Source organism: Polynucleobacter sp. IMCC 29146, from assembly GCF_021395195.1.
Lineage (GTDB): Bacteria > Pseudomonadota > Gammaproteobacteria > Burkholderiales > Burkholderiaceae > Polynucleobacter.
On sequence record NZ_JAJVCR010000007.1, the window covers coordinates 56,868 to 139,577 of the forward strand.

Here is an 82,710-nt window from a genome sequence, read left to right on the forward strand (position 1 = left end):
TGAAATTAGCGAACATATTCATGCTCTGGTTAAAAACGGGTCTGCTTATACTTCCGCACAATATAGTGCAGCAATGCAACTACAAGCCCATTTAAAAGAAGACATAAAGCAGTATTTTAAAACGGTGGATGTTTTTCTCACAGCACCTGCTACAGGTGAAGCACCCTTTGGAATTCAAGCAACTGGTGACCCCATTTTTTGCTCACTCTGGAGTTTTCTAGGCTTGCCTGCGATAACTATGCCCGTAGCCCGCTCTAGAAACGATTTACCCTTAGGCCTTCAATTAGTAGGGCAATTTCAAGGCGATGATAATTTATTGCAAATTGCTAAATTAGTTGAAGACGCACTAAACAAGGCACGTAAGCCAGCATTAAATTGATTACTTACTTAATAGTAAGACAAAGGTTGTGCCTTGCCCCAGAAGATCCAATAAGAATAAATTGTGTAAAGGATGATGGTGGGCAGCACAATGACCGCGCCCCAGAAAATAAACCACAAGGATTCGGTGGCTGCAGCCGCTTGCCAAATCGTCATTTGATCGATAATCAAATAGGGAAATAAACTATAAGCAATCCCAAGGAAGGCGAGTAAAAATATCACAATGGTAAGAACAAATGGGTGCCATTGCAAATGCAACTTGCCTGAATCTAAATGATTTAAAGACCGATAGATTAAAAAGAAGCAGACCAAGGTTAAGAGCGGTAAAGGTGACAACCATACAATATTTGGGAACACAAACCACTTCTGCATAATGCTCGCGCTGAAATAAGGCGTAGCTAAGGAAATTAACCCAACGCCTGCAGCCGTCAGCCACAAACTTTTACGCGCCCAGCCTACCGCTTTAGCCTGCAGTTCATCCGTGGTTTTCATAATCAACCAGGTCGAACCCAAAAGCATATAACCCATTGGTAAACACATCGCTACCAAAGCAGCAAACAACCAGCCTAAGAGCCCTGAATCAAAGCCTACAATGTAGCGGCCAATCATCACGCCTTGCGCCATCGCCGCAATGATGCTGCCTAAGTGAAATAAATAATTCCAAATGGGTTTATGTTGCGCTTCTGCTTTTACTCTGAAGTCAAATGAAACGCCGCGCAAAATTAAGCCCGCCAACATGGCGGCTACCGGAAGATACAGATTAGTCAAAATAATGCCATGGGCAATTGGAAAAGCCACTAATAAAACCCCCACGCCCAGCACTAACCAAGTTTCATTCGCGTCCCAAAAAGGCCCGATGGATGAAATCATGGCATCTTTTTCTTTATCGTTCGCGCTATTTAATAAGATGCCCACCCCTAAGTCATAGCCATCTAACACGACATAAGCAACCATGGCTACACCCATTGCACCCAGGAAGAAAATGGGCAGCCAACCGGCTGCTTGGGCAAGATCGGGCCACACTAATAAGCCCATGTCACGCCCCCATCCGTATTTGCCTGACGCTTTTCATTAGCTGGCAAATCGGCTTGACGAGCCAAATGAAAAACGACCGCAATGTAGCTAATAATTAAACCAATATACAAGGCTAGATACATCAATAAACTACTGAGAACCATCCCAGTAGGCAGTTTAGTAACCGCCTGTGCAGTGGTTAATACGCCTGAAACCAAATACGGTTGCCGCCCAATTTCCGTAACATACCACCCTGCTACTACCGCAATCCACCCTGAGAACGTCATTCCCAATAAAGCCCGAAGCATCCACTTCGGCAATGAGCGCTGACCTCTTGAAAGCCAAACAGCAGCCCAAGATACCAACATCATTAAGACCCCTACGCCAACCATAATCCGAAAAGCAAAAAAGACCGGAGCTACGGGTGGAATTTTTTCAGGAAACGCTTTTAAACCTTGCACCTCACCATCAAACGAATGGGTGAGATAGAGTGAAGCTAATTTAGGAATGCTGATTTCAAAATCATTTTTTTGTTCTTTGCTATTGGGAATCGCAAAGATCACTGCTGGCGCACCTTTTTCCGTATTCCAAATACCTTCCATCGCAGCAACTTTAGCGGGCTGATATTCCAAGGTATTTAAACCATGTGAATCACCCACATACATCTGCAATGGAATTAAGATAGCGGCAGTGATGATGGCCATTCTGAGGACCGCAGCATTCGCAATCGATGTACTGCCTCTGAGCGCCCGATAAGCAGAAATGCCTGCTAATAAAAATGCCACGGTTAAAAATGAGGCAATGAGCATATGCGTAAAACGGTAAGGCATCGATGGATTAAAAATAACCTCGAGCCAATTACTAATATGGGCTTTGCCATCGATCATTTTAAAACCTTGGGGCGTTTGCATCCATGAATTTAATACGATGATCCAAAAGGCAGAGAGGGTCGTACCAAAAGCGACTAGAAATGTCGCTAAGGTGTGCACTCCTCGAGAAACACGCTTAGCACCAAACAACATGATGCCGAGAAAAGTTGCCTCTAAAAAGAAAGCGGTTAACACCTCATAGGCCAACAATGGTCCAGCAATATTACCGACCGTTTCCATATAACCTGGCCAATTTGTACCAAACTGGAAACTCATCGTAATACCGCTGACTACACCCAAGGCAAAAGTTAAGGCAAAAATCTTGACCCAAAATTGATAGGCCTGAGCCCAATATTGCTCACCAGTGCGATTGCCTTTTATTTTGAGATATAAAAGAAACCAACCCAGCGCGATGGTAATCGTGGGAAACAAAATATGAAAAGTAATGTTCGCACCAAACTGAATGCGACTTAATAGCATCGTATCAATCATCTAAAACCCCACCTCTAATAAACCCCAATTAGCTCTATTTTGCGCTTGATTACAAAGTCTTGCTGAAGATGGGCTCGAGCAGTGCTGGACAAACCCCACCGGTTCACGGAGTCTTTTGCGTCAATATATTTAAATCTTCGGGGGTATCGATATCGATTACAAAGTGAGCATGATCGGTTTTCAAAAAAGTAATCAGCTCAGGATGTAAATCAGCGTATTGACGGCAACTCAATTGCTCCGTCGAAGCCAAAATAGCGCGCATCACTGCACCAGAAAAAAGTACCGGATTGCCCCGTTGTCCAGCAACCTCTGGAATCAAAATAATTTCGGGCGCACTGGATAAGCCGCCCTTGAGATTAGCAAGTTGACTAAATTCTTCTAGCAGTAAAGTGAGTTCAGCGCGCCCAATAAACGGCTGATCACACAACAGCATGATGATGACATCGAACTCGCTACCGAGGGCTTCAATTCCTAAACGAACCGAGCTTGCTTGCCCGAGTTCGGGCGTGGAATTACGCACTACCTGGACAGGAAATTGTTGCGCAATGGTTTCAACTGACTGATAGTAATAACCAGTCACCACCACTACTTCACTTACACCAACCGCATATAGAGCAGTTAAATGATGCTCAAGAAATGACAGGCCCTGCAGTTTAAGCAGGGCCTTGGGTAACCCCCCAATGCGACTACCTTGTCCAGCAGCTAGTAAAACCGCTCCAATGCGCATCAGGGAAAAACAAGCTTATTTGCGAATGTGGGCGTGGCGAGCCGCGTCTTGCGACATTCCAGAGCCAGACTTTCCATCCATCGCTTCTTTTTCAGCAGTAATCTCTTTACGGCGTTCTTTACAAGCAGTCGAAATCTCTTGCAATGCCTTACGGGCACGGGTTGCTGATGCTTTAATGCCTTTTTCTTTGAACTTTTCATTCTCAGCTTGGTACGCCTCAAAACTAGCGATTATTTTTTCGTGATGTGACATTTTTTTCCTTTTAGAGCAAAACAATGAGGGACTACCAAATCAGTATATCGTGCTGCTATGCCCTACATTGGTGCATGAAAATAAAGGCATAAGTCGGGTATAAAGGTGCCATGACTTTGAACCTACAAGCCTCGGTTGATAACCCCTATCGGAATTTATGTACCGACTGTGGTATTTCGCGGAGTTCCGACCCTAAACGGTGTGGTCGAGCGTGCCAATTTATTCAGCCAAAGTACCCTGAATTAGAGACACAAATTCACGGTCGTGCCCGCGACCCACTGCGCCCAGATGAATTGCACTTTGGCCCTTTTTTGCGCATGTTGCGAGCCAGCTTAAAGCAGCCTAGCGCTGGCGCGCAATGGACCGGGATCACCACCCGCATTGCTGAGCGCTTACTGGAAACCAAAGCGGTGGATGCCGTACTCACCATGACAGCCGACCCAGAAGATAACTGGCGGCCAAAACCCATTTTGGTCGATAAGGCTGCCGATTTAGCGCAATGTCGAGGTATGCGCATGGGTTATGCCCCATTACTTTCTTTGTTAGAACCAGCAGCCGCTAAAGGTTATAAAAAATTAGCCGTAATTGGGATTCCGTGTCAGGTTTACGCGCTACGCGCTTTAGAAAAAGAATTGGGCTTTGATAAGTTGTATGTTATCGGCACACCCTGCTCTGATAACACCACTACAGAAAACTTTCATGATTTTTTAGCGCTCGTTACCGACCAAGCTGAAAATGTCATTTATCTGGAATTTCGGGCTGACTACCATGTTGAAATTCGTTTTAAAGATGGTACCAAACGTGAAATTCCTTTTTTACAATTACCCCTATCCACTTTGCCGAATGATTTCTTTCCTTTAACCTGTCGCACCTGTGTTGATTACACAAACGTCTTGTCTGACATTACCGTCGGCTATATGGGGGGTGAAGGTCAGCAGTGGTTATTGGTACGCAATCAAACTGGGGAAGAACTACTCAAGTTATTGGGCGATGAGGTGACTCTTACAGTACCAGGTAGTGCAGGTAAACGTTTCTCTGCTGTAAACGGCTTTATGAAAAATGTGAAATTGGCGGCGGGTGGTTTGCCACTGCGCAAAATGCCAGATTGGTTAAGGCCGCTTGTCGGTTGGCTCATGCCCCGCATTGGGCCACGTGGGCTGGAGTTTGCACGTGCGCGGGTGGAAATGAAGGCTATCGAAACCGTCTTACACTTACGGCGTGAACATCCTGCACGAATTGCCTCAATGGTGCCAAAACACATTTGGCCTTTAGTGGAACCTTATGATTTAAAGCCAGCGGCAAGTGAACTTCCTACCCCTAAGCAATCATTATGAAACCCCCAGCTAATTTTTACTACGACATTATTTCGCCTTATGTCTATTTTTTTCTCAAGTTACGTAAACCACTTGAAGCGCTTGTCGATCTAAAACCGGTCCCCATTTTTTTCCCTGGTTTACTGCGCATGCAAAATAATCGAGGGCCAGCTGAAATTCCTGAAAAAAGAATCCATACCTATACCTTCTGCGTATGGAAAGCCCAACAACTAGGGATTCCCTTTCAGTTTCCGCGGCGTCATCCATTTGCTTCTGCTGCTGCACAACGCTTATTACTACAAGAAGGTGCTGACTTCGCGATGATTGATAAAGCCTTTGATTTCGTTTGGGGTCATGGCGGCGATCCTGAAACCCAATGGAGTGAATTTTGCCTGGCGCTCGGTTTACCTGCGACCACTGCAAAACCAAGCACTGCAGAGATCAAGCAAGCTTTGATTGCCAATACTGAAAGCGCAAATCAAGCTGGTATTTTTGGAGTGCCCAGCGTTAAAGTCAATGAGCGGGTCTTTTGGGGTTCAGATGCCATTCCCTGGATCTTAGATTTTCTTGAACGCCCAACCATGTTTGCTGATGCCGCCTATCAGGCAGCAATTCATGCCGAAAACCCCCTACTCCCCTGATTTTTTAATGGTTTGAGGTAAGTCGACCATGATGGCGGTGCCTGGCACGGTACAGCCTTGATCACAACATTTGCCTGCTTGGGTGTTTTGGGTAATCGGTCGCTCTGCTTGAAGTTCAGATGGGTTGCGCTCATGAGCAAGCACACCGCGGTTCAGTAGACGTTCTACCAAGGCTACTTTATCGCCAAGCGGATAGTTACGATAAATTTCCCGTTTCATTGCTTCTGGTGACCCGCCACCATGCAAACTAATTACCGAATACCAACCACCTTGATACGACGCAGTTAAGTCTTCAATAAAGCGTGCGGTTTCAATGCGTTTGTCATAAGGAATAGCCGGGTTTGCGCGCAAGACATCGGCCAAGTTTGCCGCAGTCGCCGGATTATGATCTTCATCAGGCCCAGGTAATGCAACAATTAAACCACCAGAGACATCATGTGCAATGCGTTGCATATCGTAAATTTGGGTGGCTAATAAAAGCTTGCCAATATTGGAGTAAACCGCATCGGGCATAAAGCTTTTTGAAAACGGATCACGCGTCGCGTATACCGAGGCAGCTACACCACAAGCATAAAATCCTTCGGTTATTTTGATTAGATCAACCATTTGGTCGCGTAAATGACCTTCGTCTTCGGGATTAAAACCATTGGCTTCGCACATTAAGGCGCCAGCACCAATTAAAAGGTCACCAAAACCAGCGCGTGCGCCAATACAACTATGGCGATGATGCGTAGCATAAGAGTGCGTCAGTGCTCCCGAATACTCCCATTCATCAGCATAAAAAACTTTTTCCCAAGGCACAAATACCTTGTCAAACATAACGACCGCAGTAGATTGACCATAGCGATTCGAAAAGAGTGCTGCCTTCTCGCCAGGCCTGCCTGCAGGCCGCGCAACCATCGTGATGCCTGGAGCGTCGATTGGTACAGCACAGCAAACTGCAAAGGCCGCATCAGCAGCCAGCATATTGCGGCCCGGCATCACCAATAACTCGTGCACATAAGGCGCGCCAGTCACAATCGCTTTAGTTCCCGAAATGACAATTCCTTTAGCGTTGCGCTCAACAATATGCACATAACTATCGAGATTAGCTTGTTGATGCGGGCGTTTACTGCGATCGCCTTTAGCATCAGTCATGGCAATTCCCAAAGTTAAATCGCGCTCTTGTACCTCATGCAAATAGGCTAAGAACTTTGCGCTATTTTCAGTGGTGCCTTTGGCATCATCAATTTGCGCTGACACTTGATAAATTGCATTTAAGGCATCATGGCTTAAATAGCGTTGTGCGCATCCCGTTTCTTGACAAAGCAAACGCACTGCTTCTAATTTATTCAGTAAATCACCAGCACTCTGATTAATATGCAAAAGTCGATTGACTGTTTTGCCGCTGCTCTGCTCAGTTGCCAACATTAATGGCTTAAATTCCTCACGCAAGGCATAGTCATAGGTCACACCAATGGCATTAATCCCTGGGGCAAAACCGGGCTCATCCGCTACCGAGGTAACCAAGCGGCCATTCAAATATACCGTGGGTTTATAAGACCGCAGAGAATCGCGGTATTCATTTGCAGACATCAACATAGCGCTACCTTTAATGAGTAATACAAGTAGTGTAAACAAAGTCTACAATTGGCTCTAGAACCTGAAAGATCTTTATGTTGATCACTGCCAATAACTCTGTACTCGTCATGATTGACCTACAAAAACGTCTCATGCCGGCTATCGCTGGAGGTGAGTCGGTCTTACAACAATGTTTACGGCTTGGTCAAGCCGCCCAAATACTACAAGTGCCTATTATTGGCACAGAGCAAAATCCTGCGAGTCTCGGTGATAACTTACCGGAGATTAAAGCGCTCTGCCAAACCACCATCAGCAAAACCTATTTTGATGCCTGTCATGATGGTTTATTAATTGAACTAGATAAATTTAAACCCGCGCGTCAACAAATAATTTTAGTGGGTTGCGAAACTCATGTTTGTGTACTGCAAACCGTATTTGGTTTAATTGCAAGTCAGTATCAAGTAACGATCGTGGTCGATGCCCTTGGCTCGCGCCAGACGCTCGATAAGGAGACTGCAATTGAACGCATGGAAAAAGCGGGTGCCAATCTGGTGACAAGCGAAATGCTCATTTTCGAATGGTTGCAAACCAGTAATCGACCTGAATTTAAATCTATCCTTAAAATCATTAAATAAATCAAAATAATATGGATTTTTCTCTCGACCCCCAAACGACAGAACTGCGTGAACGCACCAAACGCTTTATCGCCGAACAAGTCATCCCCTTGGAAAGTGAACTTGATCACCATGCACATGGTCCAAGTGAAACCTTACGGAAGGAATTAATCGCGCGGGCTAAGAAAGCTGGCCTACTTACACCCCATGCCTCAATTGAATTTGGTGGCTTAGGCTTAAGTCATGTTGCTAAAGCCGTCATCTTTGAAGAGGCTGGTTATTCTTGTTTGGGTCCTACTGCACTTAATATTGCCGCACCCGATGAGGGCAATATTCATTTAATGGAAGCGGTTGCCAATGCAGAGCAAAAAGAGCGCTGGCTGCGCCCACAAGTTCAAGGCCTTACTCGCTCTTGCTTTGCGATGACCGAACCGCCCCCAGGGGCTGGTTCAGACCCTGCCATGCTCATGACTACTGCCACTCCCGATGGCGAGGATTATTTAATCAATGGCCGGAAGTGGTTTATTACCGGTGCAGATGGGGCTGATTACGCCATCATCATGGCACGCCTTGAAAATACTGCACCAAACAGTGCAGATGCCAAGTCAAGCGGTCCTGCTGCGACGATGTTTCTGGCCGATATGAAACAAACCGGTATTGAATTAGTGCGTAATATGGACGCGCTGGACCAATGTTTTACAGGGGGTCATGGTGTTATTGATTTTAAGAACTTACGCGTACCAGCTAAAGATATCTTAGGAAAATTGGGTGAAGGTTTTCGTTACGCCCAAATTCGTTTAGCGCCAGCCCGTTTAACCCACTGCATGCGGTGGTTGGGCCAAGCCCGCCGCGCGCAAGACATAGCCTTGCAATACGCTAGTAAACGTACTGCCTTTGGCATGCCACTATCTCAACATGAGGGGGTAGGGTTTATGTTGGCTGATAACGATATGGATTTACAGACTGCCCGACTACACACTTTGCATACAGCTTGGCTTTTAGATCAAGGTGAAAAATGCAACTATGAATCGAGTCGTGCAAAAGTCGTTTGCTCAGAAGCTGAATGGCGTGTCGTCGATCGTTGTGTACAAATTTTAGGTGGTCAAGGGGTCACAGGCGAGACGCCGATTATGCGGATTTTTACTGATATGCGCGCCTTTCGGATTTACGATGGCCCGAGTGAAGTCCATCGTTGGAGCATGGCGCGAAAATTGGTCAAAGCTGCCCAGGACAATCAATAAATGGCGCAAGATCTTTTCCGCTTAGACGGTAAAACTGTATTAGTGACTGGTGCATCTAGTGGTCTAGGACGGCACTTCGCCCTGCTTATGGCGCAAGCTGGGGCAAGCGTGGCTTTAGCGGCACGACGTATCGATGTCTTAGAAGACTTAGTTCAAGAAATCAATTCAGCTTCACCAAAGTCTGCGGATGTAAAAGCCAAGGCATTTCAACTCGATGTGAGTAATGCGCAACAAGTGAGTCAGTGCTTTGATCAGCTTGCTGCTTGGCATTTGCCGGATGTGATCATCAATAATGCTGGTGTTACCATCACTAAACCCCTGTTACAGCAAAGCGAGAGTGATTGGGATCAAGTCATCGATACCAACCTTAAAGGCGCTTGGCTAGTAGCTACCGAAGCCGCAAGGCGACTAGTAGCTGCCAACAAACCAGGCAATATCGTCAATATCAGCTCTATTCTCGGTGAGCGCGTTGCGGGTGGTGTTGCGCCCTATGCGATCTCTAAAGCGGGCGTACTGCAACTGACAAAAACCATGGCACTTGAATTGGCGCGCTACTCGATTAGAGTGAATGCTTTACTACCGGGTTATATTGCGACTGACCTAAATCGGGCTTTTTTACAAAGTGAAGCCGGCGAAAAACTCCGTGCACGTATACCAAGTCGCCGTTTTGGCGAAGTGAGTGATCTTGATGGTCCGATTTTATTGTTAGCGTCTGATGCTAGCCAAGCAATGTCGGGGACCTCAATCGCGGTCGATGGCGCTCATTTAGTCAATACCCTGTAAAGCTCCGCTAAATGAGTGTGCTGATGAGTACGTCGTTTAATCTGCCTGCCTTTTCTGCCTATCTGCGCAATCATGGCATATCCACAAATAACGACTTACCCAAAGATATCAGTGAAGCCTTAATCATTAAGCCAATGAGTGGCGGCCAATCTAATCCTACCTTCTATATCGAGGCAGGCAAGCAAAAAATGGTGTTACGCAAAAAACCCGCTGGTCACTTATTACCATCAGCACATGCGATCGACCGTGAGTACCGCGTGATGGCAGCACTTGCCAAGCAGGGTGTTCCTGTGCCGCAGATGTTAAGTTACTGTGAAGATGAGTCGATTGTTGGCACGCCTTTTTTCTTAATGTCATTTCTTGATGGTCGGGTTTTAACTGAGCAAGCTTTGCCGGGTATGACCACTACTGAACGCGCTGCTATCTATTCAGAAATGAACCGGGTGATCGCCAGTATTCATGCGGTCGATTACCAAGCAGCAAATTTAGAAAGTTTTGGTAAGCCTGGTAATTATTTTTCCCGGCAAATTACCCGTTGGTCACGTCAATGTAATGAATCTAATTTACCCATTAGTTCTGCGCTGCAACGTTTAATGGAATGGCTGCCAGCGCATATTCCGCCTGGCGATGAAACCACCCTAGTACATGGTGATTTTCGGATGGATAATTTAATCTTTCATCCAACCAAGCCTGAAGTCATTGGGGTGATTGACTGGGAACTTTCAACCTTAGGTCATCCGCTTGCCGATTTTGCCTACCAATGCATGGCTTGGCATATTCCACCTACCTTATGGCGCGGTATTGGTGGCCTAGATTTGACCACCCTAGGAATTCCGACTGAAGCGCAATATGTCGCTCAATACGCAGCTAATACTGGCAGAAATTCTGCTGAACATTGGGATTTTTATTTGGCCTATAACTTCTTTCGTATCGCTGCCATCTTGCATGGCATTGCCCAGCGCGTAGTTGATGGTAATGCTAGCGGGGAAGACGCGATTGCCAATGCCCAACGATCTGAACCCCTTGCCGAGCTAGGGTGGCAGTGCGCCCTCCGCTACTCAGCAAGTCGCTAATACGACTAAATTTTTTTATATTAATAAACCTTGCTGTTCAATAAAAGCAATAATTTTCTCTAAGCCAGTACCTGATTTAATGCTACCCATAATAAATGGTCGGTCACCGCGCATTTTTTTGGCATCAGCTTCCATAATTTCTAAGGAAGCGCCGACATAAGGCGCTAAATCAATTTTATTAATTACTAATAAATCAGAGCGTGTGATACCTGGGCCACCCTTACGAGGAATTTTTTCGCCCCCTGCCACATCAATTACATAAATAGTTAAATCCGATAACTCTGGACTAAATGTAGCCGCTAGATTATCGCCGCCAGATTCAATAAAAACGATGTCGGCTTCAGGAAACTGCTGTAGCATCCGCTCGACCGCCTCCAAATTAATCGACGCATCTTCACGAATGGCTGTGTGCGGACAGCCGCCAGTTTCAACTCCCATAATGCGCTCCGCCGGTAGAGCGTGAGCAACAGTTAAGAGACGCTGATCTTCTTTAGTATAGATATCATTAGTAATGACCACCAAGTCATAGCGATCGCGCATGGCTTTACAAAGCATTTCCAATAAAGTTGTTTTGCCAGATCCGACTGGGCCGCCAATACCAACCCGTAGCGGGGGATTTTTCTTAGTACGTTGCTTCATAAATTAAGACCTAAAGAGACGAGAATATTGGGTTTCGTGACGTGCCGACAAAATGGCAAATTGCGGTGAAAAATTACTTAAACCCGCTAGCCCCAATTGTGCCTGGGCTTGGGCCTCTGTCACCATAAGGGGTAAATGCGTACGCAGTGCGCTTAAGATTTTTTGTCCAGCAACTTGCCCTAAAGGGATTGTCTTTACTGTTGCGGCGACTTGATTTTCTAACCAAGTAAAGGAATACGCTGCCAAGCCATTATGCGGCTGAATGCCCAAGTGATAACAAGCATAGCTATGGGCAGTCATTAAAGAAAGTGGTTTTAGTAAAGTTAATTGCATAATGGTTTCGTCACCCCATCCCAAGGACTGTGCCAGTTGTAAAAGCGACCACCCCATTTGTTCAGTTTCAGCGCGTAACTCAGAGGTTTCGCGACTTGCTAGAAAATAGTCATTGAGCTCTGCGCACAGTGCGAAATCGTGTTTAGACCACGCGTTATGACTCATTAGCCACAAGGGGGCTTCTGACCGGGTAAACACACCTAAAAAAAGATCGCCAATCCACTGTTGTGCACTCACGGCATCAGATACCAAGGCGCTATCGATGGCCGCCTCTAAGGCCTGTGAGTAGCTATAACCCCCAATTGGCAAAGCGGGTGAGGCCAACTGCATCAAGGCAGCAATTTCTTCTAAATCAGTGATCATGATCGTGATCGTGGTCATGGGCACATTTACTGTGGTCATGATCGTGCACTTGATAGACTTTTTGTGCGAGCGCGTAATCGGCATCAAAAGTTTCTGCGTGGCTATGCCGATGGCCGCCACCATAAGCACCCGTTTCAGGTTCAAAGGGCGCCAATTCATGGATGGCCTCTAGACCTAACTGGGTCAACATCGCTTCCAATACGGTGTCGGGCTCAAGGCGTAAAAACCCCTTACCCACCTGAACAGGAATATGCCGATTGCCAAGATGATAAGCAGCGCGAGTAAGCAGGTGGGTATCAGTTGATTTGATCGTCATTACCGCCTGTGACGCCGCACTCACCCGAATCATCGAACCATCTTCAGCAACTAAAATATCGCCATCCGCTAAAACCGTACCGCGCGGTAAAAAAAAGTTCACTAGCCGTCCATCACTTAAGGTTGCGGCGAAGCGACTTTTAGTGCGCATTTCAAATGCTAAGGGCAATTCGCATGCGCGTTGTAAAACGGCCCGTGCAATTTGCCGTCCCCGTCCAGCGTTAACAATTTTCTCAACGCGTAATACTGGCGCAGTCAATTTAGTCATAGATTGATCAGTGGCTGACTTAAAAAAGGAAATAGCGCTGTGCCATCGGCAAGACTTTGGCGGGCTCACAGGTTAGTAATTCGCCATCAGCAATTACTTGATAAGTCTCGGGATCGACACTAATCTGCGGGAGCCAATCGTTATGAATCATATTGGCTTTACTAATGTTGCGGCAATTGCGGACAGCGACAACATTTTTTTCTAAACCATAAGCTTGATGCACTTTTGCATCTATAGCGGATTGCGACAGAAAAGTTAATGAACTGTGACGAATGCCTTGCCCAATACCCGCAAACATATTGCGGTAGTGCACGGGTTGTGGTGTCGGTATTGAGGCATTCGGATCACCCATTGCAGCAGCCGCAATGGAGCCGCCTTTAACAATTAAAGAGGGCTTCACGCCAAAAAATGCGGGCTTCCAAAACACTAAATCGGCATACTTACCCACTTCGATCGAGCCAACTTCATGGGCAATGCCATGGGTAATGGCTGGATTGATAGTGTACTTAGCGATGTAGCGCTTCACCCGAAAATTATCATGGCGATTCGTATCTCCCGGTAATAAGCCGCGCTGTAGTTTCATTTTGTCAGCAGTTTGCCAAGTGCGGATAATCACTTCCCCCACCCGACCCATTGCTTGCGAGTCAGAAGACAGCATCGAAAACGCCCCCAGATCATGCAGAATATCTTCAGCGGCAATTGTTTCTCGGCGAATCCGTGATTCTGCAAAGGCAATATCTTCGGCAATTGAAGCATCGAGATGATGACAGACCATCAACATATCTAAATGCTCATCTAAGGTATTAATTGTGAAGGGGCGGGTCGGATTAGTGGATGATGGTAAAACATTGGCCTCGCCACAAGCCCGAATAATATCTGGAGCATGACCGCCCCCAGCACCTTCGGTATGGTAAGTGTGAATGGTACGACCCTTGAATGCCGCTAAAGTAGTTTCGACAAAGCCAGATTCATTTAAGGTATCCGTATGAATGGCGACTTGCGTATCGGTATCGTCTGCTACACCCAAACAACAATCAATTGCAGCCGGCGTGGTGCCCCAATCTTCATGTAATTTCAAGCCAATCGCACCAGCGTCAACCTGTTCACGTAATGCTGCTGGCAAACTACCATTACCTTTGCCCAACAAGCCAATATTCATGGGATACGCATCGATCGATTGCAGCATACGCTGTAAATGCCACGGCCCTGGCGTGCAAGTTGTCGCAAACGTACCGGTAGCCGGGCCAGTACCACCACCAATCATGGTAGTTACTCCTGACATGAGGGCTTCCTCAATTTGTTGAGGGCAAATAAAATGGATATGAGTATCGATACCACCGGGCGTCACAATCATCCCCTCACCAGCAATGATTTCTGTTCCAGGTCCAATCACCGCAGTAACGCCAGGTTGAATATCGGGGTTGCCTGCCTTGCCAATATTGGCAATGCGACCATTCTTAATGGCAATATCCGCTTTCACAATTCCCCAGTGATCAATAATGACTGCATTGGTAATAACGGTGTCGGCACAATCTTTAGAAACGCGTTGACTTTGGCCCATGCCATCACGAATGACTTTACCGCCGCCAAACTTCACCTCTTCACCATAAATGGTGAAATCTTTCTCAATTTCAATCATTAAATTCGTGTCGGCTAGCCGCACCCGATCGCCAAGTGTAGGGCCAAACATCTCAGCATAAGCAGCGCGTTCAATTTTCGCCATTACAAAGCCCCCATCACGCGACCAGCAAATCCATAAATACGGCGCTCACCTGCTACCGCCACTAACTCAACAGTACGACTTTGGCCAGGCTCAAACCTTACCGCAGTACCTGCCACAATGTTCAGGCGCATGCCACGGGTTTTATCGCGTTCAAATTGCAATTGATCATTGACTTCAAAAAAATGAAAGTGTGAGCCAATTTGAATCGGTCGATCGCCAGTATTAGCGACCTCAAGTGTAATGATGGTGCGACCAACATTGAATTCAATTTCACCTGGCTCAATAAATAATTGTCCAGGAATAAAGCGGGGAATTTGAGCGCTACTGGGTTTAGATGAACTCATTAAGCCGCTCCAGCAAGAGTAACCATACTTAATTGTCCAAATAAAAATATCCCATAAGCCAATGTAGCTAGTCCTATACCTTTAGAAATAAGGGTTAATTTCCCACGTAGACTGGTTGCCAGCAAAACACCACAGCCATGCAAGAAAGCGGTTGCCAACAGTAAACCAGCAGCATCCTCTAATACCAACTGCATTCCCGCATCTGCCGCCACTAACTGCCCTGAAAACAACTCAGCGTGGGCAAAGCCATGAAATACTCCAAATAAACTGAACAGCAGCAAAATTAATTTAGGGGATAAATCACTTTTAAAAAATAATAATAGGCCCACTGTCATCACTGAAAAGGTGATGCCAAATTCAAATAAAGATAGCGTGACGCCGAGCAGGCCTGCAACTACCCCGGCTAGCATTCCCAGCATAAAACTGCAGGGCCCCAAGTAAGCTCGCTTTAAAGCAAAAGCACTCCAAAAACCGACCAATAGAATGACTAAGAAATGATCAAAGCCAGTAAAAGGATGCATTAGGCCAGCCATAAAATGAATGCCGGCATCATGTCCTGAGTGGGCTTGAGCTAAGGTCGAAAACCCATAGCTACTACAAATCATTAATAGTTGTAAGGCGGTTTTAACTTTTATTATTACTTTCATTTTCAATCGCTCACTTTTAACTACACAATTGGATTATGTACGGTCACTAATTTCGTACCATCTGGAAAAGTTGCTTCTACTTGTATATCTGGAATCATTTCCGGTATACCTTCCATTACATCGGCACGACCTAAAACTTGTTGCCCTTCAAACATCAGCTGTGCCACAGTCTTACCATCGCGGGCGCCTTCCATAATCGCTGCACTAATGAGGGCAATCGACTCCGGATAATTTAACTTTAAGCCACGTGCTTTACGACGCTCTGCTAATAAAGCAGCAGTAAAAATGAATAGCTTATCTTTCTCACGAGGGCTTAATTCCATATGCTTATTTTCCTATTTAGCGCTTACTTGATGAGGATATTTCATGATGCCCACAACCGTAAAGGTTTAGCTGCAACTCCATGAATGTGAGGTCTTAAGTTGGTCCAAGCATCTATTAATAGTGCGCGAGTCATTTCAATATTGTCCGATACCACCCGTACTAACAATACTCCTTGCTGTAAATACGTCACACCCCCACGAATATGATCATTCCAAGGCAATTTTGGGGTCAAATACTCAAGTAAATGAGCTCCGCAATTGGGGCCAAGCGCCCACAGTTGTCCCATAATCGGCCATGATCCCATTTGCGGTGATGACTTTAAATATGGGTCGGTAGCATCGAGATGAGCTTGCTCAATAAAAAGTAATTTTCCGTTGCGCTCAATTCGGTTTAATAAATGAACTTGTCCTTGATGCCAAGCTTCACCAGAAGCTTTTCGCCCCAACATCAGCGTATCCCAACCAATAAATGACGCTGACTGAGATAATTTGAGCTGTAACTTAACTTGGCAATGCGCGCCAGCAAAAAATAAATTTTCTTGCGGTAACCAATCTAATTTGGCCTCTTCACCCAAATTCATTTGAATAACTTGTTGAGAGGGGTTCCGAAAAGATTTGTACCATTTAGTTGCGCTTGGCGTACTTAAAACAACATGACTTTTTGGCCCAAGATCAACCTGAATATCTAACTCATCCCCCCCGGCAATGCCAGCAGGGGGATGGATGATGATCGAATGGCATATTTCCTGTCCCTCTGGATAGAGCGCCTTTTGCACTCGCAATGGACCCTCATGTTCAGCGCGCTTTAGTACCGTGCCAATCGCAGTATGTTCATAGCGCAGACTAAGTTTGGCCAGCCAACTCGGAGTTAGCGAGCGAAGTAACTGGGTCACTGCTTGAAGGGGGGCCAAAATCATTGCTGTACCGCTGCCTCACTACTGTATTGAATTAAATTATTTGAATCAATTAGGAGATCTTAGTACATTAAACGGAAATCATCTCCTGTACCCCATTTTTATCCATATCTTGACTGAGTCCCTGGGCAACGATTTCACCACGTCGCATCACTAAATACTCATCGGAGAACTTTTTTGCAAAATCGTAGTACTGCTCGACTAATAAAACAGTGATGCCACGCTCGTCAACTAATTTACGTAAATTACGGCCAATATCTTGAATGATAGAAGGTTGAATACCTTCAGTCGGCTCATCCAATATCAAGAGCTCGGGATTGGACATCAACGCCCGCGCGATCGCTAATTGCTGTTGCTGGCCACCCGATAAATCACCGCCACGGCGTGATTGCATCTCAGCCAAAATGGGGAACAACTCGAATATATAGGCAGGTATATCAATACGCCGGCTAAATTTAGCTGCCCCAACCAGTAAATTTTCTTCGACAGTTAGTCTTGGGAAAATTTCTCGTCCTTGGGGTACATATCCGAATCCAGCGGCTACGCGGTCCCATGGCGCCAAACCCTGTAACTCTTGATGATTCCAAATAATGCTGCCAGATTTTGCTTTGATTGCACCAATCAAAACTTTTAATAAGGTCGACTTACCTACGCCATTGCGGCCTAATAAAGTAGTTAAGCGCCCACTAGGAATTTCAAATGAGAGGTTGCGCAAAATATGGCTACCGCCGTAATATTGATTGAGATCGTGAACTTTGAGCATTAACGCCCTACCTTCCTAAGTAAGATTCAATCACACGTTCATCGCGCTGTACTTGCGCTAAGGTGCCCTCAGCCAATACAGAACCCTCTGCCAATACCGTGACTTTGCCAGAATCTCCTGCTAAAGCAGCGACGAACTCCATATCGTGCTCAACTACCATCATCGAACATTGGCCACGTAATGAATTTAATAATTCAGCTAAGCGCAAGGTTTCTTCATCCGTCATCCCCGCAACTGGTTCATCGAGCAGCAGCAATTTAGGCTGTTGCATTAGCAGCATGCCAATTTCAAGCCGCTGTTTTTGACCATGTGAAAGTAAGCCTGCCTCACGATATACATCCGCCTCTAATTGAATCATGCTTAGCACTGCCTCAATTAAAGAGCGGCCATCCGCATTTAATTTAGCATCAAGTGAACGCTTCCACGACTTATCACCAGCCATAGCGAGCTCAAGATTTTCCCAAACCGGATGTTGCTCAAATACGGTAGGCTTCTGAAATTTGCGTCCGACGCCAATTTGCGCTATTTGGGGCTCACTCATTTCACGCAAATCAATGGTTGAACCCAGAAACACAGTGCCAGTTATATCGGCCATACCACTGCGAGTTTTACCGGTAATCACATCCATTAAGGTGGTTTTGCCAGCGCCATTAGGGCCAATAACGCAGCGTAATTCGCCAACATCAATTGAAAGAGATAAATGATTTAATGCAGTAAAGCCATCGAATTGCACAGTGAGATCTTCAACATACAAAATCGCTGTATGGGAAGTATCAATCACCCCACTATCAATAAAATGCGCACTCATTTAGACTCGCCCTTCTTGTTATGTTGTGGCAGCTTATTACGCAGTTGATCTCGCAGTTGGTCCCGCAGTTGATCCCACAGCCCGATAATCCCTTTCGGCAAAAATAAAGTTGCAAACACAAACATGAGGCCCAGGAAATACAACCAGTATTCAGCAAAGTTGGCAGTGAAATAGCTTTTTGCTCCACTGACAGCAAAAGCGCCAATAATCGGTCCAAGCAAGGTGCCGCGCCCTCCAACTGCAACCCAAATGACCATTTCAATAGAGTTAGTCGGCGACATCTCACTAGGATTAATAATGCCTACTTGCGGCACAAATAATGCGCCAGCAATGCCGCATAAAAAAGCGGAAAAGGTCCAAATAAATAATTTATAGCCCAGCGGGTTATACCCGCAGAACATCAAACGCGATTCCGCATCACGAATCGCAGTAATCACGCGACCCATCTTTGAAGTAACAATCGTGCGACATAAGATAAAACTCGCCACTAAAACTAAGTAGGTCATTAAAAAAAGTGTCACGCGGGTATAGGGTGAGCTCACCGCAAAGCCTAAAATACGCTTGAAATCAGTGAAGCCATTATTGCCACCAAAACCAGTTTCATTTCTAAAAAATAGCAACATCGATGCATAGGTTAAGGCTTGGGTAATGATCGAGAAATAGACCCCTTTAATACGCGAGCGGAAGGCAAAATAGCCGAATATCCACGCCACTAAACCTGGCAGCAAAACCAACATCAATATGACCCACCAAAAATGCTCGCTACCGTGCCAAAACCAAGGTAACTCTTTCCAGTCTAAAAACACCATGAAATCGGGTAACTGACTTTTATAGACACCATCATTGCCAATCTCGCGCATCAAATACATGCCCATGATGTAGCCGCCCAAGGCAAAAAACAGGCTATGGCCCAAACTTAAAATGCCGCAATAGCCCCACACCAAATCGAGTGCCAGCGCAGCAATCGCAAAACACATAATCTTACCGACTAGGGTTAGGGCGTAGGCCGACATCGCGAAGCTACTTGATTCAGGCAAAACCAGAGCGGCAAGCGGCACCCAAATTAAGACTGCCAAAGAAATAGCTAACAAAATTAGGCTAGCGCGTTTACTTAAAATAGCTTCACGCGCAGGCACCTGCAGAACAAATTTGGAAGGCGGGGCGAGTTTTTTAATATCCATGGCTTACTCGACGCTGCGCCCTTTTAAAGCAAATAAACCTTGGGGTCGACGCTGAATAAAAATAATAATGAAAATCAAAATTGCAATCTTCGCTAATACTGCGCCAATAAAGGGCTCCATGAGTTTGCTGGCAAGGCCTAAGCCAAAAGCGCCCCAGACCGTACCCGCTAATTGACCAACGCCTCCTAATACCACCACCATAAATGAATCGATGATGTAACTTTGTCCTAAGTCAGGACCCACATTACCAATTTGCGATAAAGCCACACCACCTAAACCAGCAATACCAGCGCCAAAGGCAAAAGCATACATATCAACTTTTTTTGTTTTCACACCTAAGCAAGCTGCCATATTCCGGTTTTGCGTCACTGCTCGAACAAAAAGACCTAAGCGAGTTTTATTTAAAACTAACCAAGTAGCAATCACTACCATTACCGCAAAGACAAAAATGATCATGCGGTTATAGGGCACCACCAGATTTGGTAAAACTTGTAAGGCGCCAGACATCCAAGACGGATTGGCAACTTCAACGTTTTGGGCGCCAAAAATAGTTCGGGTACCTTGAATCATCAGCAAACTCACCCCAAAAGTCGCTAAAAGCGTTTCTAAAGGACGGCCATATAAAAACTGAATAACCGTTCGCTCCAACAACACACCCAAGATTGCTGCTGCTAAAAAAGCTACCGGTATCGACATCACTAAATACCAATCGAGGTAGCCTGGTAAATACTGACGGAATAAACCTTGAACAACATAAGTGGCATAAGCCCCGACCATTAAAAACTCACCATGGGCCATATTGATAACGCCAATCAGACCATAAATAATGGCCAAACCCAGCGCGCACAATAACAAAATACTGCCGTAACTAAATCCTGCGATTACATTACCTAAGAATTCACCGAGAAATTGCTTCTTCTTGATTTTTGAGAGCGCATTTTCAGCAGCAATTTTTACCTCACCATCCTGCTGTAATAAGGGTGCTAATAGAGCGGCTACTTTGGGATCACCAGACTCACCGAGAATGCTGATGGCCTTTAATTTATTTTTAACATCATCAGACTGTAAAGCCATCATGGCCCATAGCTTTTGAACTTTGGTTTTGAGGCTGGGGTCTTTTTCGGTTTCTAAGAGCTTTTCAACTAAAGGAAAATTATCTAGCTCAGGATCTTTGCTTAAACCATCAACTGCTTTTGTGCGCACTTGTAAATCGGGAGAGACTAATTGCATACTCATTAAGGAGTTATCAACCTTAGCGCGTAATTGATTATTTAAAACCACACCTGTCAGCTCTTCTGGCTTAACTTCAATTGCTTGATCGCTCAGCAGATCAATATATTGACTCCCCTTTTGAATAACGATGCCTTTGGGGGTTGAAAATAGAGTCTCTTCAGAGAGCGCTTGTAAGACTTTTAAGCCCTCGTTACTTTTCTCTTCGCCTAATGCTTGAATGACTTTTACTTTAGCGTCGTAATCATCAGTAAATAAAGGTTTTAATTGCTCGGCAGAAAGCTTCGCTAGCGCAATGCCTGAAAAAAGCAGGCTTACGATCAACGTGGTCATCCATACTAGAAGTGTTCTGCGGAAAAACATGGGGTCTTTTTTACTTCTTTTTTAATAGTTATGGGGTAAAAAAATGAGGGGCAATCCCCTCCTTCCCGAAGGAAGAAGGGGCGCCTTACCTATAGAACTGGTTTAAAAAACATTTGTTATATGAAATATATTGATCACTAATTTAGCTAACTGAGTCGGGCTTACCTTCATTACCAGGAATGAATGGGCTCCATGGTTTTGCTGGAATCGCGGTTGGTGTTTTCCAAATCACATTAAATTGACCGTCAGCCTTAATTTCACCAATCATGACTGGCTTCGAGAGGTGATGATTGGCACCCATTACTTCGAGGTAGCCACTTGGTGTTTGCATTTTTTGACCGATCATGGCTTTGCGCACTGCATCCACATCAGTCGTGCCAGCCTTTTCAACGGCTGCTTTCCACATCGCAATACCAGTATGGGTTGCTTCCATTGGGTCATCCGTTAGAGGCTTGCTTGCGCCAGGCAACTTCTTCGCAATCGAGTACTCAGCCCATTGTTTTTTCCAGGCATCATTCACTGGGTTTTTAATCGACATGAAGTAGTTCCATGCGGCTAATTGCCCAACCAATGGCTTAGTATCCACACCACGCAACTCTTCTTCACCTACTGAGAAGGCAACTACTGGAACATCTTTTGCCTTCAAGCCAGCATTACCCAGTTCTTTGTAAAACGGTACGTTAGAGTCACCATTAATGGTCGATACCACTGCAGTTTTACCGCCTTGAGAAAATTTCTTAATATCAGCAACAATGGTTTGGTAATCAGCAAAGCCAAATGGGGTGTACTTTTCTTGAATGTCTTCGTCTTTAACGCCTTTTGACTTCAAGAATGCACGGAGAATTTTATTGGTGGTGCGAGGATAAACATAATCGGTACCCAATAAGACCCAACGCTTAGCGCCGCCGCCCTCTTTGCTCATTAAATATTCAACCGCAGGAATCGCCTGTTGGTTAGGAGCAGCACCGGTGTAAAACACGTTACGTGACATCTCTTCACCCTCATACTGCACTGGGTAGAAAAGTAGTCCGTTTAATTCTTCGAATACAGGTAAAACTGATTTACGCGAAACTGATGTCCAGCATCCGAAAACCACTGCAACTTTATCTTTAGTTAGTAATTGACGGGCTTTCTCAGCAAATAAAGGCCAATTAGAGGCAGGGTCGACCACGACAGGCTCTAATTTACGGCCCATAATGCCGCCACTTTTATTAATTAATTCAATTTCCATCAAAGCCATATCTTTTAATGATGTTTCAGAAATGGCCATCGTTCCCGATAGTGAATGCAAAATGCCAACCTTAATAGGCTCTTTTGACTGGGCTATTGCCAAATGACTTAAGCCAGCAAAACTGAGGGCAGCGGCAATGCTGGTTAATTTTAAAATCGATCTACGTTTCATGCTTCACCTCTTTAAGAGTAAAAAATTGGGTTAAAAGTTAGTGGTACAAGTTATTCAACATCTGTATTGAATTAAATACGCACACTCTTTGTGCATAAATGGGAAATACTTTGAATTGGTGCTGATGCACCTATTTAGGGCATTAAAAGCTTAGCTTGAGTGCAAAAAGACCCCAAAACTGAGGTTTTCTTTGCAAATGAAGTCGCTTTTTAAGCCTAAGCAGCCAAGGCTGATACTATGGAAACTAATAAAACGAGGACAAAACCATGTTTGCCAACTCAACACCATTTTTAATTACCTGGGGCGTTACCGCCCTATCGCTGTGGGCAGCTAGCTACGTCTTTAGCGGCCTGAAATTTAACGACACGGGATCCTTAATTATTTCTGCTTTGGTATTAGGCTTTGCTAATGCACTAGTAAGACCGCTATTAATAGTCTTTACCTTGCCGCTCACCGTCCTCACCATGGGTCTGTTTCTGTTGGTGATCAATGCACTGGTATTGATGCTCGTTGCAAAATTGGTGAGTGGTTTTAGTTTGGCTGGTTTTTGGACCGCATTCTTTGCCAGTATCTTTATTTCGCTACTAAACGTTTTTATTAGCTCTTTGTTTACCAGTAACTAAGTTGCGATTTAAAAATCTCCACACTCAGCACCTTTTTAAATTTGAACTATTTTTATAATCGTTATAGTCCGTACAAAGTAAACAATTCTCTCAAAATAAAACTCTATTTATTTTAGTTGCGAAAGGTAATGAGCAATCGCCTTTAAATCGTCCTCATTCATGCCATAGAGCGAGGCGACCATAATAGTATCTCGCCCAGTTGCCTTATTAGAGCGAAATTGCCGCATAGTGTGCAAAAGATATTCCTCCCGTTGGCCGGCAATCCGAGGCATTTGATCTCTACCAACATAAGTTGGTAAATGGCAAGTGCCACACAAGGCTTCCTTCGAAATATACTCACCTTGTACATACAAAATTTGATTACGGATACCCGCTTGAGACTGAGCAGTTTGGCCTGCATAAAATTGAGCTATTTCAACAATCGTAGCATCACTAAATCCATCAAGTAAACCCTTCATTTCTGGCGGAATATTACGTAGACCTTCCCGTATCATGATCATTTGATTTTCAAGAAAAGTTTTTGGTTGGCCAGCTAGCGAGGGGGTGCCAACAATCTTTGAGTTGCCATCAACCCCATGACAAGCGCCACAGGCCTGTAATTTACTAGTGATACCTTGAGCAAACAAAAGCGACGTTGCGCTAGAAAAAATGATACCTAAGGCAAACGTCGCTATTCGTAAAAACAACAAAATAATAAATCTTTTTATTTAGCTGCAAGTTGCTGCTTACTATATGTCACTCTATAAATAGCACCAAGCTGCTCATCTGAAACCAACATAGATCCATCAGGCATCTGCATTAAATAGGCTGGGCGGCCCCAAAAAGACTGATCAGCTGGGTTTAAAAAACCAGTAATAAAAGGTGTTATCTTAGGATTCTTGCCATCCGCTCCTGCTTTAACCATCACCACATCGAAGCCCGACTTTTGATTACGATTCCAAGATCCCTTACGTGCAATTAATGCGGCATTCTTATACTCTGGTGGGAACATATTGCCGGTATAGAACTTGATTCCCATAGTAGCTACGTGAGTGCCCATCAAAGCAACAGGTTGCTCAACCCCCTGACAAGCATTTGCTTTCGTAATGACATTGTCGGGAAGATTGCCTTGGTGGCAATAAGGGAAGCCAAAATTTAAACCTGTCTTAGAAAGTAGGTTTAAAGTGTCATTGGGCTTATCGTCACCCATCCAATCACGCCCATGATTTGTAAACCAAAGTTGCTTGGTTGTAGGATGCCAATCAAAGCCAACGCTATTGCGCACACCCGTCGCCAAAACTTCCATTCCCGATCCATCTGGGTTATAGCGGCGAATTTGTGCATATTCTGCAGTGGGTGGCTCACAAATATTGCAAGGTGCGCCAAAGGGGATATATAGCTTGCCATCGGGACCAAATGCAATGTACTTCCAATTATGGTGCTGCTCAGGAGGTAGATTAAATTTAGCGGTTAAGTCAACTGGTGTAACGCTCGCATTTTTATCTATACCGTCAAAGCGCAATACTTTATCAATTGCCATCACATATAAAGAGCCCTTATTAAACGCAACTCCTGCAGGTTGGACTAATTTATCGACTACTATTCGATTCGTGCGCTCTTTCCCGTTATCGGTGACCTCATAAACACGGCCAATAGCACGGGTACCAATGTAAACTTTGCCATTATCACCAAGCGCCATGGCACGTGCGCCCGGCATTCCAGTAGCCCAAACCTCAATCTTGAAGCCGGGTGGTAGCTTGAGTTTATTAATGGGAATATCACTGATTGGCGTTGCGGTCATCTTGCCTGCTAAGGGGGCCAAAGTTGAATTGGCCATATCAGGTCCCATTCCTTGCTTCCAAGCGGGGGGTGGGGCGGCGGCGGCAGGGGCTGGGGCGGCCGCTGCTTTTGGCTTCTCTGGCGGAGATGAGGCACAGCCTGCCAAGACGACAACAATTGCTGTAACTGCCCATAAAGATGCATTCAATTTGACATCGTTATTTGTGGAATTTTTAGATAAGTTCATGCTTTTCCTACTTTCTTCGGATGGATCAAAAACGACTTATTAATTTAATCACTTTTTAGACTGTTATAACCAAGTCTTTACTTAGGGTTTAGCCTAATTAATCTTCTGTTAGTTCCTCAGCATGAAGCGGGCAAAACCTGATTAAAGCCCTACTCTAAAACACTAAGCGCGCGCCAACAGATACGGCTAAAGGCATTCCCGCCTGATAACTACTAGCGCTATTAGCAATATTAAAAGTCACATATTGGCGGTTAAATAAGTTGACCACAGAAGCAAAAATTGTCGCCTGCGGGGTAATCTCATAATTGGCTCTAAAGCCAACTACCGCATAAGCTGGTACCGGAAAAGCATGGGCTGTATCCATCCATGAATTTCCCGCATAACGCACGGTTGCAGTCAGGCTGGCTTTAGGTAAGGGGTAATAAGTAATTCCAGCACTGCCCAAATTTTGGGGAACGCCGCCAACTTGGCTATTCGTCGGGTCACTGGTGGCAGTCCAAGTTAGACGGGTCACGGTATAGGTATAGCCACCGTCAAGACTCCAGTGTGAATTAATATCGTGGTGATACTGAAATTCAAGGCCTTGACTTAATAAATTTTGATTATTGGTGAAGTAACTAATCGAACTCGAATTACAAACTCCTGCTCCGCCATTTTTAGTTAAGGGATTAACTGCACCAGAATTACATAAATTTTTAGCCAAAGCCACATCGGTAGAATTTGCCGCCTTCAAGGTGTAATTGGCAACTGCATTGGTAATGTAATTATTAAAAGCAGTGACTTGCGCAAAACCCCCGCCCCAGCGGTAATCGCTTCCGAATTCAAAACCTTTCATCGTTTCTGGAATTAAATTAGGATTAGAGAAGTACCAACCTGTCGCCGAGCCATAGGTCCGCAAAGTATTGTTTAAGCTGGGCGCATGATAAGCCTGATAAGCAGCGGCCCGAAAATCCCAATCTTTGCTTGCTGGAAATAAGAGTCCCAGAGAAGGATTGAAGGGGTTCACATTTTGGTTTTTAATAGTTTGCACCGTTTTATTATTGCCATTGGGGCCAGTGTTGTAATACGTGGGTGTTTGACTATTCCACGCATCAATTCTGGCGCCTAAAGTTACCTCAAGAGGAATCGTTGTGCCCTTCGACTTCAATTGCCCCATCAAGCCATAAAAATTTTGCTGACCTTGAGCATAATTAATCGCTGCTACATTACCATTGGTTGTTAAGTTATTGGTGGTATTCGAAGCGGATATATTGCGCGCGTCAATTCCCACAAGATATTGATCAACTAATTTTGATTTTAAATTATGGGTATATTGAGCAGACGCACCAACCGTACTATAGGGATCGGTGTAATTAGCATTGATATAAGGCGTGCCGTTGGCTGCGGTTGAACCGCTTTGTTTATAAAAATGGGTCTTTTCATAAAACGCGTTGACATCAATTTTTTTATCGACATCTAACTTTGTTGTTGCGCCAGCCGCGATATTGGTTTCCTGAATAAAATTGGGTGCGATACTGTAATTGGTACTTAAGTCTTTCATGGTGCTATAGCCGAGCCGAAAAAAACCTGAGGTATCTTGAGTAGGCTTGAAATAATTCTGCAAACGAATATTCGAGTTACTTGCATTATCCGTACCCATGCCGTTTTTTATATTATTAGGTGAGGCCGGTGAAATAGTGGCGTAATTTTGATATCCCAAGGTAGAGAAAAAATCAGCCGAGATACGCGTTTGCAAAGCATCAGATGTGACGATATCTTTTGAAACAGCTACGTTACTGGTATTAAAGGCACCGTAGCTAGCCGAGACATCTTGCGAACTATTTTTTGGCGTTTTGGTATTAATGTTAATCACCCCGCCCATGCCATAGTTACCCCATAAATTCGAGACGCCTCCACGGACAAACTCTACACTTTCTACTGACGAGAGTGGGACCAAATTCCATTGCACTGTGCCATAGAAGGCATCATTAGCTGGCAAGCCATCAATTAATACTAAGGTACGACCAAAACCTAAACCACGCACGTTAATACTTTGGCCAGTGGGATCTTTTTGATAGTAAGGTACATCATTTAAAAAAGTACCAGGAACATTTTTTAGCACTTGATCTAAGGTTTGATCAGGCGCCACTTCCAACACTTGCGGAGTCAAAATAGTAGTGTTTAAGGGAATTTGATTGAGTGGCGTATCTGATCTCGTAGCATTGACAACCATATCACTTAATTTTTGATCATAGTTGGCTGGCGGGGCAATTTGTGCGACTGCCAACCTAACTTGCAAGGCAGAAAATAAAACCATCACTAGGATGGCTTGAACACTTTGCCGTATTACTTTCATCGCTCAAACACCGAGATTCATTCCCTTAATTCACGCCGCAAAATTTTGCCTAAATTGGTTTTCGGTAAGCTTTCTTTAAATACGATGTATTTAGGCCGTTTATAGTTAGTAAGTTGGGCTTTACAAAAATTCTGAATACCTTCTTCCGTTAGATTACCCCTTGGTTCGACGGATAGATTCTCGCTTGGAGTCGCAGTTACATCCTGTACTACAAATAATTTCACTGCTTCACCTGTTTCTTCGTCTGGAACCCCAATTACCGCACATTCCATTACCCCATCGAGTTGCATTAAAAGCGCTTCTATCTCATTGGGATATACCTTAAATCCAGAAACAATAATCATGTCCTTTTTACGATCAATGATTTTGACGTAGCCATCTGCATTCATCGTGCCAATATCGCCTGATTTAAAAAATCCATCTGTCGTCATCGCCTCACGTGTATCTTGCGGTCTATTCCAATAACCTACCATCACCTGCGGTCCGCGAATACAAATCTCGCCCGGCTCGCCAAGCGCGGTCGGCAAACCATCGTCGCCTCTTATTTGGATCTCTGTACTGGGTAACGGTAGGCCAATGTGCCCCGTAAATTCCTTAATTAATGGCGTATTTACACACGCCACCGGTGCTGTTTCTGATAAACCATAACCTTCGGCAACGGGTACACCCGTCATTTGTTGCCACAAATCGGCAACGTTTTTTTGCACTGCCATACCGCCGCCAATGGTAACTAGCAAATTGGGGAACTGTAGCTTAGCAAAATTAGGATGGCGCAATAAGGCGGCAAGTAAAGTATTCACTACAGGGAAAAGATGGATTGATGGATTTTTTGCTAACAATTGGATGAAGCCCGCAATATCTTTTGGATTTGGTACCAAAATGTTTAAGGCGCCCCGCTGAATTCCCACTAAAGCACACGCTGTTAACGCAAAGATGTGATACAGCGGTAAAGCACATAAAAACACTAATTGATCATCTTTGCTGACCGTTGCACCAGCTGGCGTTTTTAAGGTCAGCGCTGGCTCTAACCAAACATCAACCTGCAGCACATTGGCCAAGATATTTCGATGCGATAAAACCGCTCCCTTGGAAACTCCAGTTGTCCCGCCGGTATATTGCAAAAAAGCGATATCCGCGGACAAAATTTGCACCGCCTGTAGTTGCTTCTTTGCGCCAATGTGTAATGCGCTTTTAAAAGCAATGCTACCTTCAAGATGCCAGGCTGGTACAACTTTTTTAACATGACGTAAAACAAAATCAATGGCCCACCCTTTAATGCCAATTAGCTCGCCAATACTAGTAACGATGACCTGCTTCAATTGCATTTGCGGTTCTATGCTTTGATAAACATGAGCAAAATTTTCTAAGATGATTAGGACAGAAGCGCCGCTATCCTGCAATTGATACTCCAACTCGCGGGGGGTATACAGTGGATTAATATTGACCACCACGAAGCCCGCTCTTAATATGCCTAGCATCGCGATCGGGTATTGCAGAACATTTGGCAGCATGATGGCAATCCGCGCGCCTCGCTCTAAGCCTAAGCTTTGTAAATAAGCGGCAAAATCTTGCGAAGCCTGATTGAGCTCGCTAAATGTTAGCGCCTGGCCAAAATATTGATAGGCTTTACGTTGCGAAAAGCGCGTAAACGATTCGCTAAATAAATCAAGTAGCGAGTTATACCGTGAGATATCAATCTGCTGAGGGACTCCCGCAGGATAGTTTTTTAACCACGGCTTATTTAATTCATCTCCCGCCGTATTCATGATGAAGCCCTCTTTCAAGAAACTTAAATCGCTCTGTCAGTTATAGAGTTAAATACTGAAACTGATTAATAGCGATTTTATTTTCTATTGCGGTTCTATTTTCTATTTTGATTTTAATTTTGCTGATGATTTTGTCGTACTTGCTTTAGCTACATGTACCTTAACTACTGGCTCAGTTTTGCCCATTAAGGATGCGAGTAAAGGATTTTTTCTGGCGAGTGCATTTTTTTGCGCTGAAGTATCGGCTTTACCAAGCTGCTTCGCTTTAGTTGCATTTTTCATTTGGTGGGCCACTGCTAGCCCTTGATTTTTATATAGATCCGTTTTTTTCATGATTTTTTTACTTAAAGACGATCGTCAACACCATCTATAAAGCCGCGAATTGCGGTATTAAACGCAACGGGCTGTTCAATATTAGATAAATGCGCAGCATTTTCAATAATGATCATTTCAGAGTGATCAATTAAACGATGCAGTACCGTGGCTTGATCAACGGTACAGGCTGGATCTTGTCGACCAGTTAACACCAGGGTTGGCGCTTTAATTTTTAAGAGCATCGCGCTATGCGTCATATCCCGTACCGCACTACCGCAGGCGATATAGCCCTCAACGCCAGTCCCTAAAATCATCTGCCGCACCTTTTCAATTTCCGCTGGTGAGCTATTAATAAAATCATCGAGAAACCAGCGCTTTAGGGTGCCAGGCATCAGCCCCGCTATGCCCTCTTGCTTGGCCGTTGCAAAGCGCTCCTCCCACAAATTGCGCGGCGGCATCTCACTTGCGGTATCGCACAATGACAGCGAATATACTCGCTCTGGAAAACGCGCACCTAATTGCTGACCAATCATGCCGCCCATTGATAAACCAATGAAATGCACTTTGTCTATGTGCAATGCGTCTAACAAACCAATGGCGTCATCCGCTAATTGCGCCATACTGTAAGGTCCGTTAGTTGTGCCAGAGCCACCATGACCACGGGTGTCATAGCGCAAAGTACGATATCGATCAGTCAAGGCGGGAATGGTGCAATCCCACATAGCGTAATTCGACATGAGGCTATTACTTAGCAATACGACGTGGCCGTTTTCGGGTCCATCGAAGCGATAAGCTATATCGATGCCGTTCACTTTTATGCTAGTTTTGCTGGTGGTTTGAGCTGAATTTGTCATGGAAATAATTAAGGTTCTATACTTTACGATTATAAGAATGAGGTAATAAAAAGAGTTAGATCATTATCTTACTCAAAATAGCTCAATAAATTACGCCGCACGGCTAACCCTAAGGAGACAGTATGAAGCATTCCAACTGCACTAGAACTAACCCTATAAAGCCTTCTAGCTTGATTTCCCCACGTATTTTTACTCTGCTCATTGCCTTTAGCTCGATTTGTGCAGTTGCTACCCTTTCGGCCTTGTCTTTATATAGCACTAGTGCTCAGGCCCAAAATTACCCGACGCGCACGGTCAAAATGATCGTGCCCCTCACCCCCGGTTCAGGCGCCGATATCGCTGGGCGCATAGCTGCTAAAACCCTGACAGATATATGGAAGCAACCAGTCATTATTGAAAACCGGCCAGGTGCTGGTGGCCTCATTGGTACTGGTGTAGTCGTGAATTCAGAACCAGATGGGTATACCTTGTTAGTACAGTCAGCGTCGTATGCAGCTAATCCGGCTATTTATAAAAAGTTACCCTATGATCTTAAAAGCCTAACTGACGTCAATATTTTAGGAAATAGTCCCTATGCCTTAGTCGTGTCAGCAGAGAGCCCCTATAAAACCATTAAAGACTTAGTCAATGCCGCCAAAGCTCAGCCCGGAATCCTGCCTTTTGCAAGTGCGGGAGTAGGAAGCTCAACCCATCTTGCTGCTGAATACTTTAATCAGACTATGGGCATCAAGATGCTACATGTTCCCTATAAAGGCTCGCCTGAAGCAATCCAAGAAACAATCTCGGGAAGAACTGCCTATTACATGGCGCCATTGCAAACCGCAATTGCACAAATTCAAGGGGGGAAAGTACGCGCGCTTGGTGTAACTAGCGCTACTCGAGCTGAAGCCGCGCCCGAGATACCTACCATTGCGGAACAGGGCTTTCCCAATTTTGAAATTGGTTTGTGGGTTGGCGTTTGGGCGCCCTCGGCTACGCCTAAAGCTGTTCTACAAAAAATCAATACTGATATCAATCGCGCTTTACAAGATCCCGAACTTAAAACTGCTTATGCAAAAGCCGGTATTACGATTAAGTTGATGAATCTAGCTGAGACTGAAAAATTTGTAAATAGTGAAATTACGAAGTACCAAAGGATTGCGAAAGACGCCAATATTGAGCCGCAATAAGCGTGCATTCGGCCCCCCTTTGTCAAGCACCTGCTAGCGAAATACGCTCCCCGCGGAGTGTATTTCCTCGTGGCGCAGTCGATTGTCATGCCCATGTCTGCGGCCCTGCAGCCCAATATCCGTATGCTCAAGAGCGCATCTACACACCTCCGGATGCCAGCCTAGAAGACTATCGATCACTGCTACGGATGTTAGGCGTTGATCGTGCGGTGCTAGTACAACCCAGTGTGTACGGCACCGATAATCGCGCGCTCATTGATGCCCTAAAAACGGATTCAACGCACTTGCGTGGCGTAGCGGTATTACCAATCGATAGCAAGATGGTGAAGGATAAGGAGCTCGAGCAATTACATGCTGTAGGAGTACGTGGATTACGTTGCAATCTAGTTGATGTCGCTGATCCTTCGGGTAGCTTACCGATTGAAGCGCTGACAAGCTTAGCTCTACGGATCGCGCCATTGGGCTGGCACTTAGAATTACTCATGCATGTGAATGCGTATCCGCAGTTAGCCTCTATCTTTGCGCACTTTCCGGTTGACTTAGTGTTTGGTCATTTTGGTTATTGCCATGCCAAGCACGGCATCCATAATGCGGGCTTTCAAGGACTACTGAGCCTGATGAAAGAACAACGGGCTTGGGTCAAAATGACAGGGCCCTACCGTATTTCTGCGCAATCAGCTGCTGCTTCCAAGACAGGCGCAATTGCGGACTTATATGCTGATATGCGCCCTTTTAATGATGCGGTCATTGCTGCTAATGCAAAGCAACTAGTCTGGGGTAGTGATTGGCCCCATGTGATGGTAAAAAACACCATGCCCCATGATGCTGACTTATGTGATCTATTTGGCGACTGGGTCAGTGATGCTCATTTACGCGAAACTATTCTGGTCGATAATCCAGCGATGCTTTATGATTTCTCGTAATAGGCAGTTCGCCTTGCATAATCAAAAAATAACGCTAGGGTAATGAAAGCTACTAAAAATTATGGATATTATGTTAACTGTTTTTTTGGGGGCGCTCTTTATGGTGCTGCCCGTTATAGCGGGACGCTATATGTGGAAAAATTATGATCGTTATTTTGGCCGCAACGATCCCGCTTATATGGATACCCTCTCATATTTCGTGAAGAAATTAGGTCTATCTTTGCTAGTCATCTTTTTAGTTCTAACTTTGGGGATGGTTTTTATCTTTCAAAACCAAGCCCCACTAGCCATTGAAAAAGCAGCGGCAAAAAACACCGTGTCAGCTTCTTTAATTTAATTATTTTTCGAGCGCGCCATACACTAACGCGTTGACTTTCTCACGATGAATTTTACGAATGTCGCCTGGGGCAACTGCCATCATCACTACGACCATTTGCTCTTTGGGATCAACCCAAAAAAGGGTGCCATTAGCACCATTCCATGTGTAGTCGCCAACATTGCCATTAATCGCCGATAGACCGCGCTCCATGCGCACAGCCACACCCAAACCAAAGCCATATCCAACCCGTCCAGGCTCGGTTCCACCAACTAAATTTTTGATGTCTTTGTTTAAATGGTTCGATGTCATAAATGCCACGGTCTGCGGGCCCAGCACCCGCTTGCCATCTAGGCTACCGCCATTCAGCATCATTTGGCCAAAACGAATGTAATCACCTGCCGTAGAAAATGCACAAGAACCACCACAATCAAATTTCACCTTATCAGTCAAAATTTTGATTTTCTGTGGCTTCCCGCTCATTGGATCAAGTGGTAAGGGTTGGGCTAAACGTGCACGCTGGTTATCAGCAACCTGAAAGCTTGTATCGGGCATCACCACTTTTGACCACACCCGCTCTTGCAACACACTACCGAGAGGTTTGTTGGCAATTTTTTCCTCGATTAAACCCAATACGTCAATACCAAAACCGTAATCCCATACTGTACCTGGCTCATAGAGCAAGGGGATGGTCGCAAGCTTATCCATAAACTCTGGGCCGGTGTAATCAAAAGCTGCTGTTACCGAAGCACTTGGAAATAATTTATGTACTGCAGAATTGCCGCGTGCACCATAAGTTAAGCCATTGGTATGGCGCATCAGATCTTGAATCGTAATTGGATTCTTTGCTGGTACCGTGGTCAAGCTCCCATCGGCAGCCACGATACCGACTTTCATATCTTTCATTTGGGGATACCAATTTGAAATTGGTGCATTTAGAGGCATTTTGCCTTCTTCATAAAATGTCAACGCGCCCACTGCGGCCATTACTTTCGTCATCGAAGCTAAATTAAAGATTGCGTCGAGCGGCATTGGCGTATTCGTTGCCTTATTTAAAAAGCCATACGATTTATAGATCACCAGCTTGCCATTTTTTGCTACAGCTAAGACTGCTCCTGGCATCCGATTGTTGGCAATTTCATCGGCAAAGAAAGCATCGATTCGTTTAATACCATCAACACTGACCCCTTGACTTTGGGCATTAGCCATCGGCAAAGGCGGAGTGTTACCAGCTGCATGAGAAATGCCCGATGCTCCAAATAGGGTGCAAGTCATTAGACTAAGTAGGAACTTTGAATTCATGGGGTCTCCGAGTATTGGCCGCTTAATTATTAAAAGAATTTAGCTAGATTCTAACCGTTATTAAAAATCGGCTAACTCTATATACCTAAAATGATATATAAGATCAACTTTATATTATTTAAAGAAATAAGCAGGTTCTAGGACAATCCTTTCCTATGTACCAATATGACCCAATTGACCAAGCCCTCATAGATGAGCGAGTAATTCAATTCCGCGACCAGGTAGAACGCCGCATTAATGGCAGTCTGCCAGAAAGCGAGTTTCGGCCTTTACGCTTACAAAATGGGCTTTATCTACAGCGGCATGCTTATATGCTGCGCGTTGCCATCCCCTATGGCCTTATAAGTAGTAAGCAATTACTTACTTTAGCGGATATTGCCGATCGCTACGACCAAGGATATGGGCATTTCACGACCCGGCAAAATATCCAATTCAATTGGGTTGAACTTGAAAAGACCCCAGATATTTTGGCTGATCTAGCTAAGGTAGAAATGCATGCGATTCAAACCTCGGGAAATTGCATCCGCAATATAACCAGCGACCCCTTTGCTGGTGTTGCTGCCGATGAAGTCGTCGACCCACGGCCAATCTGTGAGCTACTACGGCAATGGTCTACTTTGCATCCAGAGTTTGCCTTCTTACCGCGCAAATTTAAATTTGCCATCAATGGCTCAAAAGAAGATCGCACCGTTCTCTTGTGTCACGATGTTGGTATTCAACTGCACAAAGATCATCATGGTGAAATACTGGCTGATATTTATGCCGGTGGCGGAATGGGTAGAACGCCGATTCTAGGTAATTTAGTTCACACCAATTTACCCTGGCAGAAATTACCGAGCTATTTAACGGCATTATTACGGGTTTATAACCGCTTTGGTCGTCGCGATAATCTCTATAAAGCCCGCATCAAAATTTTAGTGAAGGCCTTAAGTCCGGAAGAGTTTGCGCGCCAGGTGAATATTGAATGGCGCCAAATTCAAGAGAGTGATCACAACTTTACCCCTGCCGAGTGGCAACGCGTTGCACAACACTTTACTAAACCAGCGTATCAAATACTCCCATCACTCGATTCAGCTACGGTTGCATCACAAGCTGATACAAGCTCACGCCCAGCATTCCAGCGTTGGCTCGAGCGTAACGTACGCGCCCACCAAATAGCAGGCTATGCTAGCGTCGTACTTTCCCTTAAACCCCATGCCATACAAGCTCCTGGTGATGCGACTGCCAAGCAAATGCGCGCTATTGCTGGGCTGGCGCAGACCTATAGCTTTGGTGAGTTACGGGTAACGCATGAACAAAATTTAGTGCTTGCTGATGTCGAACAAAGTCAATTATTTGCCCTGTGGTGCGAAGCCAAAAAATCAAATCTAGTTTTACCTAATATTGGCTTACTCACTGACATCATTGCTTGCCCTGGTGGTGATTTCTGCTCATTAGCGAACGCTAAATCTTTGCCTATTGCTAAAGCAATTCAAGAACGCTTTGATAATCTAGATTATTTATTTGATTTAGGTGATTTGTCCGTCAACATTTCGGGATGTATTAATTCTTGCGGGCACCATCATGTTGGTAATATTGGAATTCTGGGCGTCGATAAAGATGGTGAAGAGTGGTATCAAATTACGCTTGGCGGTGAACAAGGTGTAAACGCTGCTATTGGCAAAGTAATCGGGCCATCATTTGGTGCGCTCGATATTCCTACCGTCATGGATGACATTCTTAAAGTGTATGTGAATGAACGCCAGAGTGATGAGCGTTTTATCGATACCTATCGTCGCTTAGGTATTGCGCCATTTAAAACTGCTGCATACCTCAAGCAAAACTTATCAGTGGAGCTTGTATGAAAGCTACAGCGCTAATTGCATATCGCCTGGGTCATCGCGCCACTTTTATTCAGAATGAATGGACCGTTTGGGGCCTACCGTCAGTTGAAGACAATTCAGACCAAGGCACTAATTCAGACCTGCCCCCAGCGGTAGGCAAGGTGATCGTTCCCTTCTCTTGGTGGCTAGAACATCGAAACAACAATGAGATCACCAGGCTGACTGCCCACGGTGAGATCGCAGTGTGGTTTACAGGCACAGATGATGTCCTTGCCCATGCTGCAGTAATTAAAAAGGCATCAGCATGGCCTTTGGTGGCTGTTCATTTTCCTATTTTTACGGATGGCCGCGGCTATAGTACTGCCGCATTGTTACGTGAGCGCTTGCATTGGCAAGGCAATATTTTAGCCATTGGAGATGTGCTGATCGATCAACTACGGCAAATGAGTCGGGTTGGTTTCGATCAATTTTCTTTGCGCGCAGATCAAGATCAAACCATGGCCTTGAAACAATTCTCGCTCTACAGCGTTAACCTTCAACACGCCTGGCGCGATTCTCGAAGTCAACTTATTCAAGCAGCCAAGCATGACTGTCTTGAAGAAGAATTGCAGGCCGCTTAGTGAGCAAGGTATATTTAGTTGGCGCAGGACCCGGCGCTGCCGATTTAATTACTGTACGCGGAGCGAACTTATTAGCGCGCGCGCAAATTGTGTTTCATGATGCTTTGGTTGAGCCTGAAATGCTTGCTTTGTGTCCCCAAGCGATTCTCGTACCAGTCGGTAAACGCTGCGGGCAATTATCATCATCGCAACGTTTTATTAATAAGCGTTTAGTTGATGCTGCCCAGCGTTATGAAACTGTGGTGCGCTTAAAGGGTGGCGACCCCATGCTATTTGGCCGTGCTGATGAAGAATTACGCGCCCTAGAGGCGGCTGGGGTGCCAACTGAGGTAGTGCCAGGTATTACGGCTGCGCTCGCCGGTGCAGCGGCCATTAAGCAATCGTTAACTTTGCGTGGCGTGGCTCGGAGTGTGGCCTTCATTACTCAAGCGCAAGCAAGTAATATAGTCACAGACTCTGTTGGGCAAATTGCACCGATATCAATCCTTCCCAACGCACATGCTACTGCAGATACCTTGGTGTTTTACATGGGTCGCAAAGATGCGGCGAGTATTGCCCAAGAATTAATTGCTCAAGGGCGTTCTATTGCTACACCAGTGCATTTATTAGAATCTGTCAGCACTCCACGCGAACGCATCTTTACTACTACTTTAGCTGAACTTACAGATCATCAATCCGAGTCATGGTTTAACAGTAATTCGCCGCTCTTAATCATGATTGGTGAGGCTTTAAGAAGTAGACAAGAATCTCCAGTGCAGATTCAAGCCGCAGACGCCGTCTTAAATTGCTCGGCTACTGAAATCGATAATGGCTTGCAAGACCTGAGTGTCTTCGCCGACAGCCGACGAAGCGCTTAAAGATGCTTGCGGAAATTGCAGTTGGCAGGCCTCAAGTAATTTGGGGAAATCGTTGCGTAAATGTCCGCCCTGTCCAAAAAATACCGGAATCACTTGAATCGCAGTAGCGCCTTGGCCCACTAATTGAGCAACTGCCTCTGCCAGATTTGGCTCCATCATTTCTAAGAAAGCTACTGCACTCGGAACCTGCGGCTGTTGCTCGCACCATAAAGCACTTAGGCGATCAAACGGCTCACGCCAGCGTGCATCACGCGCACCATGGCCAAAAAAGATTAGCGCTTTCATCATTATTTTTTAATTTAAACTGAACCCAACCGATTTTAATCGGACTAACAACTGTCGTGTATATTTATTCTTTCATTGCCTCCATTGAACTATGTCAAGCTTACTTAATCAAACTTGGGCCATTGCGCTACTTAGCGCCTTACTAATTGGCTCGGTCTTAATGGCAGTGCACCAAGCCGAGGTAATTGCCCATAAGGTTGGCGAACCATTCGGCACGCTAATCTTAGCGCTTTGCGTCACCATTATTGAAGTGGCGCTGATTGTATCGATGATGATCACGGGCTCTGCGGGCTCCGAATTAATTGCTCGCGACGCCGTATTTGCGGTGATCATGATTGTGATTAATGGTGTTATCGGCTTATGTATTTTTATGGGTGGTCTGCGCCATAAAGAGTTAAGTTTTCGAATCGAGGGAAGTAATACCGCACTAGCTGTTCTAGCTGCTCTGGCTATATTTAGTTTAGTCATGCCGGTTGTGACTACCAGCAGTCCAGGACCAACTTTTAATAATAGCCAGCTGGCTTTCGCTGGTATTGCTTCACTAGCGCTTTATGGGGCATTTGTCTTTTTTCAAACGGTGAGTCATCGTAGCTACTTCTTACCACTTCAGGCTACGCAAAAAATGGCTGGCGTAACGCATGCCCCACACCCGAGCAATCTTAAGGCCATTGTTAGTGGCATTCTGCTAATCGTAGCTTTAGTACTAGTGGTGGGCCTAGCCAAAGCCTTAAGCCCTGCTATTGAAGCTGGCGTTATGGCTATCGGCGCACCTAAAGCTGTCGTCGGCATTGCGATTGCCACTTTAGTTCTCTTGCCCGAAGGCCTTGCCGCAGTTAAAGCGGCGCGCGCTAATCAACTGCAAAGTAGTTTAAATTTATCGCTGGGCTCAGCACTTGCTAGTATTGGTTTAACCATTCCTGCGGTAGCCATTATTTCTATTTGGTTTAATTTACCTATTAGCCTTGGAATTAATTCAGTTGGCATCATTTTTCTTTTTCTTACTTTCCTTGTGAGTGTTCTCACTCTCGCCATTGGCCGAACTACCCTCATGCAAGGCGTGGTGCACTTAATTATTTTCTTTGAGTACCTGTTCCTGAGTCTGGTACCTTAAGAGTAGTTGCATCAGCAGTTGCATCAGTAGTTGCATCAGCAGCACCAAACAAAATACGACTCACTTCGCTATACCCCAATTCTTCGCGAATGCCGACAAATACCAAGTAGGGCAGAATAATCAGCCAGTAAATAAAGCTGGTAGCTGCTAAGCGGTAGGGGTCACCTTGTTCAAAATTGAGTAGCGATTCAAAAAAGGGTTTGTGATGGAAGAGACCCTCCAAGCCTGCCTCAAAAAAACTAAGGGCTAAGGCTACAACTAAATACACTATCGAGTGCCGCATCAAAATCCAAAAAATAGGCCTCCCCTTACCAAGGGCCATGGGAAATAGACTTTGCCCTAAAAGCATAAATTTTGCGCACAAAGCGGCTTTCACTAAGGCAAAACTGAGCGTCAACAGAGGCAATTCATTAGCGCGCAAAATTGAATTTGATAGTAAAACTAGCGCACTAAACCAAACACTTAAATATAAGAATAGAACAATAAATTTTCTAGTCTCATTGATCGCACTGTTCTTTAGACCCGCTAGAAAACCGGCATGGTGGGGAAATAAGCTCAAGGGGTTCTTTATCAGGGTTATAAAGACTAAAGAGTAGCAGATCGCTCTTACCCCAAGGCCCAAGAAGAGCTCGAAACCCAATAAAACTTCAATATAATGGCATCTTGCTCTTTTTTAGCTCTTTTATCGCTCTTTTTGTCTTTCTCAGCCATTCCTCATCATTTATTCTCAATGGCAACTATGCTAAGTACTCAAAAAATTAAACAGGCGGTGAAGTGGTTCATCTTGAACACGTTCAACCACTCGATGACTTTTATTAATAAGCATCCCCAATTACGTCAATCCTTATTTAATTTCTTGCGCTCAACTGGCATCTTAAAAATGCTCAAGAAAATGTATTTCAAGCATTTTCTGAAAAAGAATTTACCTTTTTCTCAATACATGATTGGCCCGACGATTGCTATCGATATTACTGAAAAACAAATGACAGCACGTGCCTATGCAATTTATGCTGATTTAAAAAATCGTCTTGCGACAACTAAGCATACGAAGGCTAATTAATGCGCATTGTTATCGATCTACAAGGCGCACAAAGTCTTAGTCGTTTTCGGGGCATCGGTCGTTATTCACTAGCGCTCACCCAAGGCATTATTCGCAACCGCGGTCAACACGAAATTATTTTGGTCTTAAGTGGCATCTTAAGAGATTCTGTGCCTACCATTGTGGAGTTTTTTGCATCTATTTTGTCACGTGAACAAATTCGGGTTTGGTATGCGCCTGGCCCTGTAGCAGAAATTCGTCAAGGTACCGAGCTACGGCGTGAGGCCGCAAAGCGCATGCGTGAAGCTTTTATTACCAGCTTAAAGCCAGATCTGATTCATATCAGCAGTTTTTTTGAGGGCTGGGGTGATGACGCAGTTGCCACCATTGGACCCTTTATGTCCGCAGATGGCCATGAAATTCCCGTAAGCGTCTCACTCTACGATTTAATTCCATTTCTGAATCAAGCAGATTACTTAGACATTATTCCGGGCTATAAATCAATTTATCTAGCGAAAGTGGCCGACCTTAAAAAAGTACCGCTCTTACTATCCATTTCTGATTTTTCTCGTCAAGAAGGCATCGAACACTTACATATTGCCCCAGAAAAGATTGTGAATATCTCTTCTGCGGCTGATGATTTCTTTACAGATCAAGCGCCTAGTACCGACCCCCAAGCCCTGTTTGAAAAGTTTCAGATTACCAAACCGTTTGCTTTGTATACCGGTGGCGCTGATGCCCGTAAAAACCTGAAACGACTACTACTCGCCTACGCCAGCTTATCACCAGCAATCCGCCAGGAACATCAATTAGTTCTAGCAGGGGTCATTGCGCATGAAGAACTCGTCAAATTACAAGAAATCCTGAAGCTCAATGGGATCAAGCCTGGTGAGGTCATTTTTACAGATTACATCACCGATAAAGAACTGCATACGCTGTACTTCACTTGCAAACTCTTCATCTTTCCTTCCTGGCATGAAGGTTTTGGTCTGCCTGCGCTTGAGGCAATGAAATCAGGCGCAGCCGTTATTGCATCAAACGTCACTAGTATCCCCGAAGTGATCGGTATTGACGAGGCGTTCTTCGATCCATTTTCAGTTGAATCGATTGCCCAAAAAATTGCCGCGGGCTTAAGCGATGAAGCCTTACGAACAAGGTTAATTGTCTACGGCAAAGCCAAGGCAAAGGAATTTTCTTGGGATATCACCGGCCAAAAAGCCATGGCAGCATTTGAAAAAGTCTATGCAAAGCATCAGGCTGAATTACAAGTACAAACTAAAAAGCCTCTTCCTATTGATATTTCGAATGCGGCCTTACGTAATCATTTACTGAATCAACTCATCAGCGATTCACCTGATGCCGTTTTTCAAAAATACAAGCCTCATAATGAAGACTTACTGCGTTTATCCGTTTGCATTAGTCAAAATTTTCCAGCTGATGATCGTAAACCGCAATTTTTAGTTGATATCTCGCAATTAATTACAGTCGATGAAAAGACAGGTATTCAACGGGTGGTGCGCTCGTTGATTACAGAATTTCTGGCAAATCCGCCAGCAAATTGGGACGTGAAGCTTGTTTACTCCGATCGCTTTTCTCTAGGGTATCGCTACGCTACTGAATTTAGTAAGCAATTTTCTCAGCAACCGACAGCTGCCGCCGATGATGAGTTAATTGAAACACAACCGGGTGATGTTTTTTTTGGCCTTGATTTGCAATCAGAAAATATTCAAATTCAGAAACAGTATCTTAATGCGCTGTTCATGAATGGCACCAAAATCTATTATGTAGTCTACGATTTACTGCCCTTATATTTTCCTAAAGCCTTTCCTGAAACTGTCGATCACTTGCATGCCCAGTGGCTTAGAGAAATTAGTAAGTACGATGGTATTTACTGTATCTCTAAAGCAGTAGCTGACGAATTTAAGGTCTGGTCGGCCAAAAATATTCCTACGCTTTCGCCAAAATTTGATGTCAATTGGTTTCATCTAGGTGCTGATATTGAAAGCTCTGCGCCCACTAAAGGGATGCCAGCCGATGCGCATGAAGTCATCGCCAAAATTAAGGCGCGCCCTAGCTTTATTATGATCGGTACGATTGAGCCGCGCAAAGGCTATAAGCAGGCGCTAGCTGCTTTTGAGAAACTCTGGGCCAAAGGCGTCGATGTCAATTTAGTCATCATCGGTAAACATGGCTGGCTAATGGATGAATTTGCGAATGATCTGCCAAAACATCCTGAATTTGGTAAGCACTTTTTTTGGCTCAACCGCATTAGCGATGAATACCTAGAAGCGCTCTACGCTGCAGGCACTTGTCTACTACTCACCTCTCAAGGCGAAGGCTTTGGTTTGCCGCTCATTGAAGCGGCTAGGCGGCATTTACCTATTATTGCCCGTGATATACCGGTATTTAGAGAGGTAGCGGGTGAGCATGCTTATTACTTTCACTGCGATTTAGAGAATGCTGCCAACCCAGCTAATAACACTGTCCCTGCAGCAGCATTCCCCTTGCACAATCTGGCTGAAGCAGACCAAATTGCCAGCAGCATAGAGGCTTGGCTAGCGCTTTATCAGGCTGGAAAACACCCCAAATCGGATCAAATGCCTTGGCTTACCTGGAAAGAAAGTGCCCAGTCCATTCTGAAAAGCTTATTAAAATAAGGTTTATGAGCAAATTACCTTTGCAAAGCCAACCTCAAACGACCTCATTTAACTCGTTACCCCCCTCCTTGCTTTCGCTTTGGCAGTATCGGGCGTTTATCTTTGGCAGTACCAAGCGCGAATTTCAAATGAAGTATAAAAACTCGTTGCTGGGTTTTGCTTGGCCGATTCTGAATCCCTTAGCACTCATTTTGGTTTATACCTTGGTCTTTTCTAAGATCATGGGTGCTCGCCTACCGGGCGCTGAAAGTATTTACTCATACAGTATTTATCTTTGTATTGGCATTATTACTTGGAGCTTATTTGCCGAAATTACTTCGCGCTCCCAAACTGTATTTTTAGATAATGCCAACCTGCTTAAGAAACTCAATTTTCCACGCCTATGCCTGCCGGTTGTAGTGATCTTCAACGCATGCCTTAACTTTCTCATTATTTTTTCTTTATTTATTCTTTTTTTACTAGTCACCAATCAATTTCCAGGCTGGGTCATATTGGCTGTAATTCCCCTGCTACTAATTCAAATTGGCTTTGCAATTGGGCTGGGAATTAATTTAGGCGTACTTAATGTATTTTTTCGGGATATTGGTTACTTTTATGGGGTAGCTCTACAGTTTTGGTTTTGGCTCACACCCATTGTGTATTCCGTCAATATTCTGCCGGAAACAATTCGCCCACTGATAGCTTTAAATCCATTAAGTAGCTTGATGGAGGCATATCAAACGATCTTCATCAGACAACAATGGCCAGATTGGTCTAGTCTTTGGTACATCATTATTTTGGCTCTCCTACTTAACCTGAATGGGCTTCGTTTATTTCGTAAGCGCTCCGGTGAAATGGTGGATTTACTTTAATGGGCAAAATTGTTGTCTCCAATCTTGGAAAAGCGTATAAACGCTATCCTTCCAAATGGTCGCGTTTAGCCGAGTGGCTTATTCCTTTTAGCGGTCAGCGCCATGAACTGAATTGGGTACTAAGCGATCTTAATTTCAGCGTAAAGCCAGGTGAAGCATTAGGCATTATTGGCATCAACGGAGCTGGTAAGAGCACCTTACTAAAAATGATTGCTGGAACATCACAACCCAGCACCGGCTCAGTTGCTATTTCAGGGCATGTAGCTGCTCTCCTTGAGCTTGGTATTGGCTTTCATCCCGACTTTACTGGCAGACAAAATGCCTATATGGCCGGACAACTCTTAGGCTTTAGTGTGGATGAGATTACTGCGCTGATGCCCGAGATTGAATCGTTTGCTGAAATTGGTGAGTACCTTGATCAAGCGGTGCGCTTTTATTCTAGCGGCATGCAAATGCGCTTAGCCTTTAGTGTAGCGACGGTAAAACGACCCGATGTGCTCATCATCGATGAAGCTCTATCGGTGGGCGATGCCTACTTTCAGCATAAGTGCTTTGATCGCATCCGCGAGTTTCGAGAGCTCGGCACCACTCTTTTGATGGTTTCGCACGATAAGCTAGCAATTCAGTCAATTTGTGATCGGGCTATTTTATTAAATAAAGGGCAAATCGCCATTGAAGGCGAGCCTGAAGTTGTCATGGATTACTATAACGCCTTATTGGCTGATCGCGAGAGCGAGCATGTGCGGCAAGAACTCTCTCACCAAGATCCTAGTAAGCCAAATAAAGTGAAAACGATTTCTGGCAGTGGTGAGGCACTAATTCAGGATGTGGGTTTATTTGCTAATGATGGAAATCGCATTGAAGTAGTGCAAGTTGGGCAAGCGCTTCAACTACACGTCAAGGTTAAATGTATCCAAGCAATTGATGCGCTCGTACTGGGGTATCTATTTAAAGATCGTCTAGGTATGCCCGTTTTTGGCACCAATACCTTTCACCTAGGGCGTCAATTAAGTGATCTGAAGGCCGGCGAAGTAATTGAGTTTAGTTTTCAGTTTATGGCCAATTTTGGTCCTGGCACCTATTCTTTAGCGCTTTCACTGCACGCTAGCGATAATCATATTGCCAAAAACTATGAATGGCGCGATCATGCTTTAGTCTTTACTGTTATCAATCAGCAAGAGCACTTCGAAGGAGTGGCATGGTTGCCATCCACCGTTGAAATCAAACGCTAAATAATGCTAGAAATGATCGAATGAACTCAAAAAATCCGAATTCTATTGGCCTTTATAAAGCTTTTGAGGATCTCCATCGAGGCTCGCACGAGTTAATTAAATCTCGCTTAGGAGTCTATTTACCTTTTGTCGAAGTCGTCAAATCAATCTACCCTCCTGCTCCGTCCAGTTCTACAGCTACTGAAGCGATTGAAGCCCTCGATTTGGGTTGCGGCAGAGGAGAATGGCTAGAGTTACTTAAGGAAAACGGGGTCAGCGCTGAAGGCATTGACCTCGATGATGACATGCTCAGTGCATGCAGAGCTCGAGGCTTGAAGGTCGCTACGGGTGATGCAGTGGCCTATTTACAATCTCTGCCTAACAATAGTCGTAGCGTGATATCAGGCTTTCATATTGCCGAGCATCTATCGCTGGATGACTTAAAATTATTGGTTGAAGAATCACTTCGAGTACTAAAGCCTGCAGGGCTTCTGATTCTGGAGGCGCCCAATACCGAAAACTTGGTCGTTGGCACCTCCAGTTTTTATTTAGATCCAACTCACCAGCGCCCCTTGCCTTCTCAGTTACTCACTTTTCTAACGGATTATTTTGGTTTTGCCAGATCAAAATTACTTCGCCTGCAAGAGCCAACTCAATTACGTGATGAATTAACTCCGGTTAGCCTCTTTAATGTATTAAGTGCAGTAAGCCCGGATTACGCAGTAATTGCGCAAAAACAAGGTGATACAAATATATTGGCCCGTTTTGATACTTTATTTAATCAGGATTACGGTCTTAGCCTTGATGTATTAGCCATCCGCTATCAATTACATATTGATAGCTTAGGAAAACGCCTTACAGATCTTGAGCAACACGTGCAACTCTTAAATGCCCGGATGAATAAAATTTGGCGACTCTTTGGACCCCTACGTTGGGTGAAAAACTTATTTAGCAAAGACTCAAAGTAAGGTGGGTATGAGCCAGCAAAATCTTCATCGAGTTCTAATGTGAGTTCTACTGTGACCCCCCCAGAAAATTCAAACATGCGTGGGTTAGTCGTCAGTATTCCGCCCCGCTACCTGCCTTTTGCCCTTTTTAATCTCAAGAAAATTTATGGTGAATTAGGCTGTCAATTGCCCATCGAAATATGGGAGGTAGGCAATGAGCTCAATGCTGATGCTAAAAAACAGTTAAATGCCATTACCGACAAAATTATTTGGCGCAACGTAGCGGAATTTACCCAAGACCTAAAGCATTGGCAAGGCTTTCAAGTCAAAGCATTTGTCGTCGCCCATTCTGCGTTTAATGAAGTACTGTTATTTGACGCCGATGGTATTTTTCATCAAAACCCAGAAAATTTATTTTCTGACCCCGAATACCAAAAAACAGGCTATTACCTTTTCCGCGATTTAAAGCGTTGGGTTTTTGAATTTAATTGGTGGGATCGATTGATGTACAAATTTAACCTGCGCCAACCTTTTAAAGGCAATAAATTTCGTAATTATGCGTTCTTTTTAGAGCGCCAAGCGTGGTTGCGCCGGTGTTTGAATAATGTAAAGCCGAGTAATTTTCCAGCGGAGTGGGATTACATTTGGCAAGATGAAATGCCTAAAGAGCCCGTCATCGAGACTTATGTAGATAGTGGTGTCGTTGCTATTAACCGCAGCAAACGCCCTGAAACTATTAAGAAATTATTTGATCTCAATAATAACCACCCCGATACGTATAAATATGTCTGGGGCGATAAAGAAACTTTTTGGATTTCAGCCCTCATGGCTGGCGAACCGCTAACCGTTAACCCCAAATGGGCGTATGAAAAAGATGCTGAACAAAATCAAGCTTGGAAATCAAAGCAAAATCTGATTTGCCAAGATTGGAACGGCCAACTCTTTTTTACCCAAAAGGGTGTGGTGTAGTTCACTGATAAATCATCTTAGGTTTTAAATAAGTGCTTTACTTGTTACTAAATACTAAATTATTTTTTAAGTAGTTGCGCTAAATAGCTATTAAGCTCTTTACCGATAAGACCGGCAGCATAGTCAGAGATATGGTCAGAATAGCTATAAAGTAGGCGATCATTTTTAGACATCCCACAGACCCCTTTCGTGACATCACACAGGATATCAGTGGTATCAAATACCGTTACTACACCTGGGTTACGCTGAGCTAATGTGCGCAACAGCTCGCTATATTTCTGAGTCATTTTTAGATGGCGCTCATACGTTAAAGAACACCGCGCATTTAATTTCTTGGGGAAAATCCAATTTAATGCAGCTAGTGAGCTTTGCCTTTGCACGCAGTCCTCTGGAAATGCGAGCGTGGGGTTGTCCACCAATAAAACAACTTTTTTACCAGCGGCCTTTAGGGGGTTAATCGCATTTTGTACCGCTTCAAGAGCTACCTCAAAATAAGGGGATGCCTCAAGATCCTCCAGAAATTCAGTTTCTTTTAAATTAAAGAGATTGCGTGTAGCGGCCACAAATAAAACTGCTTCAATTTTAGAATTTTGTGCAATCGCATTAATGGCTAAGGGCGATGCCGGTAAAAATCTAGCATAAATGGGATTACTTGAAATCAGGGTTGTCACTGGAAACTTGCCGCCAGGCCCGCCAATAAAAAGCCAGCGACCATTCGCAGTAGAGGTGCGCACAAGCCCACGAAAGATAGCTTCAGCATGGCTGTCACCAATCAATGCATACTTAATCGGGGGGCGACTATCTTGCAAGCAAGTGGTAAACCAAGACTTATCGATTGCGCCTACGCCACATTCTTCATTTAAATCAACACCAGCTACTCCATCATTACCAGATAAAGGATCAATATTAATTTGATTAGCGACTCTAAATGGTAAGCCTTCACGTAATTTAATATTAATTCCTGCGCCAGCAATCGCTATCATCAGCACTAACAAGATAATGGTTTTCAGTTTCCCTTTGCTGCCATAACGAAAGGGTTTCTCTATATATTGATAAGTTAACCAGGAGAGTAAGATCGCTAGCGCAACGATAATGCAGCGCGTGAGAAATGGTGCCACTTCGCTATTGAGAATACGGGCCAATGACAATAAGGGCCAATGCCATAAATACAAAGGAAAGCTAATTAAGCCAAACCAAACCAAAATACGATTAGATAAAACTTGTTGATTAAACCAAGGCATCCCGCCATGGCTAGCTGCACCAATTAAACAAGCTGCCCCAAGGGTTGGTAATAAAGCCCAATAGCCTGGAAAAAGGCTTTCCTTATTGATGAAGCTTATGCCCAATAAGATTAATGCAACACCTCCCCAAGACAGCCAATTTGGGGAAATTAATTTAAAGAACTTGGGAGTGTATAAAACAAAATAGGCTAATAAAGCACCAATCAAGAGCTCCCAAAAGCGAGTTAGAGGGGAGTAAAACGCTGCAACCCGATCGATTTTAATTTCATCGACATTGAGCCAAAAAGAGCCAATTGCGATCACACCAACAACCCATAGCCAAAGATACGGTTGGGCAAGGCGTGATTTAACCCACCAAGCCGCCCATAAAATCAATGGCCAAAAGATGTAAAACTGCTCTTCAATGCCAAGGCTCCATAAATGCAATAGCGGCTTAGTGTCAGAAGTGTTATCAAAATAGCCGCTCTCTTTCCATAAAACAAAATTTGATAAAAAACTAGCTCCACCAAAAACATGTTTACCTAATTGCTGGTATTCGCGCGCCACCAAAATACACCAACCTAAGGCGAGGCTAACGAGCAAAACGGTGATTAATGCAGGGAAAATACGGCGAATACGCCGTGAATAAAAATGAATAAAACTAAATGTGTTATTACTTAAGCTCTCATATAAAATCGTCGAAATTAAAAACCCAGAGATCACAAAAAATATATCAACTCCAATAAAGCCACCCGGCACCCACTCTGGAAATGCGTGAAATAGCACTACGGCCAAAACTGCTACTGCCCTTAACCCATCAATATCAGCGCGATATTTTATGGAATCATTTGAGGTCGACACTTTACTGAAGCCTAAATGCATTGAGGTAACCTAAAAAATCTTGCGACCACCACCAAAAAATTTTATTTTCTCCGATAGTATGAGCAATTCGCCAATAAAATAAATATAGAAAAACTAAAAAAAGGACTAATGGAAGCAGCCAGACCGAGCTTTTATAAGTCAGCTCACGGTTATTTTTAATAGTGATTAAGATGATTAGAAATAAAAATCCCAAAATATGAATCCACCTACCCCAATCGATGCCAAGCATAAATAAAGGTAGTATTGGTATTAAAGCTAGCCCCGAATAGACTAAAAACTGCTGATACTTGGGCTTACCTAAAGCAGCTATTCCATAAAGCGCTAGTGGTACTAAAGTTAATAATAATAGAGGAATGAAGCTTTTATAAAAGCCTGAATGAATTTTCAGTGGTGGCTTACTGAGTATTTCAATCGCGTCGCACCCTAAAGAGCCATTTGTGCTCCATGGATTAAGGCTGGCACAAATAATAACGGTATCACTCAAACTACCCTTGAAAAAGAAATAGAGGCTCAGCAAAATACAGAATGCAATGCCGTAAGGAATAATATATACAAAGACTTTACTGTCCTTATTTAATAAGTAAATTAGTAAAATAAAAAACTGTAAGAAGAAAAATAATCCCTCGTGCATCAGCGTTAAAACGGGAAAGCTTAGGCACAAAAACCAAAAATCCCATCTTTTATAGAAAATAGTTGTTGTTGGTTTGGCAATCAACTGTAACAAAGCAAAGATGGAGAAAGTAGCAAAGAGGAGTAATTCTTTTCTACCTGAACCCATTGGGTCATTTAGATCAAACATAAAGCCCCAAGGGGCTAAAATAAGTACTAACTCGATTGGCCCAATTTTTTTAAGGGCGCAGATCAGAAAAAATGATCCGCATAAGGTTGCGTAGAGTAAATACTTGGTGGCAAGTACGGCCTTAACAGGATTAATATCTAAATATTGATTTAGCCCTAAAGCAAATTCCCCAAATAAGCCGCGACGAATAAAGCCACTCGAATAATTGATTAGCCAATCAGTCGCAATATAGCCATGAAAAGAATAGGTATTTTGTATTTCATTAACTTTAAGAAAATAGGCTAATAAAAATACCGCTAAAACCACTAAGGATAAAATCTGCAGCAATGAGAATCGACGGAACTCAAAGAGAAGAGAGTTTTTCATTACTACTAACTTAAGGCTTTTCGAGATGTCGCAGAAGAATATGTACACGCTCAAGGTTAGCGGCCGCAGTAGGATGCTTGTCTAACTCATGAATATAATACTTGCGAGAAAGGTCTTCATTTTTCGCAGCTAATGTGAGGTCAAGCGTATCGATGCCCATACTTTTAATCTTAGCTAAAACCTTGTCATTATTATAAGTACCGATAAACCAGGCTTCATCAGCTTTAATAAAGCCAACAACGAGTCGCTCCCCGCGTTTTTTACTTTCTAGTGCCATCGTCTTCAAAACACCAAGATACAACTCAATTTGCTTATCTTGATCAGTGGTAACCAAGAGACTATCTTGAATTAAATTAAAAATCTTTGATGAAGTAACTAAAGCGCGCAAGGCTTTGGGAGAATGCTCTACCCACGCAAAGGAGCGGCAATAGCCATCCCGCTTAACTTCTCCAGAAGGCTCTAATTGATATTTTGGTGAGCCCAAAGAAAAGAAATCTGCGCAAGCAACCCGACTCGCATGCCATGGGGCAGTTAGAACCACTTGCACATCGGCTTTGGTATCTAATTGACTTTGTAAGACCGCCAATGATTGGTGAATTCCCCAGCCATGAATACCGTAATTCTTAACTACTAATGGGGTATATGCCTTTAAATTACTATGTGCTTTACCGCCATTAAGTAAGTCACCTGCGTAAAAACTCATGGTTTCGTTATCTGCCACGCCCTCACCAAAGGTAAATGAGTCTCCTAAGAAATTAATTCGGTGGCCTGACTGATCAGATGTAGTTTTTGGCGCAAGATTTGCATCGTATTGCGGTGTTACCCGAAAACCATCCTTGCCAATCGTAAAGATCGTGTCGTAAAGCACATCACCATTGGATGCTACCTTCTTCGCCGTAAATGCTCCGGGCTGAGGCTGACTGCCAAATTCGCCTAAATGCCAATAGGCTGGGGTGTTATAAGTTTGGGCTGAATCAAAATAGGCAAATACCGATTTATCTTTGCCGGTATTAATGCCAGTGTCAGGCTTTTTACCCATTAAATCAGGCGCATAAGCAAGCCCAGTTTCAACTAGCGCCATAGTCACCGTGAGGGAAATAATCACAATCACTGCGTCGCGCAAAAGGTTAGTGGCACTAGCCAGACAGGCTAAGCTAAAACTGATTGCCCACAGAAAGGTAGCAACGCTGCGCTGCTGATAAGCACTATAAAATAAATACGCTGCAACAGCTGCAAAAATGATGGGTAGGATCAGTTTCTTCAGCATACGATGTGGGGAGCTTTAATGACTAATCAAGTTCGTAGGCATTTTTATAATCCAGCTTTAATGCGGGGTCTTGATCTTCTTTACGCATAATGGAATTACCCACGACAAGAAATTCAATTTCAGTGCCCATCAAACAACGGAAGGCATCTTCAGGAGTGCAAACAATCGGCTCACCCCGCACATTAAATGAAGTATTTACTACTACCGGACAACCCGTGAGGGCTTTAAAGCGACTCACTAAAGCGTGATATTTAGGATTTGTCTCTTGATGAATCGTTTGTACTCGCGCTGAGTAGTCGACGTGGGTTACTGCAGGGATTTCAGAGCGCGGAACATTTAATTTTTCAATGCCAAAGAGTTTTTGCTCTTCAGAAGTCATCGATAATCGTTTTGACTTTTGCACATCAGCCACTAAAAGCATATAGGGGCTATCGACATTAATATCAAACCATTCATTCACATCTTCACGCAATACGCTAGGCGCAAAAGGCCGAAATGATTCACGGTATTTGACTTTTAAGTTCAGTAATTTCTGTGCTGATGGTGAACGTGCATCAGCCAAGATAGATCTACCGCCCAAGGAGCGTGGGCCAAACTCCATTCGTCCCTGGTGCCAGCCAATCGCCTTTCCTTCGGCTAAAGCCTGGGCAGTTAATTCAGTCACTTCAGCGTCGGTGTGATTGGTAAAAATAGCGCCTGCAGCTGCTAAGCGTTTTTCAATATCAGCTTGCTCAAATTGGGGCCCCAGAAAAGACCCCTTCATACCATCCTGCAGGGCGGGATTCAGTTTGCGGGGCTGTTGCAACATAATGTAGTAAGCACCCAACGCAGCTCCCACTGCACCGCCGGCGTCTCCTGCAGCCGGCTGAATCCAAATATTCTCAAAGATATTTTCACGTAGCAGCTTGCCATTAGCAACACAGTTAAGCGCCACACCGCCAGCTAAACACAAGTTCTTTAGACCTGTGGTCTGCTGAATACCTTTAGCTAACTTAATGACCACTTCTTCGGTAACCGCTTGAATCGACGCAGCCAAATCCATTTCGCGTTGAGTTAATAGGGCTTCTTCCTTACGCCGTGGGCCGCCAAACAGATCGTCAAACTTTTGGTTGGTCATGGTCAGACCCGTGCAGTAATTAAAGTAACTCATATCTAAAGCAAATGAGCCATCTTCTTTAATATCAATCAGGTGATCTTTCATGAGCTGCGCAAACTTGGGCTCGCCATAGGGAGCTAAGCCCATCACCTTATATTCGCCTGAGTTCACTTTAAAGCCGGTGTAATACGTAATTGCCGAATATAGCAAGCCTAAGGAATGGGGGAAATGAATTTCCTTTTGCACTTCCAATGAATTGCCCTTACCAATCGCTAGCGACGTTGTAGTCCACTCACCCACACCATCCATCGTCAAAATCACTGCTTCTTCAAAAGGCGATGGAAAGAAAGCGCTGGCTGCATGGCTTAAATGGTGTTCAGAAAATAAAAGGCGCTCAGTCCAATTGGTATTTTTGCCCCACAAACTTTTAAGAGCATCTGAAATAACCGACTTCTGAAATAGCTTATCTTTTAACCATACGGGTAAAGCAGTTGCGAATGACTGAAAACCACTTGGCGCATAGGCTAAATAAGTTTCTAGTAAGCGTTCAAATTTAAGAAATGGCTTGTCGTAAAAAACAATGTAGTCAATCTCTTCGGGTTTGCAACCCACTTCGCCCAAGCAATAACTAATTGCCTGATTCGGAAAATCCTGATCGTGCTTCTTACGCGTAAAGCGCTCCTCCTGTGCAGCAGCCACAACCTCGCCATCAACGACTAAGCAAGCGGCAGAGTCATGATAGTAAGCAGAAATTCCGAGTATCTTCATCAAGCAATTAAGTTAGGTATCGCACTAGCGGACTAAAAAGGCAGTAAAAATTAAAACAAGGTATAGATAAAGGGTGCAACGACTGCACTCTTAGCTGCCAAAATTAACAAGCCGCCCAATACAACCATCACAATGATGATGGGTAAAAGCCAGAGCTTTTTCCGTACTTTTAAAAATTTCCATAACTCTTGTAAAAATGACATGGATTGAAGTCCTTTAATTTTATTTGGTAATTAACAATATAAAGTGATGATTTCGATAAATTCTTTTTCAAAATTGATCTTTAAATGATTCGGGATTGGGGCCAGGGGGATTGCGCTCAATCCAATAGGAATTAACGTGTTGTTTTTTAATTCTTAAAGCATCGCGGCCGATTAAACGCATAAAAAGTGCAACTGGCGTAATCACTACGAAGAACAGCACACCTAAAACTAATGGGCTTACCACGCGCCCCATTAATAAGCCCAGTTGATACCAAGCTTTATTGAGCGGCGCTAATAAAGTTGGGGCAATTACCGTAGCCAAAAAAAATGCAATCGATAAAGCGCCAAAAGTCTGACTATAAATCGGCGCAGAATCTGTTAGCCAGTTGTAAGCGGCGATAAGAAAAAAGATGCCAGTAAAGACTAGACCAAAAGTTCGGTTTTGCGGTAAAACAGAGCCGTGCAAAGAATTGGGATTTTTACTCATAGTCACTTTAAGATTATTCCTAATTATAAAGTCTTTAAGTAAAAAGGCTGATAGCCTTGGACTAAGCGTTTTAACTGGGCAATCAGGGCCGCAAAATCATCGCGTCCGAGATTTTCTTGCAGCAGACTTAACTCTGCCGTCAATTCAGTCCAGGGTAGGAAATCTTCTCTAGCCATCATGATACGGGGATGCGAAGTTGCTACGGGGTTTTCACCAATCAAAAGCTCTTCATAAAGTTTTTCCCCAGGTCGTAAGCCCGTAATCACAATTTCAATATCACCCAAGACGTCACCTATTGCGCCCGTATTCCCATCCTGCTGATTAGTTTCAGGGAGTTGGTCGACTAAGGGTGCACGTACAGTTAAGCCTGAGAGCTCAATCATGCGTTTAGCTAGGTCATAAATCTTTACGGGCTCACCCATATCGAGCACAAAGACTTCCCCACCCTTAGCCATAGCACCAGCTTGAATTACTAATTGCGCCGCCTCAGGTATCGTCATGAAATACCGCGTCACATCTGCATGCGTTAGGGTCACTGGCCCCCCGGCTCGAATTTGCTCTCTGAATAAAGGTACAACTGATCCGCTCGAACCCAGTACATTACCAAAGCGCACCATACAAAAACACGTTTTGCTATTAGCAGCTAAAGCCTGCAATACCATTTCTGCAAACCGCTTAGTAGCGCCCATCACATTGGTCGGCCTGACGGCTTTATCAGTACTAATTAAAACAAAATTAGCAGTGCCATAGGTTTGTGCAGCCATGGCTAAATTGAAGGTGCCAAGCACATTATTCTGCAGTCCTTCAGCAGGGTTATGCTCAACTAAAGGCACGTGCTTATAAGCTGCTGCGTGATAGACCGTATCAATCGGCCACTGCTTGAAAATACTGTCTAAGCGGGCTACATCGCGCACATTGCCAAGCAGCGGAATGATTTCAACCCCCTCTTTTTGCTGGGCTTGCATTGACTCGCGCAATTCGGATTCAATGGCGTACAAGTTATATTCACTGTGATCGAGTAGCAGGAGTTTTTTAGGTCCGGTCTGTAATATTTGTCGGCATAGCTCTGCGCCAATACTGCCACCAGCACCGCTCACCAAAACTATTTTATTGCGACTATTTTTTTCAATTAATACTTGATCTGGGGTCACCGGCTCACGCCCTAATAAATCATCAGGATCTAGTTCTTTAATATCAAGAACCGTTATACGCCCCTGGGCTAAATCAACTAAGTCGGGAAGTGAGCGCACATGCACTTGATGTTGGCGCAGGTCTGCCAAAATTTCATTACGCTTTGCACGCCCGATGGATGGCATTGCCAACAAAATGTCAGTCACTCCATGGGTGTCAATCAAGCGACCAATCTCATTGGGAGCGTAGACCATCAAGCCATTAATCGTACTACCTTGATACTCTGAACCGTCATCTAAATATCCAGCCAAAAAATATTGGCCCGATTGGCGAAGGGCTGAAGCAATTTGCATGCCCGAGTGTCCTGCGCCATAAATGAGCAAGGTGCCTAATACAGGTCGCCCATTTTTCCCGCGGGCATTAAAGCCAAACGATAGGCTTGCAGTAATACGCGCTAAAGCCATTAATAAAAATAAAATGATGGGCTGGACCAAACCAATACTGCGATAGATATAAGGCGAGGCAAACATGAAAATCGCCGTGAAATACAGTACCCCATAGATCGCTACTGCTTTACCCATGAGCGCCATTGAATGCGCCCCGGTAAAACGCAATACGGTTTTATATACTCCAAATTGGATAAATACAGGTATCGCTAAAGCTACAGCAAGGAAGTATGCGTATTTCTGCTCAGGAATGAGGCGATGCCACTCATCCAGACGCAATGAAAAGGCTAGCCAGGTAGCTAACAAGGCGCACACAATGTCGACTGACATAGCAATAAACTGCTTAGCCCAACGGGGCATACCCAAAATAGCCGCTAATTCTTTTTTCATGACCATCCTGTCAATTTAAGCCCATTTTAGAGGCTTTTTAGTCACGTTTTAATGTGCGACACCCTCACGTCCCAATACCTTCATACCTGTCAAAAACAGAATGTAGCAATCAAAGGGGGTTGAGCGCCTTTGCAGATACTCAAAGTCTAGTCGCACCTTTTGCTCTAAATCAAGCTCATCGCGCCCATTTACTTGCGCCCAGCCGGTAATACCAGGTAATAAAACCTCAATACCCTTGGCGTTACGCATCGCAATTAAATCATCTTGGTTATATAGCGCAGGGCGAGGCCCAACAAAACTCATCTGGCCAAGTAGGACTGACCATAATTGCGGTAATTCATCCAAACTCGATTTGCGTAAGAAACCACCAATTGGGGTGAGGTAGCTTTGCGCGCCCGTTAATAAATGCGTGGCCACATTAGGAGTATTTTTTTGCATAGTTCTAAATTTTGGCATGAGGAAAAGTATGTTATTTTTACCCACCCGCATCGACCAAAATAAAATTGGTCCTGGCGATGTGAGGCAAACCGCAATTGCTACCAGCAACATTGGCATAAATAAAATGAGTAGCGCCAAGCTACATAGAACTAAATCTAAGCAACGCTTCATGTTGATTGCCCTACCTGTTTTCGCTCAGCCAAAAAAGCTTGTGCCGTTAGTGCAATCGCGTCTTCGGCTTTAAGGGGTGGCTGCCAATTTAAAAGAGTGTGGGCTTTAGTCGAGTTCACTTGCAAAGAACCCACTAGGCGTTGAACTGCTGCCTTCGTGCCCAACATAGAACCTAAATAAAGCATTAGTCCTGGTGGTATAGAAAATAATAAAGGTGGCTTTCTATGCATTCCCTTAGCAATCATTTGAATCAAAGCTGGCGTAGAAAAATCGGTTCCGTCTGCCAATAAAAACAGTTGGTTTGCTGCTTTAGGGTGGGCAATCGCGAGGCGTATAAAGTCAACTAAGTTATCGAGCGCCAAAAAACTACGTTTATTATGAATGCCCCCTAAAGGCAGCGGTATGAGATTACCTAAGAAAGTACCAGATTGAGTAGCCACTAAATCCATTAATTTACGAAAGTTTGCCTTCACACGTGGACCATAGATGAGTGGGACCCGAATAATCACAAAGTCCATGTGAGAGCCATGCTCAGAACAGATTTTTTGCAAGCCCTCCTCCGCCTCCAACTTACTAATTCCATAAGGGTCAACAGGAGCCGGGGGGGAAGCCTCACTAAACGCCTCTCCTAGAAGCGTTTCTTCACCATTTACCTTAATGCTACTGAGGAAAATAAAGCGTTTTACCCCCGCAGCCGCGGCTTGCTGCGCTAAATTGGTGGTAGCAGCGGTATTAGCATGCCGATAGACGGCTAAAGGGTCAGGTGCAGACTCCCTCATCACATGGGTTCGTGCCGCCAAATGAATCACGGCGTCTACCCCCAAGAGGATAGGCCATTCTGTATTCGGGCCAATGTCGCTGAGGGCGACATATTTAACCTTAGAGGCGCTATTAGACCCTTCCAAAATAGCCTTACTTGGCAGCGATCGCACCGCGGCCAAAATCTCCAGTTCTGGCCAGGTTTGAGTCAAAACCTCAAGTAGGCGGCGACCCACAAACCCAGTCGCTCCGGTTACTAATATCCGTCCCACGGCTGGGGAGGGCAAATTAGACGATGAGGTAGAAAAGGAAGAGTTAGTCAAGCCGCTCTCAGAATATGGATAATCAGGGAAAACATCGAAAGTCTCAAAATGTCCAAAACTGCTATGTCCTGCAATTTAACTAAAACGCTATTTTAGTCTGCACTTATGGGTTTAATTCGATTCTTCTTAGCCTACTCGGTGGTAGTGGCCCATTTTCTGTTTTTTCCCAGCTTTCGCCTCATTGGCGGAGAAGTGGCGGTAGAGGCATTCTTCATTATTTCTGGCTTTTATATTGCCATGATCCTCAATGGGCGCTATTCCTCTATTAAGGATTTTTGGATTAATCGGTTTTTGCGCCTCTATCCTGCCTATATTGTCATTGCGGGCTTCAATCTAGTAGTTAATTTAATTGACCCAGGTGAACTCAAAAATGTCTTCGAACTTCCCACCGCGTTAAGTATTTATCTCGTCTTTACCAACGCTACCTTGATGTTCCAAGATTTAGCGATGTTTTTGGGCGTACGCGATGGGCATGTCTTGTTTGTAAAGAATTTTTTAGAGTCTAGCCCGGTGGTATTTCGTTACTTGTTAATTCCTCAAGCCTGGACGCTAGGCGTAGAAATCAGCTTTTATTTGCTTGCGCCACTGCTATTTTTTAGGAAATATAAATACATCTATCTATTTTTCTTTATTTCTTTAATCATCCGCATTTATTTGCTGATGCACGGTAAGTTCGATGACCCTTGGAGCTATCGCTTCTTTCCTAGTGAGCTTGCACTATTTATGTTGGGGGCAATTGCATACAATATTTATGACAAGATTGACTTCAATAAGAATCCTGCACTCTTACAAGAAATGGGCAAATGGTTTTTAGTCTTAGTAATGGGATTCATTTTTTTCTTTCCTAATATCGCCGCAAATTATGAATTCAAAAAAGGGCTCTTCTATTTGCTCTTGGCTGTAGGTATGCCCTTGATCTTTAACTTAACCAAAGACAATAAAATAGATCGCTTCATTGGCGAGCTGTCTTACCCCATTTACCTTATTTGGGGTTTGCGGATCGACATCACTAAAATTATTTGCGATGCATTTCAAATCACCAATGAAAATGTCAAAGGCGTGATATTTTATGGCTCTATATTAGTATTAGCAATTGCTATTCATGTATTAGTTGAGAAGCCAGTTGAGAAAATTCGCGCGCATTTTAGGGCAAAAAAAACATTTAGTAGTTAATCTATGCCCGCTAAAAGTAAAAAAATCTTTTTTTGGGGATTCTTAATTACCTTTCAAGTATTAATTTTATATCTTGCTTTGGTGATTGCTGACTTTGTTCTGCAGAAATATATTTCGTTCCAAAATGAAGCTATAGTGAGCGAGGCGAAAGAGATTGAAAGAAAACGGATTACAGAAGAAGATCATCCTCAGCGTAGGCTTGCTATCAAAGAAGGCTTCAAGCCCCTTTTTTATCCTGAAACCGTCGATATTTATCCTCCCCTCCGTCGTTTAGCCCTAAGTCTGGGCGCTGCGCCATTAGCACCCCAACCAAATTCGCGACTATATTTTTGCAATGAAGGGTATGGGCTCATTACCTATAACACCGACCGTTTTGGATTTCGCAATCAAGATACTGCTTGGGATAAAAATATTGATATTCTTTTAATAGGGGACTCATTTACACATGGGGCTTGTGTAAATGAAAAAGACTCTATAGCTAAACTACTTGCGCCAAAGAAAAATGTACTTAATCTTGGCTCTTATGGTAACCATGCCATTCATTATGCGGCAATTGAAAAGATATTTATTCCAGCTCTCAGGCCCAAAAAAGCTATACTTATTTTTTATGCTAATGACAATGAGGATGCCGATCAAAATTCAATCTATTTTGATCAATACTTTCAAAAAAAATTTAGTTATTTTGATGCCTTAGACATAACTCACCTTAGCTTAAATCCCAAGATCATTAAATTCTACAGTGAAGCCGACTCTATTATTGCTGGGCTATTAAATGGAGAAAGCTCTCCCGAAGAATACCTAGCAAAAACTTCTGGAAATGATTTAGTCAGTAAAGTTACAAAATATCTTTACCTTCCCACCATAAGAAAATCGATTCAAAGCTATTTTAAGAATTCAGATTTAAATCGAAAACTTCCATTTTCGTCAAAATTGGCCATCGATACATTATATGAAATGTGCAAAATAAATGGTTGCGAACCAATTATTGCGTATATTCCGAATAGTGAGTTCTGGAGGGCTGACGTACGATCGCCACAATATCAAAAATTATTAGAAATTTATTCTAAAGAATTGGGGATCATTTTCATTGATACCTCTGCAACGCTAGACTTGCTTGGGCAGACAGCTTATGCAATTAAAGGGCCACATCTCTCACCAAAAGGAAACAAAGCTGTAGCAGAACAAATTTCTAAAATTATCATGGTCCAGTGATGCTTTTAATTAGGCTTGTTTTTGCCAGATAATCAGAAGCAGTAGGAGAGAGATGATGTGAGTCAAAATAAGTTATTCCCATTTTGACATCATCACCGATATAAACTAAGCATCCATCTGTAGTACAAAAAGCCTCAATCACATCAATAAATTCAATAGTGACGTTTTTATCAAGGCTTTTTTTAAATAGAGTGCTTCTTATTTCTTGATTTTCCTGCATTACACTCATTATTAAACCTGTATTTGTATATCTTGGAATTCCCGCCACTTGCTTTCTTAAAAGTAAAGTTGGTAGTGCATCGGACCACTCTGGGCTTTGACCAACAAAAATAATCTTTTTCACGCCAAAAGTACTTAGCTTCCGAACTAAATCGTCAATTTTTTCTTTATTCCACTTAATGCTCTGGGCAAGAACAACTACTTCTGGGCGTACTTCTTGGATCATTTTTAATGCAATAAAATTGGAGCGTTCGCAATATTTTTCTTGCGAATCTTCAAGTTGGCTGGGGTTAGGAAGACACCCTGAACTTGCTACCTGCATGAGCCGCCAATCTTTTGGCAAATTCTTTTCTAAGCCATAAGTCAACATCTGTGCATGCGAGTCGCCCCATAAAAAAAAGGTGTGTATATTTTTACTGGGCAATTCTGCATTAGCTGAAAGACACTTTTTATCCAAATGATCTTTAGGAATAGTTGTCTTTTTTTCAGCTTGATAAAAATCACATGCTTCACTGTACTTATAATAAGCATTTACATTTTTCATCATCTGCGCTTGAAAATCAGGGCCTAAATAATGTTTGCTGCCCTCAAACCGAAAGCCAATTCCACCTAGCTGCTCAGTCTGGTAACCCACTCCACCAATCAGAATCATCACCAAGAGGAGTCCGCAGGTTTTTACCTTTAAGTAGTGTCCGTAGCGTAATGGTTTTTCAATTACAAGGTTAGTTAGCCAGGCTAGCCCAACCGATAAAACTAAAGTGATGAGCCTAGTTCTTCCAGATGCAGCCAGATCATCCTGAGTGATCCTCAGGAAAGCCAATATGATCCAATGCCACAGATACAGTGGATAACTTATTTGACCTAGCCACACCAGCACTCGGTTCGATAAAATATTACGATTAAGCCAAGCACTCGGGCCTGAAAAAATAAGTAGGGTAGCGCCTAGAGTTGGTAATAGAGCCCACCATCCAGGATATGGCTTAGCGCTGGAAATAAATATAAAACTCAGTGTAAGCAGCGCAATGCCTAAAAGTGAGGCAACTTGGTATTTATTGTTAATTCCCAGATCTTGATTACTTATCGCTGTTCTCGTGCGCCTTTTTTGAAAACTCACATAGGCTAATCCACCGCCAAGCAATAATTCCCAAAAACGTACTTGCGGCATATAGAAGGCAACCGTGCTTTGTAAAAAATAGATTGAATAAATATTCCATACAAACGAGGCAAAGCCTAAACCAAAAGTTGCGATTAATAAGTTAATACGCAATTTCCAAGCAAGCCACAAGAAAATTGGCCAAACAATGTAAAACTGTTCCTCTACCCCCAAGGACCAAAGATGTAGATAGGGCTTTAATTCCGCTGTAGAATCAAAATAGCCGCTCTCGCTAGCTAAAACCCAATTTTGTATAAATGCTGCGCTTGCAAAGGTATGAGTGCCTAATTGGGAAAATTCATCTACGAATAAATAAAACCAGCCAAATAGATATCCAGCCACCAAAACAACTATTAGCGCTGGAAATATTCTACGAATGCGGCGGGCATAAAAATCAAGCAGGCTAAAGGTATTTTGCTCAAGAGCGGCATACAGAATCGATGAAATTAAATACCCTGAAATCACAAAGAAAATATCGACGCCTACAAACCCACCAGAAAATACTTTGGGGAAAGCGTGAAAGAAAAGCACGGCGACTACTGCAAGCGCTCGAAGTCCGTCAATATCAGGACGATAGGGTAATGTATGAACCACTGAACTACTTTGATTCATATTAATTTTAATTAAATATTGAGTTTATTAAAAATAACGGCGGGTATATGCCGCACAATTAACATGATCAACTGCCATTTTTTCGGGGCATAGATGACTGCTTGTCCCTTTTCAATACCATGGACGATATCTTGAGCTACCGAATCAGCTGAGGCACATTTAAGGCCATTTTCCCTTAACTTTGCAGTCATCGCGGTAGCAGTAGGTCCAGGCTTGATTAAGGATACCCGAATACCTGTAGCTGCAAAGCGGTGCTGCATACCCTCTGCATAACGTGCAACCAAGCCTTTAGCAGCACCATATACATAATTTGATTTACGGCCCCGATCACCGGCTACAGATCCAATGATCGCTATTTTGCCGCTTACCTGCCCTTGCATTGCATTGGCAAAGGCTTCGGCAAATAAACAAGGTGATACGCCATTAATTGCTAAGGTGTCATTACTAAGTATTAAATCATTTTCACAATCCAGCTGGTCTGGTAATGTGCCCTGCGCGATTAAAACAATGTCGATTGGACCTGCTTTAGCGATTACACGAACCATATCGCTAATAGCGCTGGGATCAATAAAATTACAGGCAATTGACTCTACTGAAGATTCTGGACTGCGCACTAATAGATCGGCTACCAGCGGTTTAGCACGCTCTAAATCCCTAACTACGAGCATCAAATTTGCTGGCTCAGTCTTGATCCAAATACGGGCACATTCGATTGCAATGCCCGAGGTGGCACCAACGATAACGATTTTTTTCATTTCAATTCTTTATAAAGTGCCGATTAATGCGAACTAAAACCATTCCTTCACTTTACCAACCCATTTATTCCAACGAGTAGACCAATCTTTACTGGATTCTTTTGGAGGCTCTGTGGGTGCAGAAGCAGAAGGAGTAATAGGGGCTTCAGTTTTAATAGGCTGATCTGGCTTTTTTTGGGCCTTTTTCTCTTCCTGTAATTTTGTTTTTTTTGCTTCTACCTCGAGAAGTTCAGCTCTATCTTCCAAATTAATTACCCAGCCGGCATTATAGGAAACAGTGCCGTCTAATTTAGGGGCTATGGCTGTAGCAGATGGGGTAATAACTTCCTTGCTTACAGCTTTTGTCGTCTGAGCAAAAGCAGATTGGCCAAGCCAAGGCACCAAATAGGCCGCCCCAGAACCAGCCAAAAGCTTAAGAAGGGAACGGCGGGTAATCGTCATTAGGTACCCTTCTTTAACTCTGCTACTAAGTGGTCACCTAAACGCATACCCAGTGCAGCAATAGTCCATGTGGGGTTCGCATAGCCTACCGTAGGAAAAAGACTGCTGCCATTAAGGTATAAGTTTTGGTAACTCCAAACACGCCCTGTATGATCACACACACTTTCTTTTGGTGAAGTGCCAAAGCGGGTAATGCCGCTGGGATGGGCCCAACCCCAGGGCTTTAAGAAAATAGCATCATTGTCAACAGTAGTCACGCCGAGTTTATTCTTTAGAAAGTGCTCAGAAAGCATCCGTGTAGTGGTATCAAGTGACATTAAGTCGCGCGCTCCAAAAACACAATAGATCTTTAGCTTATGCAAACCTGCCGCATTTTTATCGGCAATAATTTCAATGCGGTTATCAGCATTAGGGAGTTGCTCGGTACGAGCGTAGAGAGTATAAAGTTCTAATTTTTTACGCCACTTTTTTTGATAAAAATCTTGTACCGCCTCTTCGTTGGGGCTTAAAGGTCGTATGGCTGATATTGTTAATGAAACAGAGGCATTAAGTAATTTCAATTTTGTTTTGTAGTCGGCACCAATAATATAGGCTGGCAACCATTTTTTATAATTTACCTGTGCCCATGTCGGTTTACGCACCACGATAGGGTCAATAAAGCCCTCTCCTACAGCGATATGAGGATGGGCCATGAGCGTCTTCCCTACTAGGCCAAATTCATTGCCGACTGCCACCCGACGATTAGCAGCAGGCTGCAACAAAATTTGCGCATTCCCTAAGCCTCCTGCGCCTAACACTATCTTAGTATTTTTTTTCACGCTAGCGAAATGTACTGTGCCTTCTACCGAATACCATATCCCGTTAATGAAACTACCCGAATCATCACAAGTAAATTTAATCACATTGTGCTTAACTCGTAATTCAACATTCTTATTGTTCAAGAGGGGCTTAGCATCGGCATAGGCTAGGGCTGGATCCATAATAATGTACGGCCGATCAACAAATTCCTGCGCAATATTATATTTAGTCAAATTGGCTACTGATGGGTCTTCTCCCATTACTGGCGCCGAAATTCGATAATACTTTTCTAGTTCATCAATTCCTAAGGGCCACTTTGGGCGCCCATCGATGCCGATTAGGTCCCAGTTTTCTAGGGGGGCAGAAAACCCATTCCAAACCCGCGAAGCTCCACCATACTGTCGCAACCAATGGCCACCCCAATGGTGGTTAATGTAATGGCCCCGCTCATCGCTAAAAGTGAGATTATTACCAAACGGCGTTAGCTCATAATCACCGCCCTCGAGCACCAAAATACGTGCATTGGTCTTGAGTAGCGGTAACAGTACCGTTTGGGTTGCAATACTGGTTCCGATGACAATTACATCGGCATCAAAGGTTTTAACTGGTTCCATAAAAAGCTATTTTATCGGATTTCTCGACCCTAAGAATCAACTCAGGCTAAGCCTAAACGCTTCGATTGCAAAGAGGCAAACTTACCAATGGCATGATAGTGCTCTCGAACTGCTTCAAAGTCCTGCCAGTTGGGATAACTGGTTTTAAATGTAGTCTCGCTCATACGAGCGTCTTTTGCTAAATACAGTCTGCCTCCATATTGGAGTACGAGGTGATCTAATTGGTCCATTAGAGCGAAAATGGGCTCAGTAACCTTAAAGTCTAAAGCCAAGGTATAACCTTCAATCGGGAATGAAAGATAGTTGGCATTTTTCTTGCCAAAGGTTTTAAGCACTGCCAAAAAAGAGCCTTGGCCTGATGCGGCAATTGTTTTTAAAATTTGGCGCAAACCCTCGCGCCCTGCTGAGGTAGGAATCACAAACTGGTACTGCATAAAACCTGCTTTGCCGTACAGCTTATTCCATTGCAAAATTTGATCGAGTGGATAAAAGTAACTTTCAAATGACCTGCGTCTAGTACTAACGCCATTTTGTGCTTTAGCATAGTAGAGGGCATTAAATGCCTTGATAGAAAATGGGTTCAAGAGGCTGCTGGGTGCATCGACTGGCATCGTCAGCGGATTTTTATCAGCAACAGTCAAAGGTCCATCTTCGCCGTGTTCACCGACCATTAATAATGAACGTCCTAGATTCTCACCTTGGGCTAGGCAGTCGATCCATGCAACGGTATAGGTACTGGCACCAAACTGCTCAAACCCATCTAAGACTGCATCAAGATTGGCAGCTTTGATGGTGGTTTCGATAATCTCACTCGACTTAATCGGTATCAAGCGAAAGGACGCTGAGAGAATCGTTCCGGTAAGTCCCATCCCCCCGCACGTAGCATGAAACAAGGCCGTGTTCTCAGTAGGAGAAACCTGAACGATCTCGCCGTTACCCAATAGTAATTGCAGCGAAATCACATGCTGGCCAAAAGTACCATCTAGGTGGTGATTCTTTCCATGGACATCACTAGCAATCGCCCCGCCAACGGTGACAAAACGCGTGCCTGGAGAAACTGGGATAAACCAACCTTTTGGCACAAAGACCTTAAGAATCTCAAATAGCGAAACGCCTGCATCGCAACTTAAAACGCCACTAACAGAATCAAAAGAATGGAAAAACTGTAAGTTGGTGGTTTCTAACACCCGGCTAGCTAAACTACTATCACCATAAGCTCGACCTAAGCCTCTGGGGATGAGCAAGCCATCACTTTTAACTAGTTCACTTGCTTGTGCTAAATCTCGCGTGAGGATAACTTCCGCATCTATCTTTGGATAACGACCCCACCCAGAAATTTGCATTACAAGGACGCAAGGATAAAAATTAAAACGAAGCAAGCGGCCACAATCCAACTAGTGCGATCTTTAATCGCAAAAATAATCGGGTCATCCGTCATATTGCCGCGGTGAGTAATTACCCAAGTACGCGATACCCAATACAAAAGCAAAGGACAAGCTAACCAAATAATTTGAGGGGTACGATAAAGTACCGCTGTGTAGCTGTCTTGAATATAAAACGCTAACACCAAAATCGATAAATACCCTGCTGCCACACCCATCATCGAAACCACCTCTAAATCATCTGCTGCATAACCCCGCCCTGCCAATTTTCCTGCAAAACCTTGTGCCTGCACCGTCTTTAACTCACTAAAGCGCTTAACAAACGCTAGGCTCAAAAAAAGGAACATCGAGAAAGTTAACAGCCAGAATGACACCGGCACTGAAACTGCAACCGCACCAGCCAAAATCCGAATAGTGTAAAGGCCGGCCAACACCAAAACATCCAAAATAGCATAACGTTTAAGCGCAAAAGAATAAGCAACAGTTATCAAGAAATAGGCTGCTAGTACTGAGGTGAAAGTACTTGGTAAGAAAGAGATTGCCAATATAAAAGAAAGCAACAATAGACCTGGCCAAAGCATCCAACCTGTAAGTAGACTTAAGTGGCCTGCAGCAAATGGTCTAAAACGCTTTCGCGGATGAATACGATCATTAGAAATATCAACTAAGTCATTCAATAGATAAACTGCAGACGCACAGAAACAAAAGGCGAGAAATGCAATGAATGCCTGAGCCCAGCCAAGTGGATTAGCGAGTTGGTGTGCTGCAAGTAAAGGCACAAAAATTAAGCAATTTTTCACCCACTGATAAATACGCATCTCTTTAAGAAGTGCGCCAACCCAGCTAGGCTTCTCTGCTGTAAATACTTCGCCTAGGTTACCGTGAGACGCTACCGTCGCTATTAGTGCTTCTGAATTACTAACCACATGAGCTCGTTTAGCGCTATGCCAAACGACAAAATCTGCCGCTTCGTTGCCAATATAGTCAAAGCCTTGTCCGCCAAATTGCTGCACCAACAAATCACGCTTACGCTCTGACTTCAAGTTCACCTCTTCAGTACTAGCAAACACCCCAGTAAAGATTCCGAGGTGCTTGGCAACACTATCTGCCAATGAGTGATTACTAGCCGTTGCCAAATATATCGGTACACCTAACTTAGCCCGCTCACCCAACCAAGTTAACAAGGCTTGGTTATAGGGCAATAAGGCAGGGTCCAAAGAAAAATGCTTAGCTAATTGGGCTTTTAAGTAGGGGCGACCTTTAAATAGCCAAGATATCAATCTACCAAAGGCAAACGGCTTACTTGCAAGAAATTGATTAGCTGACTCAAATAACAAGTCAGTTTTAATTAAAGTCCCATCTAGGTCAACGATAATGGGCTCAGCTTGGGACGCCATATAAATTATTCTTTCAAATCAGCACTTTGTCATGATAAAGGACAATGAGTTCTAAGTTTAACGAAACACAGCGCTAATTGCGCCTATCCCTAGCTGACGGTCATCGTCACCCATACCCAAAGCTTTAGGGCTTGCTGGGCTCTGAATTTTCAACTCTAATTTAAAAAACTCGTCCTTTAATACTGATGTGGAAATCGGAACCTCGATTAAATTGCTTGCAAAGTCCTTAAGCTCAAAATGCTTAACCAAAGTGCCATTAATATATACGTCACCCTGTTGAATGGGATGCTTTTCATTGACAAATGCCCTTACCGTCAAATTGATCATTCTTGGATTGCCTGCAGGCAAAGGCAGCAATAGTGAGGCCGAAGCTCCATCCGACCAGGTACCCCACGCTTCACCATAGGGGGCCCAACCTTCGAGTAGAAATTCGCGTCGCCCAAATGCTTTTTGTGAGAATTCTATTTTTTCCCCAATTTTAGTTATTGGAGCTAAACGCTGTAGCTCTAATTCTCGGGGAATCGGCGAGCAAGAAGGGCATTTTTTCCACCCTGGCGCCAAAACGTTATATCCGTCAATCCGCACTAAAACATCTTTTTCACGATCAAATTGAATAGGTGTTGGGTTATTTTTCCATAAATCAATTACAAATAAAACACTATTATCTAGGGGGCCGCTCCTTAATGCACGGTTAACACTTTCATTTGCCTGCCTTAATTTAAGTTCATCAAAACGCGCCAAAAATACTGAATTGGTTCCCATTGCATGTTGTGCTGCAAAACTAGCAAAAACTTGCCAATCTTCAGATTGATTTTGCACTGGATAACGTTCAAGTTTCTTATACTGAGTACCAAAATCATTCCAGACTGGATTTACTAAAGGACTTTGAGAGTTTGGGTAGCGCTCATGAACTAGGCTATATCGAATTGGTCGCCAACCAGCGCTAGTATCGACAATTTGGATTATGCAAAGTACACCAAGCAAGATAATAGCTAAATTTTTACTAAAATTTTTCTGGATATAGTTAATTATTAAAAGCAAGATGAAGTAAAAAACGGGCCAAAACATTCTCCCAGAAGCTCTCAATAGACTCGCAGCAGAAATAATTGGTTCCGGCAAAGGAAAAACATATTGCCATGTACCGATTGCGACAACATTAGTAATAGCAAAAATAGTCAGAAAAATAAAAATCGCGTAAAGAAAGGGGTATTTTTTAAAACCCAAAGAAACTTCACCATTTAACTTATGAGAAGCTTCAATTGAGCTAAAAATTATCCTACGTACATAATCTAAAAAAATAAATACTAGTCCAATTAATGCGCCTAGGCCTAGATAATTAAAGCCATTACTAAAATCAATTTGCATCGCAATATTGGGAAGAATATAAGACCACTCACGCGCATCAAATAATGCAAGCAGATTAAAACGGAAAGTTCCATAACCCCCGGCTTTGCCTGACCCAGACTCCACAGAAAAATATCCTGCTTGCCATAATGTAAGTAGTAAAGCAAAAGAAACAATGCCTATTTCTACTAGTAAATTCTTAATAGATAATTTTTTCCTAATAAAAAATATATCTAAGATGCTAGCGACCCACAAGACTAATACCATTACTAACAAATAAAAATGTACTAGCGCTGCTACAAAGATGAGCAATGCCCAATAAAAAATTCTGTTTTTTTGACTTGGACGTAAATTTAAGTAAAGCGCTGCCAAGATCAGAAAATGACTGGCAAGAGAAGTCCAAAGCCCCACTCTCGCTAACATAGGTGGCGCAAAAAGAAAAAGTCCAAGACCAAAAAACTTTAGCCAATTTGACTCTGAAATTAAGCCCAATAACTTCCAAGCAAACCAAGCCTGCAAAACAAAACAAAGTAAGGTCCATAAACCAAAATACTGAAATGGTTGAGATAAAAAATAGCTCAGTGATTTAAAGAGAATGGCAAATAGAGGCAATGAATCTGAAAAAACAATGGAATTACTAAAGCTCAAGCCATTATGGGGATTTAGTCCGATTGGGAATGTCCATGGACCTTCTCGAAACAATGCCCAACCCAAATAATGCTGAGCAGGGTCCAAGTTACCACCAAGCCATTGAATATTCCTGCTATCTAAAATAAAAGGGCCAGCTACCAAAAAAAAGGCTAGAAGACCAAACCCAATGGGCAAAAAATTAGAGGTCAAAATATTAAAACGAGGAATTACTTCTTCAGAGTTTTCCTGCCGATTTGACATCTTTTAATAAGCCCACTCTATGCGCGTTAAATTAATCTAGTGATTATCCTGAATTCTATGCATAATTTAAAGGAAATATGCTTAAAATACAAAATCTTAGATAAATTTCTTTTTCCCTCAACTACCGCCTAACTCAATCACAGACAATTTTCGATTTTATGCAATTGCGGCCCTTGGTATCAATCATCTCCCCCTTCTATAACGAAGGACTTGGCGTATTGAAATTTAAAGAGGCCATCACTAATGTCTTGAATTCTCTTCCAGAGTATGAATTTGAAATTCTTTGTGTGGATGATGGCAGTATTGATAACACGCTCAGTCAATTAATTGAGATATCTGAGATAGACCATCGGTTTAGAATCATTGAATTATCCCGTAATTTTGGCAAAGAAGCAGCCATGACTGCCGGAATTAATGAAGCTAAAGGGGATTGCGTTATTCCCATTGATGCTGATTTGCAAGATCCACCTGCCTTAATAGGAAAAATGCTTCTTGCATGGCAACAAGGAAATGAGGTCATTTTAGCGAAAAGAATAGATCGCTCTACTGACTCTTTTGCCAAACGAAAAACTGCTCAGCTTTTTTATCGTTTACATAATGTGGTGTCGAATTTACAAATTCCAGAAGATGTGGGAGATTTTCGCCTGATGGACCGGGTAGTAGTAGATGCCCTAAAAAAACTGCCTGAGCGCCAACGATTTATGAAGGGTCTATTTGCTTGGGTTGGCTTTAAAACCATAACCGTTGAGTATGTCCGGAATGCCCGCTCAACTGGAATAACTAAATTTTCAGGGTGGCGGCTATGGAATTTTGCAATTGAAGGTATTACCAGTTTTAGCCTTGTGCCCTTAAAGGTATGGACTTATATTGGTCTATTTGGTTCAGTATTTGCTATTTTTTATGCTACCTTTATTATCATTCGCACTTGGATTTTTGGCATTGATTTACCGGGATATGCATCCTTATTGGTGGTAATGCTATTTTTTGGCAGCCTGCAATTAATGAGTCTTGGCATTATTGGTGAGTATATAGGTCGAATTTATTTTGAATCTAAGCAGCGTCCCATCTACCTTATAAAAAAACAACATCAATTTAAAAAATAGATGGCGAATAATAACGATCATTCACCCCCCTATAAATTGAGCATTGTCATTCCTTGCTTTAATGAAGCGAGGCACCTTGCGCAATTTATTGAGCAACTTAAAATTAGGATCCAAGAGTTAACCCTTAATTATGAAATATTAATAGTTAATGATGGGAGTAGAGATAATACTCGTGAGATCGCCCTCTCCTTAATTAATAATGGTTATATACGTTATATAGAATTTTCTCGAAATTTTGGTAAAGAATCAGCGCTGATGGCTGGCATTAACCTCGCAGATGGTGATGCTGTGCTTCTCATAGACGCAGATTTTCAGCACCCCTTAAATAAAATTATTGAAATGGAAATACTATGGAAAAATGGCTACGACATGGTATATGGCGTAATCATAAATAGGGTAAAAGAGTCTTGGTGGAAAAAACTTGGAACTAGAATTTTTTATAGCCTCATGAACTCTGCAGAAGTTGTAATCCCAGCAAATGCAGGTGATTTTAGATGGCTTGATAGACGGGTTGTTGATGCTCTCAAACGGTTGCCGGAAAGAAACCGTTTCATGAAAGGGCTTTATGCTTGGGTTGGATTTAAATCAATCGCACTCCCATTTGAACCAAATGAACGCAGATCAGGCAGCTCAAACTTCGGAATAAGCCGACTTTCTCGTCTAGCCCTTACTGGCTTAGCCTCTTTTAGTAGCATTCCACTTCAATTATGGATTGCCACAGGTATTTTGATTTCTGGACTAGCAGTTATTTATGGCTTTTATGTGGTGATTGATACTTTTATTTATGGAAATTCCGTTAGCGGTTGGCCCACCTTAACCGTCGCTATTATGTTTTTTTCGGGTATTCAATTGTTATCGATTGGTATCGTCGGAGAATATATAGGACAGATTTTTAATGAGGTAAAACAACGGCCCCTTTATCTTATTGCAGATGATATTTCTTCAGAAAAAAAGTAAAAATTATTAAATACCTTCAGCCGGTAAGGGGAAAAACTCTTAGGTTTATCGCTTTCCTCCAAAGCTACCAACCATGGTTCCAATTCCAGCACCGTAAAGAGAATATGTGCCACCAATTTCATTCAGGCCTGAACCATAAAATTTTCCATTCATCTTTCCAGTCATGCCACTGGTACTAGTTACAGTTCCTGTAAAATTATTAGTGCCGGTTACATAAGTCATAACGCCCGTTAGCTGTAAATCGGTATTGCCGTTTATCTTTCCATTCGGTGCCCCCTGAATGTTGGTGCTGGATGTCGTGAAATTCAAAGTCCGATTGTCAAAAGTTGAAGTAATTATCATATTGGCATTGGTGATATAAGAAAATTTATTTGTGTCAACATAGTAGCCAGTAGAGCCACCGGTATAATTTAAAGATCCTACGGCGGGAATAAGGCTTGCTACCGAAGCAGACCCATCACTTATTGCATAAGAACTTCCAGTTGCATTCCCATAGGACCCCCAGACACCAAAGGCTTGGTAGTCAAAGGAATAGGTAAAGGGATTGGCAAAAAGCCCAATAATTGTTTGCGCTTTATTCAGAGTGGTAGTATTTTTTGTAAAGAAACTACTTTGCAACGTGTCGCCAAGTACTGCACTAAAAACAGCAGAATTTCCAGATGATGCTGTAGGACTAATCAAGGTAAAGTTATTACTGGCATCTCTAGTAAAAGTAGCTGAACCGCTAGAATCTGACTGAGTAATATTTCCGACTAAATCAATGGAAGATGAAGACCCCTCGGTCATGACAACCGGCACATCTTCAGTTGTAACTGACCAAGAAGTAAAGGCTGTAATCGTAGGCGAACTTGGGGAACTAGTGGATGAGATAGAGGTGGTACTCGAACTACTGCCCCCTCCGCAAGCACTCAAAAAAAATGCGCCAATGGCAACGATGAAATACTTATTTCTTAAGTTTATTTGCCTCATTAGTTTAATTCTATATTTTTTTTATCGCTTGCCGCCAAAGCCTCCTACCATTGTGCCAACACCTGCGCCATAAAGCGCAAACGTACCCCCGAGCTCATTAATTCCAGGCCCATAAAATTCTCCGTTTATTTTACCGCTCATACCGTTGGAAGAGGTAACAGTGCCTGTAAAATAATTTGTGCCAGTAACGTAAGTCAGTGTACCCGTAAGATCTAAATTTGCAAATGAAAGTGCGTTACCACTCGGGGCGCCTAGGATCCCAGAATTTGATGTTGCGAATGTCAAGGTTTGTAAATCATAACTAAGAATAACCGTCATTGTTGCGTTCGTAACATAAGAGTTCTTACTTGCATCAACAAAATACCCAGTTGAGCCTCCAACAAACGCTATGCCTCCTACAATTGGAATTGCACTTACTGGGGAGGCCGACCCATCACTCAAAGCAAAAGAACTTCCCGTAGCTTTGCCATAGGGTCCCCAAGCGCCATAGGTTTGATAGTTAAAAGCATAATAAGTTGGGTTTAGAAAAGCTCCTATCGTAGTCTGTGCCTTATTCGAGGTGGTGGTAATAGCACCATCAAAAGTACTCTGTAAAGTATCGCCAAGTGCAGTACTGAATAGAGCGGAATTATCGGTAGATGCTGTTGCGCTAATGAGGGTAAAGTTATTACTAGCGTCTCTAGTAAAAGTGCCCGATCCGCTAGACAGTGACTGCGTAATATTCCCAACAAGATCAACAGAAGATGAAAATCCTCCCGACATTGCAACGGGTACATTTGGGGTTGTAGCCGTCCAGGATGTAAAAGATGCAACCGTTGACGTACTGGGGGTACTGCTTGTTGAACTACTCGAACTACCGCCACTGCCATCGCAGGAAATTAAAAAAATTGAAATTATTAGTATTAAGAGGTTTCTCATCTTTTTCTCCTTATTTTCGCCCTATGTAAATAGGCATTACAAAACTGGCTATACCCTCGAGATTACTTGATAGTATTGTACCCCCCCCCTCGGGTACACTTGTAAAGTATATATAAATTTGATTTAGTATTTTCAATATAACAATGATTGCCCTTACTTTGGTATCTATATTACGTGATATTTTTTAATAAAAATACTCCGCTCATTCCCTTATTTTTTGGCATTGTATTTTTTTATCTCATAGTTGGGCTTGGGCCCCTTGATCCATCTAATTTAAGCTGGATTTTTGGTAGATTTGACCCTCCTCAGCACTATTTGGGGTGGGTCTTTTATCGTTATGCGCCATGGACTTTTCCAATTGGCTTGAGCCCGAATTTTGGAATGGACATAAGCAGTTCGATTGTATATACCGACTCGCTTCCATTAATGGCCATTTTTTTTAAATTATTCGCACCAATATTACCTCAGGTATTTCAGTATTTTGGTATTTGGCTATAAGTTTGTTTTCTGCTACAAGCCTGGTTTTCTTGGAAAATTATTTCTCTCATCTCCAATAATTTCTGGTTAAATTTTTTTGGCACTGGACTATTATCTTTTTCACCGCCAATGTTTTGGAGGTTATATACCCCCTCAGGAACGCAGGCAAGTTTAGTAGCCCATTTTTTAATCTTAGCCGCCCTATTTTTGCTACTAAGAAAATCAGAAGAAAGACGTATTTTTTATTGGTCCCTATTGCTTTCTGTTGCCGCACTAACGCATTTCTATTTATTTGCCATAGTTAGCTTTTTATGGATATCTGACTTACTAGATCGTTCAATTAGTCAAAAAGTGATGCCCTATCGAAAGCTTTTTTATGAGTTATTTTTAGTTAGTGCGGTGTTATTACTATGTACTTGGCAAGTTGGCTATTTCTCAATTATGGGCTCTTCAGGTATCGATTCAGGATATGGCTTCTTCAAGCTTAATGTCTTGGGTCCAATTGACCCGAGTGGCTGGTCTTATTTATTGCCGAATATTCCCATACCCACATCATGGGGAGAGGGATTTAATTATCTAGGTTTAGGGGCAATTTTAGTTATTGCGATCGCTTGCATATTATTAATATTCTTTTTAAAACCTAAATCTAAAGCACTTGCTCAGAAAAGTAATGTTATTCAGCTTTTTATTGATCATCGTTTTTTATGTATTTGTTTAGTTTTTTTATACCTCGATGCCATTACTAATAATATTGGAATTGGTGCGCGGGTTTTCAGTTTTGAACTCCCATTATTTCTAAGTTCTCCCTTGCATATTTTGCGCTCATCTGCTCGCCTGTGGTGGCCTATTCATTATTGCCTTATTATTTTTTCAATTTACCTTATTTGCAAAGTCAGCTCCACCCGTATTGCAATTGTCATATTAGCAGGAGCCCTAGTATTGCAAGTAGTCGATACAAAACAGGGATGGGCACTAGTTCACAAAGAACTTGCACAAGATACTTATGCGGGAATTTTCGCTCCAGACTTAAAAAATCCATTTTGGCAATCAGCTGCCCAACATTATAAAAAAATTACTCGCATACCGGCGATGACGCAAAGCTCGAAATGGGTTCAATTTGCATGGCTGGCATCAGAATATGGCATGAAAACAAATTCTGTATATTTTGCTAGGGTAGACAATCGTAAAATAGCGAAAGCTAATCAAGCTCTAAAAGAAGTGATTGCGCAAGGTGAATATGATCCTAACGCGCTCTATGTTTTTGAAGATCGCTTCCTCATTCCCATTTTGGCAACCCGGGGGCCAAACGATATAATCGCTAAGGTAGATGGTTTTTTAATCCTAGCGCCTGGCTGGAAAACCTGCAAATCATGTGTCCCAGTAGCGCCCGAGGATTGGATAAATAATGATCAACTACCAAATCCTAGTAATAATGCGATTGGCTTTTCAAATCAAAAAAAGGATAAAGACTTACTTTTTTATTTAGAAAATGGCTGGAGTTGGCAAGAGGATTGGGGAACGTGGTCTGATGGTAAAGCTGCCACGTTCAATATACCTTGGCCTAAAAAAAATCCCCACTCAATTACGCTTAATTTCAAGACATTTCTTGACCCCAATAAACATCCGAGTCAAACAATTGATATCTGGATTAATGGGATCTTTGATCGCCAAATAGAGATTCGACAATATGAAAATAACTTTTTGACGCTGCCGCTATCCAAAAAAATAATAGAGGATCCATACCTCAAGCTGGAATTTAGATTTAAAAATCCAGTAGTACCAAATGACTTGGTACCCGAGAATAAAGATAAACGAACGCTTGGAATTGGGTTGATCTCAGCGCAATTTAAATAGCCGAACGTAACTCATTGTATTCTGATTATCAAAGCATGGATATACAGCTTTAATCTCTTGCAAATCCATCTTAAGTCACAATAACGCTATTTTTACTAATAGCATACGATGAAATCGTCGCATACCTTACTTCAGAGCCTTTTAAGCTGTAAATTCCATGGCCATTAAAGTCAATGCCAGCCTGAACTAAATCCGCATCTTCATTTGCATCTAAATATTCACGCAAAGTTTTAGTGAACATGCCTGGACCAGTCAAACTGAGAATTGCATTCTTAGGTACAGCAAATGATTTCCCTTTAAAGAAGGGGTAATATTCGCAAATATTTTCTAACAGTATGCGTAAAAATGCATGCTCCTTGGCAAACCCCATGCCCCACTGCAAAACATATTTTTCGGGGTGAAGCATTCTTCGCATAGCATTCGGCTTGGGTATCACCACACAATCATGCGCTTCATACGAAATCAATCCTGTCGCGTTTGCACTACATAATGTTGTAATCGATACCGAGCAGCCTTTACTGATATCAAAATAAAAGCCACCACGCTCAAAAAGAATGCAGTAACGAAAAATGTCGGCCAACATGGGTCCAAACTTAGCACCTTTAAAGATTGAGTAGATGGGATGTTTTCCCCACACCTCTTCCATATAATTTTCTAAGCGTTCTTTAGCGAAAAATTGGAACTGTAGATCCGGATTTAAAGCGCGAAATTGTTGAATTTCAGCAAAATGGGTTTTGCCAAAATAATTGACTTCCCAAGTTTGATAAACGACAGGCGGAATTTTTAGTAATGAAGAAGGGCTTTTTGCCTCACAATCTTCAAGCGTCTGCATTGGCGTCTCGCCAATTAACTTCCATTTTTTCTTAATTGCTGTCAGCATTCTGATCAATCGCTTGTTGATAAACCGCTTGGTATTGCTTAGCTATAACAGGGTAACTGAAGAAGTCTACCGCCCTTTGTCGTGCTGCATAACGAAGCTTAGCAGAGTCTTGCTGATTCTCTAATATCCACTGAATGCCAAAGGCTAGCTCTTCTGTATCAAAAGGCTTAGCTAAATATCCCGTGACTTTATGATCAACCACGTCCACCAAGCCTGTACTAGCAAATGCTGCAACAGGTAAGCCACAAGCCAATGCCTCACTCGCCGTTTGTCCAAATGACTCTTGCCGTGAAGGTACAACCATCACATCGGCTGCACTGTAAAGTAATTGCAGTAAAGCATCGTCCTGAACATGACCAAAATAATGACTCGGAATCCCATAGGGGTTAATCTCGCCTTCCGGAGCCTCTTGCCCAAATACTAATAACTGCAAATCCGGAATAGAAGACTTGAGAGCTGCCAAGGCTTGCAGGAGCAAGTCAAAGCCTTTACGGGGATCAGCCTTGCCGCCTAGAGCACCAAACAAAAGCATTGGCACATCAATCGGTAAGCCTAATTTTTGTCGGGCATATACCAGTTTTAGGGGTTGCCATTGCTCGGTATCAATTGGATTTGCAATTGGCGTAACCGGCCAACCCTTCATGAGCGCACTCTCAGAAATGCACTGCGCCAACCAACGGCTCGGTGTCACCATCTGAATGGGCTTAGTCCAATACTGTTGCTTACGCAGCCAAGCCCAACGATTTAAATCCAGTCCTGATTCATTTGAAGGTCGATTCAAGGCGTGATAGCCATCTCGCCAACGCATCTTTTCTGAGTAATGCTCGGTGCCGCTAAAGCCCCACATATCATGCATGGTCCAAATGAGAGGCTTGGTAATTTGGCTAATGTCTTTAATGGACATCATTTCACCATTAATCCAATGTAAATGAGCGACATCAAAATTCGAATTATTAATCTCCTGTGCCACATCTGTTGGCATCACAGCTAAGGAGTGATATTCGGGCGGCGAAGTACGCAAAGTCTTAGCCAAGATCTGCGCAAAACCCGAATTAAATTTGTTTCTAAACTTTGCTAGTGTGCCCTTAGGTTCTTGAATGGTCGCATCCTGTAGCACTTTTTGATTGACTCGCAAAATCGAATCAATACCTTGCTCGCGTACAGCACGGTGGATACGATAGGCCGCGCGCGCCGCGCCGCCAACCGTATCTGAATGATTTAAAGCCATTACTTTCATGCTGACTCACCCTTACCCAGCAAGTGTTGCATGATTTTTTTTAAAGGGCGTAATTGACGTCTTAGATAACCCCACCAATGGATGCCATGAATTCGCTTAAACATGAGGCGATCGACCTGCCAATCTGCCTGCAAGTGCTGGGGGTGAATCAATGGAAAAGATAGGTCGCTTGGAATCGATTCGACTAAACAGGCAGGTTTTGTAGCAGAGGTATGGGTAGCCTCCATGCCATAACCTAAATTTTCGGTTAAGTTATTTGCAGGAATAATACTTTTCATGCCAGTAGACCAGCAGGCAAAGAGCCATTGGTAATCCCACGTATCTTGTTTGCCCTGATAAACACGGTCTAGGGCATCTTGCCAATAACGCATCAGTAAAGCATCACCATGAAACAGTTGCCGCATCTGACTGCTCGCAAGCCAACTGGGATACGTTGACATGGTGAGATCATATTTCTGCCAAGCACGTCGCCAGGTAGCCCAACCCCAAATGAGAGGTATGGCAGTGAGAAAATAACTTGCCAGATTATTTTGGCCAACGTTGTTTGGGCGCACTCTTTTTGAAACCAGATTGGATCCAGTAATCATGCCAATCGTTGGGTCGTCTCGATATCGCTCTAGCATCTCATCGCAAAAGGTGAAAAAGCTGGGCAACGGCAATACATCGTCTTCCAAAATAATGCCCTCGGTCTCGTTTTGAAAGAACCAATCAATGCCACTAGAAACACCGAGCTTACAACCCAGATTTTTATCGCGAAAAAGGGTTTGAACTTCACAAGGCCAATCGACTGCTGTAGCAATGCTGCGCGCCTGCGCACAACGTTCCTCTTCATCAGGCCTTCCAGAACGCGGCCCATCAGCAGATATATAGAGCTTAGGGGGCTTGGCTTGGCGAATAGCCGCAAAGACCTGGGCCGTGGTTTCTGGGCGATTAAAAATCAGAAATAGTACGGGGCTTTTCACAAAATACCCCAATGCAAGCCGGGAGGAAGTGATAAATGACGAGATTGAAGCCGCAGGTGCTGGAGGTAAACCAGTCTAAGGCGATAGAAATATGCTTTAAAATTAACCATTTATCGCTATTTTACCTTTTAGAGTCCACAGCGCCAATCTCAATTGACCTCAGCCGAAAAACTTCCTCAACTCCTTCTCCGCCTATGGGAGCACTTTAGCCCTAAGCGTAAGCAGCAATTTACTTGGCTACTGATTTTGATGGTCGTGGTTTCCTTTGCTGAGGTGGTGAGTCTTGGGGCGATCGTGCCCTTTTTAGCTGCCCTAACCAATCCCCAGCAAGTATTTGAGTTGCCCTTGGCGCAACCCTTCATTCGTCTACTGAATCTACAGTCACAAAATGACCTGTTATTGCCATTAACTCTACTCTTTGGATTAACCGCAATTGTGGCAGGCGCGATGCGTCTAGTTTTACTCAAAGTGAGCCTACGACTTTCTTTTGCTACTGGTGCTGATATTGGCTATAGCATTTATCGTAAAACCTTATTTCAGCCCTACATCACTCACCTGTCGCGTAATACCAGTGAAATTATTGATGGGGTTACCGGCAAGACCACGATTGTTACAGACGGCATCATCATGTCAGCGCTCTATGTTTTGAGTTCGCTCATCATGCTGGTCTTAATGGTTACCGCCCTGTTGATCATTGCCCCAATTCCCTCTTTGGCGGCCTTTGCTATTTTTGGTTTGATGTATGTCATCACCATGAAAGTAACGCGCAAGAAGCTGATGAATAACAGCAAAGACATCACAACAGAATCGGCGCGAGTTATTAAATCTTTACAAGAAGGTCTTGGGGGTATCCGCGATATTTTGATCGATGGCTCGCAAGATGCCTATTGCCAGGTTTACCAAAAATCCGATGCCATTTTACGTAAAGCCTACGCAACCAGTTCATTTATTAGTATTAGCCCGCGCTTTGTCACTGAAGCCCTAGGGATGCTGCTGATTGCATTATTAGCCTTTGCCCTTTCTAAACAATCTAACTCGATTAATCAGGCTATTCCCATTGTTGGTGCCTTAGCGCTTGCTTCACAACGCTTACTGCCAGTCATGCAATTAGCCTATAGCGCCTGGACTGCAATTCTGAGAAATCAATTTTCACTTAAAGATACCTTAGACTTTTTAGATCAGCCTTTGCCTGAATATGCCGGTCAAATCCGCGTTCCGCCAATTCCATTCCAACATCAAATTGATTTAAAGCAGGTGTCTTTTCGTTATCGCGATAACTCGCCGCTCATTTTGGATCAACTCAGCCTTTCTATTCCAAAGGGTAGCCGCGTTGGATTTATTGGCACTACTGGCGCTGGCAAAAGCACCTTACTCGATATTTTAATGGCCCTGCTGCAACCGACTTCAGGCGAGCTAGTAATTGATAGTCAAACGATAGATGATGCTAATCACCGCGCTTGGCAAATGCATATTGCCCATGTGCCGCAAAGCATTTATCTTGCCGACTCTACGATTGCAGAAAATATTGCTTTTGGCGTTCCGTCTGATGAAATCGATCATACCCGAGTAAAAGAAGCCGCTCACAAAGCCCAAATGGCCGCAACTATTGAAGCCTTACCCCAAGGCTATCAAACCTTGGTGGGTGAGCGTGGCACCCGCCTCTCCGGTGGGCAACGCCAACGCATTGGTATTGCTAGGGCGCTCTATAAAAATGCAGATGTCCTGATATTAGATGAGGCTACCAGCGCACTCGATAATGAAACTGAAATTGCGGTAATGGACTCGATTCAGCACCTTGGACCAGATTACACCGTTCTTATCATTGCACACCGCTTAACTACACTCAAAGACTGTTCACTCATTGTGAAGTTGGATAAAGGGCGGATTGAGGCCGTGGGTAGCTATGAGGTGATAGCGGCGCCGTTAATAAAATTAAATGCCTCTACAAAATAATAATTTCCAAAATTTTGTTGCTAAGTATTGGCCAAATGAGCGCCTTAACGCCTTAGTATTATTTGGCAGTATTTTAATTAGCCTATTTTTGTTCTTTCACAATCCGTTTTTGCCAAATTTTTTTAGACCCGGTAGTGAAGATTGGTATATTAATTTTTCAGTAATGATATTTCATCCAAATGAGTCCTATTGGAATGAATCCATTCTGCTTCCCCTATTGGCTAAATTGCTGGGTGGGGCGCGCTCTCTTGAGTCTTATAAAATTTTATGCTCATTTATAACAATCTTAATTATTCCCCTTGTAACTTGGTGCGCTCTAGTCAAATTTAAAAGTATTCCAAAAACTCTAGTTTTTTTGTTAATTTTTGCTGTAAGCTTTCAATATTTTTCTAAATATGATTTAGGATACCCTGATCCGCTGACTATATTATTTTTAGTAACTGCTCCTTTTCAAAATAGAAGATATTTATTATTTTCCTGTATTTTCATGGCAGCTCTTTCCCACTTTTCTATAACACTAATAGCTGCATTTCAGTTTCTTGCTTTATTAGCTACCTATTACGGCATTAATAAAGTTGCAATTCAAAAATATATAATTCCTTTAATGGGAGGACTATTTGCGGCAAGAGTTTTTTTGGAGATATGGTACTTTATTTTTAAATATACCTCTCCATATGGCAGGATTGAATTCATCATTAATCATGGGCTGCAATTTTTCGAAGAGAGATATTTTGCTAACCCAAGTAATTTTTGGTTAATTCCAGGATTAAATTTTCTGCTGAGTTACTCTCTTTTTATAGTCTACTTCTCCATTAGAAAAAAGTTTTTATTTGTTTTAGCATTATTTTTTAATCTTGGATTAACCTATGCCATTCTATTTTTTACAGTAGATGGCTTTAGAATTTTTGCAACCATTAATGCGTGCTCTTATGTTTTTTTAATAATGATCTTTGTCACAAATTTAAGTCAAAAATATTTCCCAGAAAAATAAAAAATGTCTTCAAATAGATTAGTGGTTGGGATTATTTTTTCAATTACTCTCACGGCTTTGCTTTTGGCTTACGAAGCCAGCTTACTTCCAAAATCCATAGTGGGAGTTTACTTTCACGGCATTCCATCAGATGTAATGATGCAAACGCTCTCGATTCAGGACCTCTATGAACAACCGTTAAAAAGTTTGTGGTATCTACATATTCAACCCCCTATGTTTGATACCATTCGAGCTATCTTAGTGTCCTTTTTAGGGTCGGAAGACTTATTACTAAGCCAATATAGGGTAGACACTGCCATCTATTTTTTATGGGCGATAATATATGGTTTAACTTGTTTTTTAATATTCACCATAATAGGTACGCAAACTTCAACTATATATGGAATTTTTGCTACTCTTGGATTTTGTATTCATCCCGCATTTTTGTTGTATGCAACAACATTAGATTCAACTCTACTTTCAACGTTTTTAATTCTTAGTTTAATTTTTTTGCTATTAGAAATTGGTGACGGGCAAAAGATAAGCCCCTATCTAATATCAGCTTCTTTTTTAGCGCTTTTTTTTACACGCTCGATTTTTCAATGGCCCTGGGTATTCATTATTGGCTTATGTCTATATTTACTTAAATATCCCCCCCAGTATTTAAAAAAGTATTTTATTATTTGCATATGTATAGTGGCACTATTCATCATAAAACAATTTTTATTATTTCACCTTACAACTTCCAGCAGCTTCGCTGGCCTTAATTTATGTAGATCAATTGACGCATGTACAGGTCATTATATAGATGCTAAAAAAATAAACCATGCCGATCCGACTGCTAATTCATTAATGCGTGAATTCAAATCAAATAATGCAAAAAATTTTAATAATAGTATTTATTTAGAACTAAATAAAAAATATCTTGATGACTATAAAGAAAAATTATTTTCCATGTCAGCCAAAGAATTATTTGCAATTTATTTTAATAATTTAATAATTTACCTTCAACCCTGGTAATCCCCCCTTATTTAACCGAACCCAGAAGTAGGATTCATTAAGCAACCATGGCCAGTCGCTGTTTCGGGGTAATGCCGCCCAATGCCATGTTTGGACGTTGATAATTGTATTTATACATCCAT

The 82,710-nt window shown here is 43.2% G+C and carries 76 protein-coding genes and 1 pseudogene (1 of these 77 cut by a window edge); 29 read left to right on the forward strand and 48 right to left on the reverse strand.

The annotated features are described in order from the left end of the window. Nucleotides 1-379, forward strand: partial view of an amidase gene (locus LZT22_RS09415; protein WP_233924907.1) — the 3' portion only. 905 nt of this gene lie to the left of the window's left edge; only the last 379 of its 1,284 coding nucleotides appear in the window; its start codon lies beyond the left edge, outside the window; the stop codon is at nt 377-379. Nucleotides 380-387: 8 nt separating this feature from the next. Here LZT22_RS09415 and LZT22_RS09420 read toward each other — a convergent pair whose 3' ends face one another. From LZT22_RS09420 to LZT22_RS09435, 4 genes are all read right to left on the reverse strand, one after another. Then, a complete protein-coding gene (locus LZT22_RS09420) occupies nt 388-1,413 on the reverse strand; it encodes a cytochrome d ubiquinol oxidase subunit II (RefSeq protein WP_233924909.1) in 1,026 nt (341 codons plus the stop codon). Next, complete coding sequence (locus LZT22_RS09425) at nt 1,401-2,753, reverse strand: cytochrome ubiquinol oxidase subunit I (RefSeq protein WP_233924911.1); 1,353 nt, start codon at nt 2,751-2,753, stop codon at nt 1,401-1,403. Before LZT22_RS09425 ends, LZT22_RS09420 begins: the two co-directional genes overlap by 13 nt. Nucleotides 2,754-2,856: 103 nt before the next feature. Then, nucleotides 2,857-3,480 (reverse strand): NTP transferase domain-containing protein, encoded by a 624-nt coding sequence (locus tag LZT22_RS09430; protein ID WP_233924913.1) that lies wholly within the window; start codon nt 3,478-3,480, stop codon nt 2,857-2,859. 15 nt (nt 3,481-3,495) lie between these two features. Further along, nucleotides 3,496-3,732 carry a hypothetical protein gene (locus LZT22_RS09435; RefSeq protein WP_233924915.1) on the reverse strand — a complete coding sequence of 79 codons (237 nt, stop codon included), beginning with the start codon at nt 3,730-3,732 and terminating at the stop codon, nt 3,496-3,498. Between the two features lie 110 nt (nt 3,733-3,842). On the opposite strand from LZT22_RS09435, the gene LZT22_RS09440 reads away from it, so the two are divergent. Together LZT22_RS09440 and LZT22_RS09445 are read left to right on the forward strand one after the other, a co-directional pair. After that, nucleotides 3,843-5,066, forward strand: coding sequence for a Coenzyme F420 hydrogenase/dehydrogenase, beta subunit C-terminal domain (locus LZT22_RS09440; protein WP_233924917.1), 1,224 nt, complete (start codon nt 3,843-3,845; stop codon nt 5,064-5,066). Beyond that, the gene (locus LZT22_RS09445; protein WP_233924919.1) at nt 5,063-5,686 is read left to right on the forward strand and encodes a 2-hydroxychromene-2-carboxylate isomerase; all 624 of its coding nucleotides are present in this window, start codon (nt 5,063-5,065) and stop codon (nt 5,684-5,686) included. Before LZT22_RS09440 ends, LZT22_RS09445 begins: the two co-directional genes overlap by 4 nt. Here the strand turns inward: LZT22_RS09445 and LZT22_RS09450 are convergent. Further along, entirely contained in the window at nt 5,675-7,267 is a 1,593-nt protein-coding gene (locus LZT22_RS09450; RefSeq protein ID WP_233924921.1) for a 4-hydroxyphenylacetate 3-hydroxylase family protein, read from the reverse strand. The two genes, LZT22_RS09445 and LZT22_RS09450, sit on opposite strands and share 12 nt — an antisense overlap. A gap of 74 nt (nt 7,268-7,341) precedes the next feature. Between LZT22_RS09450 and LZT22_RS09455 the strand changes: the two genes are divergently transcribed. From LZT22_RS09455 to LZT22_RS09470, 4 genes are read left to right on the forward strand one after another with little or no spacing between them, the layout of a single operon-like run. Then, nucleotides 7,342-7,881 carry an isochorismatase family protein gene (locus LZT22_RS09455; RefSeq protein WP_233924922.1) on the forward strand — a complete coding sequence of 180 codons (540 nt, stop codon included), beginning with the start codon at nt 7,342-7,344 and terminating at the stop codon, nt 7,879-7,881. A gap of 11 nt (nt 7,882-7,892) precedes the next feature. Next, nucleotides 7,893-9,101 (forward strand): acyl-CoA dehydrogenase family protein, encoded by a 1,209-nt coding sequence (locus LZT22_RS09460; RefSeq protein ID WP_233924923.1) that lies wholly within the window; start codon nt 7,893-7,895, stop codon nt 9,099-9,101. Further along, a complete protein-coding gene (locus tag LZT22_RS09465) occupies nt 9,102-9,884 on the forward strand; it encodes an SDR family NAD(P)-dependent oxidoreductase (RefSeq protein WP_233924924.1) in 783 nt (260 codons plus the stop codon). A gap of 23 nt (nt 9,885-9,907) precedes the next feature. After that, a complete protein-coding gene (locus tag LZT22_RS09470; protein ID WP_233924925.1) occupies nt 9,908-10,957 on the forward strand; it encodes a phosphotransferase family protein in 1,050 nt (349 codons plus the stop codon). 15 nt (nt 10,958-10,972) lie between these two features. On the opposite strand, the gene ureG is transcribed toward LZT22_RS09470, so the two are convergent. From ureG to urtA, 13 genes are all read right to left on the reverse strand, one after another. Next, complete coding sequence (ureG, locus tag LZT22_RS09475) at nt 10,973-11,596, reverse strand: urease accessory protein UreG (RefSeq protein WP_233924926.1); 624 nt, start codon at nt 11,594-11,596, stop codon at nt 10,973-10,975. Nucleotides 11,597-11,599: 3 nt separating this feature from the next. Further along, nucleotides 11,600-12,289 (reverse strand): urease accessory UreF family protein, encoded by a 690-nt coding sequence (locus LZT22_RS09480; protein ID WP_233924997.1) that lies wholly within the window; start codon nt 12,287-12,289, stop codon nt 11,600-11,602. After that, on the reverse strand, nt 12,282-12,875 hold the full coding sequence (ureE, locus tag LZT22_RS09485; protein WP_370635213.1) for an urease accessory protein UreE: 594 nt from the start codon (nt 12,873-12,875) through the stop codon (nt 12,282-12,284). The genes LZT22_RS09480 and ureE overlap by 8 nt, the downstream gene beginning before the upstream one ends. Before the next feature lie 19 nt (nt 12,876-12,894). Beyond that, nucleotides 12,895-14,598, reverse strand: coding sequence for an urease subunit alpha (gene ureC / locus LZT22_RS09490; RefSeq protein ID WP_233924927.1), 1,704 nt, complete (start codon nt 14,596-14,598; stop codon nt 12,895-12,897). Continuing rightward, nucleotides 14,598-14,942: an urease subunit beta gene (locus LZT22_RS09495; protein ID WP_233924928.1), complete on the reverse strand. Its 345-nt coding sequence runs from the start codon at nt 14,940-14,942 to the stop codon at nt 14,598-14,600. The genes ureC and LZT22_RS09495 overlap by 1 nt, the downstream gene beginning before the upstream one ends. Further along, entirely contained in the window at nt 14,942-15,589 is a 648-nt protein-coding gene (locus tag LZT22_RS09500) for a HupE/UreJ family protein (protein WP_233924930.1), read from the reverse strand. The genes LZT22_RS09495 and LZT22_RS09500 overlap by 1 nt, the downstream gene beginning before the upstream one ends. 20 nt (nt 15,590-15,609) lie before the next feature. Further along, the gene (locus tag LZT22_RS09505; protein ID WP_233924931.1) at nt 15,610-15,912 is read right to left on the reverse strand and encodes an urease subunit gamma; all 303 of its coding nucleotides are present in this window, start codon (nt 15,910-15,912) and stop codon (nt 15,610-15,612) included. A gap of 41 nt (nt 15,913-15,953) precedes the next feature. After that, nucleotides 15,954-16,805 (reverse strand): urease accessory protein UreD, encoded by an 852-nt coding sequence (locus LZT22_RS09510; RefSeq protein ID WP_233924932.1) that lies wholly within the window; start codon nt 16,803-16,805, stop codon nt 15,954-15,956. Between the two features lie 91 nt (nt 16,806-16,896). After that, entirely contained in the window at nt 16,897-17,589 is a 693-nt protein-coding gene (gene urtE, locus LZT22_RS09515; RefSeq protein ID WP_233924933.1) for an urea ABC transporter ATP-binding subunit UrtE, read from the reverse strand. A 7-nt stretch (nt 17,590-17,596) separates the two neighbouring features. Beyond that, complete coding sequence (urtD, locus tag LZT22_RS09520) at nt 17,597-18,397, reverse strand: urea ABC transporter ATP-binding protein UrtD (RefSeq protein ID WP_233924934.1); 801 nt, start codon at nt 18,395-18,397, stop codon at nt 17,597-17,599. Next, on the reverse strand, nt 18,394-19,578 hold the full coding sequence (gene urtC / locus LZT22_RS09525) for an urea ABC transporter permease subunit UrtC (protein ID WP_233924935.1): 1,185 nt from the start codon (nt 19,576-19,578) through the stop codon (nt 18,394-18,396). The genes urtD and urtC overlap by 4 nt, the downstream gene beginning before the upstream one ends. A 3-nt stretch (nt 19,579-19,581) precedes the next feature. Beyond that, on the reverse strand, nt 19,582-21,141 hold the full coding sequence (urtB, locus tag LZT22_RS09530; protein ID WP_233924936.1) for an urea ABC transporter permease subunit UrtB: 1,560 nt from the start codon (nt 21,139-21,141) through the stop codon (nt 19,582-19,584). Between the two features lie 172 nt (nt 21,142-21,313). Next, complete coding sequence (gene urtA / locus LZT22_RS09535; protein WP_233924937.1) at nt 21,314-22,573, reverse strand: urea ABC transporter substrate-binding protein; 1,260 nt, start codon at nt 22,571-22,573, stop codon at nt 21,314-21,316. Nucleotides 22,574-22,839: 266 nt separating this feature from the next. Here urtA and LZT22_RS09540 point away from each other — a divergent pair, with 266 nt between their 5' ends. Beyond that, nucleotides 22,840-23,196, forward strand: coding sequence for a phage holin family protein (locus LZT22_RS09540; RefSeq protein WP_233924938.1), 357 nt, complete (start codon nt 22,840-22,842; stop codon nt 23,194-23,196). A 107-nt stretch (nt 23,197-23,303) separates the two neighbouring features. On the opposite strand, the gene LZT22_RS09545 is transcribed toward LZT22_RS09540, so the two are convergent. The 6 genes from LZT22_RS09545 to pcaD all read right to left on the reverse strand — a co-directional run bounded on the left by LZT22_RS09545 (nt 23,304) and on the right by pcaD (nt 30,471). After that, complete coding sequence (locus LZT22_RS09545) at nt 23,304-23,882, reverse strand: c-type cytochrome (RefSeq protein ID WP_233924939.1); 579 nt, start codon at nt 23,880-23,882, stop codon at nt 23,304-23,306. A 17-nt stretch (nt 23,883-23,899) separates the two neighbouring features. Continuing rightward, a complete protein-coding gene (locus tag LZT22_RS09550; RefSeq protein WP_233924940.1) occupies nt 23,900-25,201 on the reverse strand; it encodes a sorbosone dehydrogenase family protein in 1,302 nt (433 codons plus the stop codon). A gap of 154 nt (nt 25,202-25,355) precedes the next feature. Beyond that, entirely contained in the window at nt 25,356-27,536 is a 2,181-nt protein-coding gene (locus tag LZT22_RS09555) for a TonB-dependent receptor (RefSeq protein ID WP_233924941.1), read from the reverse strand. A gap of 17 nt (nt 27,537-27,553) precedes the next feature. Continuing rightward, a complete protein-coding gene (locus LZT22_RS09560) occupies nt 27,554-29,302 on the reverse strand; it encodes an AMP-binding protein (RefSeq protein WP_233924942.1) in 1,749 nt (582 codons plus the stop codon). Nucleotides 29,303-29,404: 102 nt separating this feature from the next. Further along, nucleotides 29,405-29,635 (reverse strand): hypothetical protein, encoded by a 231-nt coding sequence (locus LZT22_RS09565; protein ID WP_233924943.1) that lies wholly within the window; start codon nt 29,633-29,635, stop codon nt 29,405-29,407. Between the two features lie 11 nt (nt 29,636-29,646). Further along, nucleotides 29,647-30,471 (reverse strand): 3-oxoadipate enol-lactonase, encoded by an 825-nt coding sequence (pcaD, locus tag LZT22_RS09570; protein WP_233924944.1) that lies wholly within the window; start codon nt 30,469-30,471, stop codon nt 29,647-29,649. 122 nt (nt 30,472-30,593) lie between these two features. Between pcaD and LZT22_RS09575 the strand changes: the two genes are divergently transcribed. The 3 genes from LZT22_RS09575 to LZT22_RS09585 all read left to right on the forward strand — a co-directional run bounded on the left by LZT22_RS09575 (nt 30,594) and on the right by LZT22_RS09585 (nt 32,900). Next, nucleotides 30,594-31,640, forward strand: coding sequence for a tripartite tricarboxylate transporter substrate binding protein (locus tag LZT22_RS09575; protein WP_233924945.1), 1,047 nt, complete (start codon nt 30,594-30,596; stop codon nt 31,638-31,640). A 2-nt stretch (nt 31,641-31,642) separates the two neighbouring features. Then, complete coding sequence (locus LZT22_RS09580; protein WP_233924946.1) at nt 31,643-32,563, forward strand: amidohydrolase family protein; 921 nt, start codon at nt 31,643-31,645, stop codon at nt 32,561-32,563. 61 nt (nt 32,564-32,624) lie between these two features. Further along, nucleotides 32,625-32,900 carry a hypothetical protein gene (locus tag LZT22_RS09585; protein WP_233924947.1) on the forward strand — a complete coding sequence of 92 codons (276 nt, stop codon included), beginning with the start codon at nt 32,625-32,627 and terminating at the stop codon, nt 32,898-32,900. On the opposite strand, the gene LZT22_RS09590 is transcribed toward LZT22_RS09585, so the two are convergent. Continuing rightward, nucleotides 32,901-34,181, reverse strand: coding sequence for a serine hydrolase (locus LZT22_RS09590; RefSeq protein WP_233924948.1), 1,281 nt, complete (start codon nt 34,179-34,181; stop codon nt 32,901-32,903). A gap of 155 nt (nt 34,182-34,336) precedes the next feature. Between LZT22_RS09590 and LZT22_RS09595 the strand changes: the two genes are divergently transcribed. The 3 genes from LZT22_RS09595 to cobA are packed head-to-tail and all read left to right on the forward strand — an operon-like array spanning nt 34,337 to nt 37,481. Continuing rightward, nucleotides 34,337-36,025, forward strand: a complete 1,689-nt coding sequence (locus LZT22_RS09595; RefSeq protein WP_233924949.1) for a nitrite/sulfite reductase — start codon at nt 34,337-34,339, stop codon at nt 36,023-36,025. Further along, the gene (locus LZT22_RS09600) at nt 36,022-36,624 is read left to right on the forward strand and encodes a DUF934 domain-containing protein (RefSeq protein WP_233924950.1); all 603 of its coding nucleotides are present in this window, start codon (nt 36,022-36,024) and stop codon (nt 36,622-36,624) included. The genes LZT22_RS09595 and LZT22_RS09600 overlap by 4 nt, the downstream gene beginning before the upstream one ends. Then, nucleotides 36,624-37,481: a uroporphyrinogen-III C-methyltransferase gene (gene cobA / locus LZT22_RS09605; protein ID WP_233924951.1), complete on the forward strand. Its 858-nt coding sequence runs from the start codon at nt 36,624-36,626 to the stop codon at nt 37,479-37,481. Before LZT22_RS09600 ends, cobA begins: the two co-directional genes overlap by 1 nt. Here cobA and LZT22_RS09610 read toward each other — a convergent pair. After that, a complete protein-coding gene (locus LZT22_RS09610; RefSeq protein WP_233924952.1) occupies nt 37,404-37,766 on the reverse strand; it encodes a sirohydrochlorin chelatase in 363 nt (120 codons plus the stop codon). The genes cobA and LZT22_RS09610 overlap by 78 nt on opposite strands. Before the next feature lie 91 nt (nt 37,767-37,857). On the opposite strand from LZT22_RS09610, the gene LZT22_RS09615 reads away from it, so the two are divergent. Then, nucleotides 37,858-38,877, forward strand: a complete 1,020-nt coding sequence (locus tag LZT22_RS09615) for a calcium:proton antiporter (RefSeq protein ID WP_233924954.1) — start codon at nt 37,858-37,860, stop codon at nt 38,875-38,877. Here LZT22_RS09615 and LZT22_RS09620 read toward each other — a convergent pair. Further along, nucleotides 38,837-39,436 (reverse strand): hypothetical protein, encoded by a 600-nt coding sequence (locus LZT22_RS09620; protein WP_233924956.1) that lies wholly within the window; start codon nt 39,434-39,436, stop codon nt 38,837-38,839. The genes LZT22_RS09615 and LZT22_RS09620 overlap by 41 nt on opposite strands. Before the next feature lie 225 nt (nt 39,437-39,661). Here LZT22_RS09620 and LZT22_RS09625 point away from each other — a divergent pair, with 225 nt between their 5' ends. From LZT22_RS09625 to LZT22_RS09650, 6 genes are read left to right on the forward strand one after another with little or no spacing between them, the layout of a single operon-like run. Beyond that, nucleotides 39,662-39,937, forward strand: coding sequence for a hypothetical protein (locus LZT22_RS09625; RefSeq protein WP_233924958.1), 276 nt, complete (start codon nt 39,662-39,664; stop codon nt 39,935-39,937). Then, nucleotides 39,937-42,573: a glycosyltransferase family 1 protein gene (locus LZT22_RS09630; RefSeq protein WP_233924960.1), complete on the forward strand. Its 2,637-nt coding sequence runs from the start codon at nt 39,937-39,939 to the stop codon at nt 42,571-42,573. The genes LZT22_RS09625 and LZT22_RS09630 overlap by 1 nt, the downstream gene beginning before the upstream one ends. Nucleotides 42,574-42,578: 5 nt before the next feature. Next, nucleotides 42,579-43,424 (forward strand): ABC transporter permease, encoded by an 846-nt coding sequence (locus LZT22_RS09635; protein WP_233924961.1) that lies wholly within the window; start codon nt 42,579-42,581, stop codon nt 43,422-43,424. Further along, nucleotides 43,424-44,656: an ABC transporter ATP-binding protein gene (locus LZT22_RS09640; RefSeq protein WP_233924962.1), complete on the forward strand. Its 1,233-nt coding sequence runs from the start codon at nt 43,424-43,426 to the stop codon at nt 44,654-44,656. Before LZT22_RS09635 ends, LZT22_RS09640 begins: the two co-directional genes overlap by 1 nt. Nucleotides 44,657-44,676: 20 nt before the next feature. Then, on the forward strand, nt 44,677-45,603 hold the full coding sequence (locus LZT22_RS09645) for a bifunctional 2-polyprenyl-6-hydroxyphenol methylase/3-demethylubiquinol 3-O-methyltransferase UbiG (RefSeq protein WP_233924963.1): 927 nt from the start codon (nt 44,677-44,679) through the stop codon (nt 45,601-45,603). Nucleotides 45,604-45,654: 51 nt separating this feature from the next. Further along, nucleotides 45,655-46,551, forward strand: a complete 897-nt coding sequence (locus tag LZT22_RS09650) for an alpha-1,3-mannosyltransferase family protein (protein ID WP_233924964.1) — start codon at nt 45,655-45,657, stop codon at nt 46,549-46,551. 59 nt (nt 46,552-46,610) lie between these two features. Here LZT22_RS09650 and LZT22_RS09655 read toward each other — a convergent pair whose 3' ends face one another. The 9 genes from LZT22_RS09655 to LZT22_RS09695 form a co-directional block, all read right to left on the reverse strand. Beyond that, complete coding sequence (locus tag LZT22_RS09655; protein WP_233924965.1) at nt 46,611-48,632, reverse strand: acyltransferase family protein; 2,022 nt, start codon at nt 48,630-48,632, stop codon at nt 46,611-46,613. Nucleotide 48,633: 1 nt separating this feature from the next. Further along, the gene (locus LZT22_RS09660) at nt 48,634-49,779 is read right to left on the reverse strand and encodes a hypothetical protein (RefSeq protein ID WP_233924966.1); all 1,146 of its coding nucleotides are present in this window, start codon (nt 49,777-49,779) and stop codon (nt 48,634-48,636) included. A gap of 49 nt (nt 49,780-49,828) precedes the next feature. Beyond that, nucleotides 49,829-51,085 carry a hypothetical protein gene (locus LZT22_RS09665; RefSeq protein ID WP_233924967.1) on the reverse strand — a complete coding sequence of 419 codons (1,257 nt, stop codon included), beginning with the start codon at nt 51,083-51,085 and terminating at the stop codon, nt 49,829-49,831. Nucleotides 51,086-51,107: 22 nt separating this feature from the next. Further along, the gene (locus tag LZT22_RS09670; protein WP_233924968.1) at nt 51,108-52,949 is read right to left on the reverse strand and encodes a carbamoyltransferase; all 1,842 of its coding nucleotides are present in this window, start codon (nt 52,947-52,949) and stop codon (nt 51,108-51,110) included. Nucleotides 52,950-52,999: 50 nt separating this feature from the next. Then, complete coding sequence (locus LZT22_RS09675) at nt 53,000-53,152, reverse strand: DUF5989 family protein (RefSeq protein ID WP_233924969.1); 153 nt, start codon at nt 53,150-53,152, stop codon at nt 53,000-53,002. Between the two features lie 67 nt (nt 53,153-53,219). Further along, nucleotides 53,220-53,639 (reverse strand): SxtJ family membrane protein, encoded by a 420-nt coding sequence (locus tag LZT22_RS09680; RefSeq protein WP_233924970.1) that lies wholly within the window; start codon nt 53,637-53,639, stop codon nt 53,220-53,222. A 23-nt stretch (nt 53,640-53,662) separates the two neighbouring features. Beyond that, entirely contained in the window at nt 53,663-55,606 is a 1,944-nt protein-coding gene (locus LZT22_RS09685; RefSeq protein WP_233924971.1) for a nucleoside-diphosphate sugar epimerase/dehydratase, read from the reverse strand. A gap of 48 nt (nt 55,607-55,654) precedes the next feature. Continuing rightward, nucleotides 55,655-56,215, reverse strand: coding sequence for a sugar transferase (locus LZT22_RS09690; RefSeq protein WP_233924972.1), 561 nt, complete (start codon nt 56,213-56,215; stop codon nt 55,655-55,657). Continuing rightward, a complete protein-coding gene (locus tag LZT22_RS09695; RefSeq protein WP_233924973.1) occupies nt 56,212-57,297 on the reverse strand; it encodes an NAD-dependent epimerase/dehydratase family protein in 1,086 nt (361 codons plus the stop codon). Before LZT22_RS09695 ends, LZT22_RS09690 begins: the two co-directional genes overlap by 4 nt. Before the next feature lie 105 nt (nt 57,298-57,402). Here LZT22_RS09695 and LZT22_RS09700 point away from each other — a divergent pair, with 105 nt between their 5' ends. Together LZT22_RS09700 and LZT22_RS09705 are read left to right on the forward strand one after the other, a co-directional pair. After that, nucleotides 57,403-58,470, forward strand: a complete 1,068-nt coding sequence (locus LZT22_RS09700; RefSeq protein ID WP_233924974.1) for an acyltransferase — start codon at nt 57,403-57,405, stop codon at nt 58,468-58,470. 3 nt (nt 58,471-58,473) lie between these two features. Then, nucleotides 58,474-59,682 (forward strand): hypothetical protein, encoded by a 1,209-nt coding sequence (locus LZT22_RS09705; RefSeq protein ID WP_233924975.1) that lies wholly within the window; start codon nt 58,474-58,476, stop codon nt 59,680-59,682. Here the strand turns inward: LZT22_RS09705 and LZT22_RS09710 are convergent. Genes LZT22_RS09710 through LZT22_RS09740 form a run of 7 tightly spaced genes read right to left on the reverse strand, consistent with a single transcriptional unit; the run spans nt 59,669 to nt 69,288 of the window. Further along, nucleotides 59,669-61,666: an acyltransferase family protein gene (locus tag LZT22_RS09710; protein ID WP_233924976.1), complete on the reverse strand. Its 1,998-nt coding sequence runs from the start codon at nt 61,664-61,666 to the stop codon at nt 59,669-59,671. The two genes, LZT22_RS09705 and LZT22_RS09710, sit on opposite strands and share 14 nt — an antisense overlap. A gap of 11 nt (nt 61,667-61,677) precedes the next feature. Further along, nucleotides 61,678-62,421 (reverse strand): SDR family NAD(P)-dependent oxidoreductase, encoded by a 744-nt coding sequence (locus LZT22_RS09715; protein WP_233924977.1) that lies wholly within the window; start codon nt 62,419-62,421, stop codon nt 61,678-61,680. Between the two features lie 33 nt (nt 62,422-62,454). Continuing rightward, nucleotides 62,455-62,862, reverse strand: a complete 408-nt coding sequence (locus tag LZT22_RS09720; protein ID WP_233924978.1) for a hypothetical protein — start codon at nt 62,860-62,862, stop codon at nt 62,455-62,457. Continuing rightward, nucleotides 62,862-64,274, reverse strand: a complete 1,413-nt coding sequence (locus LZT22_RS09725) for a GMC oxidoreductase (protein WP_233924979.1) — start codon at nt 64,272-64,274, stop codon at nt 62,862-62,864. Before LZT22_RS09725 ends, LZT22_RS09720 begins: the two co-directional genes overlap by 1 nt. A 41-nt stretch (nt 64,275-64,315) precedes the next feature. Beyond that, nucleotides 64,316-65,617 (reverse strand): FAD-binding oxidoreductase, encoded by a 1,302-nt coding sequence (locus LZT22_RS09730; protein ID WP_233924980.1) that lies wholly within the window; start codon nt 65,615-65,617, stop codon nt 64,316-64,318. Beyond that, a complete protein-coding gene (locus tag LZT22_RS09735) occupies nt 65,617-67,053 on the reverse strand; it encodes a UbiA family prenyltransferase (protein WP_233924981.1) in 1,437 nt (478 codons plus the stop codon). The genes LZT22_RS09730 and LZT22_RS09735 overlap by 1 nt, the downstream gene beginning before the upstream one ends. Nucleotides 67,054-67,110: 57 nt before the next feature. Further along, complete coding sequence (locus tag LZT22_RS09740; protein WP_233924982.1) at nt 67,111-69,288, reverse strand: DUF6311 domain-containing protein; 2,178 nt, start codon at nt 69,286-69,288, stop codon at nt 67,111-67,113. 158 nt (nt 69,289-69,446) lie between these two features. On the opposite strand from LZT22_RS09740, the gene LZT22_RS09745 reads away from it, so the two are divergent. Further along, nucleotides 69,447-70,391 carry a glycosyltransferase gene (locus tag LZT22_RS09745; RefSeq protein WP_233924983.1) on the forward strand — a complete coding sequence of 315 codons (945 nt, stop codon included), beginning with the start codon at nt 69,447-69,449 and terminating at the stop codon, nt 70,389-70,391. Continuing rightward, on the forward strand, nt 70,392-71,348 hold the full coding sequence (locus LZT22_RS09750; protein ID WP_233924984.1) for a glycosyltransferase family 2 protein: 957 nt from the start codon (nt 70,392-70,394) through the stop codon (nt 71,346-71,348). 45 nt (nt 71,349-71,393) lie between these two features. Here the strand turns inward: LZT22_RS09750 and LZT22_RS09755 are convergent, their stop codons facing one another. Together LZT22_RS09755 and LZT22_RS09760 are read right to left on the reverse strand one after the other, a co-directional pair. After that, the gene (locus LZT22_RS09755) at nt 71,394-72,317 is read right to left on the reverse strand and encodes a transferrin-binding protein-like solute binding protein (RefSeq protein WP_233924985.1); all 924 of its coding nucleotides are present in this window, start codon (nt 72,315-72,317) and stop codon (nt 71,394-71,396) included. 21 nt (nt 72,318-72,338) lie between these two features. Then, complete coding sequence (locus tag LZT22_RS09760; protein WP_233924986.1) at nt 72,339-73,235, reverse strand: transferrin-binding protein-like solute binding protein; 897 nt, start codon at nt 73,233-73,235, stop codon at nt 72,339-72,341. Nucleotides 73,236-73,409: 174 nt separating this feature from the next. Between LZT22_RS09760 and LZT22_RS09765 the strand changes: the two are divergent. After that, nucleotides 73,410-75,566, forward strand: a pseudogene (locus LZT22_RS09765) (DUF6311 domain-containing protein). Between the two features lie 70 nt (nt 75,567-75,636). Here the strand turns inward: LZT22_RS09765 and LZT22_RS09770 are convergent. Genes LZT22_RS09770 through LZT22_RS09780 form a run of 3 tightly spaced genes read right to left on the reverse strand, consistent with a single transcriptional unit; the run spans nt 75,637 to nt 78,645 of the window. Beyond that, nucleotides 75,637-76,446, reverse strand: a complete 810-nt coding sequence (locus LZT22_RS09770) for a glycosyltransferase (protein ID WP_233924987.1) — start codon at nt 76,444-76,446, stop codon at nt 75,637-75,639. Continuing rightward, the gene (locus tag LZT22_RS09775) at nt 76,430-77,683 is read right to left on the reverse strand and encodes a glycosyltransferase (protein ID WP_233924988.1); all 1,254 of its coding nucleotides are present in this window, start codon (nt 77,681-77,683) and stop codon (nt 76,430-76,432) included. The genes LZT22_RS09770 and LZT22_RS09775 overlap by 17 nt, the downstream gene beginning before the upstream one ends. Then, nucleotides 77,680-78,645, reverse strand: a complete 966-nt coding sequence (locus LZT22_RS09780; RefSeq protein ID WP_233924989.1) for a glycosyltransferase family 2 protein — start codon at nt 78,643-78,645, stop codon at nt 77,680-77,682. Before LZT22_RS09780 ends, LZT22_RS09775 begins: the two co-directional genes overlap by 4 nt. A 153-nt stretch (nt 78,646-78,798) precedes the next feature. On the opposite strand from LZT22_RS09780, the gene LZT22_RS09785 reads away from it, so the two are divergent. Genes LZT22_RS09785 through LZT22_RS09795 form a run of 3 tightly spaced genes read left to right on the forward strand, consistent with a single transcriptional unit; the run spans nt 78,799 to nt 82,588 of the window. Then, nucleotides 78,799-80,598 (forward strand): ABC transporter ATP-binding protein, encoded by a 1,800-nt coding sequence (locus LZT22_RS09785; protein ID WP_233924990.1) that lies wholly within the window; start codon nt 78,799-78,801, stop codon nt 80,596-80,598. Next, nucleotides 80,582-81,589: a hypothetical protein gene (locus LZT22_RS09790; protein ID WP_233924991.1), complete on the forward strand. Its 1,008-nt coding sequence runs from the start codon at nt 80,582-80,584 to the stop codon at nt 81,587-81,589. The genes LZT22_RS09785 and LZT22_RS09790 overlap by 17 nt, the downstream gene beginning before the upstream one ends. Nucleotides 81,590-81,592: 3 nt before the next feature. Beyond that, entirely contained in the window at nt 81,593-82,588 is a 996-nt protein-coding gene (locus LZT22_RS09795; RefSeq protein ID WP_233924992.1) for a hypothetical protein, read from the forward strand. The last annotated feature ends 122 nt before the right edge of the window (nt 82,589-82,710 follow it).

Bases quoted from the DNA above. Each gene is read 5' to 3' on its own strand.
- LZT22_RS09420 (WP_233924909.1), bottom strand. From the start codon at position 1,413: ATGGGCTTATTAGTGTGGCCCGATCTTGCCCAAGCAGCCGGTTGGCTG.
- LZT22_RS09425 (WP_233924911.1), bottom strand. From the start codon at position 2,753: ATGATTGATACGATGCTATTAAGTCGCATTCAGTTTGGTGCGAACATT.
- LZT22_RS09430 (WP_233924913.1), bottom strand. From the start codon at position 3,480: ATGCGCATTGGAGCGGTTTTACTAGCTGCTGGACAAGGTAGTCGCATT.
- LZT22_RS09435 (WP_233924915.1), bottom strand. From the start codon at position 3,732: ATGTCACATCACGAAAAAATAATCGCTAGTTTTGAGGCGTACCAAGCT.
- LZT22_RS09440 (WP_233924917.1), top strand. From the start codon at position 3,843: ATGACTTTGAACCTACAAGCCTCGGTTGATAACCCCTATCGGAATTTA.
- LZT22_RS09445 (WP_233924919.1), top strand. From the start codon at position 5,063: ATGAAACCCCCAGCTAATTTTTACTACGACATTATTTCGCCTTATGTC.
- LZT22_RS09450 (WP_233924921.1), bottom strand. From the start codon at position 7,267: ATGTTGATGTCTGCAAATGAATACCGCGATTCTCTGCGGTCTTATAAA.
- LZT22_RS09455 (WP_233924922.1), top strand. From the start codon at position 7,342: ATGTTGATCACTGCCAATAACTCTGTACTCGTCATGATTGACCTACAA.
- LZT22_RS09460 (WP_233924923.1), top strand. From the start codon at position 7,893: ATGGATTTTTCTCTCGACCCCCAAACGACAGAACTGCGTGAACGCACC.
- LZT22_RS09465 (WP_233924924.1), top strand. From the start codon at position 9,102: ATGGCGCAAGATCTTTTCCGCTTAGACGGTAAAACTGTATTAGTGACT.
- LZT22_RS09470 (WP_233924925.1), top strand. From the start codon at position 9,908: ATGAGTACGTCGTTTAATCTGCCTGCCTTTTCTGCCTATCTGCGCAAT.
- ureG (WP_233924926.1), bottom strand. From the start codon at position 11,596: ATGAAGCAACGTACTAAGAAAAATCCCCCGCTACGGGTTGGTATTGGC.
- ureE (WP_370635213.1), bottom strand. From the start codon at position 12,875: ATGACTAAATTGACTGCGCCAGTATTACGCGTTGAGAAAATTGTTAAC.
- ureC (WP_233924927.1), bottom strand. From the start codon at position 14,598: ATGGCGAAAATTGAACGCGCTGCTTATGCTGAGATGTTTGGCCCTACA.
- LZT22_RS09495 (WP_233924928.1), bottom strand. From the start codon at position 14,942: ATGAGTTCATCTAAACCCAGTAGCGCTCAAATTCCCCGCTTTATTCCT.
- LZT22_RS09500 (WP_233924930.1), bottom strand. From the start codon at position 15,589: ATGAAAGTAATAATAAAAGTTAAAACCGCCTTACAACTATTAATGATT.
- LZT22_RS09505 (WP_233924931.1), bottom strand. From the start codon at position 15,912: ATGGAATTAAGCCCTCGTGAGAAAGATAAGCTATTCATTTTTACTGCT.
- urtE (WP_233924933.1), bottom strand. From the start codon at position 17,589: ATGCTCAAAGTTCACGATCTCAATCAATATTACGGCGGTAGCCATATT.
- urtD (WP_233924934.1), bottom strand. From the start codon at position 18,397: ATGAGTGCGCATTTTATTGATAGTGGGGTGATTGATACTTCCCATACA.
- urtC (WP_233924935.1), bottom strand. From the start codon at position 19,578: ATGGATATTAAAAAACTCGCCCCGCCTTCCAAATTTGTTCTGCAGGTG.
- urtB (WP_233924936.1), bottom strand. From the start codon at position 21,141: ATGACCACGTTGATCGTAAGCCTGCTTTTTTCAGGCATTGCGCTAGCG.
- urtA (WP_233924937.1), bottom strand. From the start codon at position 22,573: ATGAAACGTAGATCGATTTTAAAATTAACCAGCATTGCCGCTGCCCTC.
- LZT22_RS09540 (WP_233924938.1), top strand. From the start codon at position 22,840: ATGTTTGCCAACTCAACACCATTTTTAATTACCTGGGGCGTTACCGCC.
- LZT22_RS09550 (WP_233924940.1), bottom strand. From the start codon at position 25,201: ATGAACTTATCTAAAAATTCCACAAATAACGATGTCAAATTGAATGCA.
- LZT22_RS09555 (WP_233924941.1), bottom strand. From the start codon at position 27,536: ATGAAAGTAATACGGCAAAGTGTTCAAGCCATCCTAGTGATGGTTTTA.
- LZT22_RS09560 (WP_233924942.1), bottom strand. From the start codon at position 29,302: ATGAATACGGCGGGAGATGAATTAAATAAGCCGTGGTTAAAAAACTAT.
- LZT22_RS09565 (WP_233924943.1), bottom strand. From the start codon at position 29,635: ATGAAAAAAACGGATCTATATAAAAATCAAGGGCTAGCAGTGGCCCAC.
- pcaD (WP_233924944.1), bottom strand. From the start codon at position 30,471: ATGACAAATTCAGCTCAAACCACCAGCAAAACTAGCATAAAAGTGAAC.
- LZT22_RS09575 (WP_233924945.1), top strand. From the start codon at position 30,594: ATGAAGCATTCCAACTGCACTAGAACTAACCCTATAAAGCCTTCTAGC.
- LZT22_RS09585 (WP_233924947.1), top strand. From the start codon at position 32,625: ATGGATATTATGTTAACTGTTTTTTTGGGGGCGCTCTTTATGGTGCTG.
- LZT22_RS09590 (WP_233924948.1), bottom strand. From the start codon at position 34,181: ATGAATTCAAAGTTCCTACTTAGTCTAATGACTTGCACCCTATTTGGA.
- LZT22_RS09595 (WP_233924949.1), top strand. From the start codon at position 34,337: ATGTACCAATATGACCCAATTGACCAAGCCCTCATAGATGAGCGAGTA.
- LZT22_RS09600 (WP_233924950.1), top strand. From the start codon at position 36,022: ATGAAAGCTACAGCGCTAATTGCATATCGCCTGGGTCATCGCGCCACT.
- LZT22_RS09610 (WP_233924952.1), bottom strand. From the start codon at position 37,766: ATGAAAGCGCTAATCTTTTTTGGCCATGGTGCGCGTGATGCACGCTGG.
- LZT22_RS09615 (WP_233924954.1), top strand. From the start codon at position 37,858: ATGTCAAGCTTACTTAATCAAACTTGGGCCATTGCGCTACTTAGCGCC.
- LZT22_RS09630 (WP_233924960.1), top strand. From the start codon at position 39,937: ATGCGCATTGTTATCGATCTACAAGGCGCACAAAGTCTTAGTCGTTTT.
- LZT22_RS09635 (WP_233924961.1), top strand. From the start codon at position 42,579: ATGAGCAAATTACCTTTGCAAAGCCAACCTCAAACGACCTCATTTAAC.
- LZT22_RS09640 (WP_233924962.1), top strand. From the start codon at position 43,424: ATGGGCAAAATTGTTGTCTCCAATCTTGGAAAAGCGTATAAACGCTAT.
- LZT22_RS09645 (WP_233924963.1), top strand. From the start codon at position 44,677: ATGAACTCAAAAAATCCGAATTCTATTGGCCTTTATAAAGCTTTTGAG.
- LZT22_RS09665 (WP_233924967.1), bottom strand. From the start codon at position 51,085: ATGCTGAAGAAACTGATCCTACCCATCATTTTTGCAGCTGTTGCAGCG.
- LZT22_RS09670 (WP_233924968.1), bottom strand. From the start codon at position 52,949: ATGAAGATACTCGGAATTTCTGCTTACTATCATGACTCTGCCGCTTGC.
- LZT22_RS09675 (WP_233924969.1), bottom strand. From the start codon at position 53,152: ATGTCATTTTTACAAGAGTTATGGAAATTTTTAAAAGTACGGAAAAAG.
- LZT22_RS09680 (WP_233924970.1), bottom strand. From the start codon at position 53,639: ATGAGTAAAAATCCCAATTCTTTGCACGGCTCTGTTTTACCGCAAAAC.
- LZT22_RS09685 (WP_233924971.1), bottom strand. From the start codon at position 55,606: ATGAAAAAAGAATTAGCGGCTATTTTGGGTATGCCCCGTTGGGCTAAG.
- LZT22_RS09690 (WP_233924972.1), bottom strand. From the start codon at position 56,215: ATGAAGCGTTGCTTAGATTTAGTTCTATGTAGCTTGGCGCTACTCATT.
- LZT22_RS09700 (WP_233924974.1), top strand. From the start codon at position 57,403: ATGGGTTTAATTCGATTCTTCTTAGCCTACTCGGTGGTAGTGGCCCAT.
- LZT22_RS09705 (WP_233924975.1), top strand. From the start codon at position 58,474: ATGCCCGCTAAAAGTAAAAAAATCTTTTTTTGGGGATTCTTAATTACC.
- LZT22_RS09710 (WP_233924976.1), bottom strand. From the start codon at position 61,666: ATGAATCAAAGTAGTTCAGTGGTTCATACATTACCCTATCGTCCTGAT.
- LZT22_RS09715 (WP_233924977.1), bottom strand. From the start codon at position 62,421: ATGAAAAAAATCGTTATCGTTGGTGCCACCTCGGGCATTGCAATCGAA.
- LZT22_RS09720 (WP_233924978.1), bottom strand. From the start codon at position 62,862: ATGACGATTACCCGCCGTTCCCTTCTTAAGCTTTTGGCTGGTTCTGGG.
- LZT22_RS09725 (WP_233924979.1), bottom strand. From the start codon at position 64,274: ATGGAACCAGTTAAAACCTTTGATGCCGATGTAATTGTCATCGGAACC.
- LZT22_RS09730 (WP_233924980.1), bottom strand. From the start codon at position 65,617: ATGCAAATTTCTGGGTGGGGTCGTTATCCAAAGATAGATGCGGAAGTT.
- LZT22_RS09735 (WP_233924981.1), bottom strand. From the start codon at position 67,053: ATGGCGTCCCAAGCTGAGCCCATTATCGTTGACCTAGATGGGACTTTA.
- LZT22_RS09740 (WP_233924982.1), bottom strand. From the start codon at position 69,288: ATGTCAAATCGGCAGGAAAACTCTGAAGAAGTAATTCCTCGTTTTAAT.
- LZT22_RS09745 (WP_233924983.1), top strand. From the start codon at position 69,447: ATGCAATTGCGGCCCTTGGTATCAATCATCTCCCCCTTCTATAACGAA.
- LZT22_RS09750 (WP_233924984.1), top strand. From the start codon at position 70,392: ATGGCGAATAATAACGATCATTCACCCCCCTATAAATTGAGCATTGTC.
- LZT22_RS09755 (WP_233924985.1), bottom strand. From the start codon at position 72,317: ATGAGGCAAATAAACTTAAGAAATAAGTATTTCATCGTTGCCATTGGC.
- LZT22_RS09760 (WP_233924986.1), bottom strand. From the start codon at position 73,235: ATGAGAAACCTCTTAATACTAATAATTTCAATTTTTTTAATTTCCTGC.
- LZT22_RS09770 (WP_233924987.1), bottom strand. From the start codon at position 76,446: ATGCTGACAGCAATTAAGAAAAAATGGAAGTTAATTGGCGAGACGCCA.
- LZT22_RS09775 (WP_233924988.1), bottom strand. From the start codon at position 77,683: ATGAAAGTAATGGCTTTAAATCATTCAGATACGGTTGGCGGCGCGGCG.
- LZT22_RS09790 (WP_233924991.1), top strand. From the start codon at position 80,582: ATGCCTCTACAAAATAATAATTTCCAAAATTTTGTTGCTAAGTATTGG.
- LZT22_RS09795 (WP_233924992.1), top strand. From the start codon at position 81,593: ATGTCTTCAAATAGATTAGTGGTTGGGATTATTTTTTCAATTACTCTC.